The organism is Dermatophilus sp. B7861-1, assembly GCF_058996045.1.
The window spans coordinates 1,729,714-1,845,056 of sequence record NZ_CM180082.1 but is presented as its reverse complement, the minus strand read 5'-3'; the positions used below and the strand labels follow the sequence as shown (position 1 = coordinate 1,845,056).

Here is a 115,343-nt window from a genome sequence, read left to right as displayed (position 1 = left end):
GAGACATCGCGAAGGTTAAGCCTCTGTGGAAGCAGATGGTCAGCGAATACGCGACTATTTCTGGTGGGAAATGGCGCGTGCTTGAGCCTCATGAGGCGTGGCAGCTGCGTTTTCAGGAGTATTTGGCCTGGATCAACGATGCCAGCGGTTTAGTTTTTATCGCGATTGACCAGACTCCTGACGAGAACGGAAACGTTGAGGATAAGGCAGTAGGGTACGCCGCTATACGTTTTGTCTCGCCAGACTCGACCTTCGATATGGGTGAAACACGAGGTGAGCTGGAATCTCTCGTAGTTTTACCTGACTATCGTGGGCGCGGTATCGCATCAGATCTTCTCTCTGCGTGTCGGAAAGAGCTGATGCGGCGTGAAATTTCTTACTGGACTACGAGCACTCTCACTGACAACGCTGCCACCATTCACCTCTTCCAAAAGAACGGTTTTAAGCCTTTTCTCTTGCGTATGGGGCAGCGTCTTGAAGATGACTGAGCTGTGTATCGAAAATTAGTCGGCTGTGTGGCCGCGCCTGTATGCCAAAAATTCATGGTTGCGCAGCGGCCTGATGAAGGTGAGAAAGCCACGGTAGAACACGGACTGGGAGCGGAGTTTCTCGATGCATGTTGTAGGCGCCTCCAGGATGAAGCGTTAGCGGATTGAGCCCGAGTGCTTCTTTGGTGTTCGAGTGGGTCGTGTTCGATTCCCGTCGCTTCCCCGATGCGTGGCAGGATCGGCAGTATGGAAGGTTCCGAAGTACGTAAGCTCGCAGCTCTCGAAGACAACCACTGGTGGTACAGGGAGCGTCGTCACATCCTCAAGAAGCTCCTCGAGGGGCGTACCCCTGGTCGCGCTCTTGATGTTGGCGCAGCCGGTGGGGGTAACACACGCGTGCTGCGGGACATGGGGTGGCAGGTCTCTCCGCTGGAGTATGGCCCTGAAGGCGCGGAAGTGGCAAAGGAACGTGGACTAGCTGTCATGCGCGCTGACGCCATGCAGCTTCCGCTACCGGATGCCAGCCTTGATCTCGTTACTGCTTTTGATGTGCTTGAGCACCTCGAAGAAGACGATCGCTGTGTCAAAGAGGTGGCACGCGTACTCAAACCGGGTGGAGCTTTCCTGGTAGCTGTTCCAGCGGATCCGAAACTGTGGAGCTCTCACGACGTAGCTGTGTCTCACCTTCGCCGATACACCCGCGAGACTCTCACCCAGGTTCTGGACCAGCCAGGCTTCCGTTTGGAGTGGATGAAGTCGTGGATGGTTTTGCTTCGACCAGCTGTTGCTCTTCGCCGCTCTTCATCGAGCGGCAGCGACCTACAGCCGATGAACCCCATCGTCAATGCGGGGCTTTCTGCTGTGGTCGCTGCCGAGCGTTACTTGCCGGTTTCCTCGCTTCCGGGAGTGAGCTTGTTTGCTGAGGTGCGTCGTACCGCCTGACGGGCTTCGGCGTCGATCATTTGTGTGCGGGGGGTATCCGGTTGGGCGCCCTCCGCAGCTTCACCAGAAGCGGTCACGAGCGCAGGCTCGGTGGCCGTTTCTTCGTATGCGCGGGTGAAAGCGGTGACAGGCGCTACTGCTGGTTTCTCTGCGGCGGATTCGTTTTCGGTTGTGGTGGCAGCATCAGGTGTGGTGAGTGAGGCTGGTGTTTCTGGTGCCGTTGCTTTTGCGGTTGCTGAAGGCGTATCGGCTTTACGGGACATGGGAATTTCGCCGGTGGCAGGGACGTCAAGGTCGGCGAGTTCGGTGAGGAAATCGCGGTCACCGCTGGTGTCGTGGTGGGTGGGTTCGTTTTCTCCGATGTTTTCGTGGCTGATGAGGTCGGTGTCATGGGCGACGAAGTAGGTTGGGCGGCCTTGCATCATGCTGTACATGCGGCCGACGTATTCACCAAGGATGCCGACGCAGATCAGCTGTGCGCCGCCAACAGCTGAGACCGCCATAACGGTAGATGTCCATCCGGCTACAGCGCGGTCGGTCAGTGAAGAGATGAGAGCGTAGAAGAAAATGAGTACAGCGCCGACAAATCCGAGTACGCCGAACCATGTTGCTAGGCGCAGCGGCGCCATGGAGCCAGCAGTGAGGCTGTCAACAGACAGGGCGATCATTTTACTGAGGGGATATTTTGATTCCCCTGCGGCGCGTTCTTCACGTTTGTAGTAGACCTCGCCTGATGGGAATCCGAGTTGGGGCACAACCAGGCGTAGCACGCGGTGGTGTTCGGGAAGAGCGTTGACAGCATCGACGGTGGCACGCGACATGAGACGGAAGTCGCCGGCATTGGCGGGGGCGTCAGTTTTTGATAGGTGCCGCAGGGTGGCGTAGAAGGCTTGGGCAGTGCCGCGTTTAAAGGCGGTGTCGGTGCTGCGGTCGCTGCGGATGCCGTAGACAACGTCGAGTTTCTTCTGTTGTGCTAGCTCGAGCATTTCCGCGATGGTTTCGGGTGGATCTTGCAGGTCTGCGTCGATGGTGACGACGTAGTCGCCGTGTGCGCGAGCTAGACCAGCGGAGATGGCGGCCTGGTGGCCGGAGTTCGCGCGAAGGCGGATGATGCGAAATTGCGGCCAAGATCGTCGCAAACGGGCCATGACCAGTGCAGATTTGTCCTTACTGCCGTCGTCGACCGCGACGACCTCGTAGGTCTGGCCAAGGCCGTCGAGTACGGGACGGAGCCGCTCCACCATGAGAGGGAGGACTTCCTCTTCGTTGTAGACGGGGATAACGACGGACAACACGGGATGCATGCCCCATACCCTATGCATCATCAGCTTCGTGCAGTGTCAGTGGTGAGGTGGGCGTGGTGGGTTGTGAGGTGGTTGGGTGTTGTGTCTTGCTAGAGGTGCTGCGCGGGCAGCGAGCACGGGTACGCTGGATCACATGTCCACTCACGTTTTTAGTCTTGCGGCTCACGCGCCTCACGTCGTGAATCATTTGCCAATGCCTGCTTGGGTTTTCGGTGCGATTGCTTTGGCCGTAGGTGTCCTTTTGCTTGTTTTTACGTGGATGTTCCGTCACTCGGCGCAGGCCATGATTGAGGGGCGGGATATCCATGGCGGTGCTAGCCATGGTCATGTATCTCAGGAGCATGGATCCGCCGAGGCTGGGGGATCCCACTGACGCACAGGGTAGGCGTGATGGGGGGAACGTTTGATCCGATCCATCATGGCCATCTTGTTGCGGCAAGTGAGGTTCAACACCGTTTTGGTTTGGATGAGGTGGTGTTCGTTCCTACTGGGCATCCGTGGCAGAAAAGCGGTCGGAAAGTTTCGCCTGCTGAGCACAGGTATCTCATGACGGTGATTGCGACCGCTTCAAACCCCCGTTTTACTGTCAGCCGCGTCGATATTGATCGACCAGGGTTGACGTACACGATCGATACGTTGCGGGATTTACATGAAGAGCGCCCGGAGTCGGAGCTGTTTTTTATCACGGGAGCGGATGCATTGAAACGCATTCTGTCCTGGAAAGATGTTGACGAATTGTGGTCGTTGGCTCATTTCGTGGGGGTGACCCGTCCCGGGCATGAGCTGACATCAGAGGGTTTGCCCAGTGAAGGGTTGAGCTTGGCGGAGATCCCAGCGATGGCGATTTCGTCGAGTGATTGCCGTGAGCGTGTCGCGGCGGGACAGCCGGTTTGGTATTTGGTGCCAGACGGGGTGGTCCAATACATCGCTAAACATTGTTTGTATCTAGATGGGCAGGAGACCCAGTGACGGTTGTCGCACCAATTAAGGAACTAGTCGATGTGGCTGCTTTAGCCGCTGATGAGAAAAACGCAGAAAACATCGTTGCGTTGGATGTGACTGGCCGATTCGCGCTGGCTGATGCATTTGTGCTCGTTTCCGCTGAATCTGAGCGCCAAGTGCAGGCGGTGGCTGAAAACATTCAAGACCGTCTGCGGGAAGTTGGTGCTAAGCCGATCCTTATGGAGGGGTTTGCTGGCGGGCGTTGGGTGCTCATGGACTTTGACGGAGTGATTGTGCATGTGCAACACACCGAAGAGCGTGAGTTTTATCAGTTAGAGCGTCTCTGGAAGGACAGCCCTGCGCTTGAGTTGCCGGAGTTTCCTACGGCTGCGCAGTTGTCGTGACGTGTAGGTCCAGGGGGTGCGTGGTAGCAAGGTGGGGTGATTGATAGTGACGCGTCGTTTGCTGGTGATGCGGCATGGGGTTACTGCGCACAATCGTGATCGGGTGGTGCAGGGGCATTTGGATATTCCTTTGTCTGATGAGGGGCGCGCCCAAGCCAGGCAGGCAGCAGGTTTTGTGGCGGGTTTTTCTCCTGAGTTCATTCTTTCTTCGGATCTTTCTCGTGCCGCTGAGACTGCTGAGCAGGTCGCGGCGGTTCTCGGGGTTTGTGTTGAGTTGGATTCGCGGTTGCGTGAATCTCACAGTGGTATGTGGCAGGGCAAGCGAGTTACGGAGCTGGAGCCTTGTCCGGACTGGGCCACCTTTGCTGTCTCGGATAAGCGTGGTGGTCCGACGGGGGAGTCGGTGCTTGATGTGGTGGAACGCGTTCGGCCTTTGTTGGCTGAAGTGGATGCGCGGTTATCAGCTGGGGGAGTCGGGCTTTTGGTAACTCATGGGGTGACTGCGCGCGCTTTGGTTGCCGAGCAGGTGGGGCTGGATCAAGCGGTTGCGTGGCGGATGCTCGGTGGTTTGCAGAACTGTGCTTTGGCTGAGTTGGAGGACTCTGATCGGGGATGGCGGGTACGTTCGTGGAACGTTCTCCCTAGCCAGGCTGCCGATTTGGGTTTAAACCCGGAGTATGGCTAGTATTAAAGGGTCGCCGCGGGAACGGGGCGAAAGTATTACTAATGTAGTACGGGGCTATGGCGCAGTTGGTAGCGCGCTTCCATGGCATGGAAGAGGTCTGGGGTTCGAATCCCCATAGCTCCACTTAAATAAAAAGGATTGGGCCCACCTATTAGGTGGGCCCAATCCTTTTTATTTTCTTCAGGGTGTTCTCTCCTCTCTTTCGTGATGGCTCGTGTGCTTCTGAAATGTGAGGTGTCGCCGAAATTGAGGGCATGTGGGCGTGAGTGACTTCATGCGAGTGCCTCATGACTTGGGTGTCCATAAAGCGCTAGAAGCCGTTGAATCATTGAATTTTGAGCGCCCGGCAGGGGTGTCGGCGTGTCGCTCGTGTACATGCTTAATGCGCTCCACTTCTCCCCACATGCGCATTTCGCCCCCATCACCACATGGTTTGTGTTCATAAATGACCTGAGTCACATTTATTTGGATCCATGGCCCTGAACTGCGCTTTTGTTCCGATTGAAGGTGATATTCAGTGTTGTGAGGGTGGTTTTCTCTTAGGTGTAGATAGGTGGTTGCGCCTAGGGGGGAGGTTGATGACAGAGGTGGCTCAGGTTGAGTGTATGTACTTGCTGACGTGCGTTTTTAGCGGCTAATTGAAACTGGGTACGTTCCCTTCGCGCTGCGGGAGGAGTGAAGTGGAGTAAAGTGGAGGGCGCTGGAGGGGAAGGTCCGGCAAACCATAAGGTCCACGAAGATGCCCCATCAGAGGTGGCGTCGATCCCGCGGAGGGAAGGGGTGTTGCGAGATGTTTCTCGGTACTCACAACCCCCGTCTCGATGAAAAAGGGCGCTTGATCCTTCCCGCCAAATACCGGGAACGTCTGGCCCCCGGGCTGGTCGTGACGCGCGGACAGGAGCACTGCCTCTACATCTTTCCGATGGATGAATTCGTCCGTGTGGCCGATGGTTTGCGTTCTGCTCCCATGACCAGCAAAGCCGCGCGTGATTACATGCGGGTCTTTTTGTCTGGTGCATCAGATGAAATACCGGACAAACAAGGTCGCTTCACGATTCCACCTGCGTTGCGTCAATATGCCGGACTCAACAAAGAGCTCACCGTCATTGGTGCTGGCTCTCGCCTTGAAGTCTGGGACAGCACAGCGTGGGAGGAGTATCTCGCGGCATCCGAGGAATCTTTCGCGGCTCAGGCCGAGGAGGTGGTTCCTGGCCTCTTCTGAGGTGTCGGATCTGTCCATGTCCGTTTAGCGGGAGTTTGACCACACTGCTGTGGCTTTTCGCCCGCCCGATGCTCGGGATGCTTTGCCCCCTGCCGGTCGACTTCCCTCCGCTCAGTTTTTGCTCCGACGTACTTCCCCGGCGCCGGAACAAGAATGAATCCGCAGGCCTACCCAGCTAGTTGGATTCGTCAAGAGTCAGGCCACCCAACCTGACTAAGAAGCGGTGGGGGATCCGCCGGCACGGTGCAGTCGAGCAGTCATTACCTCAACGGCACAATGCAGTTCACGTATGTGAGCAAAGTTTGTCGAAGCGGAACCTTGCTAGTGACACGCTCGTTGCATTTCGCACCGGAAGTGAATATGCGTTAACTAAGTGTGTGTAGCCACACGCTGCAGACCGACCCCGTCACCACGGCGGGACACGCCTCGAACAGACAAAGGAGGGACGATGCGTCACGAAGACCCCGCATCGCTCCACCGTCCCGTGATGCTCCATCGCGTCACCGAAATTCTTCTACCAGCCCTCACTGGTCCAGAAGCTGCCGAAGGCACACCCGTGCACGTAGACGGCACCTGTGGAATGGGCGGACACATCGAAGCCATCCTCGAGGCCTGCCCCAACGCCATCGCCATCGGCATCGACCGCGACACCGAAGCCCTCGAACTAGCAAGCTGCAGACTTGCTCGCTTCGGTGACCGGTTCCGGCCCTTCCATGCCACCTACGACGAAATCAGTGACGTCATCACCGATGCCGGTTTTTCCCACGTCAACTCCATCCTCCTGGATCTGGGAGTTTCTTCCCTTCAACTCGATGCCGATGACCGTGGCTTTGCCTACCGTGTCGATGCACCTCTAGACATGCGCATGGACCAAACAACAGGCCCTACCGCAGCCGACCTGATCAACACCCTCAGTGCAGACGAACTCACCCGCATCCTGCGCGAATACGGCGAAGAACGGTTCGCTGGACGCATCGCTCGCCGCATTGTCCAAGCCCGCACCGACCAGCTTTTCACCACCTCAGCCAGACTCACCCAACTTATTGACCAAGCCATCCCTGCGGCATCTAGCCGCACTGGCGGACACCCAGCAAAACGCACGTTCCAAGCCCTGCGCATTGCAGTCAATGCTGAACTCGACTCTTTAGCTGGTGCCCTTCCAGAAAGCCTGCGCGTACTCAAACTTCGAGGTCGAGCAGCGGTGCTCTCCTACCACTCCCTTGAAGACAGAATGGTCAAAAGAGTTTTCACTGCTGCAGCGACCAGCTCTGCACCTCCGGGACTACCCGTCGAACTACCTGAACACGCCCCCACTCACCAACTCCTCACTCGCGGCGCTGAAGAGCCTGATAGTCAAGCCATCGCAGAGAACTCTCGAGCCGCCTCAGCACGCCTTCGCGCAGCTTGCCGAATCCGTGAAGGAAACCGCCCACAAACAGTTTCCGCACAAACAGCTTTCCCCACTCAACGCCGCTCGAAAGGACGCCACCGATGAGCCAGCAACCACTGACTTCTCGGCCTGTCCGCCGCGCTACCCCACGCCCCACCACACCCCAGCGGCCGCCTCTGCGTGTCGTCGCGCCCACCCCACGACGAGTCGGACGCATTCCCTTCATCGTCTTCTGCAGCATCCTCATGACACTGGGACTCGGTGCGCTCCTGGCTCTTAACCTCTCCCTCGTCGCAGGAGCCTACGAACTCCACGACGTCACCGAGCAAGTAGAAGCACTACGCGCACAAGAATCTGAACTCATCGAAAAAGTTGCCCTCCGATCCACCCCCTCGGAACTGGCAACCCGAGCCAAAGAACTCGGCATGGTCACTGGCGGGACCCCTGCCTACCTCAAACTCAAAGATGGATCTGTCGTCGGTAACCCAACACCCGCCCCTTCTGGAGCACCCAACCGTCAAATACCCCCATCCCCAAACTCCTCACCCACAAGCGACAACAGCCCTAACCCCAACCCCAATACCGCAGAACCCAGCCAAACACCTGGCACGCAAAACAGTGGCAATGACCCCAGCACATTTCCTGAGGCCAATACCTCCGACGTTGCCCCAGCGCCGCTGACCAATGACGCACCAACCAACACACAATGAGGTGAGGACGTGAGCAACGGACCCAGCAACAAAAAGCCGCCACGCCGCACCCCTCGCCCCACCACGCCCCAGGGCAAACGCAAGCACCCGCATCGCCCAGCAAATCCCAATCAGAACCGAAAAAACCAAACAAAGAAACCCAGCGCACCCCCGAGCCCCACTAAACCCACCGCGCCCTCACCAGCGGGCCCGGATACACCCCAAAACACCAATCCAGCACGTCCTCCACAAGGACCAGGCGAAACAACAAAAGCCACTAAAAAACGCACAGCTGGTGACCCCAGACGCCGCAGCAGAGCCATGTTCATCGCTCTGCTCTTCATCTTCACTGTTTTCGCTGCCCAACTAGTGCGACTCCAAGCCATCGACGCTGAAACCATCGCTCAACAAGCCCAAAGGCTCCGTTCTCGACCCACCCCAATCCCCGCCAAACGCGGCACCATCCAAGACCGCTACGGAGCACCCCTAGCTGAATCCAGCGAACGCTTCGACATCGTCGTTGACCAAGTTGCCGTAGCCGAATACACCAAAAAAGATCCCAATACGAAAAAAAGCACCAAAGTTGGTGCTGCCGGTGCCGCAGCGGACCTAGCCCCCATCCTTGGCATTGACGAAAAACAACTCGCCACCAGCATGACCGGACGAAAACCATGGGTACCCATCGCCCGATCCGTGGTTCCCACTACCTGGCTCAAAGTGCAAGGCCTCAAAATCCCCGGCATCACTAACGAACTTGTTCCCATCCGCTATTACCCCGGTGGAGAGCCCGCAGCCGCCACCGTCGGATGGGTCGGATCTGATGGCACTGCCAAAGGAAACACCGGTGGCGGACTCGAATACCTCTACAACCAAGCCCTCACCGGCCGTCCAGGAAAAATCGTTCGCGAATACTCTCTCGATAACCGCGTCATCCCCATGGGCAACTCAAAAATCACCCCGGCCGTACCCGGCGAAGTCATTCGCACCACTATTGATAACGACCTCAACTGGTTTGCCCACGACGCCATCGCCAAACAAGTACAAGACCTCGGTGCCGAAGCCGGAGTCATCGTCATCATGGATAAACAAGGACGACTACTCGCCGTCACCCAAGCGCCCTCCTTCGACCCAGCAGACCGCGGTCGCAACAACTCAGACTTCTCCAACATGGCTTTCCAAGGCGCCTTCGAACCTGGGTCAGTCACCAAAATCATCACTGCCGGAGCAGCTCTCGACCTTGGACTCACTACTCCCACCACCCAGTGGGAAATCCCCAACCGTTACACCGTCGACGGCCAAGAATTCCGTGACTCACACGACCACCCCACCGAACACCTCACCACAGCAGGTGTTCTCGCTAAATCCAGCAACATCGGCACCGTCAAACTTGCTCAGCTCTATCCCCGCGAAAAACTCGCCGAGTATATGCAACGTTTCGGACTAGGTGAACGCACTGCTGTCGGATTCCCCGGCGAATCTGCCGGCTACCTCGGGGACCCCAGCACGTGGGACGGTCGAAGCCGCTACACCATTTCCTTCGGTCAAGCCTTCACCGCTACCCCAGTGCAAGTCACCGGAATCATGCAAACCATCGCTAACAAGGGAATCCATATTCCTCCCTCCCTCATTGCTGGCCGCACTGACGTCGAAGGTCAATACCACCCCCAACCACTGCCACAACAGACTCAAGCGGTTTCTAAAGAGACCGCCAGCCAGCTTGGTTCCATGCTCCAATCCGTCGTTTCTAACGAAGGAACCGCGCTACAAGCGGCTGTCCCAGGCTTCAACATCGCAGGAAAAACTGGAACCTCTAACCGCTACACAGGTAAAGGAGGATACGTCTCCTCATTTGTCGGATACGCACCCGCCGACGATCCGCAATTCGTCATGGGTGTTTTTCTCGTCAACCCGAAAAAAGACATCTACGGCGGTTCCACCTCAGGCCCAGTTTTCTCCTCAGTCATGTCACATGCCCTCCAGAAATACGGAATCGCTCCCAGCGGCGCCAAAATCGCTGAATTCCCACTTACCTTCAATCCCTCCCAGGCGACTCCTACTCCACAAAGCGCACCCGCCGGCGATAACAAACCTCAAGCAGTGCCGCCCAACACCCCAGAAACAAAAACTGGACTCCAACCACCTGCCGTGTCACCTACGGACAACACCTCCACGGCCAGACGCAGGTAGTGTCCTGCACGTGGTGATCACAGTGAACCGGCCAGAACATGTATCAGGCACATCGATCGCGCAGATCGTCGATCTCATCCGGGGTACCGGCGTCGACGTCAAATTACGCGGTGCAATAACCGAAACCGATAAACTCCTTACCGGAGCCACCCTTGATAGCCGCGAAGTGCAACCCGGTGACCTCTACGCTGCGCTTCCTGGAGCCAATGTGCATGGGGCGCAGTTCGCACAGGCAGCAGTGGCATCGGGTGCTCAAGCAATCCTTACCGACCCCCACGGTGCCGAACTAAGTGCTAACTGCAACACCACGCTCATTGTGGTTCCGGATCCACGAGCCGTTCTAGGTGCAGTATCAGCAGCTATTTATAACAACCCCACCGCTCACCTAGGCATGGTCGGTATTACCGGAACTAACGGCAAAACCACTACTGCCTACCTTGTCGAATCTGCATGGAGGGCGCTCGGGCGCACCACCGGACTCATCGGCACCATCGAAACCCGTATTGCAGGTAGCGTCCTGCGCAGCTCACACACCACACCTGAATCCCCCAAACTCCAGGGTGTTTTGGCACTCATGCGAGAGCACGAAGTCAGTCACTGCGTGATGGAAGTAAGCAGCCACGCCCTGTCACTGCACCGCGCTGACGCTATCCGCTTCGACACCGCAGTTTTCACAAACCTCTCTCAAGATCACCTCGACTTCCACGAGTCCATGGAGGACTACTTCCAAGCCAAAGCCAGCCTCTTTACCCCTGAGCACGCTGCGACGGGAGTCATCTGCATCGATGACGCTTGGGGACGTCGCCTCGCCCAGCAATCGACCATTCCCACCATCACACTTGCCACCCCGTCTTTCAGCGACAGCACCCGCGCGACAACTGACCAAACATCACCAGCTGCTGAAGACACGCCAACCCCGGACTGGCGCCTAGTCACTACTGGAGACAAAGCAGATACCGCATTCGAACTTGTTCGTGAAGGTACTCACGCCGGTCCAGGAAGACTTCGGCTCAACAGTGCGCTGCCTGGTGAGCACAACCGCGTCAACACAGCACTTGCTGCACTTGTCTTGCTCGCTTCAGGGCTTCCCGTCAACGAGATCGAACGAGCCATGGGGGCCCGACCTCGTGTTCCTGGACGTATGGAGAATGTTCCTCTTCGCACACCGACATTGAGCAGTACAGAGAATGCGCTCGCCCCAGAGGCTTATGTTGACTTCGCGCATACGCCCGACGCCATTACTGCCACTCTTACTGCCCTGCGCGCTCGAGCCGACCAGCGGGGAGGTAACCTCGTTGCAGTCATTGGGGCAGGTGGCGACCGCGATGCGGGGAAACGCCCGCTTATGGGAGCCGCTGCTGCAGCCCTGGCTGATGTTGTTGTCGTCACCGATGACAATCCACGTTGCGAAGACCCAGCTCTTATCCGATCTGCCGTCACCGCGGGCACTCATAATGCTTCGCACACCACTGTGCTGGAACAAGCAGGTCGTGCAGAAGGAATCGCAGCTGCAATCAGGCACCTCGAACCTCAAGGAATCCTTGCAGTGCTTGGCAAGGGCCACGAAAGCACCCAAACAATCGGGACGGAAACCATTCCTTTCGATGACCGCGAAGCCATTGCGGCAGCGTGGGCCTCACATCTGGGATCGGATCAGGAGGATCGATGATTCCACTTACTTTAGGCAAGATCGCTTGCATCACTTCAGGACGTCTGAGCTCTCCTGAAGCAGCTGACATCCTCGTGAAGGGGGCAGTAGTCACCGATTCGCGCGCTGCTGAGGAAGGGTCGCTTTACATTGCTCGAATTGGTGAGCATGCAGATGGACATGCCTATGCAGCTTCTGCTGCAGACAATGGTGCTGTGGCTGCTCTAGTCACCACGCCTATCGAGGATCTTCCCTACGTTCAGGTTGACGACGTCCAGGATGCATTTGCAGCGCTGGCCTCTTTTCTCATCGAAACACAAGAGGCAACAGGTGAACTCACCGTAATCGGCGTCACTGGCTCAAGCGGAAAAACCACAACGAAAGATCTCATTGCGCATGTTCTGAGCTTCCAGGCAAACACAGTTGCCAACGTCGGTTCTTTAAATTCTGAAGTCGGTGTCCCGCTGACTGTGTGTCGGATTACGCCGCAAACCCGATACCTTGTGCTTGAAATGGGAGCTCGCGGTATTGGCCATGTCAACTACCTCACTACCATGACACACCCAAGCGTGGGCGTGGTCCTTAATGTGGGAAGCGCGCACATTGGTGAATTTGGATCTCGTGAAGCCATTGCACGCGCAAAATCTGAACTGCCTATGTCTTTGCCTAAGGGCGGGCTTGCCGTTCTGAACGCCGATGACGAGCTCGTCAGTGCGATGTCAGTAGCTGACCAAGCCAGCACTATTCATTTTGGCACGAGTGAAGGCAGCGATATCCGTGCGTCACACATCGTCGTCGGTGAGGATGGGTGCCCATCCTTCACACTGACTATCGATGAGGAGTCCATCCACGTTGACTTAGGCCTCATGGGGGACCATCAAGTTTGGAATGCTCTCGCCGCTGCTGCCGTTGCTACGTGGGCCGGGATGGACTTAAGCGAACTGAAGACAGCGTTGGAAACAGCTCGTCCAGCAAGCCGGTATCGCATGGAGCGTCATGATCGGCCCGATGGGGTCACCGTGATCAATGATGCTTACAATGCCAACCCTGAATCCATGTCTTCGGCCATCCGAACCCTTTCGGTAATGGCGGGACAGGGCGAAACACGCCGCCGCACATATGCCGTTTTGGGTGCAATGTTCGAGCTTGGTGATGAAGAAGAAGCTGAGCATCGAGCGGTCGGTCAATTGGCGGCTAGTTTGGGTATTGATGAAATCGTGGCGGTGGGTGAACGCTCTGGCGTCGAGGCTTATGTTGATGGTGCCAATAGCGAGATTCTGCCTGGTTCGCCGAATTTGCATATTCAGCACGTCGCTACTGTGGAAGCGGCACTTGAGAAGCTCGAGAGCATGCTCCAAAACGGAGATTTAGTTCTCGTCAAGTCGTCCCATGGTGCAGGTTTGTGGCGCCTTGGTGAGGATTTGGTGCGAGGGGGAGGAAACGCGTGAGACTCATCATTGTTGCAGCCGGGACAGCGCTCCTGGTTGCGTTGTTCGCCACCCCATGGTTCATCAAATTCTTAGTGAAAAAGCATTACGGCCAGTTTATTCGAGATGATGGCCCTACAAGTCACCACACCAAGCGCGGAACGCCCACGATGGGCGGTGTGGTCATCATTGTGGCCACTGTTCTTGGATATTTAATTGCCCATATTGTCACGATGCATCCGGTTTCTTCCAGCGGATTAGCAGTTTTGTTTCTCGTCGTTGGTATGGGGACAGTTGGTTTTCTTGACGATTACATTAAAATCAGTAAGGCGCGAAGTCTTGGTTTACGGGCATGGCAAAAACTCGTAGGTCAAACTTTGGTTGCCTCTGTTTTCGGTGCAGTCGTTATCATGTTTCCGAATGCAAATGGTATAACTCCCGGATCGACGGCCATATCTTTTGTTCGTGATACCGAATTCGACTTTCGTGAGCTGGGTGTCGGTGCCGCGATCGGCATCGTGCTTTACCTCATATGGGTGAACTTGATGGTTGCGGGAACTACGAATGCGGTGAACCTCACCGATGGTCTCGATGGGTTAGCTACAGGGGCTACAGCAGCAGTAGCCGCTTCTTACCTGCTCATTGGGCTGTGGCAGTTCAATCAGAACTGTTGGATGCCTGCACCATCGCCTAAGTGCTACCCCACCCCTGATCCGCTTGATCTAGCGATTGTCGCTGCTGCGCTTCTTGGTGCCTGTGTTGGTTTCTTGTGGTGGAATGCTTCTCCAGCTCGGATCTTTATGGGTGACACGGGATCTCTGGCTCTTGGTGGTGCTGTTGTGGGGCTTGCTATTACCTCACGCACACAGTTGTTGTCGGTCATTCTTTGTGGTCTGTTTGTGATCATCACTATGTCAGTGATTATCCAAGTTGCTTCTTTTAAGCTTCGTAAGAAGCGTGTTTTCCGCATGGCGCCTTTGCAACACCATTTTGAGCTTTTGGGTTGGGCTGAGGTAACTATCGTCATTCGGTTCTGGATTATTGCTTGCTTGTTCTGCGGTTTGGGTGTGGCTGCTTTCTACGCAGAATGGATGACCGGAGGGACGGTGTGAGCGTGACAGAAGGTATGAGCGGTTCATCGATCGAGAAAACAGTCCAAGCGTGTGAAAGCGGCGGATTTGTCACTACTTCGGTGGTGGGACTGGATCCTCGTCCTGGCCTTACTCACCGCGATGCGAATTGGGCTGGGCTGCGAGTACTCGTTGCGGGGCTAGGGGTCAGTGGATTTGCTGCTGCAGATGCGCTACTGGAGCGAGGAGCGCGCGTAACGGTGGTGGATGGTGCCCAGGCTCCTGCGGAGAGTGTTTTGGCTGAGAAAGCCAAAATTTTGCAGATCTTGGGTGCTGTAACCTTATTGGGTCAGGAAGGTCAGGCTGCGATTGGGGCACCGGAAACAGTCTCTGAGATTGATTTGGTTGTCACCTCGCCCGGGTGGAGGCCGGATAATTCCCTCCTTGTTCATGCTGCCCAGGCAGGCGTGCCGATTTGGGGAGAAGTGGAGCTGGCTTGGCGTATGCGGCCAGCGGAGAACCCTGCGCCATGGTTATGCGTCACTGGAACTAATGGAAAAACCACGGCTGTCACAATGGTTGCTTCTATTCTCTCTGCCGCGGGATTGAGATCGGTCGCGGCAGGGAACGTGGGAACGCCTCTTCTTGAAGCGGTTTTGCATCCAGATCCGTATCAAGTGATAGCGGTGGAGCTGTCGAGTTTTCAACTGCATTGGCAGCGTTCGATTTCTCCTGCTGCATCGGTTTGTTTGAACGTTGCGCCTGATCATGTCGATTGGCACGGGTCGATGGAGGCCTACGCGGCAGATAAGGGAAGAATTTACGAAAACACGCAGATCGCGTGCATTTACAACGGGGCGGACCCTGTCACAGAGCAGCTCGTTCGAGATGCGGATGTTATCGAGGGGTGCCGAGCAGTGGGGTTCACCCTAGGTATGCCTGGGCTATCGATGTTGGGCGTAGTCGAGGATGTGTTGGCTGATCGAGCTTTTGTCGAGGACCGAGCTAATTCGGCAGCTGAAATCGGAACTTTGACTGATCTGTCGCGGGGATCGCTGCCGCCAGCGCCACATTTTGTTGCTAACGCATTGGCTGCAGCAGCTTTAACTCGGGCGATTGGTGTTCCTGCTCCAGTTGTGCAGGCTGGTCTGCGCAAGTATGAAGTAGAGAAACATCGCATCGCGGAGGTTGCAGTCGTTGATGGAGTTACGTTCATTGATGACAGTAAGGCAACAAATCCGCATGCGGCTGCTGCGTCTTTGGGGTCTTTTGCGAGTGTGGTGTGGGTTGCAGGTGGATTGCTTAAAGGCGCTGACGTCGATGAGCTGGTGCGGACCAGAGCTGATCGGTTGCGAGGTGTGGTTTTGCTGGGGCGTGACCGAGCGATTCTGGCGGATGCATTGGAACGCTATGCGCCCTGCGTTCCCGTGATTGATGTGGGTGACGAGGCGGCTCCGGAAAGTTCGGAGCTGATTATGGAACGCATTGTTCGTGAAGCCTCGGCTTTAGCGCAGCAAGGGGATGTTGTCTTGTTGGCCCCTGCGGCGGCATCAATGGATATGTTCCTTAATTACGGTGCTCGCGGGGATGCTTTTGCTGAGGCTGTTAGACGTTTCGCTGGTGACACGTGTGCCGGGGAGTCTGAGTAGCCATGAGTAAACAGCTGCGTGACCGAGAGCGAGTCATCGGTGAGCGAGAGCGTGAGAGGCCGTCATTGTGGGATCGACTGGAATCTCCGCTGTCGACGTATTACTTGTTGCTCACGGCGACTGGCATGCTTCTCATCATCGGTTTGGTGATGGTTTTGTCGGCAAGTTCTGTCACGCAGCTGAATAACAATAAATCTCCCTTTAATCTTTTTTTCCGCCAAGGTGTTTTCGCTGTGGTGGGAGTAGGGGCAGCATGTGTGACAGCACGATTGCCTGTGCGCTTTTGGAAACGTATTGGATTGCCCCTTCTTTTTGTTTCTGTTTGTTTGCAGATGCTGGTCTTTACGCCACTGGGGCATACGGTAAACGGTAACCGGAACTGGGTTAGTATTGCTGGAGTTCAGTTACAGCCGTCTGAAATTGGCAAAGTTGCTCTCATCTTGTTTTCTGCTGCAGTTTTAGCGAAAAAGAAAAAACTGCTGGGCGACTGGCGCCATGTGGTTATTCCAGTCTTTATGCCGGCCGCTTTTGTTGTGGTTGGTTTAGTGCTGCTTGGTCGTGATTTAGGTACAGCGCTAGTTCTATTTGCTGTGCTGGCTGGAATTCTGTGGGTTCTCGGTATTTCGTGGAAGTTTTTTGCGATTTCGGCAGGAGTTGGTGCTGTCGGAGTTCTGGCTTTGGTGGTTGGGTCGAGTAACCGAACTGAACGTATTAATGCTTGGCTGAGTTGCACGAACGTTTTGCAGTGCTGGCAGTCGAGGCACGGGCAGTTTGCGCTGGCTGACGGAGGGTTGTCAGGTCTTGGGTTGGGTGGGTCTCGGGAGAAATGGCTATGGCTCCCAGAGCCGCATAATGATTTTATTTTCGCGATTGTAGGAGAAGAGCTAGGAATTGCTGGCACATTAATGATTCTTCTCCTCTTTGGTGCTTTGGCGTTGGGGTGCTATCGCTTGATTCGTCACAGTGATGACATGTTTGTTCGATTGGTGACGGCTGGTGTTATGAGCTGGATTTTGGTGCAAGCTGTCATCAATATTGGTTCAGTAATCGGGTTATTGCCGATTATTGGTGTCCCTCTTCCTTTAGTGAGTTATGGCGGTTCTGCCTTGGTCACTACTTTGGGCGCGTTGGGGATTCTTATTTCTTTTGCAAGAAATGAGCCAGCCGCTCGTCGGGCATTGCAGGCACGTCCTCGCGTGCTTATTCGTACTCTTGCGGCTGTTCCGCGCAGACATGGAGGTCCTCGTCGATGAATATGGGTAGTGAGTCAGTAAAGATGCCAGCTTCGGTTCTATTAGCTGGGGGTGGCTCGGCGGGACATGTGTCGCCTTTGTTGGCGACGGCGGATGCGTTGCGGCGACGTGACCCACACGTGCGAATTACGGCTTTGGGCACGCGTGAAGGGTTGGAGGCGCGTTTAGTTCCTGCTCGTGGCTATGATTTGGCTTTTGTTCCCAAGGTTGCTTTTCCACGGCGTCCTAATCGCGCGGCTTTGAAATTTCCAGGGAAGCTAGTGGAAGAAATTCGTGCCGCCGATCGGGCAATCCTTGATACGGAAGCTGAGGTTGTGGTGGGATTCGGTGGCTACGTGTCTACCCCTGCATACTTGGCGGCTAAACGCCGGGGCGTGCCGATTGTTGTTCACGAAGGTAATGCGCGGCCAGGGCTAGCGAATAAAGCTGGTTCGCGGATGACGGAGTTCGTGGCGACTACGTTCAGCTCAACGAGTCTTCCAAATGCTCGGTATATCGGGATGCCAATGCGGGCAGAAATTACACGGTTGGATCGTGCTGCGTTGCGGGATGAGGCTTTGGCTCATTTTGGCTTGCGCGGGGATGCGCCGGTGCTTTTGGTGACGGGTGGGTCATTAGGAGCCAAGCGGTTGAATGATGCTTTCTCTGCTTCTGTGCGGGATCTGCAGGAGGCGGGAGTACAGGTGTTGCATTTGGCTGGTGGCGGTAAGGGGTTTGAGCCTGATCTGCGGGTGGATGGGCCGGCTTATCGAGTTCTTGAGTATGCAGATCGTATCGAGCTAGCTTATGCGGCAGCGGATCTGGTTGTTTGCCGTTCAGGTGCGAATACGGTTTGTGAGTTGACGGCGGTGGGGCTGCCTGCCATTTTCGTTCCTTTGCCGATTGGAAATGGGGAGCAAAGAATCAACGCTGATGACGTGGTTGCCGTCGGTGGGGCTTTGCTGGTTGATGATGCTCAAGTCTGTCGTGAATGGGTTACCGGGACAGTTATTCCTTTGATGCGTGACCGTGAGCGGCTCTCTTTGATGGCTGATGCATCGGCGCGTGTAGGGGTCCGCACGGCTGATGATCAGCTGGTGGACATGATTATTGCTGCTGGAGCGAAGGGTGCTGTTCGATGAGGCCGACGCGTTTTGATGTCACGGGTGAAGTTTTGCCGGTTGCTGAGTTGGGGCGTACCCATGTGCTGGCTGTGGGTGGCGCGGGGATGTCTGCGGTGGCGCGCCTGCTGTGTGCAGCGGGTTTGTCGGTGAGCGGATCTGATGCCAAAGATTCTGCGGTTCTCGATGGTTTGCGTCAGGCAGGTGTTGACGTACATGTCGGGCATGATGTTGCTCACCTGGAAGGTGTTGAAACGGTAGTGGTTTCCTCTGCTATTCGTGACGACAACGTGGAGCTGGTGGCGGCTCGTGAGCGTGGTTTGCGTGTCTTGCATCGCTCGATGGCGTTGGCGAGTGTGGCGAAGGATGTTCGCCGCGTTGCGATTGCAGGTGCGAATGGGAAAACCACGACTACAGCGATGACTGCAACGTTGTTGCGTGATGCAGGTGTGGATCCCTCTTTCGCCGTTGGCGGTGATTTGGTGGCGACGGGGTCAAATGCAGAGCTGGGCGCTGGTGATGTTTTTGTTGTGGAGGCTGATGAGTCGGATGGGTCGTTCCTCGCTTATCGGCCTGACGTGGCGGTGGTGACGAATGTGCAGCCGGACCATCTGGATTTTTACGGCACGTTTGAGGCGGTTCAGGATGCATATCTGGAATTCGTGATGTCGATGCGTCCGGGGGGGCTGCTGGTTACGTGTGCTGATGATGAAGGCGCTTTGCGCCTGGCCGAGCGAGCCGGTCTGGCCGGTATTCGGGTGGTCACGTACGGGCAGTCTGCCGATGCTGACGTCCGTGTTGAAGCAGTCGAGTTTGTGGGCATGATGAGTCGGGCACGTGTGCGTATGCCTGATGGGGGAGCGTTTGCGCTTGAACTGCCGTTGCCGGGTTTGCACAACGTGTTAGATGCGGTGGCCGCATTGACGGCCGCCACAGTAGGGCTTGGAGTGTCGCCTGAGGCCGGGGTGGCCGGATTGGCCGGTTATGGAGGTGTGCGGCGGCGCTTTGAAATTAAGGGTTCGTCGGGGGATGTCACAGTTATTGATGACTATGCGCATAACCCCGGCAAGGTTCGAGCTTTGGTGCAGACAGCGCGCGAATTGGTGGGTTCTGGGCGGCTGGTTGTGCTTTTTCAGCCGCATTTGTATTCGCGTACTAGAGATTTTGCTGAGCAGTTTGCTCAGGGGCTGGCCCCTGCTGATGAAGTGTTTGTTTTGGATGTCTATGGGGCTCGGGAAGAGCCGATGCCTGGGGTGAGTGGGCGTTTAATCACAGAGCATCTTTCTGCTTTGCCAGGGCGGCGAGGAGTGCACTTCGTGGCGTGTTTGTCTGATGCGGCGTCGGTTGTGGCGGATCATGTGCGGGAAGGTGATGTGGTTTTGACTGTGGGTGCTGGTGATGTGACCACGGTTGGCCCTGCGTTGCTGACGTGTTTAGCTGACCGTTCTGTGTGAGGTGGTGTGGTGCGTTCTCGATCACGGGCTAAGGACGCGGGGGCGCGAGGATCCGGGCAGGCGGCGGCGAAGCCGAAGGTGACTCCGCATAAACGTTTTGTGCAGCGGGCGCGTCGTGTGCGGTTGCGGGTGTGGCGTCTTGTGGCCTGGCTTTTGCTTGTGGCGGGGGTCGCTGGGGGTGTTTATTGGCTGTTGACGCAAAGTGACTGGTTTCGTGTGGATCAGGTGACCATTGGAGGGGCGTCGGCGCATCGGGAGACGATTATTCGGGACCGGACGCAGTCTCTTTTGGGTCAACCTCTGGTTGAGGTTGACCTTGTGGAGGCGCGTGATGCAGTGGATCAGGTGCATTTGTTCTCTGCTGTGAGGGTGCGGCGTGCCTGGCCAAATGGAGTGCATGTGGAGGTTTCCGAGCGGACACCGGTGGCTGCTGCTGCTTTGCCTTCGGGAGCATATCGATTGATTGATAAAGCTGGAGTTGGGTATGAGAGTGTGCCTGCGCCTCCCGCTGGTGTTCTTCCAGTCAAAATTGCTAATCCGCGTGACTCTAGGTCGCTTGCCACTGCCGCTGCGGTGGGAACTTCTATGCCTGCTGGTTTGGTTGCCAGGGTGAAGAACTTCGAGGTAGATGGTAGTGCGCGTGGCTCATTTGAACTCTCTGGGGTTCGAGTGATGTGGGGTGACTCTTCAGAGGGGCGCGTCAAGGCTGCTGTATTGGAGCCGCTGATGCGGCGGGGAAAGATCTCAACCTTGGATTTGTCGGCTCCGTTGAGTCCTGTAACGACGCGGTGATAAGGATCGTTTCTTCCGCGAGTTCCCTACGGATCAACTGGAGGTCGAGACATCCCGGCGTGTTAGGAATGCGTAGACAAGGCGTATAACTCACGTAGGATGGTGTGGAGGTCAAGAGCGACCGCTCGAGAACTCAGACGGTCCGTCTGTCAAGATGTATTGCATCTGAAACCCGTTGATGTCGTGGATAGGTCTTCCTGAAGTGGCAGCATCGTTGTCAGAAGAGGGATCGCCCCGGGGAGTCGACCGGTATGGGAATCAGGCGATCGGGAATACCTCCTCAACATTGACTTGAAGTCGAGGGTTTTACTGAAGGTGAAATCACTCGCCACATCGTTAACATCTCCGTCTCGAAAGGCCCCCCAGTGGCAGCTCCACAGAACTACCTGGCCGTCATCAAGGTCGTCGGTATCGGCGGGGGCGGTGTCAATGCGGTCAACCGGATGATCGAGGTCGGCCTCAAGGGTGTCGAGTTCATTGCGATCAACACTGACGCGCAGGCGCTGCTCATGAGTGACGCCGACTTGAAGCTGGATGTCGGTCGTGAACTTACTCGTGGCTTGGGCGCTGGCGCCGACCCTGAGGTCGGTAAGAAAGCGGCTGAGGATCATGCCGAGGAGATCGAAGAGGCGCTTCGTGGCGCCGATATGGTCTTCGTTACCGCCGGTGAGGGTGGCGGTACCGGTACCGGTGGCGCGCCCGTTGTCGCGCGAATCGCTAAAGGCTTGGGTGCGTTGACCATTGGTGTGGTCACGCGTCCATTCACGTTTGAAGGCCGCCGTCGAGCCAACCAGGCTGAGTCGGGTATTGGTGCTCTTCGTGAAGAAGTTGACACGCTCATCGTTATTCCTAATGACCGTTTGCTGTCTATTAGTGACCGCGCGGTTTCCATGCTTGATGCGTTCCGCAGCGCAGACCAGGTGTTGCTTTCCGGTGTGCAGGGCATCACCGATCTCATCACCACGCCTGGTCTGATCAACCTTGACTTCGCTGATGTGAAGTCTGTTATGCAAGGTGCTGGCAGTGCTCTTATGGGTATTGGGTCGGCACGTGGTGATGATCGTGCAGTGCAAGCTGCTGAGCTTGCTATTTCCAGTCCGTTGCTGGAGGCAAGCATTGATGGTGCACATGGTGTGCTGTTGTCTATTCAGGGTGGCAGTGATCTTGGATTGTTTGAGATCAATGAGGCTGCTCGTTTGGTTCAGGAAGCAGCTCACCCCGAAGCGAACATTATCTTCGGTGCGGTCATTGATGATGCTCTTGGTGACGAGGTGCGGGTGACGGTTATTGCGGCGGGTTTTGATGGGGGGACTCCCCAGCCCCGCCGTGAGCAGCAGTCGCAGGGGTCTTCTGCACAGCAGGGGCAGCAGGCTCCTCCGCGTTCTGCGCCGCGTCCTGCTCAGCAGGTGGCTCCGCAGGCGGAACGACCTATGGTGCCTAGTCAGCCGCAGGCGGCCGCGGCTTCTGCTGGACGTCCGGGGCAGGTTCAGCCTCAGCCGATCAGTCCGCGTCCTGCCCCTGCGCAGCCGGAGGCTGAGCAGGAAGCTCCTGCTGAAACGCATCGTGAGGCAGTGCGTCCTCCACGAACGGTTACGTTCGATGAGGGTGATGATCTGGATGTTCCAGATTTCCTTAAGTGATGTAGTTCATTGACCGCGAAGAAGCGCTCCCTTGAGGGAGCGCTTCTTCGCATATTTCGAGGGTGATGTTGTGTTGTATGCGTGTGGAGTTCTTCCGATGGATCATCGCCTCGGTGATGATGAGCATCGAGTTGCGTGGGGGTTCACAGATGCGGGAGGGCATTTACCGGAGTCTGGTCTGGAGGGGCCGGCATATGGTGAGTTCAACGTGGGGGGGCATGTTGGTGATGACCTGGCGCGTGTGATGGCTAATCGTGTAGCCCTGGCACGTGAGATGGGGGCGGGGCCTGGTGGGGTGGTGTTCATGAATCAAGTGCATGGAAATGATGTTGCGGTGGTAGATGGGCCGTGGGGACAGAGGCCTGTCGCAGATGTAGATGCGTTGGTGACAACGCGTCCGGGGCTGGGATTGGGGGTTTTGGTGGCGGACTGTGTACCGGTTGTTTTCGCTGATGTGCGTGCTGGTGTGGTGGGTGTTGCGCATGCTGGGCGTCGAGGCATGTTGTCTGGTGTGGCTACGCGTACGGTGACTGTGATGCGTGAGTTGGGTGCGGAGCGGGTTGTGGCCTGGATTGGTCCCTCGATTTGTGGTGAGTGTTATGAGGTGCCTGTTGAGTTGGCGAGGGAGGCTGAGTTGGTTCGTCCGGGGGTGCGGTCGCGGACTCGCTGGGGTAGCGCGGGTATTGATGTGGCTGCCGGGGTGGAGATGGAGTTGAGGGCGGCTGAGGTTGAGGTGAATCGGATTTCAGGGTGCACGCTGGAGGATAGTTCTTTGTACTCGTTTCGGAGGCATAAGGTGACTGGGCGTTTTGCTGGGGTTGTGGTGCTTGATCCGGCAGTGTGAAGGGCTGTTGTGAGTAAGGCGGGTGCTATGGGTGAGGGGTTAGAGGGCACATTGGTGGAGCGTGAGTGTGAGTTGCGCAGGAACCTTGAGATGGTGCGTGGGCGGATTGAGTCTGCGTGCGTGCGTTCTGGTCGTTCTGTTGATTCTGTGCAGCTTGTTGTGGTGACGAAGTTTTTTCCTGCGACTGATGTGGCGGCGTTGGTTAGGTGTGGTGTGACTGACGTGGGGGAGAGTCGTGATCAGGAGGCTGTGGCCAAAGTTGGCGAAGTTGCCCGTTTGTGTGGTGAGATATCCCTGCCTCGTTGGCATTTCGTTGGTCAGGTGCAGTCGAAGAAAGCAGTTTCGATTGCGCGCTACGCGGATGTCGTGCAGTCAGTGGATCGGCCTAAGCTTGTGACGGCTTTGGCTGGTGCTGCGAGTCGAGCGGGGCGAAGGCTTGATGTGCTGCTGCAGGTGGACCTGCGTTCGTCTGAGGCGATCTCTGAAGATCCCGGGCGGGGTGGTGTTCCCCCAGCTGAGCTTGCTCGGTTGGCTGACTTTGTAATGCAGCACAAGGATTTGCGACTACGAGGCCTGATGAGCGTCGCTCCAAGAAACGTTGAACCCGCCGCCGCATTCGCGGAACTGTTCTGTGCGCGTGAGCGTTTCTTGTGTAATCACCCCAGTGCCACTTGGCTTTCCGCGGGGATGAGCGGCGATTTTGAAGAGGCTATCCAAGCGGGGGCCACGCATGTGCGTGTCGGTAGCGCAATCCTGGGGTCCCGGTCTACGTACGGGTAGTTTGAGGCGAAATCACGCATCGGGCTCCCCGGTGTGCCGCTGATTGATGTGAAAGTCAGTGGGGGGTGGTTGTTGGCCGGAGACTCGGTCCATTAAACGTGAAGTGGAATTCAATGAGGAGCGAGCGATGGCAGGTGCCCTGCACAAGGCAATGGTGTACCTGGGTCTGACCGATGAGGTCGACCGTTATGACGAGGAGTACGCCAACGGATACCGTCGTGCCACAGATGGCGCAGCGGATGGTCGCGATCACCGGTCTAGGGGGCATCATGCTGCGTCCGTTGTGTCGGATCGGGAAGCTCAGGGGGATGAGTGGGGGGCTTCGCAAGCAGATACTCCTACTCCTATCCGTCGTTCGGCGCCGGTGTCGTCGGCTGCGGCGGTTGCCCAGGAGGATGTGCATGATAGTGAGGAATATCACGCTGAAGTGGCGCAGTTTCCGCGTCGGGTTCCTGTTTCAGAGGTAGTTGACGATGTGGAGGTCATGGGCGTGCATCGCATTACCACCATTCACCCTCGTACGTATAACGAGGCTAAGAAGGTGGGAGAGGCGTTCCGTGATGGGACGCCGGTGATCATGAATCTGTCGGATCTGGATGACGCGGACGCTAAGCGTTTGGTGGATTTTGCGGCGGGTTTGGTGTTTGGGTTGGCCGGGTCGATTGAGCGGGTGACGAACAAGGTGTTTCTTTTGTCGCCTTCTGACGTGGAGGTGACGACCACGTCTGAAGTCGAGGACGGTGGTGCACATGCCGGAGTGTTTGATCAGCACTAAGCGCCGCGGTCGGTTCTATGTGGGTCCGGTTGTGTGCATGTGTTGTATGCGTTGAATTGATGAGGTCGGTCCTTTGAAGTGGGGGGCCGACCTCACCTGTGTGCGTGGCGTTTTCGTGGGTGTGAAGTGGTTGTGGGTATTGGGCTGTTGTGGGTGCCCAATAAGAGTTGGTGTGGCGTTAGTGGAGCGAGGGTTTGGCCCTCGGGAGAGCTAGGGATACTTAGGTTATGCAGGGATTTTTTGCTCTTGTGGCGTGGTTGCTGAACCTCTATATGTTCGTGTTGATTGCCCGGCTGGTCATTGACTGGATTCAGCTCTTGGCGCGTGATTGGCGGCCTAAGGGTGTGATTCTTATGCTTTGTGAGGGGGTCTACACAGTGACGGATCCACCTCTGAAAGCCTTGCGGAAAGCTATTCCTCCGCTGCGTTTGGGGGCTGTTGCATTGGATCTGTCGTTCCTCGTACTCATTCTCATGATTTCCTTGCTGGTAGGCTTTTTTCAACAGCTCAGTTGAAATGTGCTCGTCTACACGTTGATCGTTTCCGTGTTTTCGGGTCGGCCGTCCTGGTCAGATCAGTTCTCGTCGTGCAGAATCGTCGGGTCTGGTCGGGTCCGTGTTCGTGCCTGACCAGCGGTCCAGCGATTTGTCGTGGTGTCGAGTGTTCGGGGGCTCGGCTATGGTTGCCGATCATCTGGGCACACGCTTCCGCCAATGCAAAGGGGACGGTTGATGGCTCTCACGCCAGAAGACATTCTCAACAAAAACTTCACAGCCACTCAGTTCCGTCGTGGGTACGACGAGCAGGAGGTCGATGACTTCCTCGACGAGATCGTTGCGGAGTTCCGTCGACTCAACGCTGAGAACGCGGACTTGCGGCGGCGTGCTGAGACCGGTGGTGGCGGCGCCACCGATGGTCGCATTGACCCTGCACAGCTCGAGGCCGAGGTGGCCGAGCGTATCGCTGCGGTGAAGCGGCGTGCCGAAGAGCAGGTTGCTGCGGTTGAGCGTGAGGCAGAGAAGAGGATCGCCGCGGCTCGTGAGGAGGCAGCTGCTCAGGCGAGTGCAGCTCCGCCTGCGCCGAGTCCTGTGGCTGAGTCTGGCTCTACTGATGCTGCCGGTGTTATTGCCCTGGCTCAGCGAGTGCACGATGAGTACGTTGCGCAGGGTAAAGCCGAGCACGAGCGCTTGGTGAATGAGGCGACGGTTACTCGCGACAAGATGATGAGCGAGGTTCGGGTTCAGCGGGATTCCATGCTCGCTGATGCCACCACTAAGCGTGACACGTTGCTGCGAGAAGCTCAGCAGCGGCATGACGACTTGGTCCGTACTGGTCAGCAGAAACATGCGGACTTGGTTTCCTCCGCGCAGGAGCAGCATGATCGGTTGACGGGCGAGGCTCAGGCCACGCATACGCGTTTGCTTGGTGAGGCGCGTAGTGAAGCTGATCAGCTTGTTGGTGAGGCGCAGCGCCGTCGTCAGGAAATTTTGGCGGCTCTGGAGGGGGAGAAATCTTCTCTGGAGGCTGCTATCAGTGGCTTGCGTTCTTTTGAGTCTGAGTACCGTACGCGCCTGCGTTCGTACCTGGAGAAGCAGCTGGGCGCTCTTGAGTCGCAGGCTCCTATGGCACCTGCTGGTCTTGGTGACGCCTGACTGTAGAAGGAAGTCAGCGAGGACGCTCCGCCTTGGTGTGCCGGGTGGGGCGTCCGCACGTCTTCGTCGATGATTAGTCGTGGTGGGGTGGTTGGGGCACCATTCTTGGTGTGATGCTCTGGAAAAAAAACGATTCACGTGCTGCCTATGGAGCTGCACGGCTGATGCCAGGTGTTCTTGTGCTGCTCATTGGCGCGGTCGTGTTTGTCTTGGATCAGTGGTCGAAGTGTGTGGCTTTGCGCACGTTGGAGGAAGGGCCAGTCGCCGTTATTGGGGATTGGGTTCGTTTTCGTTTGGTTTTTAATCCGGGTGCTGCGTTTTCTGTGGGCGAATCTATTACTCCTGTGTTCACGGTTTTTCAGGCTGTGGTTGGGTTGGCAGTGTTCGTGGCTGCCTGGCGTTTGAGGTCTATGTGGTGGGCTGTGACGTTAGGGCTTGTGTTTGGTGGTGCGACTGGAAATCTTTTTGATCGGCTGTGGCGGCCACCTTCGTTTGGTTATGGGCATGTCGTTGACTTCATCTCGGTCGGGTCGTTTCCAGTTTTTAACGTTGCTGATTCGGCGATCACTGTGGCTGCGGTGATGATTTTTGTGGCAGCTGTGGCTGGTTGGGAGGCGTTTTCGGTGGCGGCACCTCAGGAGGGGGATATGAAGTTTGGTGAGGCGATAAGTGGGCAGGAACGCGAATGAGTGAAGTGAGACGGTTTCCGGTTCCGGAGGGTCTTAGCGGCGAGCGTGTGGATGCTGTGTTGGCCAGGCTGTTTGGTTTGTCGCGTTCCAAGGGCAGCAAATTAATTGAAGCTGGCGATGTGCTCGTTGATGATGTGGTGGTTTCTAAGGGGGACAGGGTTTCAGCGGGCGCAATTTTGGAAGTGTCATTGCCGGGGCCAGAGTTGCCTTCTGGTTTAGAGGTTAAGGCTGAGCCTGTGCCGGGTATGCGTATCGTGCACGACGATTCGGACATTGTGGTGGTCGATAAGCCAGTGGGTGTGGCTGCGCATCCCAGTGTGGGGTGGTCTGGTCCGACTGTTGTGGGTGGGTTGCGTGCAGCTGGTTATCGGATCTCTACTTCGGGGGCTCCTGAGCGCCAGGGCATTGTGTCGCGTCTTGATGTAGGGACGAGCGGCTTGATGGTTGTTGCGAAGAGTGAACATGCCTATTCGGTACTCAAGCAGGCTTTCCGTGACCGTACTGTTGACAAGACTTATCATGCTGTTGTGCAGGGGCTGCCTGATCCGATTGTCGGTACCATCGATGCTCCGATCGGAAGGCATCCCGGGCATGATTTCAAGTTTGCTGTCATGCGTTCTGGTAAGCCGAGTGTGACGCATTATGAAGTGCTTGAGGCTTTTCGTGAGGCTTCTCTCATTGAGGTTCATCTAGAGACTGGTCGCACACACCAAATTCGTGTGCATTTTGCAGCGACAGGGCGTCCGTGTGTGGGGGATCCCTTGTATGGAGCTGATCCGAAGCTGGCAGCTCGTCTAGGTTTGATACGCCAATGGCTGCATGCAATGAAACTTGGTTTTATCCATCCGGATTCTGGGCGGTACGTGGAATTCACCAGCTCTTATCCCGCGGATCTTGCCGATGCAGTAGATCTTTTGCGTGCAGGATGAGCTGCTAGCTTCCGCACACGTACGCCACCTGGGTAACTGTCGAGGACTGCTTCGAGGTAGCGTCAGGGTTTAGTTGTACGTGCATCTGCTTGTGTGAGGTGCACGGCGGCGTACCCTTAAGCAACCTTGAAGAAAGTGATCGAGCAATGACTGCAGATCGCGTGGTCTTGATGGCACCGATGACTGGTGCTGTTGTGCCCTTGGAGGAGGTCCCCGACCCAGTCTTCGCGAAGAGGATGGTCGGGGATGGATTCTCCATCTATCCGATGAGTTCGGAGCTGTGTGCGCCTGTAGATGGTGAGGTGATTGATCTTCATCCTTCTAAGCATGCGGTGACTATTCGGACAGGTGAAGGTCTCGAAGTGCTGATGCACATCGGACTTGAGACCGTGCGTCTTGATGGAGAGGGTTTCGAAGCCCTGGTCGAGACTGGACAGGTTGTTCGAGTTGGTGAACCGTTGGTGCGCTTCGATTTGGCAGTGGTCTCTGAGAAAGCAACTAGCACCCTGACCGAGGTGGTTATCACCAATGGCGAGTTGGTCAGTGGTGTTGAGGTCGTTGGTGGACTAGTGACTGTCGGGGAGGACGCTGTCGCTCGAGTCACGCTTGTGCCTGGGGCGCAGCTTTCTGCTCAGGTGGAATCTGCCTTTGAGGGGGACTTTGTTGTTTCCGAAGAGCTGATCATTCCGAACCCAACGGGTATGCATGCGCGTCCGGCTGCCACTTTGGTGACGTTGGCTAAAGAGCTTGGTGGCGAGTCTGAGCTGCGCTATGCGGGAAAATCTGCAAATGCGACGAGCATCACTAGTGTGCTGGCTCTTGGATTGACTCGGGGTTCTGCTGTGCAGGTGGCTGCGCGTGGCGATAACGCGCAGAAGACGGTGGAGCGTTTGGCTGCGGCAATTCTCAGCGGTCTTGGCGACGATATTGGTCCGGATGCGGGGTCTAGTGCCGCTGTGGCTGCGAGTGATTCTTCTGTCGATTCTTGGTCGGGGCCACGGTCAGGGGATCCGAATCTGCTTCTTGGTGTTGCGGCCTCAACAGGATTGGCGATTGGGCATGTTCGGCAGTTGCATGTTGATATTGCTGACTTTGCCGAAGACGCATCTGATCCTGCTGAAGAGTTGCGAGTGCTCGATGCGGCCATTGAGCGGGCGCGTGAGCAGATTGTGGCGTTGAGTGAGCGCGTTGCTAGCGACGATGAGAAAGCAGCGATTTTCGCCGCGCATAGTGAGATCATTGCTGACCCCGAGTTGCGGACGGGCGCTGTTGCACAGATTAATGCCGGTAGAAGTGCGCCATTTGCTTGGCAGCAGTCGTTTATGGCGCAGGCGGCACAGTTGGCTGCGCTCCGTGATGAGGTTTTGTCTGGGCGGGCGACAGATATTCGTGATGTTGGTCGGCGAGTGCTTGCTGAGCTGACAGGCAATTCCGGCGAGGTGATGGAGTTTGAGGAGGGAACCATCCTTGTTGCTGAGGATCTCACTCCGTCTGACACTGCAGCCCTTGATCGCAGCAAGGTTGTTGGGTTTGCTACTACCGCTGGTGGAGCCTCGAGCCACGTAGCGATTATTGCCCGCAGCATGGGGATTCCTGCGGTGGCTGGTATTGAGCGCGCAGCGCTGGAAGTGCCTGACGGAACGCGGGTTATTCTCGATGGCGCAGCTGGTACTTTGCGTATGGGGGCTGATGATGCCGAGATCGCGCGTATTGAAGAACGTCAGGCAGCATTGGCTGCTAAGCACGAGGCAGACCTATCTCACGCGCATGAGAGTGCAGTGACGACGGATGGATACTCCATTGAGGTTGTAGCCAACATTGGCAACGTTGAGGATGCATGTTCGGCGATGAAATATGGCGCCGAGGGTGTTGGCTTGTTGCGGAGTGAGTTTATTTTCTTGGGGCGTTCGTCTGCTCCAAGCGAAGATGAGCAGACGAGTATTTATCGCGAGATTTCTCGTTCGCTGCATCCCGGGCAGCCGTTGGTGATTCGCACGCTTGATGTTGGTGGGGATAAGCCATTGCCCTACCTACCTATTGAGCGTGAAGAAAATCCCTTCCTCGGTGTTCGGGGGGTGCGTGTGGGATTGGAGCGACCGGAGGTGTTGCGCACTCAGGCCAGGGCAATTCTCCGCGCCGCAGATGGTGGCACGAATTTGCAGGTCATGTTTCCGATGATCGCTACTCTTGAAGAATTCCGTGCCGCCAAGGCGATCTTTGATGCTGAGGCTGTTTCCCTTGGTGTAGCGCGCGTGCCGTTGGGAATCATGGTTGAGGTTCCTTCTGTGGCTGTGATGGCTTCACAATTCGCAAAAGAAGTCGATTTCTTTAGTGTCGGCACTAATGATTTGACGAGTTATACGCTTGCGATGGATCGCGGGCATCCTAAGCTGGCCAGTCAGGTGGATCCGTGCAATCCGGCGGTACTGCAACTGATTGGTCGAGCAGCGAAAGCTGCACATTCTGAAGGAAAGTGGCTGGGAGTTTGCGGCGGAATAGCGTCTGATCCTCAAGCCGTTCCTTTCCTTATTGGGCTTGGCGTGGATGAGCTTTCGTGCTCGATTCCTGCTATCCCGGAGATTAAAGCCGCAGTACGTGCGGTTTCATTTGAAGACTGTCGTGTGTTGGCCGACAAAGCCCTTGAAGCTGGCACTGCGACTGAGGTGAGAGCCCTCAATCCCCTTGATGGTCAGTCCACGTCGGCCTGACCCGGAAAAATCAGGAAGTCAAAATGGCAAATAATGAAGCGAGCGAGATTCTCGCTGGCGTTGGTGGGGCAAACAATGTCGTAGGCCTCACACACTGTGCCACCCGCTTGCGGTTTCAGCTGGTGGACAGCTCTAAGGTAGGCGCGGCTGCCTTGGAGCAACTCCCCGTGGTTATGGGTGCCGTGCCACAAACCGGTGATCGGTACCAGGTAGTTATTGGCGGCCACGTCGATAGCGTCTATAACCACATCATGGCCTTGCCAGGCATGGCTGAGGGTGGTAGCGGAAAGAAATCTTTCGAGGACGAGATGGCAGCGACCAAGGCTGCAGCTCGGGCTGGGGGGATTCGGGGGAAGTCCGCGGCAGTTGACTCCTTCTTCGAGTTCCTCTCTGATAGCTTCAGACCGATTATTGGCGCGTTGCTCGGCGCTTCGTTGTTCATCACGTTCATGTCGTTGATGGCGACCTTGCAGGTTATTGGCAACTGGGCTGATCCGCGCGTGCAACTTGACGGTGGATGGCCATTCATTAACTTGATGTGGCAGGGTGTCTTCACCTTCCTGCCCTTGATGATCGCCTACAACGCTTCTAAAAAGCTGGGTGCGGATCCGTGGGTTGGATTCGGCATCATGGCTGTGTTGATGTTGCCAGCCTTTTCTGAAGGTCTCGGCAAGATGGCCGGCACAGCAACTGTGTTCGGGTCTGAGGTGAAGATCTTCTCTGTCTTTGGTTTGCCGTTGACGATCTTTAACTACGGCAGCTCAGTATTCCCTCCTCTTCTTATGGCTGCGGTGCTTGGCCCCTTATACAAGTGGTTGAAGAAGATCATTCCGACGAGCTTGCATCTGATCTTCGTCCCATTCCTAGCCATGCTTATTATGATCCCGCTTACTGCGTTCCTGATTGGTCCTATCGGGGTGTATGCAGGCGCGGCTATTGGGCAGGTTCTTAAGTCTATTAATGACTTCAACGCACTGATTTTTGCGATTGTCATTCCTTTGGCCTACCCGTTCATGGTGCCGTTGGGTTTGCACTGGCCTATTAACGCAATCATGCTTCTCAATATTCAGACCCTTGGGTATGACTTTATCCAGGGGCCGATGGGCGCATGGAACTTCGCCTGCTTTGGTGCCACGGCTGGGGTTTTGTTCTTGGCGGTTAAGAACAAAGAAGTTCAGATGCGCCAGACCGCTACGGGGGCTTTGGCTGCGGGTCTGTTAGGTGGTATTTCTGAGCCGAGCCTTTATGGAATTCACTTGCGTTATAAGCGCATCTACCCCCGAATGCTCATCGGATGTGGTCTAGGTGGTTTGGTCGTCGGTCTTGGTGGTGGTTTGCAAACGAAGGCATTCGTCTTCACTTCATTGCTCACTATCCCGGCGTTTGACAATGTGCTTCTATACACTATTGCTATTGCTGTTGCTTTCTTCACTGCAATGATTTTGGTCATTGTTGCGGACTACATGACTCCTGAAGAGCGTGCAGCTCAGCGTGCAGCACTTGCTGCTGAAGATGGAGTCGTCACTACGGAGGAGGAGAAACCAGCCGTTGCCGAGGTGATTGTTGGTGACCGGAAGAACATTCCTTCTCCGCTTCAGGGCGTTGTTAAGCCGTTGTCTTCTGTTTCTGATGATGCTTTCGCTATCGGCGCAGTTGGCCCTGGTGTGGCAATCGAAGTAACTGGTACAGAGGTCTTTGCGCCTGCTGATGGCACAGTGAGCTTCATCGCTCAGGGTGGGCAGGCTGTGGGAGTCCAACTTGAGAACGGTGTTGAGCTTCTTGTGCACGTCGGAACAGGAACTGCTTCTCTTGGCGGGCGAGGTTTCGAGGCCCACGTGAAGCGTGGAGACAAGGTCTTTGCTGGTCATAAGCTAGTTACCTTCGATCCCGCTGTCATTCGCGAGGCTGGGCATCCGCTGCTTTCGCCAGTGGTTGTTTCTAACCGCAACGAGTTCTCGCTCGTGGAGGGTGTTGCCAGTGGTGAGGTCAAAGTCGGTGATGAGCTGATCGTGGCTGTTGCTCAGGTGGTGACTGAACCGGCTGGTGCATGAGTTGAAGGTTTAACGCGCTAGTTATGGGGCTGTGTCAGGAGGTTTCTGACACAGCCCCTCTGCGTTGTATAGCTATTGTGGTGTGGAACTGCGCAGCAAGGTCTGTATGCACGAAGACGCACGCAGTGGTCCGTCGACCATGAGGGTAAGGCGTTCTAGAGTGGGATCACCATGTCAATGCACGCACCCGAAGCCGCCGCGCCTGTTGTACAGGACGCTGCGCCCCAGTCGCCGTCAGAAACTCCTAGCGTTAGTTCAGCGCCGTCAACTGAATTAAAGTTGACGAAACATAATGATTCTTTCGTGCATCTGCACAATCACACCGAGTATTCAATGCTTGATGGTGCTGCAAAGATTGACGATCTGTTTGCGGCAGCTAAAAAGATGGGCATGCCTGCTGTTGCTACAACAGATCATGGATATATTTTCGGCGCTTATGAGTTCTGGAAAAAATCAAAAAAGCACGATGTGCGGCCCGTTATTGGAATCGAAGCATATGTAACGCCGGGAACTCAACGCGCTGATAAAACACGTGTGAAGTTTGGTCCGGGTGGTCGTGATGATGTTTCAGGTTCAGGTGCCTACACCCATATGACTATGTGGGCGCCTACGAACGATTCTTTGCTTAATTTGTTTCGTATGTGCTCAATTGCCTCGATCGAGGGGCATTATTTCAAGCCGCGTATGGATCGGGATCTTCTGGAACAGTACGGCAAAGGAATTATTGCAACTACCGGCTGCCCTTCTGGGGAAGTTCAGACGAGGTTGCGTCTAGGGCAGTATGAGGAAGCAAAACAGGCCGCTAGTGACTTTCGAGATATTTTTGGTCCGGAAAACTATTTTTGTGAGTTAATGGATCATGGTCTAGACATTGAGCGACGTGTTCAGCGTGATCTTCTACGACTGGCAAGAGAACTGAATCTTCCTTTAGTTGCCACAAACGATCTGCACTACACGCATGCTGAAGATGCAAAAGCGCATGCTGCTCTTTTGTGTGTTCAATCTGGATCTACGCTTATGGATCCCAATCGCTTTAAATTTGATGCTGATGAGTTTTATCTAAAGTCTCCAGCACAGATGAGGCACTTGTGGCGTGAGTTGCCAGAAGCTTGCGATAACACTTTGGATATTGCGGAAAGGTGCGAGGTTTCTTTCACTGAGGGGGAGGGGCGTTTTATGCCTAAGTATCCCTGTCCTCCAGGTGAAGACGAGACTAGTTGGTTTATTAAAGAGGTGGAAACGGGGCTACGTGAGCGCTTCCCAGACGGTGTCCCTGAGTATGCGCGCAAGCAAGCAGAATATGAAGAGGAAGTCATTATTGGAAAAGGTTACGCTGGATATTTTCTTGTCGTAGCTGACTATATTAAGTGGGCAAAGAATAACGGGATTCGCGTAGGGCCTGGGCGCGGTTCTGGTGCAGGATCTATGTGCGCATATGCAATGAAAATCACGGATCTGGACCCGTATGAGCATGGGCTTATTTTCGAGCGTTTTTTGAATCCTGAGCGCAAGTCGATGCCTGACTTCGATGTTGACTTCGATGATCGTCGTCGCCCTGAGGTTATTAAGTATGTAACCGAGAAGTATGGGACAGAACGAGTGGCAATGATCGTGACGTATGGCACGATCAAAGCCAAGCAAGCGGTTAAAGATGCTGGTCGCGTTATGGGATTTCCCTTTGCATTAGGGGAAAAGCTTACGAAGGCTATGCCGCCTGACATTATGGGAAAGGGCGTACCTCTGTCTGGGTTATATGATCCCGAACATAAGAGGTACGCAGAAGGTCAAGATTTCCGTGAGGTAGTAGAAGCAGACCCTAATGCGCAAGAAGTTGTAGAGACAGCTAGGGGAATTGAGGGGCTTAAGCGTCAATGGGGAGTGCACGCCGCTGGCGTCATTATGTCCTCTGAACCCCTTATCGACGTGATCCCGATTATGAAGCGGGAGCAGGACGGTCAAATCATTACCCAGTTTGATTACCCGACGTGCGAAACGTTGGGGCTGGTGAAGATGGACTTCCTCGGGCTGCGCAATCTTACGATTCTTGATGATGCACTTGAGAATGTAAAAATGAACCGCGGCGAAGAAGTTGATTTGGATGCTTTGCGGCGTGACCCAACGGATAAGGCTACTTATGATTTGTTGACTCGTGGCGATACTCTGGGAGTTTTTCAGTTTGACTCCACTGGTTATCGGTCTTTGTTGCGTCTAATGCGTCCGGACAACTTTGAAGATATTTCAGCTTTGGGTGCTCTTTATCGTCCTGGTCCCATGGGTGCAAACGCGCATACTAACTATGCCCTACGTAAAAATAAACAGCAGGAAGTTGAGTATCCTCACCCAGAGCTTGCTGAGGCTTTAGAGCCGATCCTTGGTGATACGTATGGCTTGATCATATATCAGGAGCAGGTTATGGCAATTGCTCAGCGTCTTGCCGGATACACGCTCGGTAGCGCTGATCTGCTTCGTCGGGCTATGGGTAAAAAGAAAAAAGAAGTCCTTGATGCGGAGTTCCCTGCTTTTGAGAAGGGGATGCTGGATTCGGGGTTTTCAAAAAAATCTATTCAGACTTTGTGGGATGTTCTAGTTCCTTTCTCGAACTATGCATTCAATAAGGCGCACTCTGCAGCCTACGGCGTAGTGTCTTATTGGACCGCTTATTTAAAAGCTCACTATCCTGCCGAGTATATGGCGGCTTTGTTGACGAGTGTTCGTGAAAATAAAGACAAGTCGGCTCTTTATTTGAATGAATGTCGACACATGGGAATTAAAGTTCTCCCTCCAGATGTGAATGCTTCTGTTGAGAAATTTGCTGCCGTCGGCGAAGATATCAGGTTCGGGTTATCTGCGATCCGCAACGTTGGTGGGCCTGTGGTGGAGGGGATCATTAACTCCAGGGAAGAGAAAGGAGAGTTCACATCTTTTAGTGACTTCTTAGGTAAAGTACCCTCAGTTGTTTGCAATAAGCGTACGGTTGAGTCACTGATTAAATCTGGTGCTTTTGATTCGATGGGGAATGCTCGCTCTGGCCTTGTGTCTGTCCATGAGCAGTATGTAGATGCGCTAGTTGATGTCAAGCGTAAGGAAGCAGTGGGGCAGGATTCCTTGTTCGGTGCCTTCGGAGACGAGGCCGACGAGTCAGTGGGGATGATGAGCGCCCTGCCTGCTATCCCTGACAAAGAGTGGGATAAAAAAACACTTTTGTCTTTCGAGCGGGAAATGCTCGGTCTGTATGTTTCAGATCATCCGCTGTATGGGCTTGAGCATATTCTTGCAAAACATGCCGATACGTCGATTGCTTCTCTTTTGGTTGAAGAAGGCGGGAGGGGCGATGGGGCAACGGTCACGATTGCCGGTCTTATTACGAACCTTTCGCTTAAGCGTACAAAAAATGGCGATTTGTGGGCAATTGTTCAATTAGAAGACCTCGATGGAGGGATCGATTGCCTTTTCTTCCCGAAGACTTATCAAACAGTGTCGACTATGTTGGCGACTGATGTTGTTTGTGCTGTTCGTGGTCGAGTAAATCGACGTGATGATCAAGTTTCGATTTATGCACAGGATCTGATTATTCCGGATTTGACGGATGGTGGTGCTCGCGGTCCGGTGATGGTCTCGATTCCCCTTGCGCGTGCAACTGTGGAAATGGCAAACAAGCTGAAAGCTGTTTTGAGTGAGCATCCTGGAGGCACGGAAGTTCACGTTCGTTTGACGCAGCCGGGTCGTTCGGTGGTGATGCGTCTCGACGACACATTGCGCGTAGAGGCTACTCCTGCGTTGTTTGGTGATTTGAAGGCTTTGCTTGGGCCTTCTTGTCTTGGGTAGTTAAGAAGCTGCTTCGCCTCTGCTTACTTCTGGGGTTGTGTCATCCAGGACAGTGGCCACGCTGCGTGCCAATTGTCCTTGTTGAGCGACTGCTTGCCGGATGTTTGTATTGGGCTGAGTAGGCCGGGGCACAGTATTTGTTGAGGTTTTCCACCATCCTCGTGCCCGTCCTAGCGCGGGTACGAGGATGGTGGTGAAGTAGGTTCGCCAGTCGAATCCGTGGAGATCGACTGCTGTTCCTCCGTTGGTGCGGTATTCAGCGAGTAAAACGCTGGTTACTGCCGCGTTGAACGCAGTAGAACTGTCGAGGTAGGGCCCAAAGGTTTCGTGATGCCGAAGATTGGTGGCCAGGTCAGCCCGTGTTGGTTTAGGTGCGCCGAAAAGACGGTTGCGCAGTTCGTTGCCAGTTTTTCTAAGTTGCTCTGTGAATTGTTGGCGACGTGTGGTCGGGGCAGGATCAGCGGCTTCAGTGTGTTCTTTTGGCCGACCGTGGGCTTGCAGCGCGGCATCCAGGTGTGTGAGAAGGGCGTCTAAACGCAGTGGTGCTGTTGTGCTAGTGGATTGGTGAAGATAGCGGGCTCTTCCTGGGCGTCCTGGTAGAGAGGCAGCTGCTCGGATGATGTCAACGACAGCGTCGACAGGGACGATGTCGAAGGTGGCTGTTGCGGGTGCTGGTTTCTCTTCTATGTCGCCGTGTATGTATGCCTTGATAAGTGGTTCGAGGGCGGTGGTGCCGCGGAACCATCCGGGGTGTGGGTGTGCGGCAGCGCTGGCAAGCATGCTTGGGCGGACGATGGTGAGTTGGTTCCCTGCTCCTGCCCAGAGGTCTTCGGCTACGCGTTCTCCAAGCGCTTTTGTGTAGGTGTAGGCGTCTACCCAGCCTTCGCGGCGAGCGTAGGCACGTCCTGCCTGTGGGTCGCAGGCAAGGTCAGGTTTGCCGGCGATGTGCGTAATTTCTTCGCGCCAACGCAGGTCGTGGCGAACGGGGCCTTCGTAGGCGAGGGCTGTACGTCCTGCTTGGGTGTACGCGGATGAGATGTGGATGACATGCGGGGTTGCCCCGGTTGTTGCGAGTGCCCGGTAGAGAGATTCGGTGCTTGCGGCGTTAGCTTCGATGAGTGGGCCAAGAGGGTGTTCGAGGTGTGTGTCAGCGGCTGCGTGGATAACGAGGTCGATGTTTGTTGGAAGGGGTAGGTAACGAGGTGTGCGGGGGTCTATGTCGCGCAGGCTGCCTGGTAGGAGGGTAATGCGTTCACGTAGGGGTGTACGGGCTGTGCGTAGAGCGTCAAAGGCAGAGGTTCGCAGAGTGGTGAGGAGGCGTTCAGCGGCGGGCAGGTCGGCGTCGCGTACTAGAACTGAGATATGTGCGTCGCTTGTGCGGAGCCAGGATTCGAGTAGGGCGGTGCCTAGAAGTCCTGTGGCGCCGGTGATGAGCACGTGTGTGGGACGTGCTGGACCGTTGGTCACGGTGGCCTCTCTCGTGCGTGGTGGTGTTCGGTGCGTGGGGGCAGACTTCCAGTCGTCACGTGTGGTGCTTCGCTGAACCTGTTGTGTGATGCGCATGTGGTTGGCGGGCGTGACGAGTTGCGGTGGCTTGTTGCCCCCCGGGTGCTGTTGCTGTGTTCTTCCCCCAGAGTTGATCTTATCGGGTGGTGGTGGGCGTGTTCATGCGGGTGTTGGGGAGAGGTCGTGGAAGGTGCTGGCGGGTTTGTAGAGTTAGGGCATGTCTGCACTGATGCCCCCTTGCCCTGTTCGTGGCGATCGTGTTCGTGTGGTGCACGGGGATGCTGTTGCTGATCCGTATGCATGGTTGGCCAATGTGGAGGATGCTCGTGTTATTGAGCATGTAGAGGCTGAGAATGCGTATGCAGAATCGGTTATGGCTGATTTGGGTCCGTTGCGTGAATCGATTGTTTCGGAAATTCGTTCGCGTACGCAGGAAACTGACATGTCGGTTCCTGTGAGTTATCGGGGTTGGTGGTATTTCTCACGGACGGTTGAGGGCGGCCAATATGGAATTGCTTGTCGTGTTCCGGATGTTGATGGTGAGCGTCCTGAGGTAGGGGTAGAGACGTTGCCTGAAGAGCAAGTGCTACTTGATGGCAATGTTGAGGCCGGGGATGCGGAGTTTTTCACTGTTGGTTCGCAGGTTGTGAGCTCTTCGGGTGAGCTGTACGCGTATTTGGTGGATTTGACGGGCGATGAGCGTTTTGATCTGCGGATTCGTCGTATTTGTGATGGCCAGGTGGTTGATGATGTGGTCCGTGGGGTGGGGTATGGGCTGGTGTGGTCTAGCGATGACCGGTTTGTGTTTTACACGCGGGTGGATGATGCGTGGCGTCCGTGTGAGGTGTGGCGTCACGAGGTGGGGTCTTCTGCTGAGAATGATGTACGTGTTTTTGTGGAAGAAGATGAGCGTTTTTGGGTGGGAATTAGCGATTCGTCGGATGAGCGTTTTCTTGTGATTTCTTCGGGGTCGAAGAATACGAGTGAGACGCATTTGCTGGAGTTGGGTGACCCGTGTGGTGATTTGAGGTGCGTTGCTCCACGTATTGAAGGTGTGGAGTATGACGTGGAGCCTGCGGGGGACGTCATGTTTGTTACGCATAATGCGAACAATGCTGACTTTGAGGTGGCGTTTGCTCCGGTGGAATCGTCTTCACGGGAGGATTGGGTGAGGTGGTTGGAGCCTGCCAAGGATGAGCGGGTTGTTGGGGTGAGTGCGTTTGCGCGTGATGTGGTGGTGGCGGTGCGCTCAGGTGGATTTACGCAGTTGAGGGTGGTGCGCCGGTTGGGTGTTCTCGATGGTATAGAGGCTCCGGCTGGGCAGGAGTCATGGTTGCCTGGAGCGTGGCGGAGTGATCCGTGGCAGATTCCTACGGACGAGGTTTCGCATACGATTGGTTTGTGGTCTAACCCGGATTACGAAACGTCTGAGTTGTTGTATTCCTATGAAACGCTTGTGACGCCACCGAGTGTTGTTTCGTTGGATCTTGGGTCGCGTCATCGGGTGACGTTGAAGACCAGGCCTGTTCTTGGTGGTTTTGATCAGGCAGATTATGTGAGTCGTTCAGTGATGGCTGTGGCAGCTGATGGTACGCAGGTGCCGATGTCGTTGGTTGCGCGAGCGGATACTCCGTTGGATGGCACGGCTCCAGGGGTTTTGTATGCCTATGGTGCGTATGAAGTGAGTTTGGATCCGTGGTTTTCTGTGCCGCGTTTGTCCTTGTTGGATCGTGGGGTGGTGTGGGCTGTTGCTCACGTGCGTGGTGGCGGTGAGTTGGGACGTTCTTGGTATGAGCAGGGGCGGCTTTGCAACAAGGCGAATACGTTCTCTGATGTAGTGGCGTGTGCGGATGCTTTGGTTGAGGGTGGGTTTGTTGCTCCGGGTCGTTTGGCTTTGGAAGGTGGGTCTGCAGGTGGTTTGACGGTGGGGGCTGCGGTCAATTTGGCTCCGGAGAAGTTTGCTGTGGTGCATGCGGCGGTTCCGTTTGTGGATGCGCTTAATACGATTCTTGATCCCTCATTGCCGTTGACGGTGACGGAGTGGGAAGAGTGGGGGAACCCTCTGCATGATGCGGATGTGTATGCCTATATGAAGGCATATACCCCTTATGAAAATGTGCGGCCTGTGTGTTATCCGGCTGTGTTGGCGACGACGAGTTTGAATGACACGAGGGTTTCGTTTGCTGAGCCGGCGAAGTGGGTGGCCCGGTTGCGTGAGGTGGCGACGAATGGGCAGGATCGCCCGATTCTTCTTGTGACTGAGATGGTGGCAGGTCATGGGGGGCGTAGTGGTCGCTATAAGGCGTGGGAGCAGTATGCGCGTGAGGAGTCGTTTGTTTTGGCGCAGTTGGGGGCTACTGAGCGCGTAGCGCGTGAGTAGGTAGTTCCTCTCTAGGTACCCGAAAAGTGATATCTTTTATTTATCACTTTTCGGGTACCTAGAGTGCCCGCTATCGAAAGCAGGTGAAGTCGTGAGCAGCGACAACAAGAAACCCACCGAAGTGAGCCTCGAAGATGTTCGGAGTGAAGACAGGGCTCCAGTGGCTACAAAACCGGTAGGGCATGACGGAGCTCGTGTCGATGTTGCGGAGCGTAGAGCTTGGTCTATTGACGGATTTGTTGCTCTCTTCGTCGGCTTGGCGCTTATCGTCGGTGGAGCTGCGATGGCTGTAGTTTTTGTGACTTCTGCTGATTCGGGGGAGCCGTTCGCACTAGCAGGGCTACTGGCACCGCTTTTGCTTGCATTGGGAGCGCTGGCACTGTCGTCTTTGACTATCGTGTCACCAGGTCAGACGAGGGTTGTGCAATTTTTTGGTCGTTATGTAGGTACGTTGCGCACTCCCGGTCTTTTGATGGCGCTGCCATTGACCTCGAAGCGGTTGATATCCGTGCGAGTGCATAACTTCGAGACGAATCTCATCAAGGTCAACGATGCAGGTGGCAACCCTGTTGAGGTCGGGGCGATTGTGGTGTGGCAGGTTGCTGATACTGCGCGGGCGACGTTTGCTGTGGAGGACTATGAGTCTTTCGTGCGTACGCAAGCTGAGTCTGCGTTGCGTCACGTAACGGGCAGTCATCCTTATGACGATTATGACGGTTCTGGAACATCGCTTCGTGGTTCGACAGATGTAATTTCCGAACAGTTGGCTTACGAAGTAGCAGAGCGAGTTTCTCTGGCTGGTATTGAAATCATTGAGGTTCGTATTTCGCACTTGGCGTATGCGCCGGAGATCGCTCAAGCGATGTTGCAGCGTCAGCAAGCGGGGGCTGTAGTGGCTGCGCGTGCGCAGATTGTTGAAGGAGCTGTGGGAATGGTTGAGATGGCGCTTGCGAAGTTGGAGACGGAGTCCATTGTGGAGCTGGATGATGAACGTAAAGCTGCGATGGTCAGTAATTTGCTTGTGGTGTTGTGCGGTGAGAAGTCTGTGACACCTGTAGTTAATTCGGGATCGTTGTACAGCTGAGATGGCTGTGGAAAAAGGGGTTGAGGAGGGCGCGGTAGATGAGGATTCCGCGCCTTCTGAAGGTAGTCGGCGGGTTGAGCGTAAGAAGATTTTGTTGCGTCTTGACCCGGCGGTGCATGAGGCCTTGGCGAAGTGGGCGAATGATGAGCTTCGCAGTGTTAATGCTCATATCGAGTTTGTGCTGAGACGGGCTCTGCGTGAGGAGGGGCGAGCGCCGAAAGATGCTGCTCCTATGCGTAAGCGTGGCCGTCCGAGAAAGTAGATGTGAGGTTGGTCGGTGGCTGCATTTTTGTCGTTTTGATTGTCAGAGAGCCCTTTTAGACTGGCTGCTGTCATTTTCTGGGTTTGATGTTCATTCGTGAATGTTGGTGCCAGGGAGTCTCGTGGTTGGCTCTGAAATCTGTCTTCGTGTTTATTCGGGGAATATCTGTGTCGCAGGTGTGATTGACGCATCCTGCGCTTTGGGTTTGTTGGGCATTGCGCGCAGTGAGAGTTTCTGCGGCGTTGCCGTGTGTTTTGCCTGCGAGAATGTGGAGACGGCCGAGAGTAAGGGAGATCGGGATGTTTGAGACCACCGCGCAGTTCGTGGGGGCATCGTCCGGTCCCTGTGTAGTCGATTTCGGTAAGAGCCGGTTAGTGAATAGTTCTGCGTTTGGCCTGATGCGTGATGTTGCAGGGGTCATGCTGCTGTCGTTGGAGATGCTGTCTGCTGTTGTGCGTGTGGTTCAGGTGAACCCGCGGGTGGGGGAGATCTCTAATGCCAAAGGTGCTCACTGATCTGGGCGCCGCGGGTGGGCGCATTGCGATGGCGGATCAGGGGGTTTTGTTGTCTACGGGGCGTTCTTCGGCGGTGGTGGCGTGGGCGCAGAGGGGGATTGCTGAGGTTGGAGTAGCTTCAGTTGAGGGGTGGACGTTGCTTTCTCCTGCGGGACCTAGCCGGGTTCGTTTTCCGTATGACGACCCAGTGCGGGCGTTGGCAGGGCGTCCAGTGAGCATGGGGATGCGGCCGGCTATCGGGATTTTTCGTGTGGGGCAGCAAGCAGCGGTGACCCTGCATCCTCGTGGTTTTCGTCGTGAGGTGAGATGGATTATTTGGACGCCGGGGGAGGGGATGGTGCCGCCTGCGGGGCTGTTGGAGGCAGATATTGCGGATGTGGTTGCTTCTTCTGGGCTGCCTCAGTCTCGTCAGGCGCATGCGTCAGCTGTTTTGCACCGGGTTTTGGTGGATGGTGGTGGTGCCGCTGCGGAGGTTGTGGATGCTGTGTTTGAAACGTTGGCTTTGCCGGGTGTGGAGCTGTTTTCTGAGCACGGTGATGTGAGGGCGTTGCCTGGAGTGCGGGTGGTTGCTCCGCGTGAGAAATATGCGCGAGAGTTCGAGAAAGTTGTGGATGAGCTGGTTCGAGAGCGTGGTGTTGAGGAGGGGACTAAGGAATGAGTCCTGTTGTTGCGGTGCTGGAGTATGGAGTTGGCGATGTTCGACCAGTTGCTGCTGTGCTTGAGCGTGTGGGGGCAAGGGTAGTTGTGACTTCGGATCGGTGTGAGTGTCAGGATGCTGATGGGCTTGTGGTGTCAGGTTTTGGTGATTTCCGTGTGTGTATGGAGAAGTTGTCTGCGGTTTTTGGGCCACAGGTGATTGAGACTCGGTTGTGTGGTGGGCGGTCGGTTCTGGGGATTGGCCTAGGGATGCAGATGATGTTTGAAGGTGTGGTGGATGCGTTAGGGGGTGAGGTTGCTGGTTTGGGGGAGTGGCCTGAGGTTCTGGAGCCGGTGAAAGGAGAGGCGTTGCCGCAGGTTGGGTGGGGTGTGGTTGATGCGGCTGAGGGGTCGAAGTTGTTTGTTGGCGTGGGTGGGGAGCGTTTTTATTTCGAGCACGAGTATGCGGCGCATTCGTGGTCGCTATGTCCGACGGGCTCGTTTGAGGTTGTGAGGCCGTTGGTGTCGTGGTCGGATTATGGCTGTCGTTTTGTTGCTGCGGTGGAGAACGGCCCGTTGGTGGCTACACAGTTTTATCCCGAGAGTTCGGGTGCGGCAGGTGAAGTGGTGTTGCGGAATTGGGTTAGAACTTTGAAGCGGTAGATGGGTTGTGCTGGTCGTTGTGAGGCGCCAACATTGCAGTGGGGCGGGCAAGACCTAGATGGTCTTGCCCGCCCCACTGCAATGTTGGCGTTTGGTCAGATGATGATGTGAGCGAGGGCGAATCCGATGGTTACTGCATAGGTGATTGCCAGTACGCCGGGGATGAGGAATGGATGGTTGAAGACTGCTCTGCCGATGCGGGTGCTTCCGGTGTCGTCCATTTCGACTGCTGCGAGCAAGGTCGGGTAAGTCGGTAGAACGAAGAGAGCAGATACGGCGGGGAATGCTGCCAGTGCTGCGCCGGGGGCTACGCCTAGGGCTAGAGCTGAGGGGATGAGTGCTTTGGCTGTGGCGGCTTGTGAGTAGAGAAGGGATGCGGCGAAGAAGAGAACTACTGCAAGTAGCCAGGGGTATTGGGTGAGTAGGGTTCCTGCAGCTCCTTTGATTGCGGCGGTGTGTGCGTGGACGAAAGTTGTTCCCAGCCATGCAACGCCGAGCACGCAGATGGAGGCGCTCATACCTGATTTAAAGGTTGATGCGTTGAGGACTTCACTGGCGGGGACTTTGCTGATGAGCACGATGGCCGCAGCGATTGTCAGCATAAAAGCGATGATGGCTTGGTCACGGGTCATCGGGGGGTTTTCAATGAGGCCGACTTTGTCAGAGATCGCAGTGGCGTAGCTCATGATGGCGATAAGTCCGATGAGGAAGATGAGGACTGATGTGCGGGCGTTGGGGGCTGGTTCTTGGTTTTGGTGTTTGCGTGATTCGACGGTGCCTGCTGCAAGTCGTTCTTGATAGATCGGGTCTTTGTGAAGGGGACTGTTGGGGTTGAATTTGTCGATGAGCATCATTGTGAATGCGGTGAGCATGCATGCGATGAATGTGGATGGTATGGCTACGCCGAGTACTTGTAGGTAGCCGATTCCTTGTTTTTCGAGGGTGCTTGAGAAGAACACCACTGCCGCTGAGATGGGGGAGGCGGTGATGGCGATTTGGGAGGCGACCACGGCTACTGAGAGTGGGCGTGAGGGGCGGATGTCGTTTTCTTTAGCTACTTCGGTGATGACAGGCATGGTGGAGAAAGCTGTGTGCCCGGTGCCTGCCATGAGGGTCATGAGGTAGGTCACGACGGGGGCGAGGATGGTGAGGTGTTTGGGGTTTTTTCGGAGGAGTTTTTCGGCGAGGTTGACGAGGTAATCCATTCCGCCTGCTACTTGCATTGCTGCGATGGCGCAGATGACGGACATGATGATGGAGATCACGTCGAGTGGCATGTCGCCGGGGGATACGCCTAGGAGGGCTAGTGCGAGTACTCCTAGGCCGCCGACGAAACCGATGGCGATGCCGCCGAGTCTCGCGCCGAGGAGGATTGCGGTGAGGACGATTAAAAGGTGAATCCAGATCATCGAGCAGCCTGTGGGTCGGAGGGAGTCCCGTTTTCTGCGAGTTCGCGCAGGTCGCGGGGGCGCATGAGGTTTTCGCGTGAAAGTGCGCGATCGAGCAGGTCTGCGTCCATGAGTTCTCGTTCGAGGACGATTTCGCGGACGCTTTTACCTGTTGCGGCGGCTTCTTTGCCGACGGCGTCACCGGCTGTGTGGCCGATGTAGTCGTTGAGGTAGGTAACCACGCCGATGGAGTTCGTGACGTATTCGTGGCATACGTCGGGGTTGGCGGTGATGCCTTGAATGCATTTGGTGCGCAGGGTAATGCAGGCGTTTTTGAGTAGTGAGATGGACTCGAAGAGCGCTTGGGCAATGACGGGTTCCATGACGTTGAGTTGGAGTTGTCCGGCTTCTGCGGCGAGGGAGACGGTGAGGTCGTTGCCCATGACTTTGAAGCAGACCTGGTTAACGACTTCAGGTATGACGGGGTTCACTTTGGCGGGCATGATCGATGATCCTGCTTGCATTTCGGGCAGGTTGATTTCGTTGAGTCCTGCGCGGGGTCCGGAGGATAGGAGGCGTAGATCGTTGCAGATTTTGGAGAGTTTGACAGCAAGGCGTTTGAGTGCTGCGTGGGCCATGACGTAAGCCCCGCAGTCGCTGGTGGCTTCAATGAGGTTGGGGGCGGGGACGCAGGGGCGGCCGCTGACTCGAGCGAGGTTGACGAGGGCGAGGTTGGCGTATTCGGGGGGTGTGTTGAGTCCGGTTCCGATAGCTGTGGCGCCGAGGTTCATTTCGAGTAGGAGGGTGCGGGCATTGTCGAGGTGGCGGAGTTCTTCTCCGAGGGTGACGGCGAAGGCAGTGAATTCTTGGCCGAGGGTCATGGGGACGGCGTCTTGAAGTTGAGTGCGTCCCATTTTGAGGATTTCGGTGAATTCGTCGCCTTTGTTGGCGAAGGTGGCGTTGAGTTCGCCCAGTGTGTCTGCTAGGTCGCCGAGCATGGTGTCGACGGCGAGGCGGAATCCGCAGGGGTATGCATCGTTGGTGGATTGGCTGCGGTTGACGTCATCGTTGGGGTTGACGATTTTGTAGTTTCCTTTGGGCTCACCGAGGTGTTCGAGGGCTAGGTTGGCGATGACTTCGTTGGTGTTCATGTTGAGGGATGTGCCGGCGCCGCCTTGGAATACGTCGATGGGGAATTGGTCCATGCAGCGGTTGTTGTCGAGCATTTGGTCGCAGGCCCAGATGATTGCGTCGGCGGTTTCGGGTTTGAGTGCTCCGAGGGTTTTGTTGGTCATTGCTGCGGCTTTTTTGACCATGACCATGCCGCGGATCATGGCGGGGGTGTCATTGATGGTGTGTCCGGAGATGGGGAAGTTTTCGATGGCTCTGGTGGCGTGGATGCCGTAGTAGGCGTTGGCGGGGACGTCTTTGCTTCCGAGTAGGTCGGTTTCGGTGCGGGTGGTGCTCATGTGTGTCTCCTTGTTTTGGTGTGTGGGATTCTGTTGTTGAAGGTGCGGTCTGGTGGTTTAAGCATGCTCTTTTGGTGATGTGGCCGGGCTTGTTTTGGGGGTGTATTAGCTGGATGTGAGGGGGTTATCAGGGCGGTGCTGGGGGTCACGTGGGAAGAGGTTGTTGAAGGTGGTAGGTCGGTGGGGTGATCTGGTCTTCGGTGGGGATTCTTGATAGGATGGTGAGTCGACCGGTCGGCCTGCGTATGCAAAGTCATTCATCTGTGAAAGATGTTGTGGTTTAGCGGTGTAGGTGGACATCAAGTGAGGCACTCCCTGCTTCCACCTGTTTATCGCTTTTGCGTTCGGGTCACGGGTCTTCGACATTGATTTGTCGTGTGTCGGGTCTTTCGGGGACCTGAGTCTCGTGTTGGGTGATGCCTTTCGTGATGTCTGCGAGAGGCATTTTTTGTGTCCCAGGTGTCCGTGGTTCGAGAAGTTTGTGGAGGTTTGCTCTGCTGGCTTCTCGAGGCATGGCCTCTGTGGGCAGCCTGGCCGGGCGAGGTGTTCAAAGAGGATCGCCTCGTTAGGGATCCACGAGATTAAAGGAGCGCGACATCAGCGAAGCCCGTATTAATGACCGCATTCGAGTGCCCAAGGTTCGATTGGTTGGACCGAACGGCGAGCAGGCCGGGATCGTCAATATTGATGAGGCCTTGCGTCTGGCTGCGGAGGTTGATCTCGACTTGGTCGAGGTTGCCCCTAATGCCAATCCGCCGGTGGCCAAGCTCATGGATTATGGCAAGTACAAGTACGAAGCCGCTTTGAAAGCCCGTGAGTCCCGCAAGAACCAGGTCAATACGGTCATCAAGGAGATCAAGCTCCGACCGAAGATCGATGCGCACGACTACGAGACGAAGAAGGGCCATGTTGTCCGATTCCTTTCTGGTGGTGACAAGGTCAAGGTGACGATCATGTTCCGTGGTCGGGAGCAGTCCCGCCCGGAGTTGGGGTTCCGTCTGCTCCAGCGTTTGGCTGATGATGTCGCCGAACTAGGAACGGTGGAAAGCCAACCAAAGCAGGATGGCCGGAACATGGTGATGGTGGTCGCTCCAACGAAGAAGAAGTCAGAAGCTAAGGCTGAGCAGCGTCGTAAGCGTGACGAGTCTGCTCGGGCGGCTGCGCAGGCTAAAGCTGAGAAGCAAGTGCCGGCAGCAGCGGCTGAGACTGCAGCTGAAGAGCCAGTCGAGCAGGCCTGAGGCTCTGCTTCACAGGATCGGCTCGCTGATCCTTTTGGCGGATGTTGTTTCATGCTTCGTCCGTATCGCCGGTTTACCGGCAGTAATAGCGCCAACCGGCGCCCATCCGCGTGTTTCGCGTGTGATGGCCCGACAGCGACAAGGAGATCGGCCCATGCCGAAGAACAAGACTCACAGTGGTGCGAAGAAGCGCTTCCGCCTTACCGGTACCGGCAAGGTTATGCGCGAGCAGGCGGGCCAGCGTCACCTTCTCGAGCGCAAGTCGAGCAAGCAGATTCGTCGTATGCAGGATGACCAGGTTCTTGCGCCGCAGGACGCCAAGAAGGTCAAGAAGCTTCTCGGCAAGTAAGCCACTCGCACACCGAACATATTTTCCGCTGTAAGGCTTTAAGTCTTCCGGTGCCCGGCCTGTAAAGGCCGTGAGGTGCGGGTGCGGATCCGATTAGCAAGGAGAATCACGTGGCACGCGTGAAGCGGGCGGTTAACGCCCACAAGAAGCGTCGTACGACCCTCGAGCGAGCCAGCGGTTACCGCGGTCAGCGTTCTCGCCTGTATCGCAAGGCGAAGGAGCAGGTCACTCACTCATTCGTTTACAGCTACCGCGACCGTCGTGCGCGCAAAGGCGACTTCCGTCGTCTCTGGATTCAGCGCATCAACGCTGCAGCTCGTGCGAACGGTATGACGTACAACCGTTTCATTCAGGGACTGAAAGCTGCTGAGGTTGATGTCGACCGCCGTATGCTAGCTGAGTTGGCTGTTTCTGACCCTGCTGCGTTTACTGCGCTGGTGGAAATCGCCAAGGCGAACGTTCCGGCTCAGTCGAAGGGTGAGCAGGACTCCTGATCCTCAGCGCAGCTACGATCGCTGCGTGAGTATTCAAAGCAATCGACGAACCCGTTCCATCCTCGATAATCCGAGAGCGGAGCGGGTTCGTCGTGTTCGTGCATTGCTTCGCCGGAGTGTGCGGCAAAAAGAGGGAAGATTTCTCGCAGAGGGGCCACAAGCAGTTCGGGAGGCAGTGGCTTGGTGTCCACGATCAATTATTGATGTTTATGTTGATCCGCATGGTCGCGAGCGGCATAAGGACATTATCGATGCGGCGTTGGCTGCGGGAGTTTTCGTTCATGAGGTGACTGCTGAAGTATTGGCTGTGATGGCCGATACGGAGAGCCCGCAAGGCGTTTTGGCCGTGGTCGAGAAAGTAGACGTGCCATTAGAGAAGATCCTTGAAGAGGGATCTGATCGTCCTCGGATGCTTGTCATGCTGGCTGCGGTGCGTGATCCAGGTAATGCAGGGACCGTTTTGCGGGGCGCAGACGCGATGGGTGCGGATGCGGTTTTGGTTGGTTCTTCAAGCGTGGATTTGTACAACCCGAAGGTAGTTCGCTCAACTGTGGGTTCGTTGTTCCATCTGCCTGTTGTTACGGGAGTCGATGTGCAGAGCACGTTGATGCGGCTTCGTGAAGAGGCTGGTGTGGTTGCTTATGCCGCAGATGGTGAGGGAGATACACCTATCGCTGAGGCAGATTTGACGCGTTCTCATGTGTGGGTGATGGGAAATGAAGCTTGGGGGCTCACGGAAGAGATGAGTGCTTCTTGTGATCAGGTTGTCTCAATTCCTCTTCATCGAGCAGAGTCGCTAAACCTTGCAATGGCAGCCACGATTTGTATGTTCGCTTCGTCTCAGGCGCGTGGTTGATGGTGCTGGTCTTTTAAATGGCGTAGTCGATGATGACGGGACAGTGATCGGAGATACGGGAGTCTGGAGAGCTGTCTTTGTCTGTGGTGTCGTTAACGGCGGTTTCGGCGAGTTTTGGTGTGGCTAAGTGGTAGTCGATACGCCATCCGACGTCTTTGGTAAAAGATTGTCCGCGCCAGCTCCACCAGCTGTACGGTCCGGGGGTGGGGCCGTGACGGTGCCGGATGACATCAATGAATTTTCGGGGCGAGAGGATTTTGCTGAGCCACTCTCGTTCGATGGGAAGGAAGCCTTCAGAGCGGCGATTTGCTCGCCAGTTGGTGACATCCCAGTTTTCGTGGGCGATATTGAAGTCTCCCATGACGAGTAGTTCGCGGCCTCGTGCTTTTGCTTGCCTTCGTGCGCGGGTGAGTTGTCTATCTAGTCCGGTGAGAAAATCCATTTTCCGGAGGTGTTTTGCACCGCCGTCCATAGGTTCGCGAGAGTTTCCGGGGCGTTGTAGATCTGCTGGTAGGCCTCCTTTGGGTACGTATAAAGAGATGACTGTGATTGGTGCTTCTGCCAGGTCTACTTCGATCCAGCGGCCTTCGTGTATGAATTTTTTGAGTTCGCGTGCCAGGTGCGTGGGAGAACTCTCTCGCTGTGGTGTTGGGTAGGAATCGGCTTCGCCATTGTTGGGGGTGAAGATGGTTGCGAGGTGAGTAAGGTTCCAGGTGCGTACATCTTCGGGTGGTTGTTTTGTGAGGATGGCGACGCCGTTTCGGCCGGGGAGTGTGCCGGGGTTGTAGGCGGTGTAGTAGGGGCCGAAGGCATTGGTGGGGAGTACTTCGAGTGAGGCTCGTACTTCTTGGAGTGCGATCACGTCGCAGTTGCGTTCTTGAAGCCAGCAAGTGAATCCGCGGCGGTGTGCGGCACGAATGCCATTGATGTTGAAGGTGGCGATACGCTGCATTTTTACAAGAGTAGTGCTGTGTGATTGTGCAGAAGCGTCCGTATGGGTGCGGCACTCATGCGCTCTCGCCTTTAGGATCAGGTACGTGTCCGGACCCAATACGAATTACGATCCTGTAGAGGTGAGCGCTTTGTCGGCCGAGTCGGTCGAGGCTGCGCTTGCAGATGCCCTTGCTGCTGTGGAGGCTGCGGGGGATCTGGATGAGTTGAAAGCTGCGCGTGTTGCGCATGCTGGCGAGAAGAGCCCGTTGGCTTTGGCGAATCGTGAAATTGGAGCGTTGCCGCCAAGTGCTAAGGCTGAAGCTGGCAAACGTGTCGGTGCTGCACGTGGGCAGATTGGTCGTGCTTTGGCTGCACGGCAGGAGATCTTGGAGGCTGAGCATGAAGAGAAGATGCTGGCCGAGGAGACTATCGATGTAACGGTCGTTCCTGAACGTCGCCGTATTGGTGCTCGGCACCCGATCTCACTGATGTCAGAGCGGATTGCTGACATTTTTGTCGGTATGGGATGGGAAATCGCTGATGGTCCGGAAGTCGAGGCGGAGTGGTTTAACTTTGACTCTTTGAACTTTGCTCCTGACCATCCGGCGCGGGCGATGCAGGACACCTTTTTCGTGGAGCCTGCCGATGGTGGGTTGGTGTTGCGGACGCATACTTCGCCAGTTCAGATGCGAGTGTTGCACGAGCGGGATTTGCCTGTATACGTGGCCGTTCCGGGCAAGGTTTTCCGCACGGATGATTTGGATGCCACGCATACACCTGTCTTTCACCAAATTGAAGGTTTGGCGGTTGATAAGGGCCTGACGATGGCCCATCTACGGGGTACCTTGGACCGATTCTTGTCTGAGTTGGTTCAGGCAGAGGTGGTGACGAGGCTGCGGCCGTCGTTCTTCCCGTTCACTGAGCCAAGTGCTGAGATGGATGTGCAGTGCTGGGCGTGTGCCGGTGGTGAGGCATCGTGTCGGGTGTGCGGAGGTACTGGTTGGATCGAGCTTGGTGGCTGCGGCATGGTTAATCGGAACGTGTTGCTGGCTGCTGGAATTGATCCGGAGGTTTATACCGGTTTTGCGTTTGGGTTGGGTATTGAGCGTGCCTTGATGTTGCGGCACGGGGTGAAAGACATGTTTGACATCGTTGAGGGTGACGTGCGTTTCAGCACCCAGTTTGGCTTGGAGATCTGATGCGGGTACCGATTTCGTGGTTGAGGGACATCGTGGGCAAGAACTCCTTGCCTGATGAGATGACTGCTGAGCAAGTGGCAGCAGCATTGGTGCGCGTAGGCCTTGAAGAAGAGGCCATTCTTGGCGGTGAAATCTCTGGGCCGTTGGTGGTTGGCCGCGTGCTGACGCGTGTTGAAGAGCCCCAGAAGAATGGCAAAGTCATCAACTGGTGCACGGTGGATGTTGGTGAAAACGGGCAGCGTCTTTCTGAACAAAAAGATCAGGAGATTGTGTGCGGGGCACACAACTTTGATGTTGGTGATCTTGTTGTTGTTGTGCTTCCTGGCGCCGTGCTTCCTGGTGGGTTCGAGATCAGTGCCCGTAAGACGTATGGGCATATGAGTAACGGCATGATTTGTGCAGAAGATGAGCTTGGTCTAGGTGAAGATCACGAGGGAATCATCGTTCTGACGGAGTACTTCAAGAACAATCCGGACAAGCTTGCTCGTTGCGTGCCTGGTGCGGATGCTATTGAGTTGCTCGGTCTGGATGAGAAAGTTGTTGAAATCAACGTCACGCCTGATCGGGGTTACGCCTTCTCGATGCGCGGGGTGGCTCGTGATTTTGCTTTGTCGGTAGGCGCTCCGGTGGTGGACCCTGCTGTAGATGCGGCTTCGCGGGCACCGGAGGGCAACGAATCTGGTTATGAGGTTCGCCTGGAAGACGAAAATCCTATTCGCGGTAATGATGGGTGTGATCGTTACGTTGCGCGTGTTGTGCGTGGCGTGAATCCTGATACGCCTACGCCTGAGTGGATGGTTCAGCGGCTGGTGCAGTCGGGGATGCGTCCGATTTCATTTGTGGTTGATGTGACGAATTACGTCATGTTGCTGCTTGGCAATCCGTTGCATGCGTTTGATCTTTCTCAGCTTGAAGGACCGATCGTGGTTCGTCGGGCTAGGCCTGATGAGAAGTTGACGACGCTAGATGGGGTGGAGCGGGAGCTCCATGGCGAGGATCTCGTTATTACTGACTCAGGTGAGAAACCGCTGGTGTTGGCGGGTGTGATGGGAGGAATGGGGGTTGAGGTCACCGATAAGACGACAGATGTTTTGATTGAAGCTGCTTGTTTTGATCCGGTGAGTGTTGCTCGTTCTTCGCGGCGTCATCGGTTGAGTAGCGAGTCGTCGAAGCGTTTTGAGCGAGGTGTCGATCCTGCTCTTGCTCCGGCTGCTGCGGAGATGGTGGCAGATTTGTTGGTTCGTTATGCCGGTGGTACGGCGGATGAAGGTGTTACGGATGTGGGGGAGCGTGCTGCGCTGGCGCGTATTACCACACCGTTCACCATGTCTATGCATGAGCCGGAGCGGCTAGTGGGGCTGAAGTGGACGCCGGCGCAGATTGGTGAGGAATTGTCGCGGCTGGGAGTGTCAGCCACGGGCAATGGTGATGGAACGTTGAGCATTGTTGCGCCCTCATGGCGTCCAGATTTGCGGACAGGAGCCGATGTTGTTGAAGAGTTGGCTCGTTTACGGGGGTATGAGCAGATTGGGTCTGTTCTCCCCGCGGCTCCTGGTGGTCGAGGTTTAACGGTTGCTCAGCGTGTTGTGCGTCGTGTTTCGGATACTTTGGCGAATGCAGGATTCGTTGAGGTGCTGACGTATCCCTTTGTGGCTTCTGAGCGTTTCGATGAGTTGCAGTATGGCGAGGAAGATGAGCGTCGTGTTGCGCGTCGTCTGGTGAATCCGCTTCGCGCTGAGCAGCCGTTATTGCGTACGACGGTTTTGTCAACGCTGGTTGATGCTGCGGCGCGTAACGTGGCTCGAGGAATTCGGGATGTTGCTGTTTTCGAGGTGGGCCGTGTTGTGCACGGTGTTGAGGAGCCGGTAGCAGCGCCAGTGCCTGCTGTAGGTGCCAAGCCTGAAGCGGAGGTTTTGGCGCAGATTGATCAGGCGCTGCCTCAGCAACCGCATCACGTGGCTTTCGTGGCTGCGGGAGCTGCGGTTTCTGCTGCGCCTGGTGTTGAGGCGCGTGCGTTTGATGCAGCTGATGTCATTGGTGCTGTGCTTGAAGTCGGTCGAGCATTGGGACTGAACTTGGTAGTTGAAGCTGCTGAGTGCGCGCCGTGGCATCCGGGACGTTGTGCCAAGGTTTCTACAGAATTTGGTGAGTGTGTCGGTTATGCGGGTGAGTTGGCTCCGCGTGTTTGCAAGGCAGTTGATTTGCCTGCGCGCACGTGTGCAGCAGAGCTGAACGTTGATGTTTTGATCGATGCGTTCGCTGCTTGTCGTGCTCAGGCTGTGAAGTTGTCAACGTTGCCTGTAGCGAATACGGATGTCGCCTTGGTTGTGGATGAGGTGGTTTCGGCAGCAGAGGTGGAGTCGGCCTTGCGTGAAGGGGCCGGGCCGTTGTTGGAAGAGCTGACTCTGTTCGATGTGTTCCGTGGGGAGCAGGTCGGTGAGGGTAAGAAGTCGTTGGCATATCGGTTGACGTTCCGCCCTCGGGAGAAAACGCTTAAGACGACGCAGGTTAGTGCACTGCGTGATGATGCGGTTGCAGCAGCTAAGAAGGCTACTGGAGCGGAGTTGCGTGGTTGATGTGAGTGTGAGCGGTGTGCGTAGCGCGCCGGTCGCTGTTGTGACAGGTGCGTCTCGAGGTATCGGGGCGCATCTGTCTGCAGCATTTGCGGCGGCTGGTTATGTGGTGGAGAAGTCTTCTCGTAGTGGTGAGGGGGAGAAGGTTCGGGTTCTGGATGTGTCGGATTCGGCTGCGGTGAAGGCGTACGTGGATGAGGTTGTTGAACGCTGGGGTCGCCTTGATGTTCTTGTCAATAACGCTGGTGTTATTGATGACGAAGTGGTGTTGTGGCAGGCAGATCCGGATCAATGGTGGCGCACAGTTGAGGTGGATGTGCGGGGGCCGTTTTTATTAGCGCGTTTTGCTGTTCCATATATGTTGATGGCTGGGGGTGGCCGTATCATTAATATTAATTCTGGTGCTGGTACTCGCGCGAGCGATATATCGACTGCTTATTATGTGGCGAAAACGGCTTTGAGCCGGATAACTGGTGGGTTGCATGCCGCCGGGTTTGTTCGTGGTTTGCGTGCTTTTGATTTGGCGCCTGGTGTTGTGCAGACCGATATGACTGCGGGTATGGGAGTGCATGCGGGGCGTGATGACTGGACTGATCCGGCTGCGGTTACTGATTTGGCACTGGGGTTGGCTTCGGGGTGCCTAGATGCATGGTCTGGTCGCATGGTTCGGGCGGGGGTTGACACGGTCGAGTCTTTGAAGGCTGTAGGCGACCGTGGCTTAAGGCCTGATTCACGAACTGTGGGGTTGCTTAGTTTTGGTGAGGACGATCCTTTAGGGCAGTGAAAATGAACCTAGTCTACATACTCATGCATATCCCTGTATCAGTATGTAGATTAGGTTCATGTATTTTTTGCTGCGATATGCGTCTGTAGCTAGGTGTGTTTCTGGGGTGTGGTGTGGCTGGATATCGGGGATGCCTCTGAGATGTAGGAGCTGCTGGATCACCTTCTCAGGACGGGTGTGAGTGATGGGCGCAGTTCAGTCGCGTAGCGCCCGGTTGGCTCGTATCGCGGAAATTTTAGAGAGCTGTGATGTTGGTTCACAGGCAGAGCTGTCGGATGCGTTGAATGCGGATGGGTATTCGGTTACGCAAGCAACTTTGTCGCGTGATCTGCTCGAGTTGGGGGCAGTAAAGGTTCGGCGTGGCGCTCAATTGGTTTATTCGATCCCAGGTGATGATGCCGGTTCTGGTGGGGTTCCTCGTGAAGAGGTAAATGCTCGGCTGCGTCGTTTGTGTGCGGAATTGATGATTTCTGCGGATGCGTCCGGGCCAATGGTTGTTTTACGTACTCCTCCGGGAGCTGCGAATTACCTTGCAGCGGCGATAGATAAAGCTTTGGTCTCTGGCGAAGGTTCTGCAATTGGGACTGTGGCGGGGGATGACACGGTGTTGATTGTGGCGGCTGATGCTTCTGGCGGTGATGCGTTATTGAAGCGTTTGTCATCGATGGCGTCGGGAGAAGGCAGATCGGTTACGGGCGGGTAGCGTCTGGCATCGAGATGGTTTGTTGGTGTGTGGGAAGGATGTGGGTGTTGTGAGCGACGTGAATGTAGTTGAAGGTTTGGCGTTGTGGGGAGGGAGGTTTTCGGGTGGCCCTGCAGATGCCTTGGCAGCTTTGTCGAAATCTACGCATTTTGATTGGCGGTTGGCTCGGTATGACTTGGCTGGCTCTCAGGCACATGCGCGGGCATTGCATCGGGCGGGTTTGCTGTCTGATGAAGAGGTCGAGACGATGCTTGAGGGGCTTGGGCAACTTGCTGACGATGTTGAGTCAGGAGAGTTTATTGCTGAAGAAGGTGATGAAGATGTGCATACGGCGTTGGAGCGTGGCTTGATTGAGCGGGTTGGGGCTGAGTTGGGCGGGCGTTTGCGGGCGGGGCGGTCGCGAAATGATCAAGTGGCAACGCTGTTTCGTATGTATCTGCGGGATAGTTCTCGGGTGGTTGCTGGGCTAGTTTTGGATGTAGTCGATGCGTTGCTAGATCAGGCGGATGCGAATTTTGATGTGATCATGCCTGGTCGTACGCATTTGCAGCATGCGCAGCCTGTTTTGTTGGCACACCATCTTGCTGCGCATGCGTGGGCGCTTTTGCGTGATGTGGAGAGATGGAGGGATTGGGATGAGAGAACTGCTGTTTCGCCGTATGGGTCTGGGGCGCTGGCTGGAAGTACTTTAGGTTTAGATCCAGATCAAGTTGCTTATGATTTGGGGTTTTCTGGCGCTGTCGAGAACTCGATTGATGGAACAGCTTCTCGTGATTTTGTGACAGAGTTCTCTTTTGTATCTGCCCAGACAGGTGTTGATATTTCACGTATTGCTGAAGAAGTTATTCTTTGGGCTACGAAAGAGTTCGGTTTTATTGTGCTGGATGACTCTTTCTCGACAGGTTCCAGTATCATGCCTCAAAAAAAGAATCCAGATGTTGCTGAACTTGCTAGAGGTAAATCGGGAAGGCTGATTGGTGATTTAACAGGTTTGTTGAGTACCTTGAAGGGGCTCCCGTTGGCATATAACCGTGACTTACAAGAAGATAAAGAGCCAGTTTTTGATGCGATAGACACCTTAGAGGTGTTGTTGCCGGCATTTTCGGGGATGGTTTCGACGTTGACTTTCTGCGGTAACCGTATGGGAGATTTGGCTCCGCAGGGATTCTCGCTGGCGACGGATATTGCGGAATGGTTGGTGCGGCAAGGTGTTCCGTTCCGTGTGGCTCATGAAGTCGCTGGGGCTTGCGTGCAGGAGTGTGAGAAGCGGGGCATTGAGTTGGATGAGCTTTCGGATGAGGACTTTGAGAGCATCTCGGAGCATTTGCATGGGGGAGTGCGGGATGTCCTGACCGTTACTGGTTCTGTGGAGTCACGGGATGGTAAGGGTGGCACGGCCCCTATGAGGGTGAGGGAGCAGTTACTGAAGGCTCGGCAGGTAAGTGCCTGGCAGCGAGGATGGGTGGGCAAAGTTCCTGCATGGCGTGGTTGACTGATCCTGTGTGGGAATGTGTTGCATAGCGTTTCCTGCGCAAGATGATGGGCGTTATCGGTGCACTATGACGAGAGAGGTCGAACGAGCGTGACGCATGTGCTCGACGAGCTGGAATGGCGTGGCTTGATTCACGCGACTACCGATGTAGAGAAGCTTCGGGAGGAGCTTTCGACGCCTACGACGGTCTATTGCGGTTTTGATCCGACGGCGCCGTCTTTGCATTTTGGTAATCTCGTTCAGTTGGTGGTGTTGCGGATTTTTCAGCGGCACGGTCACAATGTGATTGCTTTGGTGGGTGGCTCGACTGGTTTGATCGGAGACCCGCGTCCGACGAGCGAGCGGATTTTGAAAACAAAAGAGCAGACTGCTGAATGGGTGGAACGCTTAAAATCACAGATGCGCCCTTTCTTGGAGTTTGAGGGTGACAATCCAGCCCGAATGGTTAATAACCTAGATTGGACTGAAGGATTATCTGCGCTCGATTTTTTGCGTGATTTTGGCAAGCACTTTCGAGTGAATCATATGGTGAAGAAAGATGCAGTTGCTGCGCGCCTGAACTCTCAGGAGGGTATTTCTTACACTGAGTTCAGTTATCAGATCCTTCAGGCGATGGACTTCCGGTTCCTCTATAAGGAGTACGGGTGCACGGTCCAGACGGGCGGAAGTGATCAGTGGGGGAATCTCACGGCTGGAGCGGACTTGGTGGGCCGCATGGATGGCGGTCAGGTGCACGCTGTAGTGACCCCGATCCTGACGGATAGCTCAGGTGAGAAATTCGGTAAATCTGCAGGTAATGCTGTCTGGCTGGACCCTGCTATGACGAGTCCTTATGCGTTCTACCAGTACTGGCTGAACGTTGAGGATGCGTCGGTGATCAAGCTGTTGAAGGTTTTCGGTAATCGTGATGCTGCTCAGGTTGAGGCTCTGGAGCGCGCGGTTGCTGAGGAGCCTTTCCGTAGGGCGGCACAGAAAGCCTTGGCGCACGATGTCACTCTTTTGGTTCACGGGGAAAAAGCGGTGAGCGATGTGGAGGCTGCGTCAGCTGCGCTTTTTGGTGGAGCTTCCTTGGCTGATCTGGATGCACAGACTCTTGTGGATGCTACGTCTGAGTTGCCCAGTGCGACTGTGGTTGCTGGCGCAGAGGTAGTTGATCTTCTTGTGGCGACGAAGCTTTCTGAATCGCGTAAGTCGGCACGTCGCACTATTGGCGAGGGGGGTGTGTCGATCAATAACGTCAAGCTGCTAGATCCTGCCGCTGTATTGCGAGAAGAAGACTTCCTAGGTGGCAAGGTTGCGGTGCTTAAGCGAGGTCGGAAAAACATGGCCGCGGTGTATCGCGAGAGTTAGAGGAGAGAATCCTCTTGCATGCTCATGCGGCGCTCCTCTTCAGAGGCTCTGATCAGCAGATTTGTCAGTTTAAGTGCCGCATGAGTAATGTTCTTCTTGTTCGCCCGGCAGGGAGGAACGGAAACGGCTTCTCGGCTGTGGTTAGTCTCGCTTCGAAGTTACCTTCGAGAAAAGCGGGAAGTTGCACCGAGCTGAGTGGCCTGGTAAGATTGCTTCTCGGCTCAAGCGCTTAAGTAGCGCTGGTCGAAGATAGTCGATCGCCTCTGATGGGGAAATTCTTGTACTAGAGTTTCTTAGTCGTGTGCGTCCGATGCTTGAGAACTCAACAGCGTGCCATGAATAATCGATGCCAATTGTTTGTTGGTTGAAGTCAATTCGGACAATAGTCGCTATAAGGAATGTAGTGACATTAATTGTCAGTGTTGTTTCGGCCAGGATTTTCCTGCGTTCGTGGTAACTAGTTTTCTAGTTACGTGTACGTGGGTGTGATTTCTTTTTGGAGAGTTTGATCCTGGCTCAGGACGAACGCTGGCGGCGTGCTTAACACATGCAAGTCGAACGATGAAGCCCAGCTTGCTGGGTGGATTAGTGGCGAACGGGTGAGTAACACGTGAGTAATCTGCCCCTCACTTTGGGATAAGCCCCGGAAACGGGGTCTAATACTGAATATGACCTTTCCTCGCATGAGGTTTGGTGGAAAGTTTTTTCGGTGGGGGATGTGCTCGCGGCCTATCAGCTTGTTGGTGAGGTAACGGCTCACCAAGGCGACGACGGGTAGCCGGCCTGAGAGGGTGAACGGCCACACTGGGACTGAGATACGGCCCAGACTCCTACGGGAGGCAGCAGTGGGGAATATTGCACAATGGGCGAAAGCCTGATGCAGCGACGCCGCGTGAGGGATGAAGGCCTTCGGGTTGTAAACCTCTTTCAGCAGGGGAGAAGCGAAAGTGACGGTACCTGCAGAAGAAGCACCGGCTAACTACGTGCCAGCAGCCGCGGTAATACGTAGGGTGCGAGCGTTGTCCGGAATTATTGGGCGTAAAGAGCTTGTAGGCGGTTTGTCGCGTCTGCTGTGAAAATCCAGGGCTTAACCCTGGACGTGCAGTGGGTACGGGCAGGCTAGAGTGTGGTAGGGGAGACTGGAATTCCTGGTGTAGCGGTGAAATGCGCAGATATCAGGAGGAACACCGATGGCGAAGGCAGGTCTCTGGGCCATTACTGACGCTGAGAAGCGAAAGCATGGGTAGCGAACAGGATTAGATACCCTGGTAGTCCATGCCGTAAACGTTGGGCGCTGGGTGTGGGGTCCATTCCACGGATTCTGCGCCGTAGCTAACGCATTAAGCGCCCCGCCTGGGGAGTACGGCCGCAAGGCTAAAACTCAAAGGAATTGACGGGGGCCCGCACAAGCGGCGGAGCATGCGGATTAATTCGATGCAACGCGAAGAACCTTACCAAGGCTTGACATACACCGGAAAAGTGCAGAGATGTACTCCCCTTTTTGGTCGGTGTACAGGTGGTGCATGGTTGTCGTCAGCTCGTGTCGTGAGATGTTGGGTTAAGTCCCGCAACGAGCGCAACCCTCGTTGCATGTTGCCAGCACGTAATGGTGGGGACTCATGTGAGACTGCCGGGGTCAACTCGGAGGAAGGTGGGGATGACGTCAAATCATCATGCCCCTTATGTCTTGGGCTTCACGCATGCTACAATGGCCGGTACAGAGTGCTGCGATACCGTGAGGTGGAGCGAATCACTTAAAGCCGGTCTCAGTTCGGATTGGGGTCTGCAACTCGACCCCATGAAGTCGGAGTCGCTAGTAATCGCAGATCAGCAACGCTGCGGTGAATACGTTCCCGGGCCTTGTACACACCGCCCGTCAAGTCACGAAAGTTGGTAACACCCGAAGCCGGTGGCCTAACCCTTGTGGGGGGAGCCGTCGAAGGTGGGACTGGCGATTGGGACTAAGTCGTAACAAGGTAGCCGTACCGGAAGGTGCGGCTGGATCACCTCCTTTCTAAGGAGCCCCTCTTAATAGAGGCACCCTTTATGTTCGTCGAGTGTACGAACTGGGGTGTTGCTCATGGGTGGAACATCGATTATGTGGCTTACCTGTTTTTGGTTTTGGAGTACTGCTTCTGTTTCTTTATTGAGACGTATGAGCGTGGAAACAAAGACAGTTTCGGTTAGGTCACGTTTGGCGCGTTGTTGGGTTTTGAGGTATCGGCCGTATAGCTGGTAACTCTACGAATGTGCCTCTCTCGAAAACGGGTAGGTTTTCTACTTGGATTCGGGTGTGGGCTGGTGTTTTGAGAACTGCACAGTGGACGCGAGCATCTGATTCTTTGTGTGTCAAGTTTTTAAGGGCGCACGGTGGATGCCTTGGTACCAGGAACCGATGAAGGACGTAGTAATCTGCGATAAGCCTCGGGTAGTCGATAAACAGGCTGTGATCCGAGGATTTCCGAATGGGGAAACCCGGCTGGAGTCATGTCCAGTCACCTACACCTGAACACATAGGGTGTGTGGAGGGAACGCGGGGAAGTGAAACATCTCAGTACCTGCAGGAAGAGAAAACAATAGTGATTCCGTGAGTAGTGGCGAGCGAAAGCGGATGAGGCTAAACCGATTGCATGTGATAGCTGTCAGGCGTTGTGTGATCGGGGTTGTGGGATCGTGCGTGCACCACTGACATGGTGCGGCGGAGTGATAAATACGTGTCATAGTCGAAACGTCTTGAATGGCGTGGCGTAGAGGGTGCGACCCCCGTAGACGAAATGGCGTGTACTCCGTGTGCGTTTCCCGAGTAGCACGGGGCCCGTGAAATCCTGTGTGAATCTGTCGGGACCACCCGATAAGCCTAAATATTACCTGGTGACCGATAGCGGACTAGTACCGTGAGGGAAAGGTGAAAAGTACCCCGGGAGGGGAGTGAAATAGTACCTGAAACCGTGTGCCTACAATCCGTTGGAGCCTCTTTGTGGGGTGACAGCGTGCCTTTTGAAGAATGAGCCTGCGAGTTAGTGCTTCGTGGCGAGGTTAACCCGTGTGGGGTAGCCGTAGCGAAAGCGAGTCTGAATAGGGCGTTTGAGTCGCGGGGTCTAGACCCGAAGCGGAGTGATCTACCCATGGCCAGGTTGAAGCGACGGTAAGACGTCGTGGAGGACCGAACCCACTTAGGTTGAAAACTGAGGGGATGAGCTGTGGGTAGGGGTGAAAGGCCAATCAAACTCCGTGATAGCTGGTTCTCCCCGAAATGCATTTAGGTGCAGCGTCACGTGTTTCTTGCCGGAGGTAGAGCTACTGGATAGCTGATGGGCCTTACCAGGTTACTGACGTTAGCCAAACTCCGAATGCCGGTAAGTGAAGCGTGGCAGTGAGACTGCGGGGGATAAGCTTCGTAGTCGAGAGGGAAACAGCCCAGATCATCAGCTAAGGTCCCTAAGCGTGTGCTAAGTGGAAAAGGATGTGGAGTTGCAGTGACAACCAGGAGGTTGGCTTAGAAGCAGCCATCCTTGAAAGAGTGCGTAATAGCTCACTGGTCAAGTGATTCCGCGCCGACAATGTAGCGGGGCTCAAGTACACCACCGAAGCTGTGGCAACGAAAGTTGGGTAGGGGAGCGTCGTGTAGCGTGTGAAGCTGCGGAGTGATCCAGTGGTGGATGCTACACGAGTGAGAATGCAGGCATGAGTAGCGAATGACGGGTGAGAAACCCGTCCGCCGAATAACCAAGGGTTCCAGGGTCAAGCTAATCTGCCCTGGGTAAGTCGGGGCCTAAGGCGAGGCCGACAGGCGTAGTCGATGGATAACGGGTTGATATTCCCGTACCGGCGAAACACCGCCAATACTGAGGCCTTTGATGCTAAGCGTGTGATGCTTGCTTATGGCCCTTCGGGGTTGTTTGCGGGTTGAGTGCGTGATCCGATTTGGTAGTAGGTAAGCGATGGAGTGACGCAGGAAGGTAGCCTCCGCGTGGCGATGGTTGTCCACGTTCAAGCATGTGAGGTGCCGGGTAGGTAAATCCGCCCGGTGTGTCCTGAGGTGTGATGATGACCCCTTTTGGGGGAAGTAGGGTGATCCTATGCTGCCTAGAAAAACTTCTAGCGAGGTGTGAGCCGCCCGTACCCTAAACCGACTCAGGTGGTTTGGTAGAGTATACCGAGGCGATCGAGTGAATCATGGTTAAGGAATTCGGCAAAATGCCCCCGTAACTTTGGGAGAAGGGGGGCCGGAGCCCTGAAGACTTTTCTGTCTAGGGGTGATGGCCGCAGAGACCAGGGAGAAGCGACTGTTTACTAAAAACACAGGTCCGTGCGAACATGTAAGTGGATGTATACGGACTGACGCCTGCCCGGTGCTGGAACGTTAAGGGGACCGGTTAGCCCTTCGGGGTGAAGCTGAGAACTTAAGCGCCAGTAAACGGCGGTGGTAACTATAACCATCCTAAGGTAGCGAAATTCCTTGTCGGGTAAGTTCCGACCTGCACGAATGGCGTAACGACTTCTCTACTGTCTCGACCATGAGCTCGGCGAAATTGCAATACGAGTAAAGATGCTCGTTTCGCGCAGAAGGACGGAAAGACCCCGGGACCTTTACTATAGCTTGGTATTGGTGTTCGGTGCGGCTTGTGTAGGATAGGTGGGAGACTGTGAAGCATGCACGCTAGTGTGTGTGGAGTCGTTGTTGAAATACCACTCTGGTCGTATTGGATGTCTAACTTCGAACCATGATCTGGTTCAGGGACAGTGCCTGGTGGGTAGTTTAACTGGGGCGGTTGCCTCCTAAAAGGTAACGGAGGCGCCCAAAGGTTCCCTCAGCCTGGTTGGTAATCAGGTGTTGAGTGTAAGTGCACAAGGGAGCTTGACTGTGAGACGGACGTGTCGAGCAGGGACGAAAGTCGGGACTAGTGATCCGGCCGTGGTTAGTGGATACGCGGTCGCTCAACGGATAAAAGGTACCCCGGGGATAACAGGCTGATCTTGCCCAAGAGTCCATATCGACGGCATGGTTTGGCACCTCGATGTCGGCTCGTCGCATCCTGGGGCTGGAGTTGGTCCCAAGGGTTGGGCTGTTCGCCCATTAAAGCGGTACGCGAGCTGGGTTTAGAACGTCGTGAGACAGTTCGGTCCCTATCCTCTGCGCGCGTGTGAGATTTGAGAAGGGCTGTCCCTAGTACGAGAGGACCGGGATGGACGAACCTCTGGTGTGTCAGTTGTCCTGCCAAGGGCATGGCTGATTGGCTACGTTCGGGAGCGATAACCGCTGAAAGCATCTAAGCGGGAAGCGTGCTTCAAGATGAGATCTCGATGCCTCCTTGCGAGGTGTGAGGCTCCCACTAGACGAGTGGGTTGATAGGCCAGGTGTGGAAGCGCAGTGATGTGTGGAGCTGACTGGTACTAATTGGCCGATGGCTTGATACACACTTTTAAGAGTTTTGTTCGCGTCGACTGTGCGGTTCTTGGGGCATCAGCCCTACGGGATCATGAAGGATGTTTTTCTGATTGGTTCTGTTGGTTTTTCGGTGGTTATAGCGTTGGGGAAACGCCCGGTTACATTCCGAACCCGGTAGCTAAGCCCTTCAGCGCCGATGGTACTGCACTGGGGACGGTGTGGGAGAGTAGGTCACCGCCGGAATATATGTGATGGAAAGGGTCTGGAACATTGTTCCAGGCCCTTTCCCCATACCCAAAAACACCACAACCAGCTAGGCCTATCCTCATCACTGGTAGCGTCGACGCTGCGAATTTATGAACAGAGGAGCAGGAACATGGCGGAAACATCCGGGTCATCGCGGTGGAAAAAACCTCGGCACAACAACCGTGGCCAAAACAACCAGAACAGTGCATCTGATAACGAACGCCGCTCCTACCGGAACCGTTACGACGACCGCCCTCGACGCAGCTACTCCAACGAGAACGACACCCGCTACCAAAGCGACAAAGAACAAAGCGGTCGACGCTACGAAAAGCAATCTGACCGCAACAGCCAAACACGCCGCAGTTACCGCGAGGACCGTAGCCGCGGTAACGAAAACCGCTCCGATTACTCCCCACGCGAAAAAGCACACCGCGATAACCGCAATAATTCAGTAAATCGCCAAGAACATGGCGAGTACCGCTCCTATGCGTCCCGAGACCGAGGAAACGCTGCACGCGTCAAGTACCGTTCCAGTGAAAACAACACCACACGAAACAGGGACGAAAACCCACGCATCTACCGCCGTACTGACGGCCAATCTGAATCACGCTGGTCCAGCCGCCGTAACGAACGCCAGAACGGCTTCAAACCCCGCGAAGAAAACCGCGAAAACTTCCGCCACAACGGAAAACCCGAACGAGGACCGCGACAAGACCGTAGTGACAACCGCGCATTCGATAACGAACGCCGCAACAGGCCATACGACCGACCCCAAAAAGTCGCACCTGAGCCTCGCATCGACGATGACGTCACCGGCAAAGAAATCGCCCCAGCAGTTCGCCGAGAACTCCGCACCCTCAGCAAAGACAACGCAGCAGGCGTAGCCCAACACCTCGTCATGATCGAACGCCTCCTCGAAACCAACCCTGAACAAGCCCGAGCCCACGCCGAACACATCGTCGGTCGCGCCGACCGCGTCCCCAGCGTCCGTGAAGCCCGAGGCCTCGTTGCATACCAAGAAGGCGACTGGAAAACCGCCCTCAAAGAATTCCGTACCGCTCAACGACTCTCCGGCAGCAACCACCTCCTGCCCTACATCGTCGACTGTGAACGCGGTACCGGACGACTCGAACGCGCACTCGACATCGCCCGCAGCCCCGAAGCCCAAAAACTCGATCAAGCAGAAAAAATAGAACTAGCCATCATCGTGGCCGGTATCCGTCGTGACCTCGGAGACCTCAAAGCCGCACTCGTACACCTACGCGGCCCCGAACTCGACCCCACCAAACGCCACCCCTGGTCAGGTCGACTCTTCTACGCCTACGCCGACATCCTCCAAACACTCGGACGCAGCGACGAAGCACGCGAATGGTTCGCTGCAGCAATCGACGCAGACGCACAACTAGGCACCGACGCAGCCGAACGCGTCGACGACATCGACGGCACAATCTTCATCGACACAGCAGACGAAACCATCGACGACGAAACAGACGAAACCACCCCCGAAAACACCGACAACAGCCAAGACCTCCTCAAAGAAAACGACACCCCCACCAAAAACACCCCACACCCAGAGGACTAACGGCAGCAACAACCACGAGGAAGGACCAACACAGATGAACACACTCATCGACAACTACACCGGTTTAATCTCTGACCTCGACGGTGTTGTCTACCGCGGAGCCCAAGCCGTACCCCACGCCGTCGCAGCACTCAACGCAGCCCACGACGCAGGAAAACGCATCGTCTACGCCACTAACAACGCGGCCCGAACCCCAACCCACATCGCAGAACACCTCACCGAACTTGGCATCAACCTCACCCCCCACGACGTCATCAATTCCTCCCAAGCAGGAGCCCGCCGCGTCGCCGAACTCGTACCACCCGGATCCCGCGTCCTAGCCATCGGCGGCCCCGGCGTCACCGAAGCCCTCCTCGAAAACGGACTCACCCCCGTCTACACCCCGGAACTCGAAAACGCCCAAAAAAACGCAACGACACACCAACCCCTCGCAGCCGTCCTCCAAGGCTACGGCCCTGACGTCTCCTGGCACGACCTCGCCCAAGCAGCCTTCGCCATCCAAGCCGGCGCCATCTGGGTAGCCACCAACACCGACTCCACCCTCCCCCTGGCACAAGGACTCGCCCCCGGGAACGGATCACTCGTCGGCGCAGTACGCAACGCCGTCGACACCGACCCCATCGCCGTCGGCAAACCCAACACCCCCCTCTACGAATACTCCGCCCAAGCACTCAACATGCCCCTGTCCAACGTCCTAGCCCTCGGAGACCGCCTCAACACCGACATCGCCGGAGCAACAAACACCGGCATCGACTGCCTCTACGTCACCACCGGCGTAAGCAACCCCGTCGACGTCGCCCTCGCCACCACAACCGAACGCCCCACACACCTAGCCATCGACCTACGCGCACTCAGCGAAAAATACACTCATCCCACCACAGAAACCGGCCCATCCAACACCGGCACTGCCACCACCTTCCACCGCGCCCGATGCGGCCAAGCCACCGCCACCTGGGACAACGGCCTCCACCTAGAAGAAACAGGCAGCGCCAACGAACGCCTCCGCGCATTCATCGCCACCACATGGTCAGCCATCGACGCCGGAGAACACATCACTCCCACCGACCTCACCCCAGCCCTCGACTGGATCGAACGCGCCAAATGAGCACCCCCACCCCCGGGGACACCCCCGGGCACAGCGCCGTCACAATCCGCGAAACAGCCACCACCTTCGCCAACTCCGACCCCACCGACCTCACCACCACCCTCCAACACGGCCACCACCTCGCCGAACAACTAGAAAACGCACTAGACACCCACACATGAGACTCGACGCCCACCTCGTCACCCACAAACTCGCCCGATCACGCGGCCATGCCCGCGAACTCATCAACGCCGGAGCCGTCACCATCGACGACACCACCATCACCCGCCCCTCATACCCCGTAAAACCAACCGACAACATCAAAGTCACCACAACCGACACCTGGGTCAGCCGAGCAGCACACAAACTCCTCGGCGCACTCAACCACTTCACCACCCCCACCCAACAACCACTCTCCACCATCATCCCCGGCACCCGATGCCTCGACCTGGGCGCCTGCACCGGCGGATTCACCCAAGTCCTCCTCACCCACGGTGCAGCCCACGTCACCGCCATCGACGTCGGACACAACCAACTCGCCACCTGCCTACGCAACGACCCCCGCGTTCACAACATCGAAGGGCTCAACGTCCGCCACCTCACCCCCACACAACTCGGCAACCCCTACGACATCATCGTCGGCGACCTCAGCTTCATCTCACTACGCCACATCCTCCCCACCATCACCAACCACCTCACCCCCACCGGCCTAGCTATCCTCCTGGTCAAACCCCAATTCGAAGTAGGCCGCGAACGACTCGGCAAAAAAGGCCTCGTCCGCGACCCACACCTACGCCAAAACGCCCTGCGCGAAGTACTCCACCACGGCATCAACGCCGGCCTCACCCCACTCGACACCACCACCTCACCCATTCAAGGCACCAACGGCAACATCGAGTACCTAGTCTTATGGGAGAAAACCCACACCACCTCACCCCAACCCAACATCGACAACCTCAGCACCTGCACCTGACCCTGCACGAAGGACCGACATGACACGACGCATCCTGCTCGCCCCCCACGGCCGACGCACGGACATGCACCAACTCGTGGGCGTCATCGCAAAACAACTAGCCGCCCACAACATCGAATGCGTCATGTCACCCGACACCTACCAACAACACGACGACAAACCCAACCTCACCCCCGCCGACCACACCAACCCCGCCAACGGGTGCGAACTCGTTCTCGTCCTCGGCGGCGACGGCACCATCCTGCGCGCAGCACACTGGGCACACACCGCCGACATCCCCCTCATCGGCATCAACTACGGCCACGTCGGATTCCTCGCCGAAGCAGAACCCAACAACCTCGCCACCACCATCGACCGAATCGCCACCGGTAACTACCACATCCACCCCCGCATGACCCTCGCCATCGAAGTATGGAACGGCGACCAACTCATCGACACCGACTGGGCCCTCAACGAAGTCACCGTCGAAAAAGCTTCCCGCGCCCGCATGATCCAAACCATCATCGAAATCGACGACCGTCCCCTATCTACATGGGGATGTGACGGCGTCATCCTCGCCACCCCCACCGGATCAACCGCCTACGCATTCTCCAGCGGAGGCCCCGTTGTCTGGCCCGACGCCGACTCCATCCTCATCGTCCCCATTGCAGCCCACGCACTCTTCGCCCGTCCCATGGTCGTCTCACCCACCTCCGTCGTTGCCGTCGAACTATCCGGACACGACATGGGAGCAGCCATCCTCGTCAGCGACGGATGCCGCTCTACCGACCTGCCTCCCCACTCCCGCATCGTCATCCGCCGAGGCGAAAAACCCGTCCACCTCGCCAAACTCGACAACGAACCCTTCACAGACCGAATCGTCCACAAATTCCACCTGCCCGTACGCGGATGGCGCGGCGCAGGACCCACCGAAGAACGCTGAAACCCAACCCTGTCACCACCGCAACCTAGGGTGAACACATGCTCGACCGCATCCGCATCCGCGACCTCGGAGTCATCGACGACGCAGAAGTCGACCTCGCACCAGGTCTCAACGTCCTCACTGGCGAAACTGGCGCAGGAAAAACCATGGTGGTCAGCGGACTCAACCTCCTCTTGGGAGCCCGCGGAGACGCCGCAGTCGTACGCACCAACGCCACCACAGCCTGGGTCGAAGGCATCATCAACATCGATACCACCCACCCCATCCGCGACCGCATCCGTGACGCCGGCGGCGACGCCGACGACGACATCATCATCGCCCGCGCCATCACCAACGCAGGACGCTCCCGCGCCCACGCCGGCGGTCGCTCCGTCCCTGTGGGCATGCTCGCCGAAATCGGACACAAACTCGTCGCCGTCCACGGACAAACCGACCAATGGCGACTCAAAAAAACCGACCAACACCGCGAAATGCTCGACGCCATCGGCGGGCCCAAACTCGCCGCAGCACTCGCCGAATACACCCACTGGTACCAACGACTCACCGAACTACACACAGAACTCGAACGCGTCCGAGAACTAGAACGCAACCGCCACCTCGAAACACAAATGCTCCTCACCGGGCTCGAAGAAATCGAACACACCGACCCCCAACCCGGCGAAGACGAAAAACTCCGCGAAGAAGACGAACGACTCACCCACGCAGAAGAACTACGACGCAGCGCCGCCACCGCACACGCAGCACTCGCCGGAGACGACATCAATGACACCGGCAGCATTGAAACCACTCTCGCCCACGCCCGCAACGAACTCGCTACCGCAGCCATCCACGACCCAGCCCTACGCGAATTCGAAAACAGAACAGCCGAACTCGGATACCTCGCCGCCGAACTCGCCACCGACCTATCCGCCTACCTCACCGATCTAGACATCGACCCAGCCCGACTCGAACACGTGCAACAACGCAGAGCCGAACTCAACCGGCTCACCCGTACCTACGGCCAGACCATCGACGACGTACTTACATGGGCGAAAAACGCAGCCGCCCGCCTAGCCGAACTCGAAGGTGCCCAAGCACGCCTGAGCGAAATAGAAACCGAGACCACCCACGCCCGCACACAAGCGGCTCAAGCTGCACGGACCCTCCACGAAATCCGCCTCGCCACCGCAGCCACCCTCGGCACCGAAGCCACCAACGAACTCGCCCACCTCTCCATGGGCAAAGCCACCCTCACCGTCGACATCCACACCACCCCAGACCCCCACGGACTCGACCTAGGCGAAGAACACCCCACCCCACTGGCCTACACCCCCCACGGCGTAGACACCGTCGAAATCAAACTCGCACCCAACCCCGGAGCCCCCGCACGATCCGTTGCCAAAGCAGCCTCTGGCGGAGAACTCTCCCGCGTCATGCTCGCACTCGAAGTCGTCACCGGACGACGCTCAGCAGAAGATAACACCGCCATCGCCACATTCGTCTTCGACGAAGTCGACGCAGGCATCGGCGGCCGCGCCGCCCTCGACGTTGGCGCCAGACTCGCCGCCCTGGCCGAACACGCACAAGTCATCGTCGTCACCCACCTCGCCCAAGTCGCAGCCTTCGCCGACCGACACCTCGTCGTCCGTAAATCCGACGACGGCGCCATCACCAGCTCCGGAGTAGAAATCGTCACCGGAGACAATCAACTACGCGAACTCGCCCGAATGATGGCCGGCACTGACTCACCCACCGCACTCCAACACGCCGCCGAACTACGAACCCAAACCGAGAACATCCGGCAACGACACAGCGCCTAACCCCACCCCAACAACATCACAGCCCCAACACCTGCGCAGCCTCAGCCGAACTATCACGCAAAAACACACGACACCGCTGCTCTTCATCACCCTCACCAAGAGCCGAAGCAGCTAACGCCAACGCAGCCAACGAACGCAAAAAACCTCGATTCGGCTCATGTGACCACGGCACCGGACCAGCCCCACGCCACCCAGCTCGACGCAACGCATCTAACCCACGGTGATACCCCACCCGTGCAAACGCATACGCCTGCACAAACTCACCACACGCCAACGACTGCTCCGCCAAAGCAGCCCACGCAGCCAAACACAACGGATCCGCAGCTGCCACCACCTGAGCATCCTCACCAGCAACCAAACGCTCAACCGAAGAATCCACCGGCAACAAAGTTGGCTCTGGCCCCAGCAAATTCTTCCGAACCTCGTGCTCACCCATAAAAAAACTCCTCAATCACAACGAAGAAAACCGACAAGCAAAAACAACCACGCCAACCCTAATGCGACACAGCCAACGCAACCCCCACAACAACCCACCCCAAAAACAACCCCCTACAACCACACCTAACCCCACCCCAGTACAAACATCAACGGAAACAGCACACCCCCACCATGCGATAAGCTCGAAGTCCGTGGTCAATACAAAACACATCTTCGTCACCGGAGGAGTCGCCTCCTCACTCGGCAAAGGCCTCACCGCATCCAGCCTCGGACTACTCCTACGCGGCCGCGGCCTCGCAGTGACAATGCAAAAGCTCGACCCCTACCTCAACGTAGACCCCGGCACCATGAACCCCTTCCAACACGGAGAGGTGTTCGTCACCGAGGACGGAGCAGAAACCGACCTCGACATCGGCCACTACGAACGCTTCCTTGACACCCCCCTGTCCGCCCAAGCCAACGTCACCACCGGCCAGGTCTACAGCAGCGTCATCGCCAAAGAACGCCGCGGCGAATACCTCGGCGACACTGTGCAAGTCATCCCGCACATCACCAACGAAATCGCCGCCCGCATGCGGGAACAAGCCCACACCACCCCCGCACCAGACATCATCATCACCGAAATCGGCGGCACCGTCGGCGACATCGAATCACAACCATTCCTCGAAGCAGCACGCCAAGTCCGCCAACAACTTGGCCGCGACAACGTCTTCTTCCTCCACGTCTCCCTCGTGCCCTACCTGGCACCCAGCGGAGAACTCAAAACCAAACCCACCCAACACTCCGTCGCCGCCCTACGCGCCGCAGGCATCCAACCCGACGCCATCGTCCTACGCGCCGACCGCGACATCCCCGCCGAGATGAAGCGCAAAATCGCCGCCGCCACCGACATCGACCTCGAAGGCACCATCTCCTGCAAAGACGCCCCATCCATCTACGACATCCCCAAAGTCCTCCACAGCGAAGGACTCGACGCCTACATGATCAGACGCCTCGGACTGCCCTTCCGTGACGTCGACTGGACCGGATGGGACCGCCTCCTCGAACGCGTCCACCGACCAGCACACCGCGTCGAAATCGCACTCGTCGGCAAATACATAGACCTCCCCGACGCCTACCTCTCCGTCACCGAAGCACTACGCGCCGGCGGTTTCGCCAACGACACCCGCGTCAAAATCCGCTGGGTCGCCTCCGACACATGCGAAACCCCAGAAGGTGCACAAGAAGCCCTCGAAGGAAGCGATGCCATCCTCGTCCCCGGAGGCTTCGGCATCCGAGGCATCGAAGGAAAACTCGGCGCACTGCGCTGGGCACGCGAAAACCGCATCCCCACACTCGGGATCTGCCTAGGCCTCCAAGCCATGGTCATCGAATACGCCCGCAACGTCGCCGGAATCGACAACGCCAGCAGCAGCGAATTCGACCCCCAAACCAGCGAACCCGTCATCGCCACCATGGCTGAACAGAAACAATTCATCGACGGCGCCGGAGACATGGGCGGCACTATGCGCCTAGGCGCATACCCCGCCACCCTCGAAGCCGACAGCCTCGCCGCCACCACCTACAAAACCCAACACGTCACCGAACGCCACCGCCACCGCTACGAAGTAAACAACGCCTACCGAGCCCAACTCGAAGAAGCCGGACTGCGCTTCTCAGGACTCTCACCCGACGGAAACCTCGTCGAATTCGTCGAACTGCCCACCGACCAACACCCCTACTACATTTCCACCCAAGCCCACCCCGAATTCCTTTCCCGACCCAACCGCGCACACCCTCTCTTCAGCGGACTCGTCGCAGCAGCACTCAACCACCAAAACCAAGCTGCACCCGCCGACTCCCGCGAAAAATAAACACCCCAGCGGCGGGTGGTACCCAACCACCCGCCGCCCAAAACACCCCAAAACCAGTCACAACAGCGACCAGAAGCATTAAGCACCAACAGAAGACACTGCTAGCGTGCGATGCTGTGACCCCACAAAAACCAGCCCAACAGCACCAGCCACACACCCCGCTACCCGGCGAACGACTACGCCGAGCAGGGCGAGTCATCACCCTCACCGCCCTGCTACTACTGCTGACATCAGGACTGGGAATCGGATACGCCCTCCTACAGATCAACGACGATCACATCAACGAACTGGTCAACGAAAAAAGCGCCCACATCACACAAGGGCATGCAGAGATAACACATGGTGGGCGACAAATTATCCTCGCCGAAAAACACGAAACCACCTGCACAGTCCACTCCTCATCCGGCTCACCCATCCCCGTCAACCCAGGCAAATCACACGTCAAAGGAGACGGAAAAAGCCACTTCGGAATCGGAGCCTTCGAAGCACCCGCAGGCACCTACGACATCACCTGCACCCCAAACAAAGGAGTCGTCATACTCCCAGAAGCAGCAATGGAATCCCTCAAAACCGCCGGAACCATCGCCGCTGTTTCAGTCGTAGGAATCCTCGTATTCACAATGATCGCTCTCAGCGGGGCAGTGCTATGGGCCAGTGGCGCCCGAAGCCGCGCAAAAGCAATAGCCGCCAACCAACAGCCCACATACCGTTAAACACAGCAACAAAACACAAAAACACCACCAGATTTAAAAGCGCCAAACAGCACGGGGTTTCGCCCCCACCGCGCCCCCACAGGCCGCTACCGTGAACCCTGCCGACACAACAAAACACCCCCCGCACGAAACGGAGCAGCCACATGTCGCTCGAGGCACCCCTCCTCTCGACCGACCAACTTTTCGACGAATACGGACAAAAAGACGTCGATAGCCTCATGACCATCGCCGACGGAGCCGTCTTCGGATTCGATCGAGCCCGCGTCGACCTAGGCCCCACCGGTGGCCTCGTCACCCGCGAATACCTCACCCACCCAGGGGCAGTCGCCGTCCTCGCCCTACGCACCACCTGCGCCGGCAACGACCAAATACTCCTCATCAAGCAATACCGACACGCCGTGGGAATTCACGAATGGGAACTACCCGCAGGCCTACTCGATAACGACGACGAACCCCCCGCCGAAGCAGCAGCCCGCGAACTCGAAGAAGAAGCAGACATCCGCGCCGCAACCTGGCACACCCTGACCCAATTCGCACCCAGCGCAGGGGCAAGCACCGAAACCATCCGCATCTACCTCGCCCGCGACTTCACCGACGTACCCAGCGACCAACGCTATGAACGATGCGGCGAAGAAGCAGACATCCGCACCGCCTGGGTCGACCTGGACACACTCTACGAAGCAGTCATCGCCGGACAACTCGCAAACGCCCCACTCATTATTGGGGTCCTCACCGCCCACGCCGCCCGCGAACGAGACTGGAAGACCCTGCAACCCGCAGACGCGCCCTTCCCGCTCCATCCCGCACACCGCGACTTATAACACCCCAAATAACCCACAATCAATGTGGTACGGACCACACCTGCCACTAGTGTGGAACGAACGACTCCCACCACGAGTCCACACAATGATCCTCGCGCAGCAGCACCAATGGGGCGCGTAGATCCACCGCAGTACCTGGTGCACAATCGCCTACAGCGACTCCGCGCGATGTATCGACATGACAACCCTGGAGGCGCGCATGACGAAGATGTACATCGACGGACAATGGCGTGACGCCCACGACGGCGCCACCCGAGACATCACCTGCCCTGCAGACAACACCCACGTCACCACCGTCGCAGAAGGCAACACAGCCGACGCCCACGACGCAATCCGCGCCGCACGCAAAGCATTCGACAACGGACCCTGGCCCACAACCCCAGCACCAGAACGCGCCGCCCTCCTGCGCACAGTCGCCGACCTACTCACCGCCGAATCAGACGACGTCGCCCGCCTCGAAGCCCTCGACACCGGAAAACGCTTCGTCGAATGCCAAATCGACGTCACCGACATCATCAACGTCTTCCGCCACTTCGCCAGCCTCGCCCAAGAAAACGCAGGCCGCGTCGTCGACCCCGGCACCCCCAACGTCTCCAGCCGCATCGTCCACGAACCCATTGGCGTCTGCGCACTCATCACTCCCTGGAACTACCCCCTGCTCCAAACCTCCTGGAAAGTAGCCCCCGCCCTCGCCGCTGGGAACACCTTCATTCTCAAACCCAGCGAGCTGACCCCCTCCACCAGCATCTGGCTCATGAACGCCCTCGAACGCGCCGGACTACCCGCCGGTGTCGCCAACCTCGTTCTCGGCCCCGGAGCAACCGTCGGCCAAGCCCTCACCGAATCCCCAGACGTCGACCTCGTCTCCTTCACCGGCGGGCTAGCCACCGGCACCAACATCATGCGCACCGCCGCAGACACCGTGAAAAACATCGCCCTCGAACTCGGTGGCAAAAACCCCAACGTCATCTTCGCCGACGCCAACATCGACGCCGCCATCGACAACGCCCTCACCGCAGTATTCCTCGACTCTGGCCAAGTCTGCTCCGCAGGCGCACGCCTCATCGTCGAAGAAACAATCCACGACCGCGTCGTCGACGAACTCGTCCGCCGAGCCAGCGAAATCCGCATGGGCGGCCCCTTCGACCCCGACGCCGAAACCGGCCCCCTCATCTCCGCCACCCACCGCGACAAAGTCGAAAAATACGTAGCCAACGCCCTCGAAGAAGGCGCCACCCTCCGTGTCGGCGGCCAACGCCCCGGCGGCGACCTCGAAAAGGGTTACTACTACCCACCCACCATCCTCGACAACTGCCACACCTCCATGCGCTGCGTCCAAGAAGAATCCTTCGGACCCGTGCTCACCGTCGAAACCTTCACCGGCCAAACAGACGAAGAAAAAGAACGCAACGCACTCACCATTGCCAACGACACCATCTACGGCCTCGCCGGAGCTGTCTGGACCGAAAACGCAGGCCGCGCAGAACGCCTCGCCCGCGGACTGCGCCACGGAACTATCTGGATCAACGACTACCACCCCTACGTCGCACAAGCCGAATGGGGCGGCTACAAACGCTCCGGAATCGGCCGCGAACTCGGCCACCACGGCCTAGGCGAATACCAAGAAACCAAACACATCTGGCACAACACCAGCCCCGCCCGCGCCGGCTGGTTCAACGACAGCCAAGCCTGAACCACCCCCAAGGAGGCGCGCACACCCCTGCGCGCCCCCACACCCATGCCCACACGGGCACACGAGGACGAAGAAAAGACGAAGGAGAAAAACCACATGGCAACCTACGACTACGTCATCGTCGGCGGCGGATCAGCAGGATCCGTCCTCGCACACAGGCTCAGCGCCGACCCATCCACCACCGTCCTCGTCCTCGAAGCAGGACGCTCAGACTTCAAATTCGACCCACTCATCCACATGCCCGCCGCACTCATGTTCCCCAGCGGTAACCCCCTCTACGACTGGGCCTACGCCTCCGAACCAGAGCCCCACATGAACGGCCGCCGCATCGCCCACGCACGCGGCAAAGTCCTCGGCGGATCCTCCTCCATCAACGGCATGATCTTCCAACGCGGCAACCCCACCGACTACGACCGCTGGGCCCGCGAAAACGAAGGCATGGAACACTGGGACTACGCCCACTGCCTGCCCTACTTCAAACGCATGGAAACCGCAGCAGACGGAGCCAACGCATGGCGAGGAGCCTCCGGCCCCCTAAAAATGTCTAAAGGCCCCGCCTCCTCCCCACTCTTCCAAGCCTTCTTCGAAGCAGCCCGCCAAGCCGGCTACCCCATGACCGACGACGTCAACGGATACCGCCAAGAAGGCTTCGCACCCTTCGACCGCAACCTCATCGACGGGCACCGCCAAAGCGCATCCCGCTCCTACCTCTGGCCCATCCGCAACCGCAAAAACCTCACCATCCACACCCTCTCGATGGTCACCGGGCTCAAATTCGACGGAAACCGCGTCACCGGAGTCGAATACAAACGCGGACGCAAAAACGAAACCGTTACCGCCGGAGACGTCATCCTCTGCGGAGGCGCCTTCAACTCCCCACAACTACTCCAACTCGCCGGAATCGGTGACCCCGAAACCCTCACCGCAGCCGGCGTAACCCCCCGCATCAACCTCCCCGGCGTCGGCGCCAACATGCAAGACCACCTCGAGGTCTACCTCCAACATAAATGCGCCGAACCCGTCTCCATCGGCCCCTGGCTCAACTACTGGAAAGCCCCCTTCATCGGCGCCTCCTGGCTCCTCGGAAAAGGCGTCGGCACCTCCAACCACTTCGAAGGCGGCGGCTTCATCCGCACCAACAACGACGTGGAATACCCCAACCTCATGTTCCACTTCCTCCCCATCGCCGTGCGCTACGACGGCTCCGGCGAAAAAGGATCCCACGGCTACCAAGTCCACATCGGCCCCATGAACTCCGACGTCATGGGAACCCTCAAAATCCGCTCCACCAACCCCTTCGAACACCCCGAACTACGGTTCAACTACCTCTCCACCGAAAAAGACCGCCGCGAATGGGTCGAAGTTGTCCGCGCTGCACGCTACATCCTCGACCAACCCGCCATGCGCCCCTTCGACGCCGGCGAAACCTCACCCGGACCCGATGTCCAATCCGACGAAGCCATCCTCGAATGGGTCAAAAACGACGCAGAAACAGCCCTCCACCCCTCCTGCACCGCAGCCATGGGTAAAGGCGACATGAGCGTCGTCAACCCCGACACCATGCAAGTCCACGGAGTCGAAGGCCTACGCGTCGTCGACGCATCCGTCATGCCCACCATCACCAACGGCAACATCTACGCACCCACCATGATGATCGCCGAAAAAGCAGCCGACCTCATCGCCGGCAACACCCCACTACCCCCCGAACACGCACCTGTCTACCTCGCCAAACACGACATGCCCATCTACCCCGACGGCGACGCACGCAACAACGGATGGGACGCCCGCCGCGACCTACCCTCCGCCGCCGAACTAGCAGCCAAACAGCAGGGAGAAAACCAGTGACTGTTCCCCTCACACCGGGGAACACACTCACCAGCAAGATCAAAAACGCCGGAGTCCAATGGCCCGTATTCATCGCCTCCAGCGTGGTGATCCTCGTCATTGCACTCTGGGCCATCCTTGACACGACACGTGCCGGGGCCATCCTCGGCACCGTCGTGGCCTGGACAGGGAAGTGGTTCGGCTGGTTCTACGTAGGACTAGCCGCATTCAGCCTCCTATTCGTGTTGATCCTCGCGACATCCGGAAAAACCGGCCGCATCAAACTCGGCCCCGACACCTCCAAACCCGAATACACCTTCTTCGCCTGGGCCTCCATGCTCTTCGCAGCAGGAATCGGCACCGACCTCATGTTCTTCTCGGTCGCCGAACCCGTCGCCCAATACCTCGCACCACCGGCAACCCAGCCACAAACCGTGCAAGCAGCGAAAGAAGCCACCGTATGGACCCTGTTCCACTACGGAATCATCGGATGGGGAATGTACGCCCTCATGGGCATGGCACTGGGCTACTTCGCACACCGCAAAGGACTACCCCTAGCCGTGCGATCAGCCCTACACCCCATGTTCGGTAAACGCCTCGCCGGAGCCCCCGGCCACGCAGTCGACACCGCCGCCATCGTCGGCACCATCTTCGGCGTAGCCACCACCCTGGGCATCGGAGTCGTCCAACTCAACGTCGGACTCGAAATCATGTTCGGCATCCGCCAAGGACTGCCCGCACAAATCGTCCTCGTTGTCATCGCCGTCGGAGTAGCCACCATCTCGGCCACCTCCGGCGTCGACAAAGGCATCCGCATCCTGTCCCAACTCAACGTGCTCCTCGCACTCTTCCTTGCCTTCTACGTCCTCGCAGCAGGCAAGACAGACTTCCTCCTCAACTCTCTGGTCATGAATATCGGCGACTTCGTCTCCATGTTCCCCGGCATGGCAATGGACACCCTCGCCTACAACAACGCCAGAGAATGGATGAACGCCTGGACACTGTTCTTCTGGGCCTGGTGGATCGCCTGGGCCAGCTTCGTCGGCATGTTCCTCGCCCGCATCTCCCGCGGACGAACTATCCGCGAATTCGTCATCGGCACACTCACCCTGCCCTTCGCCTACATCCTCATGTGGGTATCCATCTTCGGCAACGCAGCCATCGACAGAATCCGCAGCGGAGACAGCGCCTTCGGACAACAAACACTCAAAGTCCCCGAATACGGGTTCTACGCCCTACTGCAGCAATACCCAGCAGCGTTCTTCATCGTGGGGCTCGCCACCATCGTCGGACTGCTCTTCTACGTCACATCCGCTGACTCCGGAGCACTCGTCATGGCCAACCTCAGCTCCACCCGCGTGACACCCCGCACCGATGCACAGCCCTGGCTACGCATCTTCTGGGCCGCCGTCACCGCGCTGCTCACCATCGGCATCCTCATGGTCGGCGGAATCCCCGCCCTCCAAAACGCCACCATCATCATGGGTCTACCCTTCGCCATCGTGGTGCTGCTCGTCATGGTCGGCCTATGGAAAGCACTCGCCGACGAAGGACGCCGCATCGAATCCAGACACCGCGTGGTCGAGCCATCCATCCTCGGCTCCTCCACCATGGTTCGCCAACGCCCCTCCTGGCGATCCCGGATGTCCAAGGCATTCAACACCGTCTCCCGCCGCCGAGCGGAGGAATACCTCAACCGGGTCGTCATCCCCGCCCTGGAAGACGTAGCCACCGCATTCCGCGACGAAGGCACCACAGCCGAAGTTATTTCCGGCGAAGACGAAGACATGAGCCTCATCGACGCAGGCGACGAACCCACCAGATACGTCGCACTCGTGGCCCAATGCGGAGAAGAAGAAACCTTCCGATACCGCGTCTCAATCCGAACCGTAGCCGCACCCTCATACGGGCGAGCCCTCGACGTCGAAGACGTCACCACACGACTCGAAGTCAACGGGATCTCCGACGAACCCTACGACGTGTTCGGCTACAGCACAGACGAACTCAGACACGACATCCTCGACCACTACGAAAGGTACGTCGACTTCCGACGAATCTACGAAATCGAATCCTCGATCACATAAACCCCACAAAAACACCACCGATGCCCCGATCACCACAACCGGTGACCGGGGCATCACCATGCGCCAAGGCAGGATGAGACACGAAAACAGAAACACCGACAGGAGACAGCCATGGCAAGTTCGGCATTCGGCACCGGTGCCAGCTTCGGCGCACCCCGAAAACACCACACCCCCATCGAAGGACAACAACTACCCGACAACGCCCCCTGCCCCTGCGGATCAGGCCGCACCTACATCGGATGCTGCGGAGCCCTCCACCACGGACTACGCCGAGCAGGCACCGCCGAAGCACTCATGCGCTCCCGCTACAGCGCATTCGCCCTCTACAACGGCAAATACCTCCTCGACACCTGGCACCCCACCACCTGCCCCGAACACATGCGCCTAGACCCAGAACACACCTGGACCGCACTCGACATCCTCGACACCCACCACGGAAACACCACCGACACCACCGGAACCGTCACCTACCGAGCCCACGCCCGCGCACGCGACGGACGCACAACCACCCTCACCGAACACAGCAGATTCCAACGACTCAACGGCGCCTGGGTCTACATCGACGGCGACATCCTCGACTAACTACACACAAACCGGTGGGGCCGGCCATCCACAATGACCAGCCCCACCAAACACTCAACAGAGAACGTCAGAACAAACCGACAATCTCACCGTTCTCATCAATATCCATACGCTCTGCCGCAGGATGCTTACCCAATCCCGGCATCGTACGCATCTCACCAGCAATCGCGTACACATAGCCCGCGCCAGCAGCCAAACGCACCTCACGCACAGGCAACCGCCAACCAGTCGGCGCACCCTTCAACTTCGGATCATGCGAGATAGACAAATGCGTCTTAGCGATAACAACCGGCAAATTACCGAAACCAAGATCCGTGAACCGAGCAAGCTCCTTACGCGCCACCGCAGACAGATCCACACCATCGCCGCCGTACACCTTCGTCGTCACCTTGTGGAGCTTGTCCTCCAACGAATCCGACATCTCATAGCTCGGCGTGAAAGTAGTTTCACTGTTCGCAGCAGCGTGCACAGCCTCAGCCAGCTCCTCAGCACCACGGCCACCATCAGCCACATGTGTAGAGACAGCAACATGAGCACCCATCTCCTCAGCGATCTCACGAATCGCCTGATGCTCTGAAGCAAAATCACCCGGGAAAGCATTAATAGCCACAACCGGAGCAACACCGAAACCACGAATAATCTCGATGTGCTTACGCAAGTTCGCGGCCCCCTCACGGACGAGATCAGGGTTTTCCGTCTTCATCTCTTCCGGCAGATCCTTACCCGCCGTGATGGTGAACCGACCCGAGTGAGACTTCAACGCTCGCACCGTTGTGACCAGCACCGCCGCATCCGGAGTCATTCCCGAAACACGACACTTGATATTGAAAAACCGCTCGGCACCCATATCCGCACCGAAACCAGCCTCCGTGATCAAATACTCACCCATCTGACGGCCAATCAGGTCACCAACCACAGACGAGTTACCCGTGGCGATGTTCCCGAACGGGCCAGCATGGAACAACGCTGGCGTGTGCTCCAGCGTCTGCAACAAGTTGGGCTTAATCGCCTCTTTCAAAAGCACCGTCATCGCGCCCGCAGCTTTCAAATCCTCAGCCGTGACCGGTTTGCCCTCATACGAGTAGCCAATAACGATGCGCCCCAAACGCTCACGAAGATCATGCAGCGACGTCGCCAAAGACAAAGCGACACCGACCTCAGAAGCTGCAGTGATGTCATAGCCCGTCTCACGCGCCACCCCATCCATGCGTGAGCCCAAACCGACAATCACATTCCGCAACGCTCGATCATTCATATCGACGACGCGCTTCCACGAGATCGCACGCGTGTCAATACCCAGCTCATTACCGTGATGCAGATGGTTATCCACCATCGCGGCCAACAAACTATGCGCCGCCGTCACAGCATGAAAATCACCCGTCAAATGCAGGTTCAACTTCTCCATCGGCACGGCCTGGCTGTAACCAGCACCTGCCGCGCCGCCCTTAATACCGAAAATCGGGCCCATCGATGGCTGACGCAAAGCCAACGTTGCCGGATGTCCGATCCGAGACAATCCCTGGGCCAAACCCACCGACGTTGTGGTTTTCCCTTCACCGAACGGAGTAGGGGTAATGGCGCTAACCACAACATATTTCGCGCCACCTGCAACCTTGGAAGGGTTATTCACCGCATCCAACGACACTTTCGCCACATAGTGGCCATACGGATCCATTTGCTCCGTGGACAGACCGGCGGCCGCACCGATCTCTGAAACGGGACGCAATTCGGCATCCCGAGCAATGTGCAGATTCGAAGGCATGGAGCTGCTCATGTCCTTCATCATGACGCAGCTAACACGCTTACGCAGCAGCTAACTCAGACTGTCGCCCAACTTCTTGCGTTCGAGAACACGAATACACCCCGCGTAGGATCGAAGAAGACCCCATGCGCCCACACCGTCTATGTGGGCGCGAAGAAAGGAACATGCATGCTCCGCACCCATACAGCCGGCTCACTCCGCTCCAGCGACGCAGGGACCGAGGTCGTTCTTGCAGGATGGGTTGATTCCCGCCGCGACCACGGTGGCGTCGAATTTATCGATGTTCGTGACGCCAGCGGTATCGTGCAGGTGGTTTTCCGTGATGAGGCACTCGCCGGGGGTGTTCGTGCCCTCCGCAACGAGTTCTGCATCCAAGTCACCGGGACAGTCACCCCTCGTGACGCTGAAAACGTCAACCCCGAACTGCCTACCGGGCAGATCGAGATTGTTGCTTCATCTCTCGAAGTGTTGAGCGAAGCAGCTCCACTACCTTTCCAGATTGATGAGCGCATCAATGTTGGTGAAGAAGCCCGGTTGAAGTACCGCTACCTCGACATGCGCCGCCAGCGCCAACACGACGCTCTCGTGCTTCGCTCGAAAGTGACGCACACCATCCGGGAAGTGCTAGCCGCCCACGATTTCTACGACATTGAAACTCCTACCCTGACGCGCTCAACCCCCGAGGGCGCTCGCGACTTCCTTGTGCCGGCTCGGTTGTCGCCGGGCTCGTGGTACGCGCTGCCGCAGAGTCCGCAGCTGTTCAAACAGCTCCTCATGGTCGGTGGGATGGAGCGGTATTACCAGATTGCTCGCTGCTACCGCGATGAGGATTTCCGTGCTGACCGGCAGCCTGAGTTCACGCAGCTCGACCTCGAGATGAGCTTTGTGGACCAGGAAGACGTCATCGCGATTGCTGAAGAAGTGATGGCAGCGGTGTGGAAGCTTATTGGGGTGGAGCTGCCCCGGCCAATGCCACGCATCACATGGCACGAAGCGATGGACAAGTACGGCTCAGACAAGCCTGACTTGCGCTTTGGTAACGAGCTTGTCGAAATGACTGAGTTCTTTGCACAGACACCTTTCCGGGTATTCCAGAACGAATACGTAGGTGCGGTAGTGATGCCTGGTGGTGGCTCGTTGCCTCGTCGCCAGTTCGATGCCTGGCAGGAGTGGGCACGTCAGCGTGGAGCAAAGGGACTGGCGTACGTCACGATCGGTGAAGATGGTGCGCTTGGCGGACCGGTCGCTAAAAACATTTCCGAAACAGAGCGTGAAGGGTTGGCCGCGAAAGTTGGCGCCAACCCAGGGGATGCAATCTTCTTCGCGGCGGGTGAGCGTGAGGCAAGCCAGGAGCTGCTGGGAGCGGCGCGTCTGGAGATTGCACACCGCACCGGCATGATCCCTGAAGATTCTTGGGCGTTCTGCTGGGTTGTCGACGCGCCAATGTTCAAACCGGTTGAGCGCGCTGTGGCTGAAGGCGATGTGGCTTTGGGTGCAGGTAAATGGAATGCGGTGCATCACGCGTTCACGTCGCCGAAGCCGGAGTTCCTGGACACCTTTGACACTGACCCGGGTTCGGCATTGTCGTACGGGTACGATTTTGTGTGTAACGGCGTGGAAGTCGGTGGCGGATCTATCCGTATTCACCGCCGTGATGTGCAGGAGCGGGTCTTCTCTGTCATGGGGCTTAGCGAAGAAGAAGCATCTGAGAAGTTCGGCTTCTTGCTTGAGGCGTTCAGCTTTGGTGCACCCCCGCATGGTGGTATCGCGTGGGGTATCGACCGGTTGGTGATGTTGCTCGGTGGTTTTGAGACCATCCGGGATGTCATTGCGTTCCCTAAGTCCGGAGGCGGTTACGACCCGTTGACCGATGCTCCTGCTCCGATCACGGTGCAGCAGCGGCGTGAGGCTGGCGTAGATGCCAAGCCGAAGAAGAAGGATGAGGCAAACGCCTCGGATGTTGCTTCGCCAGGAGCTGCTGCGGGTAACTGATGGGTGTGCTGTGCGGCTCGAGTCGAGGTCGACTCGGGCCGCACACGTGTGTCGGGCGCGTTCGGATGGGCGTGTCTGGGTGTTGGAATCTCAGAATTTCTGAAGGAGTTTTCGTGGCTGTTATTCACACGGTTTTGTTTGATGCTGATGGGGTGCTGCAGGCGCCGTCTGCAGAGTTGGCTAAGCGGTGGGGGCGTTATTCCATAAAGGACGGCCGGGAGGCATTAGCGGAGGAACTGTTTCGGATCGAGTTGCCGTCATTGGCGGGGCAGGAGCGTATTGAGGACGCGGTGGAGCGTTTCGTGGCTGAACGTGGGCTTCCTGCAGAAGCTGTGGAGGACATTCTTGCGGGGTGGGCCTCGATTGATGTTTTTGCGGAGTCGTTTGCTTTGGTGGATGCGGTGCGTGCGGCGGGGGTGAAGGTGCATTTGGCGAGTAACCAGCAGAGTTTTCGCCGTGATGTGATGTTGGGGCTTGGGTATGCTGATCACTTTGATGAGTTGTTTTTTTCGTGTGATTTAGGGGTGGCCAAGCCCTCTGCGGAGTATTTCCGGAGGTTGCTTGACCGGTTGGGGATTGGGCCGGAGGGGGTTTTGTTTATTGATGACAGGGCTGACAATGTGGCTGCTGCTCGCCAGGTTGGGTTGGCGGCGCGGGTGCATGCGCGGCATGACAGCCCGGATCAGGGGATTGGTGATTTGGTGTCGTTGCTGCGTGAAGAGGGACTGGTGTTTGAGCTGGGGTGAGTTAGGTAGGGGGGTTATTCGGCGATGGTGGGGGTTGCTTGGGTGAGGATGTCGGTGGGGGATTGGGGTATGGCGAAGTAGTTGCCTTGGGCCATGTGGCATCCGGCTTCTTCGAGGACTGTGGCTTGTTCTGCGGTTTCGACGCCTTCGGCGATAGCGGTGTCGAGTTTGAGTGCTTGGACTAGGCGGATCATTGCTCGGACTTGGGTGGCGCCGCGGGGGTCCTGTCCGATGCGGCTAATGAGGGAGGGGTCGAGTTTGACGCCGTTTGCGGGTGTGCGTAGAAGGGAGGTGAAGGAGGAGTGGCCGGTTCCGAAGTCGTCGATGACGACGTTGATGCCGGCGCGGCGGAGGCGGGCGAGGTTTTGGAGGGGGACGTTTGCTGGTGATCCTGGTGGTGGGGTGTGGGTGGGGAGGCGTTCGGTGACTTCGATGGTGAGTGCGGGGTGGGGCAGTCCGGTGGTGGCTAGTTCGGTGAATACGTCGTCTGCGTAGTCGGTGCGTTGTAGTTCGAGGGGGGAGACGTTGATGGCGATGGTGCGGTTGCTGTGTTGGGGGAGTTTGCGTAGGAGGGTGAGGTGGTGCAGGGCGGTGCGCAGGACGTGTTGTCCGATGGGGTGGATGAGGCCGAGTTCTTCGGCGAGGGGGATGAAATCGGTGGGTGGGATGTCGCCGAGGGCGGGGTGGGTCCAGCGGGCGAGTGCTTCCCATCCGATGGTTTGGGTGTATGAGGGGCCGGCCATGATGGGTTGGAAGTGGACGGTGATTTGTTTGTGGTGGAGGGCGGTGCGGAGTGCTTCGCTGAGTTGTTTGCGTCGTTTTTGGCGTGCGCGGAAGATGTCGTCGAATACGGCGTATTGAGCGCGGCCTTGTTCTTTGGCGGAGTAGAGGGCTAGGTCGGCGCGTTCGAGGAGTTCGGTGGCGGTGCATTGTTCGGGTGGGGTGGTGATGGCGATGCCGATGGAGGGGGTGATGCGGTGGGTGGTGCGGGGGGCGAGGGTGAAGGGGGTTTCGAAGTAGGTGAGGATGCGGTGGGCGAGTTGGTGAGCGTCGGTGGGGGAGGTGACGGTGGCGACGATGACGAATTCGTCTCCGCCGATGCGTGCGATGACGTCGTCGGCGCGTAGTTGGCGGGGCAGGCCTGTGGAGATGCTGGTGAGGAGTCGGTCTCCGGTTGCGTGGCCCCAGGTGTCGTTGACTTCTTTGAAGTGGTCGCAGTCGAAGAAGAGGAGGGCGGTGGAGTGGTGGTGGTTGTTGTCGCGGTTGAGGCGTTGTTCGAGTACTTCGAAGAGGGCGGAGCGGTTGAGTAGTCCGGTGAGGGAGTCGTGTTGGGCGCGGTGTTGGCTTTCGTTTTCTGCGCGGGAGAGGTCGTTTGTGGTGCCGATGAGGCGTAGGTAGAGGAGGATGAGGAGGAGGAGGGTGAGGGTGACGCGGACGGTGGTGTCGATGCGGTCGGTGGTGGGTAGGGAGATGTAGATGACAGCGGGGATGAGGGGGAAGTAGAGGAGTGCGTGGCGCCAGGGGTGGGGGGAGAGTGGTTGGGGTGGCATGGTCAGGTCGCGCATGGTGGCGATGGAGGGGTGTGCGCAGGCGATGGCGAGTAGTCCGTATCCGGTGGCGGTCAGTGCGGAGGGGAGGGTGTGGTTGGTTAGTCCTGCGTCGAGTCCGTATCGGGCCCAGGTGAGGTCGGCGGCGAGTTGGACGGTCATGGATGCGCAGACCCAGTACCAGGCGTGGATGTAGGTGCCGATGCGGTAGGCGATGTGGCCGGTGAGTACGACGATGGTGGCGTCGAGGACGGGGTATGCGGTCCATTGCAGGACTAGGAGGGGGTTGTCGAGGCTGGTGCGTAGGGCGGGGATGGTCCACAGGAGGAGGATGACGGAGGTGGTGACGGCGATGGCGTCGAAGACGGCGCGGTAGGTGAGTACTTTTCCGGCTTGGTTGTTGAGTTGGGCGAACCAGATTCCGAAGGAGAGGTATCCGAGGGTGAAGAGGATGTCGACGTGGGGGTTTCCGTCGGTGCGGGGCCATTGGAGGTCGATGATGCGGGCCGAGCCGAGGAAGAGGATGCCTAGGGGTACGAAGCCCCAGATGCGTAGGGGCATGTGTGCGTGGGTGAAGGGGGCGATGGCGATGGTGAGGAAGGCGATGGTCAGGGTGGTTGCGTGGGTGAGGGGTCCGATGCCGTAGGGGTTGTTGATGGTGATGATGCTTTGGGCGGCGAGGAGGGTGAGTGCAAGGAGGGTGAGGATGGGGTGGCGTTTGCGGTGGGGGGCGGTGTGGGTTTTAGGCATGGGTGTGCCTCGCGATGAGGTTGCTTGGTGGTTCGGCTCGGCCGAAGTACCAGCCTTGGGCGTGGTGGCAGCCGAGGCTGGTGAGGATGTGGGCTTGTTCGGCTGTTTCGACGCCTTCGGCGGTGACGGAGGGGATGCCGAGGCTGGTGACGACTTCGATGGCTGCTGAGACTTGGGCGATGCCGTCGTCGGTGGTGTCGAGTCGTGCGGTGAGTGAGCGGTCAATTTTGACGGTGTCGGCGGGGGTTTGGAGTAGGGCGGTGACGGAGGAGTAGCCGGTTCCGAAGTCGTCGATGCTGACGGCTACTCCGGCTGCGCGTAGCTGGACGAGGGTTTTGTGTGCGATGGAGCCTTCGATGAGTGGGATGGATTCGGTGACTTCGAGGGTGAGTGCGGTGGGTGGGAGGTTGGTTTCGTGGAGGGTGGTGAGGACTTTTTCGACGAAGTCGGGGCGGCGTAGTTGGATGACGGAGACGTTGACCGAGACGATGGTGTGTTCGTATCCGGGGAGTGTGCGCAGGGTGTGTAGTTCGCGGCATGCGGTGCGTAGTACGTGGGCGCCGAGGGGTTCGATGAGGCCGATTTCTTCGGCGAGGGGGATGAAGACGTCGGGGGCGATGGGGCCGAGGGTGGGGTCGTTCCAGCGGGCGAGTGCTTCCCAGCCGAGGATGGTGGTGAAGTTGGGACCGGTCATGAGGGGTTGGAAGTGGACGGTGATGGCGTTGGTGGTGACGGCTTGGCGTAGGGCGGCGAGGGTGAGGCTTCGGGTTCGAGCGGTGGCGCCGAGGTCGTCGTCGAAGATGGCGTAGCGGGCGCGGCCGCGTTGTTTGGCGGAGTAGAGGGCGATGTCGGCGCGTGCGGTGAGTTCTTCGGGGGTGATGTTTTCGGTGGGGGTTGCGGTGGCGACGCCTATGGAGGGGGTGATGTTGTGGAAGACTCCGGGGGCGATTTCGATGGGGGTGTCGAAGGAGTGGAGGGTGGTGTGGGCGATGGTTTTGGCGTGTTCGGGGTGGGGGATGGGGGTGATGAGGATGAATTCGTCGCCGCCGTTGCGTGCGGTGATGTCGTTGGGGTGGGTAGTGCGTAGGCGGTGGGCGATGGTGGTCAGGACGACGTCGCCGGCGGAGTGACCCCAGGTGTCGTTGACGTATTTGAAGTGGTCGCAGTCGATGAAGAGCATGAGGGTGTGGTGGCCGTTGATGCGGTTGCGGCGTAGGGCGTTAGTGCAGGCATGGAGGAGTCCGGATCGGTTGAGTAGTCCGGTGAGGGGGTCATGGGTGGCGCGGTGTCGGCTGTCTGCTTCGGTGGCGGACAGTTTGGTCATGGCGCGGAGGAATCGGATGAACAGGAGGATGAGTAGGGCAGTGACGAGGCAAGTGCGCAGTATTTGGTCGGGGGTGTTGTTGCTGTGGATGGCGAGGCTGGCGACGCCGGGGATGGCGCTGAGGTAGAAGGCTGCGTTGATGCCGCGGTTGAGGGTGCGGTGGGTGTTGGTGGTGTGGGGGTGGGTGATGGTGAGGATGTCGGGGTGGGTGAAGGCGAGGGCCAGGGTGGTGGTTGCGATGAAGGTGGCGGCGTTTGACCAGGTGGGGATGGGTTGGTTGGTGAGTTGGGTGCTGGCTTTGATGGTGTCGCTGGCTAGGAGGATGCCGAAGGTTGCGGTGAGCCAGTGTGCGGTGGGGGTGTGTTGGTTGGGGTGGTTGGCGTGGGTGGCGAAGTAGGCGCATAGGAGGGCGTCGAGGGTGGGGTGGATGGTCCATTGGAGGGTGTTGATGGCGGGTGGGCAGTGGGGGAGTGCTAGGGGGATGGACCAGAGGATGAGGAGGGTGGCGATGGCTGCTGCGGCGGTGTCGAGGTTGATGATGGGGTGTGGGTGGGGGTTGTTGCGGGTGTGGTTGGTGAAGAAGAAGAGGGTGATGAGTAGGTAGCCGGTGAGGTGGAGGGTTTCGGTGAGGGGGTGGGGGGTGTTTGGGGTGGTGGTGTTGAAGATGGTGGCGAGGATGAGGGTGATGGTTCCTGCGATGAAGGTGGCCCAGTGGGTGGGGGGGTGGGGTTTTCGTCGGAGGGGGCTGAGGGTGGTGATGGTGAGGGTTGCGCATTGGGCGATGCTTAGGGGGGTGGTCATGAATGTGGGGTGGCGTAGGTAGGTGAGGGTGATGAGGGTGGTGGCGCCGAGGGCGATGGCGATGGCGAGGGGGCGGTGTGTGGGGCTGGTGTGTGGGGGTGTTGGGGTTTTCACTCGGTCTCCTCTCGCACCACCGTGTGACCGAGGTGTCGGTACTTCACAGGTCGTCTGGTGTGGTGGGTTTCTGAGGGGTACGGGGGTGAGTTGTGTGGTGTGCGTGTGTAGGTCGGTTGGCGGGGTGGAGGTCGGTTTAGCCTGTCGGGTGTGAGTGATGATTTGTTTGGTGTAGCTGCTGAGGCTGGTCGTGGTGGGGTGGGGGCGGTGCCGTTGGCGGTGCGGATGCGGCCGCGGTCGTTGGATGAGGTGCGGGGTCAGGGTGATGTGTTGCGGGTGGGTAGTCCGTTGCGGCGGTTAGTGGAGGGTGCTGTTGGTGGTGGGGTGGGGCCGTTGTCGGTGATTTTGTGGGGGCCGCCGGGGACGGGGAAGACGACGTTGGCGCATTTGGTGGCTGGTGGTGAGCGCAAGTTTGTGGAGTTGTCTGCGTTGAGTGCGGGGGTGCGTGATGTGCGGGCGGTGATGGAGGCTGCGCGTCGGGATAAGGATGTCTGTGGGGTGGAGACGGTGTTGTTTCTTGATGAGATTCATCGGTTTTCGAAGGCGCAGCAGGATGCTTTGTTGCCGGGGGTGGAGAATCGCACGGTGATTTTGGTGGCGGCGACGACGGAGAATCCGAGTTTTTCGATTGTTTCGCCGTTGTTGTCTCGGTCGATGGTGGTGACGTTGACGTCGTTGTCGGATGAGGATGTTGCGGGTGTGGTGGGTGCGGCGTTGGTGGATGAGCGTGGTTTGGGTGGGGTTTTTGTGCTGGAGGAGGGGGCGTTGGGGCATGTGGTGCGGATGGCGGGGGGAGATGCGCGTCGGGCGTTGACGGAGTTGGAGGCGTCGGCGGGGGTGGCGTTGGATGATTTGCCGGCGGGGCGGGGGTATCCGACGGTGGATGAGCCTGCTGTTATTACGTTGGCGCATGTGGAGCGGGCGGTGGCGCGGTCTGCGGTGCGGTATGACCGGGCTGGTGGGCAGCATTATGACGTTGCGAGTGCGTTTATTAAGTCGATGCGTGGTTCGGATGTGGATGCGGCGTTGCATTATTTGGCGGTGATGTTGGAGGCGGGTGAGGATCCTCGTTTTATTGCGCGTCGGGTGGTGATTTCGGCTAGTGAGGAGATTGGGATGGCTGATCCGGGGGCGTTGCAGACTGCGGTGGCGGCGATGCATGCGGTGGCGCAGGTGGGGATGCCGGAGGCTCGGCTGATTTTGGCGCAGGCGGTTGTTCATAATTGTTTGGCGCCGAAGTCGAATGCGGTGTATTCGGCGGTGAATGCGGCGATGGCGGATGTGAAGGCGGGGCGGGGTGGGCAGGTGCCGCCGGCGTTGCGGGGGTCGGCGTTTTCGCGGGCGGCTGGGTCTGCGACGAGGCCGGTGGGGGTGGGCAAGGATGCGTATGTGTATGCGCATGATGAGGTGGATTCGGTTGCTCGTCAGCAGTATTTGCCGGATGAGTTGGTGGGGGTTGATTACTATCACCCCAAGCCTCATGGGTATGAGGAGCGGTTGGTGGGGCGGTGGGCGTGGTTGCGGGAGCGTTTGGGTAAGCCAGGGGCTGAGGGTGGGTCTTCGAATTCTTCGAGAGAGGGGTGATGGTGTCGTATTTTTGCGGGTGGTTGGGTGTTTAGGCTGGGTGGATGGTTACGTGGTTTGACGTGCGGGATGCGGTTGAGGCCCGCTATGAGGTGTTGGGGCCTTTGGTGTGGGATAGCCCGCATGAAGATGGTGATCCGTTGCCTGAGTCGTATGAGCGTACGAGTGATTTTCGTCGTTTTGAGGCTCCGGTGTTGCGGGTGCGGGCGTGGGTGGATGCTTTGGTTGGGTTGGGCGTGGCTTCTGCTGTGGAGGTTGGGTATGTGCAGCAGGGTGGGAAGAGGTTGCGTCGTGAGCTGGTGCGTGCGAAGCGTTCGGGGACTTTAGCGTTGTGGGTGACTACGGGTGTGCAGGAGCCGACGACGTTGGCTGTTGCTCATCCTCAGCTTGTGATTGAGTCTGAGCCGCGTTGTGGGTGTGAGGGGTGTGATTTTGGTAGTGAGTCGTTGCTGGGGCTTTTTGATTGTGCGTTTGAGTCTGTGGTGACCGGTGATGTGATTGTGCGGCAGGATGAGCAGGATCGGTATGTGTATTTGTCGCAGTTCAGTAGTCAAGGTGGCGCGCATTTTCTTGACCATCCGTTGGTGGGGCAGTGGCGTGGGGCGGCGTGGGTGGATTAATTCTCGTGGACGCGAAAGCATAGGAAATGCGTGAAGCATAGTAGCTGAAAAGCGCGCCTGCAGGTCGTGAAAAAGGATTTAGTCTTTAAGTCGCATTCCTGTTTACTGTCAATTTAGGATTCGAGTACGCCGTTAATGTCTGACGGGGTACCCGTTAGAGCTCGCGCTCTTTGTTCTTATAGTGGAGGCGGAGGGGCTCTGGGTAGGAATTTTTCACTGAAGGGGGCTTTGATGGCAATTAGAGTAGAAAATATCAAAAAGACATTAGGTCACAAAGAAGTTATTCGAGATATTTCTTTCACTGCTCCGACTGGGAAGATAACAGGAGTATTGGGGCCCAATGGGGCAGGTAAGACAACCACATTTAAGATTATGCTGAATATAATGAGTTCAGATAATCCTAAAAGCTGTGTTACTTATGGAGGTGACCGGCTCGCATCTTTCTCTCTTCCGTTGACCAAGGTGGGATTTTCAATGGAAATCGACGCGATGGACAAAAGGAGAAAGGCAGTTGATCATTTACGGTCCTACGCGCCGCTGGCAGATTGTTCGGATTCTCGCATCGATGAACTGCTGGAACAAGTTGGATTGGGGTATGCAAAAAAGCAGCCGGTTGGCTCGTATTCCATGGGCATGAAGCAGCGGCTAGCTCTAGCGATGTCCTTATTGGGTGACCCAGATTTCCTCATACTAGATGAGCCCGCTAATGGCCTAGATCCTGATGGAATAATCTGGATAAGGGACTATCTAAAGAAGCTTGCAGATAGTGGGAAGACTATAATCGTTTCTTCTCACCTTCTCAATGAGGCGCAAAAATTTATTGACTGTGTAGTTATTATCAAAGAGGGAAGTGTTGCCTATGAGGGGGATCTTTCTGGCCTAAAGGAGACGTGCAGTAAATACTCTGGTCGAGAAAACTTAGATCTTGAGGATGCGTATCAGATCATCACTGCGAAAAAAGGGGGAGTGAAGTGCTGAAAGCACAGCTGAAATCTGAATTAATAAAGTCTTCAACGAGTGTGGTTTGGTGGGGAGTGGGTGTAGCAACTGTACTGATAAGTATCGTAGTGTGCTTATTCTTTACGTTTGCTGGCCTCAATGTAAGTAGTTCGCCTATTGATGCAAATGACCCTCGCTTGGTGGACACTCTACTTACTTTAGGTTTTTCGCTGTCTTACATGTTGCTTCTTATTCTGGGGGTTTTGTCTTTTAATCTAGAGTTCCAAAATAAAACTATTCTGTATTCATTGGTTGGAAACCCTCGTCGGTCTGTGCTCTATAGTGTAAAGCTTGCTTCAGCCGCGTTGTCGAATGCTTTCTTTACTGCTCTTCTTTGTGTGTCGTCGCTAGGTATTGTCTCGATAATTTCTTATACTTCTGAGCGTGACGTGAAGTTTTTTCCTTATCAGATCATGTTGACTTTGGTTTCCCTTGTGGTTGTGAGTTCTCTTGTGGGCGTCATTGGGGCATCAATTGGGGCGATGACTGACAAGCTAATAAATGTAGTCGTCTTCATTATATTGTGGATTCAGGTGATCGAGCCGGTTGTTCAAATTGCAGCTCCCCAAGGCGTTAGGAAATTTCTTCCTTCTTCATTAATTGATGCAAGTCTTGGAGGTGGGTTTCTGGGGAAGATATTCGGGATTTCCCCTCTGTCTCAAATGACTGCTCTAGGGGTTATGGCTTTGGCGGCTATCTCAATTGCTCTAGTGGGGTGGGGTCAATTCAGGAAGAAAGAGTTTTAAGCACACGTGGGTTAGGTGCTTAGTGATGCTCGTGAATGATTTTTAGGGGTGCCTTTGGGTTTTAGAAGTGTGGTTTTGGGGTGACGTGCCTTCACTTGTCACGTGTGGTGATAGGTGAAGGCACGTGGGGTTAGATTCCGGCAGGAGGTTTGCCCAGGGATGGGGTGGGTTCGCTGTTAGCGACTGCAGCCCCAGCGATGACGGTCCCAGCCGCGGCGGCATGAGCCTGTAAGAGGATAATTACGCTAGCCGAGGACCAGTTGGTCATCAAGCGTCGCATGAAGGTTAAACGCCCAGATAGGCAACAAAAACATGCCGTCCGGAACAAATTATAAAATGACACCACTCGAACTTGGATGCATCTATGTACGCACATATATAGGACACCTATGGGTTAATTTTTCCGCATGAGGACTACTAAGCTCACAGCGATCGTGGTGTCCACTTTGTTGGTAGTTGCAGTGCTCAATCAACCTAGCTCTGCCTACGCCTTGAATTCCGATGCTGAACCCCTGACTGAGCTCTCGATGAATGAGCAGACCTTTCCCGCTGGTACTGATCCGGAAATGCTCACATTCATCACGAATGAACAAGGCGTGCGAAAATATGCTCCGTTAAAGTGCGGCAAAATGTACACCTATCAGGGAACTGGTGGAACTTTCACCCTGCAACGTGCCTGCACCCCGGGAAACCGGGCAGAGTCCCCTTATGCGCAATGGGGAATAAAACTAAACGCAAACAATGTGCGCCGAGCAATTAGTCCAGCTAAAGAAAAAATGTTTTGGAAAGCTGCTTCCATGAAGGGATATCAGGGTTTGGCGGCACATAACGGTGCCCCTGCTGGGTACCACTTCCATGGGACCTTTACCGGCATTAAAACCGGGCATAATATTCACTTTTATGACAATATTACATTCCTGATCAATGGTCCTCGTGGAGTACCGCAGGTACAGCTTGTTCGCACAGAAGGATGGATCACATTTACGTCTTAATAGTTAGTCTTATGGGACAGAAGGATTGATCACGTGAGTCCTAAAGTTGAGGATTTTAAATATCTGAGCCTTCAGGTTATCGAAAAGTACAACAGTGATCAAAAAATCAAAAATAAATTCTCATTAGGGGAAGAAAAATTCTTTGGCTCAAATCTCCTGTCGATCTCTTCTTCAAGCGGATCAATTGGATTAGTTGAAGCTGATGTCAGTGTCATTAATCCTCGGCAATTTCAACAATTTATTGAAAACTTGGTTGATTTTCTCCGAGAGGAGTATTGGAGTGAGACTGGGGTCTCTGACTGGCCGAAGTGTCAGTTCTCTCAACATACTCACCCATCCTGCCTTTACTGGGATTCAAACTATACTGCCCACTGGGAGTGTCCTCTAATCGAGCAAGATGTTCAAGGATTTTAAATATCTAGAATTTGATTTTTCCCTCTCCGATGTACTTTTTATCCATCGCCCTAAAAGCCTTCGGCGGATCTCAAGTAATCAAGAGACCCTAAAACCCGGTTCCGGTGGGGGGCTCCGTGTGTCAGGCCGCCCCGGCCGCGCGTGCCGAGACCAGCCGACGAGGTTGGGCATCATGACCTCTTGAGCGCCGACGAGGGGCTCGCAACCCTTTCACACATACCTTCACCAGGGTTTTTTGGAGGTGACTTTGGGTTTTAGAAGTGTGGTTTTGGGGTGACGTGCCTTCACCTGTCACGTGTGGTGACAGGTGAAGGCACGTGGGGTTAGATTCCGGCAGGTTCACTCAGGGATGGGGTGGGTTTGCTGTTGATGATGGCGTTTTCCTTGGCGTAGTGGCATGCGCTGCGGTGTGCGCCAGTAGTGGTGGTGTCTGGGCGGTCGATGAGTTCTGGGTCATCAGTGGCACAGATGTCGGTGGCGATGGGGCAGCGGGTGTGGAATCGGCAGCCGCTGGGTGGGTTCGCGGGGGAGGGGACATCGCCGGTAAGGATGATTTGGTTTCCTAAGCCGCGCACGGTGGGGTCAGGGACGGGCACGGCGGACAGGAGTGCCTGGGTGTATGGGTGGGTGGCGTGTTCGTAGATTTCTTCTTCGGTGCCGAGTTCAACCATCTTGCCCAGGTACATGACGCCGATGCGGTCAGAGATGTGGCGGACGACGGATAGATCGTGGGCAACGAAGATGTAGGCCAGCCCGAGCTCATCTTGGAGTCGTTCCATGAGGTTGACGACTTGGGCCTGGACGGAAACATCAAGGGCCGAAACTGGTTCGTCACAGACAAGTACTTTGGGGCGCAAGGCGATGCCGCGGGCGATGCCGATGCGTTGTCGCTGACCGCCAGAGAATTGGTGGGGGTATCGGTTGATGTGTTCGGGATTGAGGCCGACCATGTCGAGCAGTTCTCGTACGGCGGCTTTTTTGCCTTCTTTAGGGGTAGCGGTGGGGTGGATGTCGAAGGGTTCGCCGATGATGTCGCCGACGGTTTTGCGTGGATTGAGTGAGGTATAGGGGTCTTGGAAGACGATTTGGATGTCGCGGCGCATTTTTCGTAGGGCGGCGCCGGTGGCAGTGGCCAGGTCTGCTCCGTCGAAGTCAACGCTGCCGGAGGTGGGGTGTTCGAGGCGGACGAGCATGCGACCTAGGGTGGATTTTCCGCATCCGGATTCGCCGACGATGCCCAGGGTTTCGCCTTTGCGTAGTTCGAAGGAGACGCCGTCGACGGCTTTGACATCTCCGACTTTGCGGCGCAGAACACCTTTGCGGATGGGGTAGTGCTTGACGAGGTCGTTGGCACGGAGGATGACGTCGTTCATCGTGTTTCTCCGTTCGTGGGGGTGGTTGAGGTGGGCACGGTGCGGATGCTGCCGGTGGTGGTGACTTCGGCGCGGGGGGTGAGTTTGCCCTCGAAGAGGGAGTCTGCGTAGTGGCAGGCCGAGGTGTGCGGGTGGGTGGGGTCGTCTTCGACGGTGTGCAGTTCTGGGCGGGTGCGGGTGCATTCGCTGGTGGCGTAGCGGCAGCGGGGTTGGAATTCGCAGCCGGGGGGCATGGCGAGCAGGTTGGGCGGCAGTCCACCGATGGCGGCGAGTTGTTCGCCTCGACCGTCCATGCGGGGGATGGAGTCGAGGAGACCTTTGGTGTAGGGGTGTGCGGGGTGGGCGTAGGCGTCGAAAACGTTGGCCTGTTCCATGATGCGTCCGGCGTACATGACGGCGATGCGGTCGGCGACGTCGGCCACGACCCCTAGATCGTGGGTGATGAGGATGAGGCCCATGTGGCGTTCTTCTTGGAGTTCGGCCAACAGGCGCATGATTTGGGCTTGGACGGTGACGTCCAGGGCGGTGGTGGGTTCATCGGCGATGAGGACTGCTGGGTCTAGCGCGATGGCCACGGCGATCATGATGCGTTGGCGCATTCCGCCGGAGAATTGGTGGGGGAATGCTTTGACGCGTTGTTTTGCGCCGGGGATGTGGACGCGTTCCATGAGTCGGATGGCTTGGTCGAGGGCGTCTTTGCGGTTCATGCCGCGGTGGACGCGGAGCATTTCAGCGATTTGCCAGCCGACGGGGAAGACAGGGTTAAGGGCCGATAGGGCGTCCTGGAACACCATAGAGATGTCAGGTCCGCGTAGTTTGCGGCGTTCGCTTTCGGGCAGGGTGAGGATGTCACGGCCGCGGTAGCGCACGGATCCGGAGGCGATGCGTGCTGGTGGTGTGTCGAGGATGCCCATGATGGCTTGGGCGGTGACAGATTTCCCGGATCCGGATTCGCCGAGGATGGCGAGGGTTTCGCCTTCGGCGACGCTGAATGAGGCGCCGTTGATGGCGTGTGCGACGCCGTCGTCGGTGTGGAAGTCGACGTGGAGGTTATCGACTTCCAGGAGGGTTTGGCCGACGTTGCGGTGGGTGGCGTGTTTGGTGTGTGTGGTGGTCATGGGCGGGGCTTCTTTGCGTTCGGGGGCGGTCATCGGGCCTTGGGGTCGAACGCGTCACGGACGGCGTCGCCGAGGAGGATGAAGGCCAGGACGGTGATCGACAGGAACAGGCTCGGGAAGAGCAGGATGTGGGGTGCGGCGTAGATGGCGTCGGTGCCGGTTGAGATTGCTAGTCCCCAGCTGATGGCGGGGGAGGTCAACCCGATGCCGAGGAAGCTCAGGGTTGCTTCGGCGGCGATGAAGGTGCCTAGGTTGATGGTGGAGACCACCAGGGCGGGTGCGAATGCGTTGGGCAGTAGGTGGCGGAAGATGATGCGCCCTGTTCCTGCCCCGAGGGCGCGGGCTGCCATGACGTATTCGCTGTCTTTGATTTGGAGGATGGCTCCGCGCATGAGTCGGGCGATGCTGGGCCAGCCGAAGAGAGACAAAACGAGGACCACTTTGCCTACGACGACCCAGAAACTGGCGTCGGGTGGGTTGGGGAAAGAGGTCATGAACAGGATGCCGCCCAGCAGCATGGGGATGGCGAAGAAAACATCGGTGACGCGCATGAGCAGGGTGTCCCAGATGCCGCCGAAGTAGGCGGCGAGGGTGCCGACGATGGCGCCGATGAGGAGGGTGGCGATGGTGGTGAGGACACCGACGAGGATGGAGGCGCGCGCGCCGTAGATGGTGAGGGTGTAGATGTCTGCGCCTTGGATGTCTCGGCCGAACCATGCCTCGGCGCTGGGTTCGGCGCGTGATTGGGATAGGTCGGCGGCGTAGGGGTCGCCGTGGGCGAAGAGGCTGGGCGCTATGGCCATGAGCACGAGGATGATGATCATGATTGTGGAGACCCAGAACAGGGGGCGTCGGCGCAGGTAGCGCCAGGCGTCGGAGGTCAGGGACCGTGCGGGGGCCTCTGCGGTGGTGGTGGGTTTCATGGTGGGTTCCTGGGCGGCGCTGCTGGGGGTGGTGCCGGTGGGGGTGATGTTGGTGTCAGTCATGGCTGATCCTCGGGTCGAGAACGCCGTACAGCAGGTCGACGATCAGGTTGACGAGCAGGAAGACCAGGACGAGCATCGTGACGGCTGAGACGACGGCGATGCCGTCACGGTTGGCGATGCTTTCGAAGATGTATCCGCCTACTCCGGGGATGTTGAAGATGCGTTCGGTGACGATGGCCCCGCCTAGGAGGGCACCGAAGTCGGCACCGATGAAGGTGATGACTGGGATGAGTGAGTTGCGCAGTACGTGGATACCGACGACGCGTTTTTGGGTGAGGCCTTTGGCGCGTGCGGTGCGGGCGTAGTCAGCGCGGAGATTTTCGACGAGGTTGGTGCGGGTGAGTCGGGCGACGTAGGCGATGGATAGGGATCCGAGGACGAATCCGGGCAGGAGGAGCTGGTACCAGCCGGGTTCGTAGCCGACGGTGACGGGGAACCATTGGAGTTGGATCCCGAACACGAGTTGCATGATGGGGGCGATGACGATGATCGGGATGGAGATGACGAATAGGGTTCCGACCATGACGAGGGCGTCGATGAATCCGCCTTTGCGGATTCCAGCCAGGATTCCGGCCAGGACACCGATGATGATTTCGACGGTGACGGCGACGATGGCTAGTTGCCCGGTGACTGAGTAGCGTTCGGTGAGCTCTTCGCTGATGGGGTTGCCGAAGTAGTTCTTTCCGAAGTCGCCTTGGAGTACATTTCCTCCCCACTTCGCGTATTGGATGATCAGGGGGTCATCCAGGTTGTGTTGGGCGCGGAATTCAGCAACGAATTCGGGTGAGCATGGGCGCTCACCGCATTTACCGACAGTGGGGTCTCCGGGTAGTGCGAAGACCATCGCGAAAATGAGGAAGGTTGCGCCCAGTACGACAGGGATCATCTGTAGTAGTCGGCGCAGAACATAGGTGCCCACAGTTTTGGCTCCTGCTCTGTGGCGGTGTGTGGTGTGGCGTGGTGGGGGTGTAGGCCGTGATGGTGCGGCTTTGTGGGGTGCCGCGTCGTTGTAGACGCGGCACCCCGGAGGTGCGCGGGGGTGTTACTGGGGCTGTTGTCAGCCTTTAACTTTGAGTGAGGCCCAGTCGATGGTGCCTTTTTTGGTGATTTTGATGTCGCTGATGCGGTCGCTGTATACGACTTGGCGGGTGTAGTCGAACATCGGGATGCTGGGCATGTCGTTGGCGAGCATGCTTTCTGCTTCTTGGTATTCCTTGTTCGCTTCTTCCAAGGAGGGCGCTTCGGCGGCTTCAGCGAGTTTCTTGTCGAATTCGGGGTTGCTGTATTTGCTGTCGTTGCTGGATCCGCCGGTAGAGAACTGGGGGGTGAGGAAGTTTTCGATGGAGGGGTAGTCCATCTGCCATCCGGCGCGGAACATGCCTTTCATTTCATGTTTGGTGATTTGGGTGCGGAATGTTTTGAAGTCGACTACGGGGGTGGAGACGCAGTTGATGCCGAGGTTCTGCTGGATGTTGTTGCAGACGGCTTTGGTCCAGGGGCCGTGGTCGGAGTCGGCGTTGTAGCTGAAGGTGAGGGTGCCTGTGTAGCCGCCGGCTTCTTCGAGGAGTTGTTTGGCTTTGGTGGGGTTGTAGGTGCAGTATTCTCCGCAGCCGCCAGCTTTGTGGCCGTCAACGGCTGGGGGGACCCACCCGGTGGCGGGGACGCGAGCGCCAGCGAAGATCTGTTTGCTGATGGTTTCGCGGTCGATCGCCATGGATAGCGCTTGGCGCAGTTTGGGGTTTTGGATGCTGGGGTCGGTTTCTTTGGGCGCGAACGCGATGGTGCCGTTGCCGGCGATGGGGGCCGAGATGTTTCGGTTTTTGAAGTCGTTTTTGTACTTCTCGTTGATGAGGGATGACTGTGGCGGGTCGTTGTCGATGTCGAGGTTGCCGGCTTGGGCGTCTTTGTAGGCAGCGTCAGAGTTCTGGTAGATGCGGAACGTGACTTTGCCGACCTGGGTTTTGTCTGGGCCGTCGTAGTGCGGGTTTTTCACCAGCACGATTTCTCGGTTGGGGGTCCAGTTTTCGACCATGAGGGGGCCAGCAGAGATGGGTTTTTTGCCGTATGCCTCGGTGTCTTTGAAGAAGACGTCGGGTAGCGGCATGAAGGGGGTGTGGCCGAGGCGGACTTCGAGGTTGGCGATTTTTTGGGTGGTTTCGATGGTGAAGGTGTGGTCGTCAACAACCTTCAGGCCGCTCATCTCTTTGGCTTTGGGCTGTGCACCTTTGTCGCCTTGGAGGTCTTCGTAGCCTTTGATGGGTTCGAAGAAGTAGGAGTTGATTTGGGCGTTGGGTCCGTATGCGCCCCAGTTCCAGGCGTCGACGAAGTTTTTGGCTTTGACTTCGGTGCCGTCGGAGAATTTGCGGCCTGGTTTGAGTTTGACGGTGAAGTGCTGATTGTCCGTCGTCTCGATGGATTCGGCCATGTCTTTTTCGGGCGCTCCGCTTTGTGCGTTGTATCGCACGAGCCCGGAGGAGACCGCGTCGAGGACGTCGCCGCCGCATACCTCGCTGGTGGAGGTGGTGATGAGGGGGTTCTGGGGGTTGCAGCCGCGCATGGTGACTGCCCCGCCTTCCACCTTTGAACCGTTGGAGCCTCCACCGCCGCAGGCGGCCAGAAGCGTGGTGAGGGAGAGGCCGACTGCGAGGGCGGCGCGTGTGCGGATAGGCATCTGCACTTCCTTTCTGCGTCAACGGGGAGCGCATCGTTGCGTTCTCCGAAGGGCGCCCGGGTGTCGTTGATGACATCGGGCGCGGTGCCGTGGGGGCACAGGATGAGGGCGCGCTGGGGCATATGTGGGGTGACCAGCGGACGCACAAGAATTCATCCGATTGCGTAAAGGTACGCTATGTCCGCTTTTTGTCCACTCCGATTAGTGCGACGGCACGCCGGTGAATGTGGTTATTGGGGCGTTATGCCTGATTTTGGGCGTAAAGACGGCCAAGAAATCCAGTGTCCGAAATATGGTCACGGGGATTCCTTGGCCGTAAAGAAAGGACCCTCAAGCAATAAGTTAGGTCACCCTTTCTTGAAGCCTTTCTGCCAGCCGACTTCTTCCCATTTCGGGGTCAGTTCTTGGAACAAACTGGGCCCCCAGTTGGCTAGCCCTTCACGCGTGGCGGTGATCTTCGGTCCATTCCATAGCGGAAGTTGACCGTATGTTGCGGCCATCCATTCCTTTTCCACAGCGTTCATCTCTTTGGCTTGTTCTTCTTCATCTGTGATGGACCCAAGCTTTTTGAGACGGGCATCAATCTCTGGGCTGCCTGCGGCAGAGAAGTTGCTACTGGAATCGGAGCACATTGATTGACACATTCCCCCCAGGGGGCTGTTCGTATTTGCCGTCCATGCCATGGGGAGGAAGTCGAAGTCTTTCTTTTCGACTGTGCTTCCAAACTGTGCGGACGGGCGGATATCGAGTTGCAGGTCGATGCCAATGGCTTTCAGCTGGGACTGGACGGTCTGCGCCAGTGCTGCTTGCAGTGGGTCATCGCCAAAAGTTGTGTAGCGAACCGACAGCTTCGTGCCGTTTTTCGCGACGATCCCATCGGCCTGGGGGAGATACCCTGCATCCTGTAGCGTTTTCCGTGCAGCCTGCGGGTCGAACTTCACTGGCATATTGTTCTCAGCTCGTGGGTCGAAGGAGAAGAATAACCCAGATTCGACCGGTTTCTCGGTGTAGTCGATCCCATTGAATCGGATTTTCCGTAGCTGCTCCCGGTCCAATCCCTGCCAGATGGCTTTACGCACAGCTATGTCTTTGAGGCTCGGTGAGTTCGCGTTGAAAATATAGACGTTGTTGTACAGCAGCTGGCTGTGGCGTAATTCCATCCCAGCAGTGCCACGGATCTGCTCCAACCGTGCCTTATTTGCTACATCCGTGGCATCGATCTCCCCATTTTTGAACGCCAGAATGGTTGCCGACTCCTCCATCTGACGAAACACCACCCGATCCAGCATCGGTGTATTTCCCCACCACTTGTTATTAGGGACGATGACGACAGTCCTGCTCTGATCATCAATTTCCTTGATGACAAACGGTCCAGAACGCAGCTCTGGATGCGGATCCGTCTTCATTAGGGTGTTAAAAGTTTCTGGATCTTTCGCCACCTTCGGGTGGATCAAAGATGCAAAAATCTCAGTGATCGGATTGAAAGGCTTTTTGAAAGTCACAACCACCTGCTCAGGGGTATCCCCTTTCTCTACCGACTCGATGTCCTCATAGCCAGCAGTGGCGCCAGAGTTGTTGTACTTACCCTCATCTACCGATGCACGCTGAGACTTCCACGTGGCCTCAAAAGCAGTCCAATCGATCTTGGTTCCGTCATTCCAGATCGCCTTCGGGTTGAGGTCGTAAGTGACCACCTGTTTGCCGCCGCTGACCTCCACATGCGGCATCTTGGTGAGGTACTCAGTGCGGGCACTGGCACCCCCTTGCGGCGAATAGATAAACAGCATCGGATCTGTGGCTGCTGTGATCTGACCCCAACTATGGTTGTTGCCATCGGTGTGCAGACCGTTGTAGTTCGTTGGAAAAGTCTTCATCACGAAAACGGCGGTGCCGCCCTTATCCATATGAGCCCGATCCTGCGGATTACGTTGCACCAACGAAGCAGGATCATGACTACTCACCGAACTCTTCGAATCCTGCCCACCCCCACCAGCACAACCAGAAACCCCCAGCACAGCAGCCATCACGATCGCCACTGCCACAGTGCACCTGCGTTTACTCACGGCATTGTCCTTCCCCGAACAGGCCACCCACACCAGCGTTACTTCCCCCACCTACCTGCTCCCCAGCACGCAAACGATCAGGGAAAAAACAAGCCTGTTGGTGATCGCCAGCACCAACAGCCTCCAACGCAGGCTCAGCCTCACGACACCGCTGCCGCTGCTGCTCATCCAACAGCTCCACCACCGGACACCGCGAGGCAAAATCACACCCCACCGGCCGGTTCAACGGACTAGGCAAATCACCCCGCAACACAATGCGCTCACGAGTCCGCTCCTTCACCGGATCAGGAAGCGGAATAGCCGAAAGAAGCGCACGCGTATACGGATGCCGTGGATTATCGAAAACCGAATCCACATCCCCGATCTCCACAATCTTGCCCAGGTACATCACCGCAACCCGGTCACTGATGTGACGCACCACAGCCAGATCATGGGCCACAAACAAATACGAAATACCCAACGTCGCCTTGAGCCTGTCCAGCAGGTTGATCACCCCAGCCTGCACAGACACATCCAACGCCGAAACCGGCTCATCCAACACAATCACCTTGGGGTTCAACGCCAGCGCCCGCGCGATACCGATGCGCTGACGCTGACCACCTGAGAACTGCGAAGGAAACCTGTTCAAATGGTCCGGCTCCAAGCCCACCGTGGCCATAAGCTCACGAGTGCGTTGCTGCCGCTGATCCTCAGGCATTCCAAAAGCCCGCAACGGCTCACTGATCAACTCATACACCGTGAACCGCGGGTCCAAAGCCCCCATCGGATCCTGAAACACCAACTGCACATTGCGCCGCAACGCCGTGATCTCAGCCTTACGCCGCAACGACGCAACCGGCTTACCCAACACAACGATCTTGCCAACCGTGGCCGGATCCATCTCCATGATCTCAAGCAACGTCGTCGACTTACCGCACCCAGACTCACCCACGATGGCCAGGCACTCACCCTCACGCACATCGAAAGAGACCCCATCAACGGCCTTCACCTCGCCGACCTGACGCTTAAACAAAGCCCCCTTCTTCAGCGGGAAATGCTTGTGCAGGTTCTCCACCTCCAAGAACGTCTGCCGCTGCTGCCTAGGCACCCCCTCCAACGGTGAATGCGCCACCGCAGGAACCGGGAACACATCCGTGGCACCCTGAATGTCACGCAAATACTCATGCCGCACACACGCACTCATATGCCCCGGCTCCACCATCACAGCCGCAGGTTCACCATCACCACACGCATCAACCACCAACGGGCAGCGAGGCGCAAACGGACACCCCGTCGGGTCATGAATCAAATTAGGCGGATTTCCCTCAATCGGCACCAACGAAGCTTTCTCCCGCCGATCAACCCGCGGAATCGAACCCAACAAACCCAGCGTGTACGGCATCCGCGGCCGGTAGAAAATGTCATCCACCTGACCCTTCTCCACCGGACGCCCGGCATACATCACCATCACGTCATCAGCGATGCCCGCCACGACACCCAAATCGTGCGTAATCATCACCACCGCCGCACCAGTCTCCCGCTGCGCCACTTTCAACACATCCAAAATCTGCGCCTGGATCGTCACATCCAGCGCCGTCGTCGGCTCATCAGCGATGATTACGCGCGGATTGTTCGCGATCGCAATCGCGATCACCACCCGCTGGCGCATCCCGCCAGAAAACTCATGCGGGTAGGAATCCACGCGCGAGCTCGGGCTGGGAATCCCCACAATCTCGAGCAACTCAATCGCGCGCGCCCGAGCTGCCTTCGCCGACAGCGATTGATGTGCCTGCAACGCCTCAATAATCTGCTGCCCCACCGTGAACACCGGCGTCAACGAACTCAGCGGATCCTGAAAAATCATCGCGATATCACGGCCACGATGCGCCGACATCTGCCGATCAGACAGGCCAATCAATTCTTTGCCCTGATACGTGATCGACCCCGAAATCTTCGCGCTGTCAGGCAAAAGCCCCATCATCGCCAGCGAGGTCACTGACTTACCCGACCCCGATTCGCCAACAATCCCCAAAACCCGGCCCGGGAACAGATCAAAATCCATGCCGCGTACCGCATGCACCACCCCAGCCTCGGAAGGAAACCGCACATGCAAATCCCGCACCGACAAAACCGCCTGCTCCTGCGGAGAAGACACAGTGTGCTCAGCAGACAAAACAACGTTACTCATGCTCGGCCTCCGGACTTGCTGTTGGGGTCGAGAGCGTCACGCAGACCATCACCGACCAAAGACAAGGACAAAGTGATCCACAGCAAACACGCCACCGGACCCCAGAACATCCACGGATAAGCAGACAACTGACTGGCTGACTGCCCAATCAGCTGGCCAAGAGAGACATCCGGCGGCCGTACCCCCACACCCAGGAAGCTCAACGACGTCTCGGCGATGATCGCCCCGAACGTTCCCAACACAATGTTGAGAATCAAATACGAGCCAATATTCGGAATGATGTGCCGCCGGATAATCTGCCAATCCGACACACCCATGTACCGCGCACACGCAACAAACTCACGCTCACGCAACGACTGCGTCGTGGCTCGCACCACACGCGCCAACCCCATCCAGCCAAACAACGTCAAATACAGCGCCAACTGGAAAGCATTCCCCTGACTGGAGCCCATCAACACCGCGATGACCAGGAAATACGGCATCAAAATCAGCATGTCCAACAGCCACATGCCTATCCGCTCACGTGTGCCACCCCAGAAAGCAATCGCCGTGCCATACACCGCCCCGATTAGCGGAGCGAGCACGCCCACACACAAAGCGATAAGCAAAGACTTTCCAGTACCGCGCACCAACATCGCCCACAGATCTAACCCGCCAGCGTTGGTGCCAAGAATATGGCCGCCTTCACCAGGGGCAGCCCCCAAATTCATCAGGTCCTGATCGGTGTACGAAAACGAGTTGATGGTGTTCCCAGCAAGTGCGAAAACCACGACCAAGCCCAGCATCACCAGGCCAACGATCGCTCCTTTGTTCCGCAACAGTCGGCGCAGAATGAGCGTGGACTTACGCGTGATCGCATGCTCCGGCTGAACAGAGCCCACAGGCGCAGCAGCTCCGCCAGGCAGAGGTGCCGGGGGCTCAGTGCAGGTGTGTGCATCGCTAGTCATCAGGCGACCCTCGCTCTCGGATCCACGATCGCCACCGACAAGTCAGCGCAGATAGCACCGATGGCGAACATCACTCCACCGAAAGCCACTCCGGCCACGGCTGCGTTGACGTTTTGTGTCGACGTAATTGCATCGAGGGTGTACCGGCCCAGGCCCTCCCAAGCGAACACCGCCTCGATGATGAATGTGCCGGTAAAAATGCCAGGAATCTGGAAGGCGATCGACTGCGCCACCGGGATGAAAGAAGTACGCAGAGCATGTTTACGCACCGCTTGGGACTTCGTGAGCCCTTTCGCGCGGGCCATACGCACGTAATCAGCGTTGATGTTGTCCAAGAGCAAAGATCGCTGCAGCAACTGATAGCTGACGTAAGCAACAATCGTCAGCGCCACCGTAGGAAGAACAAGGTGCTGCGCTATGTCGACAACACGTTCCACCGCCCCTTCGGGCTGCGGCACCGAATACATGCCAGAGACGTAAAGCAAACGCGTGCCCACGGCGTCGTTGAGATCGATACCAGCCATTTGCACAGTCAGGTAAATCACCGGTGCCGGGATGCAACTAATGACGTAGCTCAGCGTCGTAACTGAACGGTCTGAGAAGGAATACTGCCGCGAAGCGGCGAACACGCCTAGAGCAATGCCGATGACGATCGACAACAGTGTTGCCAGTAGCACGAGGCGCCCAGAAATAACTGCTCTGGTAAGGAATTCTTGGTTGATGCTGGAGCCGTCTGGCCCCATGCCCCAGTCGAAGTGAAAAACCACGTTTTTCAGCCACACCAGGTAACGCTGGAACGGGTTCAGGGTTGGATCCAGCCCAGCTTCCTGCAGCTGCGCGGTGACTTGTTCCATGGTGGGGCGTGGAGTGCGCTGCAGTAGCGCTGTTTCGGGTTTCATGACTGTCACGGCGGCCAAATACGCCACCGATGTCGCCACAAAAATCATCACGAAGTAGTTTGCTAGGCGCCTGAAAAGGTATTTCAGCACGTCGCCACCTCCGGGATTGGATGGCAGATCCCAGATACAACCAGCAAATAGCGGGGCATGGGCGACAACCCTTTCTCTCACGGGACAGAGCCCTGTCTCGAGGTGCACCCCACCTGTGGAACGGCGACGGTGCCGGAAAGTAACGGATCTTCCGGAGGGTTTTTCGGTGCGTTTGCTACGGCGCGATACTGCCGGCGGGCACACCGAAAAAGGGCGAATTAGGCCTAATGACTAGCTTGTTCGGGCCTCGCCCGAAGATCTGATCCCCAAAAGGTAAGCGATGAGCGCCTGTGTGGTGCACGTAACTCAAACTCTGTGCGGACGCAGGAGTGCTGTTGCGACAAACCCTGCACGTAGTGACCTGATTCACATATTGCGCAAATTGAATACCCGGCTGCGAGATATACAGGCCGAGAAAACAGTCCTCAATTTTTATTTGATTACTCGGACGAGCGTCCCGGACGAATGTACGAGTTACCGCGACACGCCAGTGAAAGCGCGGTCAATCTGAATTACGCCAATGTCATTAAGAATCGGGAACCTCAGGAGGTTTCCCCATGACTTTGGTACACACCACAACTGTCTCCACAAACGCCCGTGCTTTCCTTCAGCCGGCCTACACGGACCGGCTGCATATTCCTGCACCAGTTGTCCCACCAGTTGGACGCCACCGCACGCTTGGCACCTCGGCATGGCGAACAGCACTGCGTGAACTCATCGGATGGGCAACCTTGGGACTGTGGGTTCCTGGCCTCAATCGCGCTGCAAATGCAGCCTGGCGTCCCTTCCGTACCGCCCCAGGACGCCACCGCGCCTAACCTTTTTCCCGACCCGCTTTGCGGTTGTCGTCAGGTTGCTTTGGGGTTGCCCAGGGGAGCGGCGGCATACTAGTGCGATCGTTGTTGTTGCACGAAGGGCGCTACCTACCGGAAAATCCGGCAGCGAACGCACCGCGAGTGAAGGGTTGTGTCGATGGAAACCGCAGAGATCCGGCGTCGCTGGCTCCGATTCTTCGAGAGCAAGGCGCACACCGTGGTGCCCAGCGCACCCCTGCTATACGACGACCCCAACCTCCTGTTCGTCAACGCCGGAATGGTCCCCTTCAAGCCCTACTTCCTCGGCGCCGAAACCCCTGCCTACACCCGCGCCACCAGCGTGCAGAAATGCGTACGCACCGGAGACATCGACGAAGTCGGTAAAACCACCCGCCACGGCACGTTCTTCCAAATGAACGGCAACTTCTCCTTCGGTGACTACTTCAAAAAAGAAGCCATCGAATTCGCCTGGGAATTCGTCACTGGACCTCAAGAAGAAGGAAACCTCGGCTTCGACCCCGAAAAAGTCTGGGTCACCGTTCTGGGTCCTGGACATCACCCCGACCACCCCGAAGGCGACATCGAAGCCCGCAACTACTGGCGCGCAGTAGGTATTCCTGACGAACGCATCCAAGGCCGCAGCCTCAAAGACAACTACTGGCACATGGGCGTCGAAGGCCCCGGCGGCCCCTGCTCCGAGATCTACATTGACCGCGGCCCCGAATACGGCCCCGACGGTGGCCCTGAAGCTGACGAAGACCGCTTCCTCGAAATCTGGAACCTCGTCTTCCAAACCGAACAAATCACCGACGTCACCGCCAAAGACAAATTCACCGTCGAAGGCCTCTTGCCCTCCAAAAACATTGACACCGGCATGGGGCTAGAACGCGTCGCCTTCCTCATGCAAGGCGTCGACAACATGTACGAAATCGACGAGGTTTACCCCGTCATCGCCGCCGCTGAAAAACTCTCCGGCCGCAAATACGGCGCAGACAACGACGCCGACGTTCGCTTCCGCGTTGTTGCCGACCACGTCCGTTCTTCCCTCATGCTCATCGGAGACGGCGTTACCCCCGGCAACGAAGGCCGCGGCTACGTTCTGCGCCGCCTGCTACGCCGCGCCATCCGCTCCATGCGACTCCTTGGCGTCACCGACCCAGTTCTACCCGAACTTTTCCCCGTCTCCGTGGCCCAAATGGAGAAGTCCTACCCCGAACTGCGCCGCGACTGGGACCGAATCTCCAACGTCGCCTTCGAAGAAGAACACACATTCCGCCGCACCCTTACCGCCGGCACTGCGATCCTTGACACCGCAGTCGCCAACGCCAAGAGCCAAGGACGCACCCAACTCTCCGGCGCCGACGCGTTCAGCCTGCACGACACCTACGGATTCCCCATCGACCTCACCCTGGAGATGGCATCCGAACAAGGCCTGTCCGTTGACGAAGAAGGCTTCCGCTCCCTCATGAACGAGCAGAAGCAGCGCGCCAAAGCTGACGCCAAAGCCAAAAAGATGGGTCACACAGACCTGCATCTGTACCGAGAAATCGCCGACACCATGTCCGCGCCCACGGAATTCCTCGGCTACACCGAGACCACCGCGCCCGGACGCATCATGGGCGTTCTCAGCGACTCCGGATCGGTCCGCAGCGCCTGCGAAGGCGACGAGATCGAACTCGTTCTCGACCGCACCCCCTTCTACGCCGAATCGGGTGGACAGCTCGCCGACAAAGGCATCATCGAAGTCGACGGAGCCCGCATTGAGATCACCGATGTACAGCGCCCCGTCACTGGCCTAGTCGTCCACAAGGGACGAGTGCTCGCTGGCGAATTCGGTGTCGGACAAACCGCCACCGCCATCGTCGACGCCGCACGCCGCCGTGACTCCTCCCGCGCTCACACCGCCACCCACATCGTCCACCAGGCACTGCGTGACAACCTCGCCAGCACCGCCACCCAGGCAGGCTCCGAAAACATGCCTGGGCGCCTGCGGTTCGACTTCTCCTGGAACAACCCCATCGACCCCGACACCTTCGCCACCATCGAAGAACAAATCAACCGCGTCATCCTCGGCGACGAAGCCGTCGAAGCTGCCACCATGCCCAAGGACGAAGCACTCGCCTCAGGGGCCCTGGCAATGTTCGGCGAGAAATACCCCGAACACGTCCGCGTTGTCAGCATCGGAGACTGGAGCCGCGAACTTTGCGGCGGCACCCACGCCATGCGCGTTGGCCAACTCGGCGTCGTCAAACTTCTCAGCGAACAATCCGTAGGCTCTGGAGTGCGCCGCGTCGAAGCCCTCGTCGGCATGGACGCATACAGCCACCTGTCCACCGAATCGCTGCTTCTTTCCCAAATCAGTGACCTTGTCAAAGCCAAGGGCGAGAATATCCCCGACCGGATCGCCGCCCTCATGGCCAAACTCAAGAGCACCGAAAAAGAACTCACAGCCATGCGTGCAGCCCAGCTACGCGCAGCTAACGCCAACCTCGCCAACGAAGCAATCGACATCTCAGGCGTCGCCGTTCTCACCCATGACCTGGGAGCTGACGCCGGAGCTGACGATGTCCGCTCCCTCGTTCTAGACATCCGCGGACGCCTCGGCGAAGACAAACCCGCCGTCGTAGCGCTCACTGGCGTGGCCAAAGAACGTCCGCTTATCGTTGTTGCCACCAACGAGGCAGCCCGCAAAGAAGGCATCAAAGCCGGAGCGCTCGTCAAAACAGCCGCGACCATTCTCGGCGGCGGCGGTGGCGGCAAACCCGACATCGCCCAAGGCGGCGGCACCGACACCACCAAAATCGCTGACGCGCTCGAAGCCGTGCGCCACGCGATCGCCACCCGCTGAACCAGTAACACAACACAACCGGGAGCGGCACAGTGCGGTCTGGAGTACGTATCGGCGTTGACGTCGGCGCTGCACGCGTCGGCGTAGCTACCTGCAATCACGAGGCAATCCTCGCGGTGCCGGTCGACACCTACCCACGAGAGGGTGTCCCCGCAAAAGGGGACACCCCCGCCATTCCCGATGCCCTCGAACGCATCGTTGCGCTTGTTGGTCAGTGCGAACCCATCGAAATCATCGTTGGCCTCCCCATGCACTTATCTGGAGCCGAGGGACAGTCGGCACACGCTGCGAAAACGTTTGCACAAGCTCTCGCCGCACGCGTTAAGCCCATCCCTGTTCGACTCATGGACGAACGACTTACTACGGTGGATGCTCACCGCGCACTGCACTCGAGCGGCCGGGCCGCGAAAACGCACCGGTCAGTCGTCGATCAAGTCGCGGCAGTCATGATCTTGCAAAGCGCATTGGACGCCGAACGCGACTTCAACCGCGTTCCCGGGTCCATCATCGGGGGCCGAAAACCTAGGCATAGGAGACGTACATGAATTCGCAGTATCCCGAGGATCCTTACAATCCCCGGCCTGCCGAGGAATTCGTCACCCGCGCCTCACTCCGCGCCAGCCGGAACCAGCGCAACAAGCGCCCTAAACGCGCAACACGTCGAAGCTACGACGAAGAGCCACGACGCGACACCTACTACGACGAACCGCCGCGCCGCAGCCGCCGTTCCGAACCGGAACCTACCGAACCCATCCGATTCGTTCAACGCTCCTCACGTACTCAACGTCACGAAGAGGAAAAACCTTGGACCTCGGCTCACTACACCGACGACTCCACCCAAGAGCTCGATCCTCTCGAAGAACTTCTTCGCCGCACCCGCCAATACGAAAACCCTGACCGCAGGAAACGTGGCATAGACACCGGCGAACTCATCCGCAGCACAGAAGAACTCACTCGTAGCCGACGCCGCCCCGAGACAGACAACGAACCCAGTCGTCGTAGTCGTCGCGGCTACGAGGCCCCAGATCCTGGGATGCGCGCCGGATTTGACGATGAGGAGCCCATGCGGCCTCGGCGGGGTTTTGACCCCGAAACACCTCGTTCTTCTCGGGAACAGGAGCAACCCAGTCGTCGTAGTCGTCGCGGCTACGACGCTCCAGAGCCCAGCGACCGTCGCGGATTCGACGACGAAGAGTCCCCTGCGTCGCGTGGGTTCAGTAGGCGTGAGCGTAAACGGCAGCGCGAGCGTGAAGATGTTGAGCCCGAGGCCGAACCACGCACCCCCAGCCGCCGAATCGAACAAGGCATGCGCGGGGAACAAGGCCGCCGCGTTCAACAAAACCTGCGCCCCGATCAAGGACGACGCATCCGCCGCAACGACAAACCACCACAGCGACGCGGAAAACGCCTCCTAACAATCGTCGCAGTGCTCCTCCTTGTGGCAACCGTGACCCTCGGAACCACCGTCTACCGCGCATTCAGCACCCCCGACTATGACGGTGAAGGAACCGGTTCAGTCAACATCGTTGTTGCTCCAGGACAAAGCGGATCCCAAATCGGCAACACCCTGGAGAAAGAAGGCGTCGTCAAATCTGCCCGCGCCTTCATCAAAGCGCTAGAAAACAACCCCGGCAAAGAAATCCAGCCCGGAACCTACGCCCTAGCTAAAGAGATGTCTGCTGATAGCGCTCTTGAAAAAATGCGCAGCACCGGACGAGCCGTGCACCGCGTCACCATCCGCGAGGGGCTCTGGAAAGCTCAGGTCTTCGAGGAACTCGCCAAAGTAACTAACCACAAACCGGCGGACTACGCAGCAGTTGAAAAGCAGAACGAAAGCGACCCCAGCATCCTCAAACTGCCTGCCTCAGCCAAAGGCAACGTTGAAGGCTACCTATTCCCAGCCACCTACGAGTTCGACCCCGGAACAACACCGGCACAACAACTACGCCAGATGGTCAACCACACCCTGGAACAGTTGAAAAACCTTGGCGTACAAGAAGCAGACGCCGAACGGATGATCACCTTGGCTTCCATCGTTGAAGCCGAGGCACGCCTTAATGAAGACCGGCCTAAGGTTGCTCGCGTCATCCTCAACCGTCTTGCCAAACCGATGCGCCTGCAGCTGGACTCCACCGTCAGCTACGGCGTGCAGAACCGCTCTATCACCACCACAGACGCCGAACGCGCCAACAAGAACCCTTACAACACGTACGTCAATGACGGCCTGCCCGCCGGACCTATCGGCAACCCTGGAGCCCAGTCGATCAAAGCCGCCATCCAACCGGCCGAAGGCCCCTGGCTTTACTTCGTCGCCATTGACCCAGTCAAAGGAACCACCGTGTTCTCCAACACCAAAGCCGAACACGACAACGCTGTGCGCCAGTTCCAGCAGTGGTGCCAGCAACACCCAGGAACCTGCTGACGTGACCGGCTGCGGCGTGCTCCCACCCGAAGACTTCCTCACGGTCATCGACACCGCTCGTGAAGAAGAAGATTTGGTGCGCGCCGCAGCCGGAACCCATGGTCCCAACGTTGCTGCCGTTCTTGGCTCACCCATCGATCATTCTCTCTCCCCGCTGCTACATCGAACTGCTTACAGCGAGCTCGGTTTTAGCGATTGGCGGTTTCAGCGTTACGCCGTCGGTGGCCCTGGTGAACCAACTTTGGCGCATTACCTCTCTACCGTGCATGCCAGCCACAGCCGCTGGCGGGGTATGGCAATCACGATGCCTTTGAAGGAAGATGCACTGGCTGCAGCCGACCTTGTCTGCGCACGTGCAGCTGACCTCAGAGCAGCTAACACTCTCATTCCGTATGGCCGCGGCTGGGCAGCAGACAACACAGACATCGTCGGTGTAGAGAGCGCTCTCCGAGAAGCTGGGATCCGGTACGCCGAGTACGCACTGATCATTGGCTCTGGTGCCACGGCCCGAGCCGCTTTGGCGGCGCTGGTTTCCTTCGGGGTTGAGCACGTCACATTCGCTGTGCGCTCTCAGGTGCGACCTGCCACTACCGACTTAGCCAAACGTCTTGAAGTCAACATTGACACCCTGGACCTCACTGACACGGTGAGCCTGCAGCGATGCGTTAATGAAGCCGAAGTGACTATTTCCACTCTTCCCACGGGTGCCGATCTCAGCTTGCCGCCCCGGGGCGAAGACCCGATTCCAGGCGTCGTGATGGATGTCGTTTATGCCAACTGGCCCACCTCTTTGGGCGCCTGGGCACAGGCGGCTGGCGCACGCGTTATTTCAGGGCTTCCCATGTTGCTCCACCAAGCTGCGGCCCAAGTGCGAGCCTTCACAGGGCACACACCGAACGTCGCACATATGCGTCAGGCTTTGGAGCAGGCTGTCACGTTGTAGCTGTCCGCCCAATCCCCGAGTAAGCGTCCGGGGGAGCACACCAGCCGTGACACCATGAGTTTCATGCGTTGGTTGACAGCAGGTGAGTCCCATGGCCCTTCCCTGGTGGCCATCCTTGAAGGAATGCCAGCGGGCGTGGAAGTGACCTCACACGATGTTGAGGCAGCGCTTGCGCGTAGGCGTTTGGGGTATGGGCGAGGTGCACGCCAGAAGTTTGAAAAGGATGCATTGCGCGTGCTTAGCGGTGTGCGTCACGGCGTCACATTGGGGTCTCCCATTGCTGTGGAGATAGGTAATTCGGAGTGGCCGAAATGGGAGACGGTAATGTCTCCTGACCCGGTTTGTGCTGATGCGTTGGCGCGTAGCGATGATGTCAATGCGCCGAAGGAGTTGGCTCGTAACAAGCCGCTCACTCGTCCTCGGCCGGGGCATGCTGACCTGGTTGGTATGCAGAAGTATGGGTGGGACGATGCGCGAAATGTGTTGGAGCGTTCTTCTGCGCGTGAGACTGCAGCCCGGGTGGCTTTGGGTGCTTACGCCTCGTGTTACTTGCAGCAGGTAGCGGGTATTCGTCTTGTTTCTCATACCGTTTCGATTGGTCGTGCGGGCACTGCTGATGGGGCAGCTTTGCCGACTCCTGATGATGTGGATGCCCTTGATGGCGATCCGGTGCGTTCTTTTGACGCTGTGGCCTCCGAGGCGATGGTGCAGCAGATCGATGCGGCTCGTGGCGCTGGTGACACTCTTGGTGGGGTTGTTGAGGTGCTTGCCTATGGGTGCCCTCCTGGTCTTGGGTCGCATGTGCATTGGGATCGGCGGTTGGATGCGCGTCTGGCTGGGGCGTTGATGGGGATTCAGGCTATTAAGGGGGTGGCGGTTGGCGATGGTTTTGATAGTGCCGCTCGGCTTGGTTCGCAGGCGCATGATGAGATGGAGCGTGATAGTGCTGGGGTGATTCGTCGTCGTACGGGGCGTGCCGGTGGTCTTGAGGGGGGGATGACCAATGGTGAGGTTTTGCGGGTGAGCGCTGCGATGAAGCCGATCAGTACGGTGCCGCATGCGTTGGATACGGTTGATATCACTGGTCAGGGGGCGGCGAAGGCTATTCATCAGCGCTCGGATGTGTGCGCGGTGCCCGCGGCGGGGGTGGTTGCTGAGGCGATGGTTGCTTTGGTGCTTGCTGAGGCTGTTGCG

General features: G+C 57.2%; 91 protein-coding genes, 1 tRNA gene and 3 rRNA genes (2 of these 95 only partly in view). 76 read left to right on the top strand and 19 right to left on the bottom strand.

Annotated features, from left to right (window positions below):
- A protein-coding gene (locus tag AC2T9U_RS08140; RefSeq protein ID WP_115029633.1) for a GNAT family N-acetyltransferase crosses the window boundary here: on the top strand, positions 1-488 show its 3' portion. Its footprint begins 31 nt before the window's first position; the window shows 488 of its 519 coding nt (coding positions 32-519); its start codon lies beyond the left edge, outside the window; its stop codon occupies positions 486-488.
- A gap of 246 nt (positions 489-734) precedes the next feature.
- A complete protein-coding gene (locus AC2T9U_RS08135; RefSeq protein ID WP_084440959.1) occupies positions 735-1,430 on the top strand; it encodes a class I SAM-dependent methyltransferase in 696 nt (231 codons plus the stop codon).
- On the opposite strand, the gene AC2T9U_RS08130 is transcribed toward AC2T9U_RS08135, so the two are convergent.
- On the bottom strand, positions 1,367-2,734 hold the full coding sequence (locus AC2T9U_RS08130; RefSeq protein ID WP_115029635.1) for a glycosyltransferase family 2 protein: 1,368 nt from the start codon (positions 2,732-2,734) through the stop codon (positions 1,367-1,369). The genes AC2T9U_RS08135 and AC2T9U_RS08130 overlap by 64 nt on opposite strands.
- A 193-nt stretch (positions 2,735-2,927) precedes the next feature.
- On the opposite strand from AC2T9U_RS08130, the gene AC2T9U_RS08125 reads away from it, so the two are divergent.
- From AC2T9U_RS08125 to dnaE, 28 genes are all read left to right on the top strand, one after another.
- Complete coding sequence (locus AC2T9U_RS08125) at positions 2,928-3,107, top strand: hypothetical protein (RefSeq protein WP_147279164.1); 180 nt, start codon at positions 2,928-2,930, stop codon at positions 3,105-3,107.
- Positions 3,108-3,124: 17 nt separating this feature from the next.
- Complete coding sequence (gene nadD, locus AC2T9U_RS08120) at positions 3,125-3,703, top strand: nicotinate-nucleotide adenylyltransferase (protein WP_084440958.1); 579 nt, start codon at positions 3,125-3,127, stop codon at positions 3,701-3,703.
- A complete protein-coding gene (rsfS, locus tag AC2T9U_RS08115) occupies positions 3,700-4,080 on the top strand; it encodes a ribosome silencing factor (RefSeq protein ID WP_115029638.1) in 381 nt (126 codons plus the stop codon). The genes nadD and rsfS overlap by 4 nt, the downstream gene beginning before the upstream one ends.
- 46 nt (positions 4,081-4,126) lie before the next feature.
- Positions 4,127-4,765: a histidine phosphatase family protein gene (locus AC2T9U_RS08110; protein WP_493695768.1), complete on the top strand. Its 639-nt coding sequence runs from the start codon at positions 4,127-4,129 to the stop codon at positions 4,763-4,765.
- Positions 4,766-4,815: 50 nt separating this feature from the next.
- A tRNA-Ala gene (locus AC2T9U_RS08105) sits at positions 4,816-4,888 on the top strand.
- A gap of 667 nt (positions 4,889-5,555) precedes the next feature.
- On the top strand, positions 5,556-5,987 hold the full coding sequence (gene mraZ / locus AC2T9U_RS08100) for a division/cell wall cluster transcriptional repressor MraZ (RefSeq protein ID WP_115029642.1): 432 nt from the start codon (positions 5,556-5,558) through the stop codon (positions 5,985-5,987).
- Between the two features lie 448 nt (positions 5,988-6,435).
- Entirely contained in the window at positions 6,436-7,482 is a 1,047-nt protein-coding gene (rsmH, locus tag AC2T9U_RS08095; RefSeq protein WP_493695767.1) for a 16S rRNA (cytosine(1402)-N(4))-methyltransferase RsmH, read from the top strand.
- On the top strand, positions 7,479-8,087 hold the full coding sequence (gene ftsL, locus AC2T9U_RS08090) for a cell division protein FtsL (RefSeq protein ID WP_493695766.1): 609 nt from the start codon (positions 7,479-7,481) through the stop codon (positions 8,085-8,087). The genes rsmH and ftsL overlap by 4 nt, the downstream gene beginning before the upstream one ends.
- 9 nt (positions 8,088-8,096) lie before the next feature.
- On the top strand, positions 8,097-10,253 hold the full coding sequence (locus AC2T9U_RS08085) for a peptidoglycan D,D-transpeptidase FtsI family protein (protein WP_493695765.1): 2,157 nt from the start codon (positions 8,097-8,099) through the stop codon (positions 10,251-10,253).
- Positions 10,254-10,263: 10 nt separating this feature from the next.
- The gene (locus tag AC2T9U_RS08080; protein WP_493695764.1) at positions 10,264-11,922 is read left to right on the top strand and encodes a UDP-N-acetylmuramoyl-L-alanyl-D-glutamate--2,6-diaminopimelate ligase; all 1,659 of its coding nucleotides are present in this window, start codon (positions 10,264-10,266) and stop codon (positions 11,920-11,922) included.
- Entirely contained in the window at positions 11,919-13,349 is a 1,431-nt protein-coding gene (locus AC2T9U_RS08075) for a UDP-N-acetylmuramoyl-tripeptide--D-alanyl-D-alanine ligase (RefSeq protein ID WP_493695763.1), read from the top strand. The genes AC2T9U_RS08080 and AC2T9U_RS08075 overlap by 4 nt, the downstream gene beginning before the upstream one ends.
- Complete coding sequence (gene mraY, locus AC2T9U_RS08070) at positions 13,346-14,440, top strand: phospho-N-acetylmuramoyl-pentapeptide-transferase (RefSeq protein WP_208302525.1); 1,095 nt, start codon at positions 13,346-13,348, stop codon at positions 14,438-14,440. The genes AC2T9U_RS08075 and mraY overlap by 4 nt, the downstream gene beginning before the upstream one ends.
- Before the next feature lie 14 nt (positions 14,441-14,454).
- Positions 14,455-16,047, top strand: coding sequence for a UDP-N-acetylmuramoyl-L-alanine--D-glutamate ligase (murD, locus tag AC2T9U_RS08065; RefSeq protein ID WP_493695762.1), 1,593 nt, complete (start codon positions 14,455-14,457; stop codon positions 16,045-16,047).
- Between the two features lie 125 nt (positions 16,048-16,172).
- Positions 16,173-17,300 (top strand): putative lipid II flippase FtsW, encoded by a 1,128-nt coding sequence (gene ftsW / locus AC2T9U_RS08060; protein WP_493695761.1) that lies wholly within the window; start codon positions 16,173-16,175, stop codon positions 17,298-17,300.
- Positions 17,297-18,421 (top strand): undecaprenyldiphospho-muramoylpentapeptide beta-N-acetylglucosaminyltransferase, encoded by a 1,125-nt coding sequence (gene murG, locus AC2T9U_RS08055; RefSeq protein ID WP_258553084.1) that lies wholly within the window; start codon positions 17,297-17,299, stop codon positions 18,419-18,421. Before ftsW ends, murG begins: the two co-directional genes overlap by 4 nt.
- Positions 18,418-19,854, top strand: a complete 1,437-nt coding sequence (murC, locus tag AC2T9U_RS08050) for a UDP-N-acetylmuramate--L-alanine ligase (protein ID WP_493695760.1) — start codon at positions 18,418-18,420, stop codon at positions 19,852-19,854. The genes murG and murC overlap by 4 nt, the downstream gene beginning before the upstream one ends.
- Positions 19,855-19,863: 9 nt before the next feature.
- The gene (locus tag AC2T9U_RS08045; protein WP_493695759.1) at positions 19,864-20,646 is read left to right on the top strand and encodes a cell division protein FtsQ/DivIB; all 783 of its coding nucleotides are present in this window, start codon (positions 19,864-19,866) and stop codon (positions 20,644-20,646) included.
- Positions 20,647-21,011: 365 nt separating this feature from the next.
- Entirely contained in the window at positions 21,012-22,286 is a 1,275-nt protein-coding gene (ftsZ, locus tag AC2T9U_RS08040; RefSeq protein WP_115029661.1) for a cell division protein FtsZ, read from the top strand.
- A 97-nt stretch (positions 22,287-22,383) separates the two neighbouring features.
- Positions 22,384-23,130 carry a purine nucleoside phosphorylase YfiH/LACC1 family protein gene (locus AC2T9U_RS08035; RefSeq protein WP_493695758.1) on the top strand — a complete coding sequence of 249 codons (747 nt, stop codon included), beginning with the start codon at positions 22,384-22,386 and terminating at the stop codon, positions 23,128-23,130.
- A 9-nt stretch (positions 23,131-23,139) separates the two neighbouring features.
- Entirely contained in the window at positions 23,140-23,910 is a 771-nt protein-coding gene (locus AC2T9U_RS08030) for a YggS family pyridoxal phosphate-dependent enzyme (protein ID WP_258553085.1), read from the top strand.
- Positions 23,911-24,037: 127 nt separating this feature from the next.
- Positions 24,038-24,685, top strand: a complete 648-nt coding sequence (locus AC2T9U_RS08025; RefSeq protein ID WP_493695757.1) for a cell division protein SepF — start codon at positions 24,038-24,040, stop codon at positions 24,683-24,685.
- 227 nt (positions 24,686-24,912) lie between these two features.
- Positions 24,913-25,200, top strand: a complete 288-nt coding sequence (locus AC2T9U_RS08020) for a YggT family protein (RefSeq protein ID WP_028326921.1) — start codon at positions 24,913-24,915, stop codon at positions 25,198-25,200.
- 216 nt (positions 25,201-25,416) lie between these two features.
- On the top strand, positions 25,417-26,337 hold the full coding sequence (locus AC2T9U_RS08015; protein WP_028326920.1) for a DivIVA domain-containing protein: 921 nt from the start codon (positions 25,417-25,419) through the stop codon (positions 26,335-26,337).
- Positions 26,338-26,501: 164 nt separating this feature from the next.
- Positions 26,502-27,026 (top strand): signal peptidase II, encoded by a 525-nt coding sequence (gene lspA / locus AC2T9U_RS08010; RefSeq protein ID WP_220181645.1) that lies wholly within the window; start codon positions 26,502-26,504, stop codon positions 27,024-27,026.
- On the top strand, positions 27,023-27,955 hold the full coding sequence (locus tag AC2T9U_RS08005; protein WP_115029670.1) for an RluA family pseudouridine synthase: 933 nt from the start codon (positions 27,023-27,025) through the stop codon (positions 27,953-27,955). Before lspA ends, AC2T9U_RS08005 begins: the two co-directional genes overlap by 4 nt.
- 146 nt (positions 27,956-28,101) lie before the next feature.
- Complete coding sequence (ptsP, locus tag AC2T9U_RS08000) at positions 28,102-30,663, top strand: phosphoenolpyruvate--protein phosphotransferase (RefSeq protein ID WP_493695756.1); 2,562 nt, start codon at positions 28,102-28,104, stop codon at positions 30,661-30,663.
- A gap of 23 nt (positions 30,664-30,686) precedes the next feature.
- Entirely contained in the window at positions 30,687-32,714 is a 2,028-nt protein-coding gene (locus tag AC2T9U_RS07995) for a glucose PTS transporter subunit IIA (protein ID WP_493695755.1), read from the top strand.
- Between the two features lie 333 nt (positions 32,715-33,047).
- The gene (gene dnaE / locus AC2T9U_RS07990; protein WP_493696946.1) at positions 33,048-36,539 is read left to right on the top strand and encodes a DNA polymerase III subunit alpha; all 3,492 of its coding nucleotides are present in this window, start codon (positions 33,048-33,050) and stop codon (positions 36,537-36,539) included.
- Here the strand turns inward: dnaE and AC2T9U_RS07985 are convergent, their stop codons facing one another.
- Complete coding sequence (locus tag AC2T9U_RS07985) at positions 36,540-38,006, bottom strand: SDR family oxidoreductase (RefSeq protein WP_493695754.1); 1,467 nt, start codon at positions 38,004-38,006, stop codon at positions 36,540-36,542.
- Positions 38,007-38,262: 256 nt separating this feature from the next.
- Here AC2T9U_RS07985 and AC2T9U_RS07980 point away from each other — a divergent pair, with 256 nt between their 5' ends.
- The 6 genes from AC2T9U_RS07980 (at position 38,263) to hisH (ending at position 43,585) form a co-directional block, all read left to right on the top strand.
- Positions 38,263-40,425 carry a S9 family peptidase gene (locus AC2T9U_RS07980; RefSeq protein WP_493695753.1) on the top strand — a complete coding sequence of 721 codons (2,163 nt, stop codon included), beginning with the start codon at positions 38,263-38,265 and terminating at the stop codon, positions 40,423-40,425.
- Positions 40,426-40,516: 91 nt separating this feature from the next.
- Entirely contained in the window at positions 40,517-41,509 is a 993-nt protein-coding gene (locus AC2T9U_RS07975) for an SPFH domain-containing protein (RefSeq protein WP_493695752.1), read from the top strand.
- Between the two features lies 1 nt (position 41,510).
- Entirely contained in the window at positions 41,511-41,771 is a 261-nt protein-coding gene (locus tag AC2T9U_RS07970; protein WP_493695751.1) for a type II toxin-antitoxin system antitoxin, read from the top strand.
- Positions 41,772-42,070: 299 nt separating this feature from the next.
- Positions 42,071-42,286: a hypothetical protein gene (locus AC2T9U_RS07965; RefSeq protein ID WP_493695750.1), complete on the top strand. Its 216-nt coding sequence runs from the start codon at positions 42,071-42,073 to the stop codon at positions 42,284-42,286.
- Positions 42,267-42,944 carry a hypothetical protein gene (locus AC2T9U_RS07960; protein ID WP_493695749.1) on the top strand — a complete coding sequence of 226 codons (678 nt, stop codon included), beginning with the start codon at positions 42,267-42,269 and terminating at the stop codon, positions 42,942-42,944. The genes AC2T9U_RS07965 and AC2T9U_RS07960 overlap by 20 nt, the downstream gene beginning before the upstream one ends.
- A complete protein-coding gene (gene hisH / locus AC2T9U_RS07955; protein WP_493695748.1) occupies positions 42,941-43,585 on the top strand; it encodes an imidazole glycerol phosphate synthase subunit HisH in 645 nt (214 codons plus the stop codon). The genes AC2T9U_RS07960 and hisH overlap by 4 nt, the downstream gene beginning before the upstream one ends.
- A gap of 95 nt (positions 43,586-43,680) precedes the next feature.
- On the opposite strand, the gene AC2T9U_RS07950 is transcribed toward hisH, so the two are convergent.
- Both AC2T9U_RS07950 and aspA read right to left on the bottom strand, forming a co-directional pair.
- A complete protein-coding gene (locus tag AC2T9U_RS07950) occupies positions 43,681-44,994 on the bottom strand; it encodes an anaerobic C4-dicarboxylate transporter (RefSeq protein ID WP_493695747.1) in 1,314 nt (437 codons plus the stop codon).
- Positions 44,991-46,442 (bottom strand): aspartate ammonia-lyase, encoded by a 1,452-nt coding sequence (gene aspA / locus AC2T9U_RS07945; protein WP_493695746.1) that lies wholly within the window; start codon positions 46,440-46,442, stop codon positions 44,991-44,993. Before aspA ends, AC2T9U_RS07950 begins: the two co-directional genes overlap by 4 nt.
- Positions 46,443-47,071: 629 nt before the next feature.
- Here aspA and infC point away from each other — a divergent pair.
- The 4 genes from infC to AC2T9U_RS07925 all read left to right on the top strand — a co-directional run bounded on the left by infC (position 47,072) and on the right by AC2T9U_RS07925 (position 49,379).
- Entirely contained in the window at positions 47,072-47,680 is a 609-nt protein-coding gene (gene infC / locus AC2T9U_RS07940) for a translation initiation factor IF-3 (protein ID WP_493695745.1), read from the top strand.
- Positions 47,681-47,834: 154 nt separating this feature from the next.
- Positions 47,835-48,029 (top strand): 50S ribosomal protein L35, encoded by a 195-nt coding sequence (gene rpmI / locus AC2T9U_RS07935; RefSeq protein ID WP_028326906.1) that lies wholly within the window; start codon positions 47,835-47,837, stop codon positions 48,027-48,029.
- A gap of 110 nt (positions 48,030-48,139) precedes the next feature.
- The gene (gene rplT, locus AC2T9U_RS07930) at positions 48,140-48,523 is read left to right on the top strand and encodes a 50S ribosomal protein L20 (RefSeq protein WP_115029695.1); all 384 of its coding nucleotides are present in this window, start codon (positions 48,140-48,142) and stop codon (positions 48,521-48,523) included.
- Between the two features lie 25 nt (positions 48,524-48,548).
- Positions 48,549-49,379, top strand: coding sequence for a TrmH family RNA methyltransferase (locus AC2T9U_RS07925; protein WP_493695744.1), 831 nt, complete (start codon positions 48,549-48,551; stop codon positions 49,377-49,379).
- Between the two features lie 13 nt (positions 49,380-49,392).
- Here the strand turns inward: AC2T9U_RS07925 and AC2T9U_RS07920 are convergent, their stop codons facing one another.
- On the bottom strand, positions 49,393-50,331 hold the full coding sequence (locus AC2T9U_RS07920) for an exodeoxyribonuclease III (protein ID WP_493695743.1): 939 nt from the start codon (positions 50,329-50,331) through the stop codon (positions 49,393-49,395).
- An 85-nt stretch (positions 50,332-50,416) separates the two neighbouring features.
- Here AC2T9U_RS07920 and pheS point away from each other — a divergent pair, with 85 nt between their 5' ends.
- The 15 genes from pheS (at position 50,417) to recN (ending at position 70,408) form a co-directional block, all read left to right on the top strand.
- On the top strand, positions 50,417-51,511 hold the full coding sequence (gene pheS, locus AC2T9U_RS07915; RefSeq protein WP_115032444.1) for a phenylalanine--tRNA ligase subunit alpha: 1,095 nt from the start codon (positions 50,417-50,419) through the stop codon (positions 51,509-51,511).
- Positions 51,511-54,087 (top strand): phenylalanine--tRNA ligase subunit beta, encoded by a 2,577-nt coding sequence (gene pheT / locus AC2T9U_RS07910; RefSeq protein ID WP_493695742.1) that lies wholly within the window; start codon positions 51,511-51,513, stop codon positions 54,085-54,087. Before pheS ends, pheT begins: the two co-directional genes overlap by 1 nt.
- Complete coding sequence (locus AC2T9U_RS07905) at positions 54,080-54,868, top strand: SDR family NAD(P)-dependent oxidoreductase (protein ID WP_493695741.1); 789 nt, start codon at positions 54,080-54,082, stop codon at positions 54,866-54,868. Before pheT ends, AC2T9U_RS07905 begins: the two co-directional genes overlap by 8 nt.
- 184 nt (positions 54,869-55,052) lie before the next feature.
- Positions 55,053-55,571, top strand: a complete 519-nt coding sequence (locus tag AC2T9U_RS07900) for an arginine repressor (protein ID WP_115029700.1) — start codon at positions 55,053-55,055, stop codon at positions 55,569-55,571.
- Between the two features lie 49 nt (positions 55,572-55,620).
- On the top strand, positions 55,621-57,063 hold the full coding sequence (gene argH / locus AC2T9U_RS07895) for an argininosuccinate lyase (RefSeq protein WP_493695740.1): 1,443 nt from the start codon (positions 55,621-55,623) through the stop codon (positions 57,061-57,063).
- Positions 57,064-57,153: 90 nt separating this feature from the next.
- Entirely contained in the window at positions 57,154-58,413 is a 1,260-nt protein-coding gene (tyrS, locus tag AC2T9U_RS07890) for a tyrosine--tRNA ligase (RefSeq protein WP_115029702.1), read from the top strand.
- Positions 58,414-58,906: 493 nt separating this feature from the next.
- A 16S ribosomal RNA gene (locus tag AC2T9U_RS07885) occupies positions 58,907-60,427 on the top strand.
- A 333-nt stretch (positions 60,428-60,760) separates the two neighbouring features.
- A 23S ribosomal RNA gene (locus AC2T9U_RS07880) occupies positions 60,761-63,831 on the top strand.
- Positions 63,832-63,928: 97 nt separating this feature from the next.
- Positions 63,929-64,045 (top strand): 5S ribosomal RNA (gene rrf / locus AC2T9U_RS07875).
- Together the 16S, 23S and 5S rRNA genes form the textbook arrangement of a ribosomal RNA operon.
- 133 nt (positions 64,046-64,178) lie before the next feature.
- On the top strand, positions 64,179-65,630 hold the full coding sequence (locus AC2T9U_RS07870; RefSeq protein ID WP_493695739.1) for a tetratricopeptide repeat protein: 1,452 nt from the start codon (positions 64,179-64,181) through the stop codon (positions 65,628-65,630).
- A 34-nt stretch (positions 65,631-65,664) separates the two neighbouring features.
- Positions 65,665-66,735, top strand: coding sequence for an HAD-IIA family hydrolase (locus tag AC2T9U_RS07865; RefSeq protein WP_493695738.1), 1,071 nt, complete (start codon positions 65,665-65,667; stop codon positions 66,733-66,735).
- Positions 66,732-66,896, top strand: coding sequence for a hypothetical protein (locus tag AC2T9U_RS07860; RefSeq protein ID WP_208303156.1), 165 nt, complete (start codon positions 66,732-66,734; stop codon positions 66,894-66,896). The genes AC2T9U_RS07865 and AC2T9U_RS07860 overlap by 4 nt, the downstream gene beginning before the upstream one ends.
- Positions 66,893-67,687 (top strand): TlyA family RNA methyltransferase, encoded by a 795-nt coding sequence (locus AC2T9U_RS07855; RefSeq protein WP_493695737.1) that lies wholly within the window; start codon positions 66,893-66,895, stop codon positions 67,685-67,687. Before AC2T9U_RS07860 ends, AC2T9U_RS07855 begins: the two co-directional genes overlap by 4 nt.
- A gap of 19 nt (positions 67,688-67,706) precedes the next feature.
- Positions 67,707-68,609, top strand: a complete 903-nt coding sequence (locus tag AC2T9U_RS07850) for an NAD kinase (RefSeq protein ID WP_493695736.1) — start codon at positions 67,707-67,709, stop codon at positions 68,607-68,609.
- A gap of 38 nt (positions 68,610-68,647) precedes the next feature.
- Positions 68,648-70,408, top strand: coding sequence for a DNA repair protein RecN (gene recN / locus AC2T9U_RS07845; protein WP_493695735.1), 1,761 nt, complete (start codon positions 68,648-68,650; stop codon positions 70,406-70,408).
- A 16-nt stretch (positions 70,409-70,424) separates the two neighbouring features.
- Here recN and AC2T9U_RS07840 read toward each other — a convergent pair whose 3' ends face one another.
- Positions 70,425-70,844: a DUF3151 domain-containing protein gene (locus AC2T9U_RS07840; RefSeq protein ID WP_493695734.1), complete on the bottom strand. Its 420-nt coding sequence runs from the start codon at positions 70,842-70,844 to the stop codon at positions 70,425-70,427.
- Between the two features lie 193 nt (positions 70,845-71,037).
- Here AC2T9U_RS07840 and pyrG point away from each other — a divergent pair, with 193 nt between their 5' ends.
- The 7 genes from pyrG (at position 71,038) to AC2T9U_RS07805 (ending at position 80,416) form a co-directional block, all read left to right on the top strand.
- Positions 71,038-72,699 carry a CTP synthase gene (gene pyrG, locus AC2T9U_RS07835; RefSeq protein ID WP_493695733.1) on the top strand — a complete coding sequence of 554 codons (1,662 nt, stop codon included), beginning with the start codon at positions 71,038-71,040 and terminating at the stop codon, positions 72,697-72,699.
- 116 nt (positions 72,700-72,815) lie between these two features.
- Positions 72,816-73,412 (top strand): hypothetical protein, encoded by a 597-nt coding sequence (locus AC2T9U_RS07830; RefSeq protein WP_493695732.1) that lies wholly within the window; start codon positions 72,816-72,818, stop codon positions 73,410-73,412.
- A 143-nt stretch (positions 73,413-73,555) separates the two neighbouring features.
- Positions 73,556-74,233, top strand: coding sequence for an NUDIX domain-containing protein (locus AC2T9U_RS07825; protein ID WP_493695731.1), 678 nt, complete (start codon positions 73,556-73,558; stop codon positions 74,231-74,233).
- 199 nt (positions 74,234-74,432) lie between these two features.
- A complete protein-coding gene (locus AC2T9U_RS07820; protein ID WP_493696945.1) occupies positions 74,433-75,926 on the top strand; it encodes an aldehyde dehydrogenase family protein in 1,494 nt (497 codons plus the stop codon).
- Positions 75,927-76,022: 96 nt separating this feature from the next.
- Positions 76,023-77,771: a choline dehydrogenase gene (gene betA / locus AC2T9U_RS07815; protein WP_208304364.1), complete on the top strand. Its 1,749-nt coding sequence runs from the start codon at positions 76,023-76,025 to the stop codon at positions 77,769-77,771.
- Positions 77,768-79,834 (top strand): choline BCCT transporter BetT, encoded by a 2,067-nt coding sequence (gene betT, locus AC2T9U_RS07810; protein ID WP_258553092.1) that lies wholly within the window; start codon positions 77,768-77,770, stop codon positions 79,832-79,834. The genes betA and betT overlap by 4 nt, the downstream gene beginning before the upstream one ends.
- A 111-nt stretch (positions 79,835-79,945) precedes the next feature.
- Positions 79,946-80,416 carry a YchJ family protein gene (locus AC2T9U_RS07805; protein ID WP_493695730.1) on the top strand — a complete coding sequence of 157 codons (471 nt, stop codon included), beginning with the start codon at positions 79,946-79,948 and terminating at the stop codon, positions 80,414-80,416.
- Between the two features lie 67 nt (positions 80,417-80,483).
- Here the strand turns inward: AC2T9U_RS07805 and AC2T9U_RS07800 are convergent, their stop codons facing one another.
- Complete coding sequence (locus AC2T9U_RS07800) at positions 80,484-82,190, bottom strand: formate--tetrahydrofolate ligase (RefSeq protein ID WP_208303165.1); 1,707 nt, start codon at positions 82,188-82,190, stop codon at positions 80,484-80,486.
- Between the two features lie 156 nt (positions 82,191-82,346).
- Here AC2T9U_RS07800 and aspS point away from each other — a divergent pair, with 156 nt between their 5' ends.
- Both aspS and AC2T9U_RS07790 read left to right on the top strand, forming a co-directional pair.
- Positions 82,347-84,170, top strand: a complete 1,824-nt coding sequence (aspS, locus tag AC2T9U_RS07795; protein ID WP_493695729.1) for an aspartate--tRNA ligase — start codon at positions 82,347-82,349, stop codon at positions 84,168-84,170.
- 113 nt (positions 84,171-84,283) lie between these two features.
- The gene (locus AC2T9U_RS07790; RefSeq protein ID WP_181816002.1) at positions 84,284-84,916 is read left to right on the top strand and encodes an HAD family hydrolase; all 633 of its coding nucleotides are present in this window, start codon (positions 84,284-84,286) and stop codon (positions 84,914-84,916) included.
- Positions 84,917-84,930: 14 nt separating this feature from the next.
- Here AC2T9U_RS07790 and AC2T9U_RS07785 read toward each other — a convergent pair whose 3' ends face one another.
- Positions 84,931-87,213, bottom strand: coding sequence for a putative bifunctional diguanylate cyclase/phosphodiesterase (locus AC2T9U_RS07785; RefSeq protein ID WP_493695728.1), 2,283 nt, complete (start codon positions 87,211-87,213; stop codon positions 84,931-84,933).
- On the bottom strand, positions 87,206-89,452 hold the full coding sequence (locus AC2T9U_RS07780) for a putative bifunctional diguanylate cyclase/phosphodiesterase (RefSeq protein WP_181816003.1): 2,247 nt from the start codon (positions 89,450-89,452) through the stop codon (positions 87,206-87,208). Before AC2T9U_RS07780 ends, AC2T9U_RS07785 begins: the two co-directional genes overlap by 8 nt.
- Before the next feature lie 150 nt (positions 89,453-89,602).
- On the opposite strand from AC2T9U_RS07780, the gene AC2T9U_RS07775 reads away from it, so the two are divergent.
- The 4 genes from AC2T9U_RS07775 to AC2T9U_RS07760 all read left to right on the top strand — a co-directional run bounded on the left by AC2T9U_RS07775 (position 89,603) and on the right by AC2T9U_RS07760 (position 93,401).
- Entirely contained in the window at positions 89,603-91,036 is a 1,434-nt protein-coding gene (locus AC2T9U_RS07775) for a replication-associated recombination protein A (RefSeq protein WP_493695727.1), read from the top strand.
- Positions 91,037-91,080: 44 nt separating this feature from the next.
- The gene (locus AC2T9U_RS07770) at positions 91,081-91,656 is read left to right on the top strand and encodes a DUF6226 family protein (protein WP_493695726.1); all 576 of its coding nucleotides are present in this window, start codon (positions 91,081-91,083) and stop codon (positions 91,654-91,656) included.
- Positions 91,657-91,887: 231 nt separating this feature from the next.
- Positions 91,888-92,634, top strand: coding sequence for an ABC transporter ATP-binding protein (locus AC2T9U_RS07765; RefSeq protein WP_493695725.1), 747 nt, complete (start codon positions 91,888-91,890; stop codon positions 92,632-92,634).
- The gene (locus AC2T9U_RS07760) at positions 92,628-93,401 is read left to right on the top strand and encodes a hypothetical protein (RefSeq protein ID WP_493695724.1); all 774 of its coding nucleotides are present in this window, start codon (positions 92,628-92,630) and stop codon (positions 93,399-93,401) included. The genes AC2T9U_RS07765 and AC2T9U_RS07760 overlap by 7 nt, the downstream gene beginning before the upstream one ends.
- A 130-nt stretch (positions 93,402-93,531) precedes the next feature.
- On the opposite strand, the gene AC2T9U_RS07755 is transcribed toward AC2T9U_RS07760, so the two are convergent.
- Positions 93,532-93,669, bottom strand: coding sequence for a hypothetical protein (locus AC2T9U_RS07755; RefSeq protein ID WP_493695723.1), 138 nt, complete (start codon positions 93,667-93,669; stop codon positions 93,532-93,534).
- Between the two features lie 169 nt (positions 93,670-93,838).
- On the opposite strand from AC2T9U_RS07755, the gene AC2T9U_RS07750 reads away from it, so the two are divergent.
- Positions 93,839-94,393 (top strand): hypothetical protein, encoded by a 555-nt coding sequence (locus AC2T9U_RS07750; RefSeq protein ID WP_493695722.1) that lies wholly within the window; start codon positions 93,839-93,841, stop codon positions 94,391-94,393.
- Between the two features lie 33 nt (positions 94,394-94,426).
- Complete coding sequence (locus tag AC2T9U_RS07745; protein WP_493695721.1) at positions 94,427-94,807, top strand: hypothetical protein; 381 nt, start codon at positions 94,427-94,429, stop codon at positions 94,805-94,807.
- A gap of 323 nt (positions 94,808-95,130) precedes the next feature.
- Here AC2T9U_RS07745 and AC2T9U_RS07740 read toward each other — a convergent pair whose 3' ends face one another.
- The 9 genes from AC2T9U_RS07740 to AC2T9U_RS07700 form a co-directional block, all read right to left on the bottom strand.
- A complete protein-coding gene (locus AC2T9U_RS07740) occupies positions 95,131-96,180 on the bottom strand; it encodes an ABC transporter ATP-binding protein (protein WP_493695720.1) in 1,050 nt (349 codons plus the stop codon).
- On the bottom strand, positions 96,177-97,298 hold the full coding sequence (locus tag AC2T9U_RS07735; protein WP_208303174.1) for an ABC transporter ATP-binding protein: 1,122 nt from the start codon (positions 97,296-97,298) through the stop codon (positions 96,177-96,179). Before AC2T9U_RS07735 ends, AC2T9U_RS07740 begins: the two co-directional genes overlap by 4 nt.
- Positions 97,299-97,327: 29 nt before the next feature.
- A complete protein-coding gene (locus AC2T9U_RS07730; RefSeq protein WP_493695719.1) occupies positions 97,328-98,284 on the bottom strand; it encodes an ABC transporter permease in 957 nt (318 codons plus the stop codon).
- Positions 98,277-99,203, bottom strand: coding sequence for an ABC transporter permease (locus AC2T9U_RS07725; RefSeq protein WP_115029751.1), 927 nt, complete (start codon positions 99,201-99,203; stop codon positions 98,277-98,279). The genes AC2T9U_RS07730 and AC2T9U_RS07725 overlap by 8 nt, the downstream gene beginning before the upstream one ends.
- 138 nt (positions 99,204-99,341) lie before the next feature.
- On the bottom strand, positions 99,342-100,955 hold the full coding sequence (locus AC2T9U_RS07720) for a peptide ABC transporter substrate-binding protein (protein WP_493695718.1): 1,614 nt from the start codon (positions 100,953-100,955) through the stop codon (positions 99,342-99,344).
- A 347-nt stretch (positions 100,956-101,302) separates the two neighbouring features.
- Positions 101,303-102,991: an ABC transporter family substrate-binding protein gene (locus AC2T9U_RS07715; RefSeq protein ID WP_493695717.1), complete on the bottom strand. Its 1,689-nt coding sequence runs from the start codon at positions 102,989-102,991 to the stop codon at positions 101,303-101,305.
- Positions 102,992-103,010: 19 nt separating this feature from the next.
- Positions 103,011-105,185 carry an ABC transporter ATP-binding protein gene (locus tag AC2T9U_RS07710; protein ID WP_493695716.1) on the bottom strand — a complete coding sequence of 725 codons (2,175 nt, stop codon included), beginning with the start codon at positions 105,183-105,185 and terminating at the stop codon, positions 103,011-103,013.
- Positions 105,182-106,132: an ABC transporter permease gene (locus AC2T9U_RS07705; RefSeq protein WP_493695715.1), complete on the bottom strand. Its 951-nt coding sequence runs from the start codon at positions 106,130-106,132 to the stop codon at positions 105,182-105,184. Before AC2T9U_RS07705 ends, AC2T9U_RS07710 begins: the two co-directional genes overlap by 4 nt.
- Positions 106,132-107,121 carry an ABC transporter permease gene (locus AC2T9U_RS07700; RefSeq protein ID WP_493695714.1) on the bottom strand — a complete coding sequence of 330 codons (990 nt, stop codon included), beginning with the start codon at positions 107,119-107,121 and terminating at the stop codon, positions 106,132-106,134. Before AC2T9U_RS07700 ends, AC2T9U_RS07705 begins: the two co-directional genes overlap by 1 nt.
- A 557-nt stretch (positions 107,122-107,678) precedes the next feature.
- On the opposite strand from AC2T9U_RS07700, the gene AC2T9U_RS07695 reads away from it, so the two are divergent.
- The 6 genes from AC2T9U_RS07695 to aroC all read left to right on the top strand — a co-directional run.
- Positions 107,679-107,939, top strand: coding sequence for a hypothetical protein (locus tag AC2T9U_RS07695; RefSeq protein ID WP_493695713.1), 261 nt, complete (start codon positions 107,679-107,681; stop codon positions 107,937-107,939).
- A gap of 154 nt (positions 107,940-108,093) precedes the next feature.
- Positions 108,094-110,784: an alanine--tRNA ligase gene (gene alaS / locus AC2T9U_RS07690; protein ID WP_493695712.1), complete on the top strand. Its 2,691-nt coding sequence runs from the start codon at positions 108,094-108,096 to the stop codon at positions 110,782-110,784.
- 32 nt (positions 110,785-110,816) lie between these two features.
- Entirely contained in the window at positions 110,817-111,329 is a 513-nt protein-coding gene (ruvX, locus tag AC2T9U_RS07685) for a Holliday junction resolvase RuvX (protein ID WP_208303183.1), read from the top strand.
- Positions 111,326-113,206: an endolytic transglycosylase MltG gene (gene mltG, locus AC2T9U_RS07680; protein ID WP_493695711.1), complete on the top strand. Its 1,881-nt coding sequence runs from the start codon at positions 111,326-111,328 to the stop codon at positions 113,204-113,206. The genes ruvX and mltG overlap by 4 nt, the downstream gene beginning before the upstream one ends.
- A 1-nt stretch (position 113,207) precedes the next feature.
- On the top strand, positions 113,208-114,149 hold the full coding sequence (locus AC2T9U_RS07675) for a shikimate dehydrogenase (protein ID WP_493695710.1): 942 nt from the start codon (positions 113,208-113,210) through the stop codon (positions 114,147-114,149).
- A 63-nt stretch (positions 114,150-114,212) separates the two neighbouring features.
- Positions 114,213-115,343 carry the 5' portion of a chorismate synthase gene (gene aroC / locus AC2T9U_RS07670; RefSeq protein ID WP_208303186.1) on the top strand. 90 nt of this gene lie beyond the right edge of the window, so the window shows 1,131 of its 1,221 coding nt (coding positions 1-1,131); it begins with the start codon at positions 114,213-114,215; its stop codon lies beyond the right edge, outside the window.

Bases quoted from the DNA above. Each gene is read 5' to 3' on its own strand.
- AC2T9U_RS08135 (WP_084440959.1), top strand. From the start codon at position 735: ATGGAAGGTTCCGAAGTACGTAAGCTCGCAGCTCTCGAAGACAACCAC.
- AC2T9U_RS08130 (WP_115029635.1), bottom strand. From the start codon at position 2,734: ATGCATCCCGTGTTGTCCGTCGTTATCCCCGTCTACAACGAAGAGGAA.
- AC2T9U_RS08125 (WP_147279164.1), top strand. From the start codon at position 2,928: ATGCCTGCTTGGGTTTTCGGTGCGATTGCTTTGGCCGTAGGTGTCCTT.
- nadD (WP_084440958.1), top strand. From the start codon at position 3,125: ATGGGGGGAACGTTTGATCCGATCCATCATGGCCATCTTGTTGCGGCA.
- mraZ (WP_115029642.1), top strand. From the start codon at position 5,556: ATGTTTCTCGGTACTCACAACCCCCGTCTCGATGAAAAAGGGCGCTTG.
- rsmH (WP_493695767.1), top strand. From the start codon at position 6,436: ATGCGTCACGAAGACCCCGCATCGCTCCACCGTCCCGTGATGCTCCAT.
- ftsL (WP_493695766.1), top strand. From the start codon at position 7,479: ATGAGCCAGCAACCACTGACTTCTCGGCCTGTCCGCCGCGCTACCCCA.
- AC2T9U_RS08075 (WP_493695763.1), top strand. From the start codon at position 11,919: ATGATTCCACTTACTTTAGGCAAGATCGCTTGCATCACTTCAGGACGT.
- murD (WP_493695762.1), top strand. From the start codon at position 14,455: ATGAGCGGTTCATCGATCGAGAAAACAGTCCAAGCGTGTGAAAGCGGC.
- ftsW (WP_493695761.1), top strand. From the start codon at position 16,173: ATGCTTCTCATCATCGGTTTGGTGATGGTTTTGTCGGCAAGTTCTGTC.
- murG (WP_258553084.1), top strand. From the start codon at position 17,297: ATGAATATGGGTAGTGAGTCAGTAAAGATGCCAGCTTCGGTTCTATTA.
- murC (WP_493695760.1), top strand. From the start codon at position 18,418: ATGAGGCCGACGCGTTTTGATGTCACGGGTGAAGTTTTGCCGGTTGCT.
- AC2T9U_RS08035 (WP_493695758.1), top strand. From the start codon at position 22,384: ATGGATCATCGCCTCGGTGATGATGAGCATCGAGTTGCGTGGGGGTTC.
- AC2T9U_RS08025 (WP_493695757.1), top strand. From the start codon at position 24,038: ATGGCAGGTGCCCTGCACAAGGCAATGGTGTACCTGGGTCTGACCGAT.
- AC2T9U_RS08020 (WP_028326921.1), top strand. From the start codon at position 24,913: ATGCAGGGATTTTTTGCTCTTGTGGCGTGGTTGCTGAACCTCTATATG.
- AC2T9U_RS08015 (WP_028326920.1), top strand. From the start codon at position 25,417: ATGGCTCTCACGCCAGAAGACATTCTCAACAAAAACTTCACAGCCACT.
- lspA (WP_220181645.1), top strand. From the start codon at position 26,502: ATGCCAGGTGTTCTTGTGCTGCTCATTGGCGCGGTCGTGTTTGTCTTG.
- AC2T9U_RS08005 (WP_115029670.1), top strand. From the start codon at position 27,023: ATGAGTGAAGTGAGACGGTTTCCGGTTCCGGAGGGTCTTAGCGGCGAG.
- ptsP (WP_493695756.1), top strand. From the start codon at position 28,102: ATGACTGCAGATCGCGTGGTCTTGATGGCACCGATGACTGGTGCTGTT.
- AC2T9U_RS07995 (WP_493695755.1), top strand. From the start codon at position 30,687: ATGGCAAATAATGAAGCGAGCGAGATTCTCGCTGGCGTTGGTGGGGCA.
- dnaE (WP_493696946.1), top strand. From the start codon at position 33,048: ATGCTTGATGGTGCTGCAAAGATTGACGATCTGTTTGCGGCAGCTAAA.
- AC2T9U_RS07980 (WP_493695753.1), top strand. From the start codon at position 38,263: ATGTCTGCACTGATGCCCCCTTGCCCTGTTCGTGGCGATCGTGTTCGT.
- AC2T9U_RS07970 (WP_493695751.1), top strand. From the start codon at position 41,511: ATGGCTGTGGAAAAAGGGGTTGAGGAGGGCGCGGTAGATGAGGATTCC.
- AC2T9U_RS07965 (WP_493695750.1), top strand. From the start codon at position 42,071: ATGTTTGAGACCACCGCGCAGTTCGTGGGGGCATCGTCCGGTCCCTGT.
- AC2T9U_RS07960 (WP_493695749.1), top strand. From the start codon at position 42,267: ATGCCAAAGGTGCTCACTGATCTGGGCGCCGCGGGTGGGCGCATTGCG.
- hisH (WP_493695748.1), top strand. From the start codon at position 42,941: ATGAGTCCTGTTGTTGCGGTGCTGGAGTATGGAGTTGGCGATGTTCGA.
- AC2T9U_RS07950 (WP_493695747.1), bottom strand. From the start codon at position 44,994: ATGATCTGGATTCACCTTTTAATCGTCCTCACCGCAATCCTCCTCGGC.
- aspA (WP_493695746.1), bottom strand. From the start codon at position 46,442: ATGAGCACCACCCGCACCGAAACCGACCTACTCGGAAGCAAAGACGTC.
- rpmI (WP_028326906.1), top strand. From the start codon at position 47,835: ATGCCGAAGAACAAGACTCACAGTGGTGCGAAGAAGCGCTTCCGCCTT.
- AC2T9U_RS07920 (WP_493695743.1), bottom strand. From the start codon at position 50,331: ATGCAGCGTATCGCCACCTTCAACATCAATGGCATTCGTGCCGCACAC.
- pheT (WP_493695742.1), top strand. From the start codon at position 51,511: ATGCGGGTACCGATTTCGTGGTTGAGGGACATCGTGGGCAAGAACTCC.
- AC2T9U_RS07900 (WP_115029700.1), top strand. From the start codon at position 55,053: ATGGGCGCAGTTCAGTCGCGTAGCGCCCGGTTGGCTCGTATCGCGGAA.
- AC2T9U_RS07870 (WP_493695739.1), top strand. From the start codon at position 64,179: ATGGCGGAAACATCCGGGTCATCGCGGTGGAAAAAACCTCGGCACAAC.
- AC2T9U_RS07865 (WP_493695738.1), top strand. From the start codon at position 65,665: ATGAACACACTCATCGACAACTACACCGGTTTAATCTCTGACCTCGAC.
- AC2T9U_RS07860 (WP_208303156.1), top strand. From the start codon at position 66,732: ATGAGCACCCCCACCCCCGGGGACACCCCCGGGCACAGCGCCGTCACA.
- AC2T9U_RS07855 (WP_493695737.1), top strand. From the start codon at position 66,893: ATGAGACTCGACGCCCACCTCGTCACCCACAAACTCGCCCGATCACGC.
- AC2T9U_RS07850 (WP_493695736.1), top strand. From the start codon at position 67,707: ATGACACGACGCATCCTGCTCGCCCCCCACGGCCGACGCACGGACATG.
- recN (WP_493695735.1), top strand. From the start codon at position 68,648: ATGCTCGACCGCATCCGCATCCGCGACCTCGGAGTCATCGACGACGCA.
- AC2T9U_RS07840 (WP_493695734.1), bottom strand. From the start codon at position 70,844: ATGGGTGAGCACGAGGTTCGGAAGAATTTGCTGGGGCCAGAGCCAACT.
- AC2T9U_RS07825 (WP_493695731.1), top strand. From the start codon at position 73,556: ATGTCGCTCGAGGCACCCCTCCTCTCGACCGACCAACTTTTCGACGAA.
- AC2T9U_RS07820 (WP_493696945.1), top strand. From the start codon at position 74,433: ATGACGAAGATGTACATCGACGGACAATGGCGTGACGCCCACGACGGC.
- betA (WP_208304364.1), top strand. From the start codon at position 76,023: ATGGCAACCTACGACTACGTCATCGTCGGCGGCGGATCAGCAGGATCC.
- AC2T9U_RS07805 (WP_493695730.1), top strand. From the start codon at position 79,946: ATGGCAAGTTCGGCATTCGGCACCGGTGCCAGCTTCGGCGCACCCCGA.
- AC2T9U_RS07800 (WP_208303165.1), bottom strand. From the start codon at position 82,190: ATGAGCAGCTCCATGCCTTCGAATCTGCACATTGCTCGGGATGCCGAA.
- aspS (WP_493695729.1), top strand. From the start codon at position 82,347: ATGCTCCGCACCCATACAGCCGGCTCACTCCGCTCCAGCGACGCAGGG.
- AC2T9U_RS07785 (WP_493695728.1), bottom strand. From the start codon at position 87,213: ATGCCTAAAACCCACACCGCCCCCCACCGCAAACGCCACCCCATCCTC.
- AC2T9U_RS07770 (WP_493695726.1), top strand. From the start codon at position 91,081: ATGGTTACGTGGTTTGACGTGCGGGATGCGGTTGAGGCCCGCTATGAG.
- AC2T9U_RS07765 (WP_493695725.1), top strand. From the start codon at position 91,888: ATGGCAATTAGAGTAGAAAATATCAAAAAGACATTAGGTCACAAAGAA.
- AC2T9U_RS07755 (WP_493695723.1), bottom strand. From the start codon at position 93,669: ATGACCAACTGGTCCTCGGCTAGCGTAATTATCCTCTTACAGGCTCAT.
- AC2T9U_RS07740 (WP_493695720.1), bottom strand. From the start codon at position 96,180: ATGAACGACGTCATCCTCCGTGCCAACGACCTCGTCAAGCACTACCCC.
- AC2T9U_RS07735 (WP_208303174.1), bottom strand. From the start codon at position 97,298: ATGACCACCACACACACCAAACACGCCACCCACCGCAACGTCGGCCAA.
- AC2T9U_RS07730 (WP_493695719.1), bottom strand. From the start codon at position 98,284: ATGACTGACACCAACATCACCCCCACCGGCACCACCCCCAGCAGCGCC.
- AC2T9U_RS07720 (WP_493695718.1), bottom strand. From the start codon at position 100,955: ATGCCTATCCGCACACGCGCCGCCCTCGCAGTCGGCCTCTCCCTCACC.
- AC2T9U_RS07710 (WP_493695716.1), bottom strand. From the start codon at position 105,185: ATGAGTAACGTTGTTTTGTCTGCTGAGCACACTGTGTCTTCTCCGCAG.
- AC2T9U_RS07705 (WP_493695715.1), bottom strand. From the start codon at position 106,132: ATGACTAGCGATGCACACACCTGCACTGAGCCCCCGGCACCTCTGCCT.
- AC2T9U_RS07695 (WP_493695713.1), top strand. From the start codon at position 107,679: ATGACTTTGGTACACACCACAACTGTCTCCACAAACGCCCGTGCTTTC.
- alaS (WP_493695712.1), top strand. From the start codon at position 108,094: ATGGAAACCGCAGAGATCCGGCGTCGCTGGCTCCGATTCTTCGAGAGC.
- mltG (WP_493695711.1), top strand. From the start codon at position 111,326: ATGAATTCGCAGTATCCCGAGGATCCTTACAATCCCCGGCCTGCCGAG.